Source organism: Actinobaculum massiliense (genome assembly GCF_001457435.1).
Taxonomy (GTDB): domain Bacteria; phylum Actinomycetota; class Actinomycetes; order Actinomycetales; family Actinomycetaceae; genus Actinobaculum; species Actinobaculum massiliense.
The window spans coordinates 1-115,343 of record NZ_LN881716.1 but is presented as its reverse complement, the minus strand read 5'-3'; the positions used below and the strand labels follow the sequence as shown (position 1 = coordinate 115,343).

Genomic DNA, 115,343 nt, shown 5'->3' with positions numbered 1-115,343 from the left:
CGATGCCGCGCTTGATGCGGAACGGGTGCAGGAAGCGAAAACCTATATGCGCGAACTCGAGCCTTATGTTTCGCGCTCCGAGATTGAAGAGATGATGGAGTCCATTAATCGGGTTTCCGCGAGCGTTACCGGCGTTTCGGACACCTCCGAATCCGGAAATGCTTAAAGCAGCGGAGCACCAGGCTATTAATTAGCCGGCCGTGAAGGGATGAGCGGCAAAGTGTCAGGCTTTTGAAATGTGCACGTGATACAAGCGTGCGGGCCGAGAGACGCGGAGCATTTTTCGGCACTATGAAAGGGGAAATATGGCAACGCTAGTTGAAATTCATCCGGAAAATCCGCAGGCGCGTTACGTCAACAAGGTCGTTGATGTGCTACGCGACGGAGGGGTAGCGGCAATTCCCACCGATTCGGGTTATGCGCTGGTGAGCCGGATGGCAAATAAAAGTGGTTTGGAGCGTATTCGAACCATCCGCAAGGTGGGTGAAAAGCACGATTTCACTCTGCTGTGCCGGGATTTCGCGCAGCTGGGGCAACTCGTGATTGTGGATAACCCCGATTTCCGGCTGATCAAGCAACTCACTCCCGGTCCGTATACCTTCATTTTGAAGGGGACCAAGGAAGTTCCGAACGCCACTCTCAATAAGAAAAAGAAGACCGTGGGTGTGCGCATCCCCGATCACAAGATTACGCAGGCCATTGTGGAAGCCAATCAAGAGCCGGTGCTTTCCTCGACGCTTATTTTGCCGGGGGAGAGCGAACCTCTGCGCACCGGCGAAGAAGTCGAGGAGAAACTCGGGCACGAAGTAGATATTATTGCTGGCGGCCCGGTAGGGGATGGTGCCACCACCGTTCTCGACTTGGTTATCCGCGAAGTCCGTAGGGAAGGAGCCGGTGACATCACCGGAATTGAATTGTGAAACCAGTCCTCATCGACCTCGATGGCACGCTGATTGACTCAGCGCCCGTCGTCACGCGTATTTTCCAGGCAACCGTCCGCGAGGAAATGGGCCGAGACTACCCGCTTGATTTCTTTGTGCAGTTTATTGGGCCACCGCTGGCGGATACTTTCACCAAACTAGGTGCGGAAGATCCGGTGGACATGGTCGCGCGCTACCGGCGCCGGTACGAGAAAGTCATGCTGGATACCCCGGTGTTTGAGGGAATGGCGGATATGGTCGCCAATCTGCAAGCCGAGGGCGTTCCGCTCGCCGTCGCCACCTCGAAGAATAAGCACAATGCGCGGGCCCTCCTGGAGCATTGGGAAATCGCCGACCACTTTTTGTGTATAGCCGGAGATCCGGAGAATCGCCCGGACTACACCAAGGCGATGGTGGTTGCCGATGCTTTGGAGTGCCTGGCGGCGCAGGGAGTGGACGCCAGCTCAGCCCTCATGGTGGGCGATCGGATTCACGATATTGAAGGAGCTGCGGCGAACGGTGTCCCGACGGTGTTGGTGGGATGGAGCAATGGGCCCGCCGAGGAATTCGATCTTGCCTGGGGGCGGGTCGATACGGTCGATGAGTTGCAAGAGTTGCTTTTGGGTTTCTCTCGCGGGGAGATTGAAGCAACGCTTTAGCGAAGAGCAACGCTCCAGCAAAAGGAACGTTTAAGCAAATAACAATGCTTTAGCAAAAAATGCAATATGCCCGAGGTGCGGCAGGCGCCTCGGGCATATTGCTGTGTGTTTTGTGGCTGGCTTCTGAGGCGATTTTAGGCGAACTGGCTCTGATAGAGGTTCGCGTAAGCTCCGCCCCGAGCCAGTAGCTCGTCGTGAGTTCCTTGTTCGACGACGTCGCCGTGCTCCATTACTAAGATGACGTCCGCATCGACGATCGTGGACAGGCGGTGGGCAATAACAAAGCTGGTTCGCCCCACCCGCAACTCACTCATAGCCTTTTGAATCATCTGTTCGGTGCGGGTATCCACAGACGAGGTTGCTTCATCCAAAATGAGGACGTCCGGATCGGCGAGGTAGGCGCGCGCAATCGTCAGGAGCTGCTTTTCTCCGGTGGATATGTTGTCACCTTCCGAGCCAAGATGTGCCTCGTACCCGCCGGGGAGGGTCCGCACAAAGCGGTCGATCCCAATTGCCTTGGCCGATTGCACCGCATCGGCTTTGGTGGCGTTCTCATCGCCAAAGGCGATGTTCTCCCAGACGGTACCGGAGAAGAGCCAGGTATCTTGGAGAACCATTCCGAAATGGGAGCGTAGAGAATCCTTAGAAAAGTCGCGGATATCGACGCCGTCGACCCTAATGGCACCGGAATCAACCTCGTAGAAACGCATGAGGAGGTTCACCAGGGTGGTCTTTCCGGCTCCGGTAGGGCCAACGATCGCAACCGTTTGGCCCGGCTCGGCCACGAAGGAAAGATCGCGAATGACCGGAGTTTCCGGGCTGTAAGAGAAGCGGACGTGGTCGAACTCAATCTTTCCGCGTCGATTCTCGGGGCGAACCACATCAGCATAGGTAGTGGTCGTATCCTCTTCCATTTCCGGCTCGGCCATGAAATCGGAGATTCGCTCGGTGGAGGAGGCCGCGGACTGCAACATATTAGCGGTGGAAGCCAGGGACTGGATGGGCTGAGAAATCTGCCGCGAGTACTGGAGGAATGCCTGCAAGCCGCCAATCGTGAGAATCCCGCCAATAGCCTGCAGACCGCCCATTACCGTCGCGATCACGAACATGGCATTGGTAACCACCGTCATTGTCGGCTGGGACATCTGCGAGATGGCCTGGGCCTTGAAACCGGCGTCGAACAGGGCATCGTTGGTCGAATCGAAGCGATCCTGGAATTCATCCTCGAGACCGTAAGCGGCAACAACATCAAGCCCGGTGAAGGATTCTTCCACGATCGAAGAGACATCCGCGGTGAGGTTCCACTGCAAACGGAACTGCTTTTTGGAGCGCTTGAGCAGTTGCACCACCAGGTAGCCGCCCAGGGGAAGCGTCAGGATCGACACCAGGGTGAGGCTCCAGGAGAGGTAGAGCATGATCCCGATAATCCCGATCACCTGATATATCGCGGTAATAACTTCCGCCAGCGTCTGCAGGAGCGACTGGGTGACGTTATCGATATCGTTCGTGACGGTCGAAAGCACATCACCGCGCTGCTGTTTATCGATTTGCCCCAGCGGCATGCGATCAATTTTTTCCTGCGCATCGCGGCGCATGCGGTATCCCAGATCCTGAATGATCAGGCGAATAATGAAGCTGGCGATAAACCGCAGAGCGGAGGAGAGAGCGTAAGCGGCAACCGTCCACAGCAGAATCTGGGCCAGCCGGTCATAGTCGATTCCTTTGCCCTGGATGCCGTCGACGATCACATTGGTGCCCATGCCCAAAAGCAAAGGTCCCACCACCGCGGTCACGACGGAGCCCAGAGTAATAATAAGGACGGCGGAAATCCGCCACTTTTCACCGTTGAGGTTTGAGGCGATTTTGCGCAACGCTGCCTTGGTATCGCGCGGCGGTTCAACGTGCTGTCTCACTGTGCATCCTCCGTTTTCTGCGCGCTCACTGCCTGTGAATGGTCTTGTGATTCCACGATTTCGCGATACACGGTCGAACTTTGTAAAAGCTCATCGTGGGTCCCGTAGCCGGCGGGGCGCCCTTCCGCGAGCACGAGAATTGCATCGGCATTTCGAGTGGTGGAGATGCGTTGCGCAACAATCACGACGGCGCAGCTCGCCGCCTCGGTGCGCAGGGCCTGGCGAAGCTTTGCATCAGTGGCAAAGTCGAGGGCGGAGAACGAATCGTCGAACACGATCAGATCCGCTCCTGGTTTGCCGGAAGGATCGGGAAGGGCGCGGTAAAGCGCGCGGGCAATCGTAATGCGCTGACGCTGCCCACCCGAAAGGTTCTTACCGCCGGTTTCCACCACAGCATCGAGCCCGCCCTGCTCCGCAACGAAATCGCTGGCCTGGGCAACATCGAGGGCGCGCTGAACGCGCTCGCGGTCAATGTTTTCGGGAGATCCGGCGACGTTGCTCGCAATCGTGCCATAGAAGAGGAATGCGCGCTGGGGCACATAGGCAATGCGCCGGCGGAAGGCGCGCAGGTCAAGGTCACGAACCTCAACGCCGTTGACTCGATAGCTTCCCGCGGTTGGGTCGACCAGACGGGGCAGGATCTTGATCAGCGAGGACTTACCCGAACCAGAAGAGCCCACAATCGCCGTCGTCGTGCCGGGAGCGAGGGTGAGGTCCACATCGCAGACGGAGGGCTCTTCGGCGTCGTCGTAGGTCAACGAAACGTTCTCCAACGTAAAGGTGAGGGGCGACGCCGGAAGTGGGGCGGGCGATTCGGGAGAGGAAATGGAGGGCTGGGCTTCCAGAACCTCCAGGATGCGGCGCGCTGAAACGTTACCGCGCGGCACGATCATAATGATCATGCCCAGCATCATCACCGCACCGAGGATCATCATGAGGTAGGTGATAAAAGCGGTGAGCGCGCCCACCGGCATGGCGGAGGCGTCAATGCGATGGCCACCCAGCCACACAATAACGGCCGAGGCGATCCCGATCACCACGGACATAAGCGGCATGAGGCCCGACCAAATCGTTCCGATCTCAAGCATGAGGCGCCGATAGGTGCGGTTGGATTTATCGAAGAGTTTGGCGATATCTTCCTGGCGGCGGAAAGCGCGGATTACCCTCACGCCGGCCAGCTGGCCGCGCAGAGCCTCGTTAATTGCGTCCACTCGGTCCTGGAGAACCTGGTAGCGCTTAATGAGCGCTCGCATGCACAGCAGAATGATGAGGGTTAGCACCGGAACGATAACCAGCAAGGTGGCGGAGAGTGCCACATCCTGGCCAATGGCCATAATGATTCCGCCCACGCCCATAATGGGGGCCATCACCATCACCGTGAAGGTGAGGAGGGTGACCATCTGGATGCCCATGACGTCGTTGGTATTGCGGGTGACCAGGGTGGAAGCGCCAAAATGCCGCTGGTCGGCCGGGGAGAAACGCTGCACATGGGTGAAGGTGTCACGCCGCAAATCCCGGCCCATGCGAGTGGAAATACGCGATCCAAGGAAGATCGCACCCGCCGAGCAGATTGCCTGTACCAGGGTGAATGCGACCATAATGAGGCCGATTTTCCATACGAGGCCGGGGTCATTCGCCAGGATTCCTTCGTCGATCACCCGCGCGTTGAGGGCGGGGAGCACGAGGTTGAGGAGCACCTGGATTACCTGGAGAAGGAGCACGCCGGTGAGTTCTCCGGCGTGAGCACGCAGATAACGCCACGCTAATTTATAGACGGTCATTCGAACCTTTCGCCGAGTGCTTTCGAGTCAGGATTTCGGGCTCCAGGAAAAAGCCACGGCCCTCCGGGCACGTGGGATATGAGCGGCGAAATCACCGGCTGGTTGAGGTGCGAGTTGAAGTTACAGATCTCCGCGTAAAAAAGGAGCGACCCTGTACCGTTCGTCAGCAACGACGGAACAAGGTCGCTCCGCTAGCTTACGCGTATTTCGTAGAAGGGTCTACGAAATAGCTAAATCGCTAGTTTATTAGTTCCGCTAGGTTTTCGCCGCGATTTGCACCGCGAAAATATCCCTAGAAGAATCTTTATTCGGGATCGTTATCCGGGACGGGCTCGGCCGCCTGCGGATTATTGATGTCGTACTTGTCGATCGCCTCTTGCACCACGGAGGCGTCCATCTGACCCTCAAGGGCCAGAGCGTGCAAAGCACGCACGACCATTGTGGCATCGTCGATCTTGAAGTAGCGGCGAGCCGCCGGGCGGGTATCAGAGATTCCAATGCCGTCCGCGCCGAGCGTCTCGTAGCGGCCGGGAACCCATTCGCGAATGGAGTCCTGTACCTGATGTTCGAAATCGGAGGTGGCGATGAACGGACCCTGCTCGTTCTTCAGCTTCGCGGTCACGTATGCTTCGCGCGGAGCCTCGGTGGGGTGCAGGTAGTTGTACTCGTTGGTCTCCATGCCATCGCGGCGCAGTTCGTACCACGAGGTGACCGACCATACCGTGGCGTCAACGCCCCAATCGCGGCGCAGCATCTTCTTGGCTTCGCGTGCCCACGGTACGCCCACGCCGGAAGCGAGGAGGTTGACGCGCGGGCCTCCCTGGCCGTCGGCTTCGTCCAGCTTGTAGATGCCCTTGATAATACCGTCCACATCCACGTTCTCCGGCTCTGCCGGCTGGTGGATGGGCTCGTTGTAGACCGTGAGGTAGTACTGAACGTTCTGGTTGCGCCCATCCGAACCGTCACCGTACATGCGCACGATGCCGTCCTTGAAGATATGGCCGATTTCGTAGGCGTAGGCCGGATCGTAGTGAATGACCCCGGGGTTGGTGGAGGCAATCACGGGCGAGTGACCGTCCATGTGCTGGGAGCCTTCACCGGTAAGGGTTGTGCGTCCGGCAGTGGCGCCCACAATGAAGCCGCGGGCAAGAGCGTCCGTGGCTGCCCAGAGCTGATCGCCGGTGCGCTGGAATCCGAACATCGAGTAGAAGATGTAGAAGGGGATCATCGGCTGGTTGTGAATCGCGTACGAGGTAGCGGCTGCCGTGTAGGCGGCTACCGAACCGGCCTCGGTAATACCCGTGTGGAGCAGCTGACCCTGCGTCGACTCCTTGTAAGAGAGGAGCATGTCATGGTCGACGGCGGTGTAGTTCTGACCCAGCGTATTGAAGATCTTCTGCGAGGGGAACATTGAATCCATACCGAAGGTACGCGCCTCGTCCGGGACGATCGGCACCAGGCGGTACCCGAATTTCTTATCGCGAACCAGATCCTTGAGCAGGCGAACCAGCGCCATGGTGGTGGCTACCTTCTGCTTGCCCGAGCCCTTCTTCATGGACTCAAACGGCTTCTCCTTCGGCATCTCAATGCCGCCTTCGAAGATGCGCCGCTGCGGGATGTAGCCGCCCAACTGGTTACGATGCTCGCGCATGTACTGCATGGCCGGGTGATCTTCCGGCGGCTTGTAGTAGGGAGCCTCGTAGGGATTCTCAAGTTGCGAATCCTCGATCGGTACTCCGGTGGTATCACGCAGGAGCTTCAGATCCGCCGAGTTGAGCTTCTTCATCTGGTGGTTGGAGTTACGGCCCGCGAACGAGGTTCCCAGATCGTAGCCCTTGACCGTCTGCGCCAAAATCACCGTGGGCTGGCCCTTGGTAGCAAGCGCGTTGCGGTAGGCGGCGTAGATCTTGCGCGGATCGTGACCGCCGCGGCGAAGCGCCCAAATCTGATCGTCGCTCATATCCTGCACCAACGCCTTGGTGCGCGGATCGCGGCCGAAGAAGTTATTGCGCACATAGGCGCCGTCGTTCGCCTTGTAGCCCTGGTAGTCGCCGTCGAGGGTGGAGCTCATCAGATCCACCAGCGCGTGATCCTGATCGTTGGCAAGAAGCGGGTCCCACTCGCGGCCCCACAGCACCTTGATGACGTTCCAGCCCGCGCCCTTGAAGAAGGCTTCGAGCTCCTGGACAATCGAGCCGTTTCCGCGTACCGGGCCGTCCAGGCGCTGCAGGTTGCAGTTAATCACCCAGGTGAGGTTATCAAGCTTCTGGTAGGCGGCGAGCTGAAGCATGCCGCGCGATTCGGGCTCGTCCATTTCGCCGTCGCCGATGAAGGCCCACACGTGCTGATCAGAAGTGTCCTGAATGCCGCGCTCGGCCAGGTAACGGTTGAACCACGCCTGGTAGATCGAGTTTGCCGGGCCGATGCCGAGTGAAACGCTGGGGAACTGCCAGAAGTCGGGCATCTGGTGCGGATGCGGGTAGGAGGGCAAGCCGCGGCCGCCCGAGGGGCGAGAGGCTTCCTGGCGGAAGTTATCCAAATCCGCCTCGGTAAGGCGCCCCTCGAGGTATGCACGGGAGTAATTACCCGGGCTGGAGTGGCCCTGGAAGTAGACCTGGTCTCCGCCGCCCGGTGCGTCCGGGCCGCGGAAGAAGTGGTTGAGGCCCACTTCGTAGAGCGTTGCCTGGGCGGCGTAGGAGGAGATGTGGCCGCCGACGCCGACGCCGGGGCGCTGGGCGCGGGTTACCATCACCGCCGCGTTCCAGCGAGTCCACATGCGGAACTGGCGCTCGATTTCCTCATCGCCCGGGTATTCCGGCTCGGCGGAGGCCGGGATGGTGTTGATGTAGGGGGTGGAGAGTTCGGGCGAAATCCCCACGCCCTTACCGCGCGCGTATTCCTCCATGCTGTTGAGCACGAAGCGGGCGCGATCAGTTCCATTGGTTTCGATTAGGTCGCCGACCGAATCAAGCCATTCCCTGGTTTCTTCCGGATCGGAATCGGGAATCTGACTTAGCTGCCCATTGACGAGATGGGCAGAATGCGGCTGTTCGCTCATGAAGTCTCCCTTAACTTATGGTTCAACGAGGTGCTCGCCATCGCGGTAGGGGCCGCGAGACGGCATAGCGGTTCCTTTAGTGATTCCATGTTACCGCCCAACGGAGGGTACGGGGTTACAGCTCCACTGTCAGCGGAGTGCGAAAGCCGGGCCAGCGCGCCCGCGGCCCGGCGAACTGGCGCGGTAGCGGCGGGAAAAGCGGGAAGCGGGGGCGGCGTGGGGCGCTCTCGCCGGTGAAGATGAGATAAATCCGGGTATTTCGCGTTTTGAACTTGAAAAATCTAGCGGAATGCGGTGAAGTGAACCCATGACATCGTTCGGTTTCCGGAAGGGAAACGTAATTCAGGAATTCGGTTACGACGAGGACGTTGCCGAAGAGATCCGCGCAGAAATTGAAAACATCATCGACTCCGAGCTCGTTGATGAGGACTACCCAGATACCGTTGATGGGGCGATTGCTTGGTGGCGCTCGGATGACGGGAATATTGACGACCTGACCGACTATCTCCTGGATATCAAGTCAAATTTCGACTCTGATCAGGCGGTCTGCTGGCTTCTGGTTCCCGGTCCGCGCAGTGCATTTACCGTTCCGCACGACGATATCGAAGAGGCGGCCGATACGGCTGGGATGCAGCCCACCACTTCCACCTCGGTGGGCCAAGCCTGGACGGGCGTGAAACTCACCGCACTCGGTTTCGCTTTCTAAGCGGTAGCGGAGAGTGAAGTAGCTTTCCGCGCGAGTCAAACTTCGGCGTGAAGTCGGAGATATGTCACGCGAATCGAAATCGCCGCGCCCATCGGCTACTATTGCATGGTGCTCGTGCGCAAGCGCGAGCGAAAGGGCCTGTAGCTCAGCTGGTCAGAGCGCTTGGTTTACACCCAAGAGGTCGGGGGTTCGAGCCCCTCCGGGCCCACAAAAGAATATGGTCAACGCGCCGCGGGCGGCTATCGAAAAAGTAGCCGCCCGCGGCACGTTTTCGTCCGGATTAAGTTCTTGCGCCAAACCCGGGCGGAGCGCTAGGCGCGGCCCGCGTCGGCGGCGATTTGCTCCTCAAAGGTGAGAAGGCGCTCTTTCACATCCGTCCCGCCCGCGTAATTTCCCCACTGGCCGTCGGTGCGAACCACGCGATGGCAGGGCGATATAAGCGGAATGGGGTTCTTGGCGCACGCCGTTCCCACCGCCCGCGCGGCCCGCGGACGGCCCAGATCAGCCGCTACTTCCGAATATGTGGCGACCGTGGCGTAGGGGATGCGCGGCAGGTATACGGCGACCTCGCGGAAAAAGCCGCGGGCTAGGCCCCAGTCCAAGCGGATATCAAACTCGCGGCGGGCCCCAGAAAAGTATTCCTCGAGTTCCTCGCGCGTCTGGTCCAGATAGCGGCGTGCTACGGCGTCGTCGTCGAACAAAGAATCGGGCGCGACGCGGGTGCCGAGGCTCTCCTCAACGCCGGCGATAGTGCGCGTCAGCGACTCGGCATTCGGGTGGCTGGCGCCTTGCTCGCGGTCGGCCACGAAGGCGAGGCGAAGCAGGCCGCGCGGCCCGGCAACGAGGAGTAACTCCCCGATGGGGCTCGCGTATACCGCGCTACGATACTCGCTCATTTGCACTCCTCTCGGCCGCTCGCGTACCTACACGAACATGAAGGGGACGATCACGATCTTATAGATCAGCGCGATCGCAAAGGTGGTGGCGTAACCGCTCATAATACGCGGGTCGGAGGTTTTCGACGTCGCGTAAGACAACACGGCCGGCTGGCCAAGAACGCCCGCGACGCCGCCGTTTGCGCGGGCGGGGGAACGGCCCATAAGCCAGGAAATAATAATGAAGGATCCGCAACCGAACAGGCCCACGATCACGCAAACGATAATCGTCTTGAGGCCGGTCATGGAGAAAGCGGTGGAAGCGAAAGCATCACCGGAGGCCAGGCCCACCGAGGCGAGGAAGACGAGGAGTCCAAGCTGGCGCAGGGTGTAGTTGGCGGAGCGGGGAATTTGCCACGGAATGGCGCCGGTACGGTGAATCGCGCCGAGGATCATGCCCACAATGATTGGGCCGGCGGCCGCGCCGAGCTTGAAGGATGCCCCGCCCGGAAGCGGCACGGTAATGAGGCCGACCGCAAATCCCAGCGCGAGGCCGCCAAAGGTTGCCACCGTGTCCAACTCGGAGGAGGTTTGGATGGAGTCGCCGAAGTATGCCGAAACGGCCGCCGCGTTGCGCGACATCACCACGAGTTCCACCGTGTCGCCCAGCTCAAGGTAAGTATCCGGGTTCACGAGGAACTCGCTGTCTCCGCGGCGAATCTTGGTAATACGCGACTGGAAGTTCTTGAACAGGGGGATATCGGCAACCTGGCGCCCGGCCAGGTCGCGGTTGGAAAGCTGGACTCGGCGCATGGAGATGCGCGGATCAGCGAAGGGGTTGCGCGGGACCCGGGTTCCCATGAACTTAATGATCTCGTTCTCGGCGGACTTGGTGACGAAAAGCGAGACCACGTCGCCTTCCTGCAGATCCTGGTTAGGCCGAGCAATCAGGGTGTGGGATTGGCGGCGGATAGTCGCAATACGGATGAACGACCCGAATTTTTCTTCCAGCTCCATGCCGGAGGTGGCGTGCTTAACCCGCACTCGGATATTGCGCAAAATCGCGTCATCGGCGTTGACGAGGTCGTTACGTGCCTTCCATTCGCGGTTAATCGTGAGCGCGATCAGCACAATCGCCACCGCGATGCCGACCGGGTAACCAATTGAGTAGCCCACCGAGGGTAGGTCGTTTCCGGCCTGCTCCGTTGCTAGCGCCAGCGACGGCGTGGAGGTGAGCGATCCGGCGAAAGCGCCCACCGAGATCTCCCGCTCCAGACCAATGAGTTCGCCGGAGGTGACGGCGCTAATTGCGCCCAGGGTTACCGCTACCATGGCCACTAGCATCAGCGCGAACTGTTGCTTGATCTCCTTAAAGAAGGTTTCGCCTGCTTCCAAGCCAATGAGGTAGACGAACATGCCCAAGCCGAGGTCCTGAAAGACGGAGAGGACCGCCGGGTTAACGTGGGTGAATGCGCCAAAGGCGAGGCCCACGAAAAGCGCGCCGGCCGCTCCGAATTTCACCGGTCCTATGGGGATTGCGCCTACTAAAGCTCCCAGCGTGATCACTAAGAACGTCAAAAGAACAGAATTCGCGCTGAGCACGTCTAGCATGCGTTACCTTTCCACGGCGGTCCGCCCATGCGAGCGGTTTCAGTTTTCGATACTAAGGTGTTTTGGTCGAAAAGGGGAAACCTACCACTCTTCGTGGGTTCGTGCGTCCCAGGCCGTGGCTTCGCCTAAATCAAGCGTTTCCAGATCACGCATATCGCGCTCGTCGAGTTCAAAGCTGAACAAATCCGCGTTTGCCTTCCAGCGAGAAGGATTGGAGGAGGACGGGATCGGAACGATGCCCTGCTGCACCGCCCAGCGCAACGCCACCTGGCCGGCGCTCACTTCATGTTTTTCGGCGATGGTCTTCACAATAATTTGATCGAGCACGTTTTCCGGGCCGCCCAGCGGGCGCCATGCCTCTGTAAGGATCCCGTGCTCGGCGTGGTAGGCGCGCGAGGTTTGGCGCGGGAGCGCCGGGGAAAGCTGGATTTGGTTCATCACCGGATACACCCCGGTGGCCGCGTAGAGATTATCGAGATGCTCCGGGGAGGAAATTCGAGACGCCCACGTGCCGGATCAGCCCTTCGCTCTGCAGCTCGAGCATGGCCTCCCAGGTTTCAACATAAAGCCCGCGCGAGGGGTTGGGCCAGTGAATCAACAGCGCGTCCACATAGTCCATATCGAGCCGCCGTAGGGAGGCTTCCAGGCCCGGGCGCACCAGCTCGCGTCCCTGATCAACGCCGGCCACCTTGGTGGTGATGAAGAATTCCGCGCGGTCAATTCCGCTGCGTTTCACGGCTTCTCCTACCGCGACTTCATTGGCGTACTGTTGCGCCGAATCAATTAGGCGGTAGCCATCTTGCAGGATTTTTGTGAGCGTTGCTGCCAGTTCCTCGCCTTTGGCGAGTAGCGAGCCGATGCCAACGGCAGGAATTTGGCCACCATCTGAAAGTTTGAAGGTTGGAATATTGAGAGTCATAGCAAAAGGGTTTCACGTTTGCGCGGGTCGGTGCGAGGGAGTTTTCGCCCCGCTTAAGGCTTGCGAGGGAGTTTTTGCCCAGTTTAAGGAGTGCGAGGTGGATAGAATTATGTGCGACTTCGAGAAGGAGACATGATGGCCACCTACAACATTGGTATTGACGCGCCAGCCGGCTCGCGCGTTTTCACGTACGACTGCGAGAAAAAAGAGAACCGGGGGATTTTGACCGCGGTGGCGGGTAGCTTGGTGCCCCTCTTCCCGTTCGACGACGTCGCCGCTGTGCGCGCCTCTTTGGAAAAGACCCTGGCGGGTTTGGGTCTGCAGATCGACGAAACGGAAAACCCATCACCGGTGGCGCTCGAGCAGTCGGCCATGGTTGTGCATGCGGGAGATGAGCCGGAGGTGGAATTGCGTAGCGCCGGGCCCGTTTTCCACTTTGATGCCTCAAATATTGACTCCCTACCTCTCACGGCTAGCTTTGCTCCCATTGCGAAGGGTTGCTCGGGGCCGATGTGCTCCTAGGTAGCGGAACGAAGAAATAAGGAGGCGGGGATGAGCTACACGGTTGCCGAGGTTGTGAGCGCACTCGATGCGCTGTTTCCTCCCAGTAAGGCCGAGGAGTGGGACCGGGTGGGTCTGATTGCCGGCGCCCCGGAAGATGAAATAAAAAAGGTCCACTTCGCCGTCGACCCGTGCGAGGCAAGCTTGGCAGAAGCGCTGGAAAACGGCGCCGATATGCTCATTACGCACCATCCGCTGTACTTGCGGGGGACTTCCTCGGTGGCGGCGACGAATGCAAAGGGAAGCTGGGTGACGCGGGCAGTGCGCGGGCACCTGGCGCTTTTCGCGGCCCATACCAACGCCGATGTGGTCGCTTCCACGCGCGCTCTGGCCGATCTGGTGGGGCTACATATCGAACGGCCGCTCGATGAAGAGAGCGGGATTGGGGGAGTCGGCGAGCTTCGCCAGCCCATGCGATTTGCCGATTTAGTGGAGCTTTTCGCTCGGCGCCTGCCGCGCACTCCCGCCGGGGTTCTCGGGTCGGGAGATCCGGAGCGGGCGATTCGGCGCCTCGCCATTTGCTCGGGGTCGGGGGATTCACTACTTCAAGCCGCAAATGAAAGCGGCGCGGATGCCTACTTCACCGCGGATTTGCGCCATCATCCGGCAACCGATCACGTCTGGGACGGCGGGTGTGCATTGATTTGCGCCACGCATTGGGCCAGTGAATGGCCGCTACTAAAGATTATGGAAGCCGAGTTGCTCGCTCGGTTACCAGAACTTGAAACCTATGTTTCCACCGCGGTAACAGATGCGTGGAATCTCGCCTACCGCGGATAAGTTGCTATACGCTACACATCATGAAGGCACCGCGCGAAGACCAACTTCAGTTGCTCAAAGTGGCACAGCTGGACGGCAGTATTAATCGACTCGAGCGTGAAAACCAAAAGCACCCACTTCGCGAGAGCGTGGGCAAGCTAATGAACGGAGCGGCCGGGCTGGGCAAGGATTTGCAAAACGCTCAGGAGCGCCTAGAGAAGGCTAAGCAGAGCCTGCGCCAGGCCGAGGAGCAGTCCGCTAATTTGCAGGGCCAGATCGCGCAAAGAGAAGAAAAGTACAACGCGGGCGAGGGCCTGGGTTCCTATGATCTGCTGGTGCTCGAGGGCGAAATGAAAACCTTGCGCGAAAAGCTCGAGGTGGCTTCGGATAGTGAATTCGCCGCGCTGGAGGAAGTTGAAGCCGCGGAAGGGCAGATTACCGATGTCACCGCGAAGCTGGAGAATCTGAAAGTCAAGCTGGCGCAGGAGCGCCGGGAGCTCGAAGAAGCGGTGGAGAAAATTGTGTCCGAGCAGGCCGAGTTGCGTATCCAACGTGACGGGCTGTATTTCCCGCTCGCCACGGCGTTGAAGAATGTGTATGAGCACGCGGTTCTTAGCGGTGGCTATGCGGTAATGGCGATGACGCCCGACGGCGTGACCGACGGCGGCATTCGCCTCAGCCCGGTGGAAGTCGCGCGGATCAAGAACAACCCGGAAGATGAAATTTATCTTTCGGAAGACTACGACTGCATTATTGTGCCGGTCGAGAGCCGGTAAAAGAACGAAAAGCCCCGCGCTTTGCAGCGCGGCGGAGGAAAGGGAAAGCGTGGCTGATCAAACATCGCGCGGAAAGGCTCTGTACCACAACGAGGATCAGGAAGAGCATGCGTATCTTCTTGATTCTGATGAACGGGCGTGGCTGGACGCGATGCTGAAGGTTTTGGAAGAGATGGGGATCCGCGGGAATCTCGATCAACTGCAGGAATTGTTTGATCAGCAGAAAGCCATCTGGGCTGCTAATTCCGATTCTACCGTGCGCTTGGAAGAGCGGGCCGATGCGAGCACATTGATCAATATGCTGGGCGCGGGTATCGGCGACTTGCTGGAAAAGGAACTCGGTTTGGAATGGGTGATCTGGGAAGATCAGCAGGGCGCGGACATCGCCCTCTATGACCCGGACTTGGAGACCACCATTTATCCCATGAATTTTGTGGCGCGGCGCTGGACGGGAGAAACCAAGGCGAACCTCAAGGAGGGATACGCGCTAGTGATCCAGCAAATGCGGGATCTACGCGCCGGCAAGCTTGACGAAGGTCAAAAGTAGGCCGATCCCGCGGCGCAGCGAACTTGAATGTGATCAAGACGCGCGGGCGGGCGCGGCTTGAGGCGCTAAACTAAGGCACGCGAATGAGTCAGCCGGGCGGCCGCGTTGCACGGCGGCGTCGTCGAGCGAAAAGCCTGACGGCGGCGGGTGCGCCGAGGAACGTCCGGGCTCCACAGGGAACGGTGGTGGGTAACGCCCACCCGGGGTGACCCGCGGGAAAGCGCCACAGAAAACAAACCGCCCGCAAGGGTAAGGGTGAAAAGGCGGTGTAAGAGACCACCGCGCTTCCGGTGACGGAAGCGGCACGGCAAGCCCCACCGGGAGCAAGATCAGACAGCGCGCGTTGACGCTTCCCGCCGAGCGCGCGGGTGGATTGCTAGAGTCTGCCGGCAACGGTAGGCGTAGATGGATGGTCGCCGCCCAGGCTCCTGGAGCTTGGGCACAGAACCCGGCGTATAGGCTGACTCATTCGCATCTTTCAAAGCCGCAGGCCAACCGTCGGATCCGAGGGAAGCGTGAGGATCTCCGGGCCGGATTCGCGCACCACGATGGTGTGTTCAAACTGCGCTGTGCGCCCGCGATCGGCCGTCACCGTGGTCCAATCGTCATCCCAAATTTCGTAGTCAATCGTTCCCAAGGTCACCATCGGTTCCACCGTAAACACCATATTTTCCTGAATGGGATCGGCGTAGAGAGGGTCGGAATCGTAATGGGGGATGATTAGGCCCGAGTGGAAGGCTTCTCCCACGCCGTGTCCGGTGAAATCGTGGACCGTTCCGTACTCGAAGCGGTGGACGTAAGCCTCAATTACCCGCCCAATAATGTTGACGGCGCGGCCCGGCTTGGCCGCTTTGATACCGCGCAGGGTGGCCTTCGCGGTGCGCTCGATCAGCAGTTTGGATTCGGCGTCGATCTCGCCTACCGGGAAAGTGGCGTTGGTATCTCCGTGCACGCCGTTCTTATAGGCGGTGACGTCGAGGTTGATAATGTCGCCTTCCTCCAGGCGGCGAGAATCGGGGATGCCGTGGCAAATAACCTCGTTCGCAGAGGTGCAGATAGATTTCGGGAATCCCATATAACCCAGGCATGAGGGATAGGCGCCGTGGTCGCACATGTACTCGTGCGCGATTTCGTCTAGCTTGTCCGTGGTCACGCCCGGCGCGATCGCCTTCGCTGCTTCGTACATGGCGTCCGCGGCAATCGTTCCCGCCTCGCGAATACGCTCGATGGTTTCCTCGCTTTTCACGTCCGACGCCGTAATAACTTCCGGTCCGTCGTGGAACATGTACTCGGGGCGTTCGATATGTGCGGGCACCGAGCGGCGAGGTGAAAGCTTTCCAGGTGTGGTGGCGCCCAGCGGCGCTCTTTCGGCAAGACTCATGCTCCCCATCATAAGCGCACCGCCGCGAGTTCTCGTCAAAGAGCCCGCGGCGGCGCTGAAGTTGATGGCTGGAAATAGCTCCTTAGAAGCTGTGCTCCTGGGAGGGGAACTCGCGGTTTCGCACCGCATCGCGGTAGGCGCTGGTGGCATCGGTGAGTGCCTTTCCTACCTCGCCGAAGCGGCGAACGAAGCGCGGAACCCAATCGCTCATCCCCGCCATATCCGTCCACACCAAGACCTGGCCGTTGGTGTGCGGCCCGGCGCCAATGCCAATAGTGGGAATATGGGAGATCTCCGTGATGCGCTGCGCCACCGCCGCGGGCACCAGCTCGAGGACTATCGCGACCGCGCCGGCCTTTTCCAGCGCGAGCGCATCTTGAGCGAGGCGGTCTTCGTCGCGCTCATTGCGTCCCTGCACGCGCGGGCCGCCCAGGGCTGCATCGGACTGCGGGGTGTAACCAATATGCGCCACTACATTAATGCCGGCATTGGTGATCGCTTCCACCGTGGGAGCGAAATGGGCACCGCCTTCCAGCTTCACCGCATCCGCCCCGGCGCGAACCAGGCGCAGGGCATTGTGCACAGCCTGCTGCGGGCTTTCTTCATAGGAGCCGAATGGCAAATCAGCCACGATGAATGCGCGGTTGGTGCCGCGCATAACGGCCGCGGTAGCGGTTTCCATAATTTCCATGGTGACCGGAACGGTTGAGGAATAGCCTAGCAGTGTGTTCCCAATCGAATCACCCACCAGGATCATCTCCACGCCGGCGTTATCTACCAGCCGGGCGATCACCGCGTCGTAGGCGGTGATCATGGTGATGGGCTCATGCGCCTTCATCATTTTTCGCAAATGATGGACCCTAATCCGCGAAGGCTTGAACTGTTCGCCTTCTAGACGGCTCACCGCTTCCTCGACGTTTTCCTGGTGCGCGGCTTCGGGCAACTGGTCACTCATGGGTTTTCCTCCATAGGTACGTTTTCTTGCACATAATTCTACACTGGCGGGCGTGTAGGCTTGCGGTTTGAAGGCCGAGCGTGAAAGGTGCGCGAGGGGGCGAGGGAGCGCGATGACGTCGATTTTGAATTTCACCGGAACAACCAGCCTTGAATTTTGGACCGGTGGTGGGATTTGCGTTCTCTCCCTGGTGGTGCTGGTGCTTGCCCTCCTCCCGGAGCGTGAGTATGCCCGGGTGCCGCGCGGGGTTTTTCCGCAGGTTCCCGCCGCTAAAGAAACTCGCCGCGCCCGCATTGATCGGGCGCCCATGCGCTCCGCGCCACCGGAAATGACTCCCGCCATTGCAGACTTTATTATCGACGGCGCCACCGGGGACTCGGCTACGGTCTCAACGCTGGTCGATTTAGCTTGCCGGGGTTATATCGCTTTCGATTTCATCCGCGATCCGGGGGTGCGCGGAGAAACCATCGTGGTCTCCCTGCAAAAAGATCCCGATGCTAGCCTTCCTCCGCAAGAACGCCGTTTTCTTGAGGCTATTGCCGAGCCGGGAGCGGGCGAATCCCGCCACTACCGAGCCGAGCATCCCCTCGATATCGCGCGTTATCGGACCGGGATGGAGGCCGCGGGCCTTCCGCCCTCACGCCAACCTATTTTGCGGGTGCAGGGCTTCTCGCGCACCCTCGCCCATACGGTGGCAACCGATGTGCGCCACGAGGTGATGAAGCGGCGGCGCTGGTTCCTGCCCGGCCGTGAACTGCTAGGTTCGCTCGGCGCGGTGGAACTCATTGGGGGAGCGCTCTGGTGTTTCATCGCCATTATTTCGACCCTGGCGCTCGCGGTGACGCCGTTCTGGATTGGCGTATCCCTCGTGGTGGCTATCGCCGGCCTGGTTACCGTGCTCAAATACAAAAGCCGGTCTCCCGGCGGGATTGTGGCCTCGGATCAGATTTACGGATTTCGGCGCTTTTTGGTGGATGCCCCGCCCACGACAGGGGCGCGCCTGGACGATTTTGTGCGCTACGCCGGCTGGGCTTACGCCCTCAACTGTCTCGACGAATGGACCCAGTCCCTGGAGTCGCTTTCCCGCACCGATACCCGCACGATTGACACCTTGGTTCCCTGGTTGGTGACTCCGGGCGAGGATCTGCGCTCGTGGTATCAGGTGCGCGATTACATCACCATGATTGGCCTGCGCCTGCACGGCCATCCCGCTTCCGATGATTCAGCGCGCCGCTCGCGCGGCGAGCAGGCCGTGGCCCCGGCTGGCGAGACCCCGGTAAAATCGCGGTAGGTTCAAGCGCAGAGGTGGAAAGATGAACGCTCAGCAAGAATACGTTTTACGAACCATCACCGAGAAGAACATTCGGTACGTGCGCCTGTGGTTCACCGATATCGTGGGAACGCTCAAATCGGTGGCGGTGGCGCCGGCCGAACTCGAGGGTGCCTTCGCGGAAGGGATTGGTTTCGACGGCTCCGCAATCCAGGGGCTAACCCGCGTTTACGAGTCCGATATGCTCGCCATTCCAGATGCCGATACCTTCACCACGGTTGGTTCGCTGGAGGAGCCGGTGGCGGTGATGTTCTGCGATATTGCGAGCCGCGACGGTGAGCCCGCGCGTTCGGATCCGCGCTCGATCCTCAAACGCACCATTGATCTTGCCGCCGAGTACGGCTTTACCGCCTACGCCCACCCGGAAATTGAGTTCTATCTTTTCCTTCCGGGTTCGAGCGACGACGTCGAACCTACCCCGATTGATAACGCCTCCTATTTCGATTACGTCACCCGTTCGGTTGCTCACGGCTTTAGGCGCGATCTCATTCTTTCTCTGGAGCGAGCGGGAATCTCGGTGGAGTTTTCGCATCACGAAATTGGGCCTGGCCAGCAGGAAATTGACCTGCGCTTTGCCGATGCGCTCACCATGGCTGACGCGATTATGACCAGCCGAGTGATCATCCGTGAGGTCGCGCTTCGCCACGGCGTTGAGGCCTCCTTTATGCCCAAGCCGCTTCATGACTGGCCGGGTTCGGCAATGCACACGCATTTCTCCCTTTTCGAGGGTGAAAACAATGCCTTCCATGACGCCTCGGGCCTGTACGGAATGTCGGTGACGGGCCGGCGTTTCCTCGCCGGACTGATGCGCCACGCACGGGAAATCACCGCCGTCACCAACCAGCACGTCAACTCCTATAAGCGACTGTGGGGCGGCGGTGAGGCACCGCCCTATGTTTGCTGGGGTCCGCGCAACCAATCCGCCCTGGTGCGGGTTCCTGAATACAAACCCACCAAGCCGGCCAGCGCACGCCTGGAGTACCGCGCACTTGATACCGCCTGCAATCCCTACCTCGCCTTTGCGGCGATTCTGCGCGCGGGCCTGGCAGGAATTATTGGGAAATATGAGCTTTCCGAACCGGCTGAAACAGATGTTCTCCTCATGAATGATTTGGAGCGGAGCGTGCTGGGAATCGAATCGCTCCCAACGTCGCTGGAATCGGCCCTAGGCCTCATGCGTCAATCCGATCTGGTGGCCGAGACCCTGGGCGAGGATGCCTTTGATTACTTCTTGCGCGATAAGCGGGCGGAATGGGTGGAATACCGGAGTCAGGTCACCCCGGTAGAGCGAGCTCGCTTCAGAATGATTTAGATGCAACGCCCAACGCCAAGCGAAAACTCCGCGGCTATGCACCCCGAGGGGGAATTCCGCGCGGCCGGTTTCGCCCATCCGGCCGGTGCCGCGCCGCTTTTCGCCTCACCCGAAATCGCTCGCTGGGGTTTTTCGGTGTCCGATTTTGCTGACTGTGCCGATCCGGATCGCGCTCTTCGCGCCCTGGCCCGCCTAGAACACGTGGAGGTGCTTGGCGATCCTTCCGCCCGGCGGCGCCTACTGGCGGTTTTGGGACTTTCGACGGCGCTTGCCGATTTCTTGGCGCGCCACCCCAGCGCGGCGCGGAATCTCGACGGCGAAGACGTGCTCGGCCCGGGAGAGGAAGCCGAGCGGGCCGGCGCCCGCGCGGCCATTGCGGAGTACCTTTCTTCGAGCATGACCCACTCCGAGCTCGACCCGGAGGCAATCGCCGCCCTTCGCGCGCATTACCTGGGCCGGATCTTGGCGATTGCGGGCCGTGACCTCACCGCGCCAGACCCGGTGGCCGTCCTTCCCGAGGTAGCCGGGGCGATTTCAGACGCCGTCGTCGGAACGCTCGACGCCGCCGTGCAACTGGCCCTGCAAACCGTCCCGGAGCCTGATTCATTCCGTTTCGCGCTTATGGTGATGGGCAAGACCGGGGGCCGGGAACTGAACTACTCCTCTGACGTGGACGTCACCTATATCGTGGATCCGGCGGCGGGGACGAGCGATACCCAGGCGATACACTATGGGCGCGTCGTTGCGGCGGCTCTGTCAAGAATTGTCTCGCAGGCGGGGAGCGAACCCGCGCTGTGGACGCTTGATACAAACTTGCGGCCGGAGGGCGCGGCTGGCGAGGTGGTGCGCAGCCTTGATTCGTATTTGGAGCATTACCGCAAATGGGCCGAAAGCTGGGAGTTTCAGGCCCTTCTCAAGGCGCGATTCGGAGCGGGTGACCGCGAGCTGGCCGAGCGTTATATTGATGCTATTCAGCCCCTCGTATGGGAAGCGGCCCATCGGCCGGATTTCGTGGAAGATGCGCGGGCCATGCGGCGGCGCGTGGAAGCGAATATTGATGCGCGCGATGCCGAGCGGCATATCAAATTAGGCCCGGGAGGCCTGCGCGACGTCGAGTTCACCGTGCAACTTCTGCAACTCGTGCACGGGCGCACCGATCTGAGCATTCGCCAGCGGACAACTACTTTGGCGATTGCCGCGCTCGCGGACGGAACCTATATGGCGCGATCCGATGCGAAAGCCTGCGATGAGCTTTACCGCTGGGAACGTTGCCTCGAGCATCGCCTACAACTCCAGCGCCTGCGCCGCGCCACGATTTTCCCGACGCAGAAGGAAGAGCTGCGGCGCATTGCCCGTGCCATGGGGGAGACGACGGGCGAGGCGTTGGCGGAGAAATTCAGGCACAATCGCATTCGAGTGCGGACCTTGCATCGAGAGATTTTCTACCGACCGCTCCTACCGGAAGCCGCCAAACTGAGCGATTCCGATATTTCCCTAGATGAAACGGCGGCGCTGGACCGGTTAGCGGCGATTGGCTACCGCGATCCGCACGGGGCCCTCGGGCACATTCGCGCGCTCAGCAGCGGATATTCACGCCGTGCCAAAATTGCCCATCAGCTCCTGCCGGTCATGCTGGGGTGGTTTGCCGACGGCGCCGATCCGGACGCTGGTCTGCTGGCCTTTCGGGTGCTCTCCGAGAAGATGGGCGCGACCTCCTGGTATATGCGCGAACTACGCGACGGCGGTCCGGTGGCGCAGCGTCTGTGCCATGTTCTTTCCAGTTCGGAATTCCTCGCGCGGGAGATTCCCGAGCTACCCGAAAGCGTGGCATGGCTAGGGGATGACGCCGAACTCGCCCCGCGCGATCCGAAGGCCCTCGCCCGAGAACTCGACGCGATGCTGGAGCGGCGCGATACCGGGGCACAGATGGCCCGGGCCGGCGGGTTGCTCCGGCGCCGAGAACGCCTGCGCACCGGGCTGGCGCAAACTCTCCAGCTGCTTGGCGTCGAGGCCGTTCATGCCGCTCTCAGCGAGGCAAATGCGCTCGCAATTCGCGCCGCCCTGGCGGGCGCGTGGGGTGAGCTCGCCGCCGCGCGGGCTAATGCGGCTAGCGGCCAGGTCGATGCGGCCAGCGCGCGGGCAGGCGAAGGATTCGCGGTGATCGCCATGGGAAGCCTCGGGGCCGGCGAGTGTGGGTACACCTCGGATGCCGATCTTCTCTTTGTGTTCGACGGCGAAGCCGGGCTTGGCCCAGAAGAGGCAAAAACGCTTGCTACCCGCACAATGGCGCTTATGAGTAGCGAAGGCGGGTTAGAAGCGGACGCGGATCTGCGCCCTGAAGGACGCAACGGGGCCCTGGCTCGCAGTTTGGACTCTTACGCGGAGTACTACGACAAGTGGGCGGCCACCTGGGAACGCCAGGCGCTTTTGCGCGCCCGCCCAATTGCTGGAGACCAGGAGCTCGGCCAGAGTTTCCTGGAGCTGCTAGAACCGTTCCGCTATCCCCGAGAGGTTGCGCCCGCGGACGTGACGAATATTCGACGAATGAAAATACGCATAGAAGCCGAGCGAATGCCGGGCGGGGGCGAGGCAAAACTCCACACCAAATTAGGCCCTGGCGGATTGGCGGATGTGGAGTGGACGGCGCAGATGCTGCAGTTCCAGCACGCGGGCCGCATTGAGACGCTCCGCGTTCATGCAACAGCCGATATTTTGCGGACGGCCACGCGCCGCGGGGTCCTTAGCGAGGACGACGCTGAAGTCTTGCTCGGATCTTGGCTGTGCGCCGCCGGCATGCGAGATGCGCTGTTCCTCGCCACCGGCAGAGCTACGCGGCAGAGTGATTTTGTCACCGCCGATCCACGCTATCTGGCCCGCGTGGGCGCGATTCTGGGCCGCGGCGGCACGGTGACGGACGGGCGCGCGGCGCGGGAAGACTATATCCGCGCCACCCGCCGGGCGCGGACGGTGGTGGAGAGAGTCTTCTACGAGTCCGAGGGTAAATAAAAACCGCCGCGCGCACCGATGAGGCGCGCGCGGCGGAAGGGCAGAGGAAGGCTAGCGAGCCCGCGGGTTCCTCGCCATCCGGGAAGGATGCCTAGAGCGAGTAGTAAAGCTCGTACTCGTAGGGATGGGGGCGGGCCCGAAGCGGAGTGACTTCGTTCTCCATCTTGTCGTCAATCCAGGTGCGGATAAACGATTCGGTGAAAACCTCGCCCTCCAGCAAGTAATCGTGATCGCGCTCCAACTCCAGCAAGGCGCGATCCAGGGAGGCCGGAATCTGCTCGATCCCGCGATACTCCTCGGGCGGAAGCTCGTAAATATCCTTATCGATAGGTTCGGGCGGCTCAATGCGGTTGCGGATGCCGTCCAGGCCTGCCATAAGCTGAGCGGAAAAGGCCAGGTAGGGATTCGCGCTCGGATCGGGCACGCGGAACTCAACGCGCTTGGAGGCCGGGGAAGTGCCCGTCACCGGAATACGAATGCACGCCGAGCGATTACGCGCCGAGTAGACGAGGTTAATTGGCGCCTCGAAGCCGGGCACCAGGCGGTGATAGGAATTCACGGACGGGTTCGTCAGCGCCGCGAGCGACTTCCCGTGGCGCAGAAGTCCGCCAATGTACCAGCGGGCCAGGTCAGAAAGCCCGCCGTAGCCGCGCTCGTCATAGAACAGCGGCTCGCCGTTCTTCCACAGCGACATATGGCAGTGCATACCGGAGCCGTTGTCGCCGTAAAGCGGCTTGGGCATGAAGGTCACGGTCTTCCCGCAGGCCTGCGCGGCGCGGCGAATAACGTACTTGAACTTCATGAGGTCATCGGCCGCGGCCTTGAGCGTGTTGTAGCGATAGTTGATCTCATGTTGGCCGCCGGTTCCCACCTCGTGGTGCGCGCGTTCGACGTCGAGGCCCACCTCGGCGAGGTAATCGCACATAATGTCGCGGACGTTTTCGTCGTGATCCATGGGCGCCACCGGGAAATATCCGCCCTTGAGCGGAATGTGGTACCCGAGGTTGGGCTCATTGCCCTCGCGCGCCGAATTCCAGAATCCTTCTTCGCCGTCGACCTCGAAGTACGCCTTATGCGGCAGGCTTTCGTAGCGAACCGAATCGAACATATAGAACTCCGCCTCGGAGGCAAAGTTCGCCACGTCGGCAATGCCGGTGGAGAGCAGGTAGGCCTCGGCGCGAGTGGCCACCGAGCGCGGGTCACGCTCAAATGGTTCGTTGGTGTAGGGGTCGACGACGTCGAAGTTCATCACCAAGGTCGTGGCCGTGCGGAAAGGATCAATAAAGGCCGTGGTGGGATCGGGGAGCAGCTTCATATCTGATTCGTGAATGCGAGTGAAGCCGCGAATCGAGGATCCGTCGAACATCAGGCCTTCGCTGAAGCTCTTGGCGTTGGCTTGCGAAGCGGGGATCGTGAAGTGTTGCATGACGCCCGGAAGGTCACAGAACCGGACGTCGAGGAATTCAATTCCGTTCTCTGGGTCGGCGATGTAGGCCACCGCTTCCTCGATGTTTGAAAACACGAGTACTCCTTTGCTTGAAATAGCACCGAAATGCAGTCGCTCCGATGCTTCGAGACGGCTCGTATCAGATCGCCTCACACACCTTTATCGTATGAAATCACCCGCCCCTTTGGTGGTGTGAAAGGAGCGGGTGTGATCAAGAACTTTCATCCTGAAAATCTGATCGGTGCGGATGAGGACGCTGGCGAACTTTCCGGAAGTTAATTACCGCGCAGGGCGCGGCGCGAGAAACGAGTGTTGAAAGGGTCGATGCCCTTCGGAATGCCGAGCGCGTCTTTGTTGAGGGCTTCTAGGCGCTGAGCAATAAGGGAAACTTCCTCGTTGGAAATCCGCTTCTTGAGGCGGCGCAATTTCTTTTCCAGTTGCGGAAGCGGGGTCTGGCCCTCACCATTCCCAACGTAGATTGCCTGCACCGGAACATTCGGTGCTACGCGGCGGATGGAGCGGCGTTCGTCGTCGACCATCTTGCGAACGCGGTTCACCGGACCTTCCGCAACCAAAACCACACCGGGGCGCCCAACCAGGCGGAAAACGAAGTCCTGATGACGCGCGTTGACGCGAACCGGCTCTTCTTTTTTGACCCAGCGGCCGCGCAGCGAATCGAGAACGGCCGAGGAAGCACCAGGCATGCCTTCGATTTGCTGGTAGCTGGCTTTACGTACCGTGCGGGTAAGAATAAGCATGGGGAAGAGCATGGCAAGCATGACTCCAATGAGGACCCACACGATCCAGGCCTTGGTGATTGCGCCCAGGGCAATGCCGATGCACAGGCCCAGCAAGGCCGAGCCGGCAAGCCACCAGCCCAGGTACTTGTAGGAGCGCCGCGCTACCCGGTAGGCATCGCGCAGAGTGGTGAAAAAGCGTCGCTTCTTCGGCTTTTTTGCAGAATTGTCTTTCGCCATGGAGAAATCCCTTCAGTACGTCCTCGCTAGATTGTAGTGGATTCGGTGCCAAATCACCGCTTCGCGGGTGCGACGTCACGGTTTCAGTGGCAAAACTCGCTGCTCCGCGCGCAGGGCCGCGGGTTCTCGGGCACCTGTGGATAACTGAAAAAGATACCGCGAAATTTGGTTGGCTTCAGTTCGTGGAGATTTCAAGTCGAAAGCGCCTCGCCGGAGGAGTGTGTGCGACGGCGTTGGGCATTTTTTGCGGTTTGGCGCTTCTGCTCAACTCCGCCCTCGCCCGGCAGTGGGCGGCGCCCGCGCCCGGGGCCGGTGATGGCGGGGCCCGGCCAGCCGCCAGCGAACTGGCGAAGAGACTCGTCGCGGTTCGTGACCAGGCGATTCTCCAGCAAGATTGGGAAAGCCTGGCAACCCTCAGCGCTCCCGGCTCCGCTGCCGCCAAAGCGGATGAGGCCATGATTGATTTTGTGGGGAAGCGCCCGGTTTCCCGTCTCCATACCCGGGTAGTTGATGCGGTGTGGATAGATGAGCGGAAATTAAAAGTCAATACCGTTCAAGCTGAACTTATTTTCGCCAATGGTGGCAATGAGGGGACGTCCGCTTCGCGCTGTGCGCTGTGGACGTTGGATTCACAGTGGAGAATTGAAACAACCGAGCCCTGTACGGCAGAAGGCTAAAGCTCTTTGCCGTGCAGGGCTCGGTTGCTATATGTCCGCCCGTGCGCTTGCGGTGAGGAATGCGCACGGATAGCGCTGTGGTCTAGTTTGCGGAGGCCTCAATCGGGTGGGCCGCCAAGTAATCATTTGCCGCGGCTGCATCCGGGTTATTCGGGCACAGCTTCACCGCGCCGCTCAGCTTGATAAGCGAGCTATCGGCGGGTTCGGCGGCCAGGTTCTGAATTCCGAAATCGGGCAGGGCGCAGGCGGTGTACAGATCGCCCAGGGAAGCGTTGCCGCCCAGGTCTGCGACGGTCTGCACGGCAGCGTTCTCCTGCTCGTTACGGCCGCCCGAGGCGGGCCAGTCGATATTGGTGTAAACCGGGACGCAACCAAAGCGCTCCGCCGGGGCATTTGCCCAAGCCTCGGTGAGGTTGGCGTACTCGGTCTTCTCGGCGGCGGATCCCGTCATACAGCTGACGGGCTGATCCTTCTCCGGATCGTTAACGGTAATCTTCTCGGTTGCCGCCTGGCTTGCAGTGGAATCCGCTGATTGCGATCTTGCCCCGGACGTGGAGTTACCGGAGCAAGCGGTGATCAGCAGGGAGAACGCGGCCAACGTGGCTACGGCCGCAATGCGTGATTTAGTCATAAAAACAGTCTAAAACGCCATTCACAAAGTTACGAAAAGTTAGTGGCATCTGGCGTCGTGTTTTCCGTCACTTCTTTAAAATTGTTCAGTTTAAGAATTACTTAGGAGCAGCTACTCGGTGTAGCAGGCCCTCGGTCTCGGGCCGTAAGAGTGACAGGTGTCTGCCCATAAAAGTGACCGGTCTCAAGTCATCGAAGCGACCGGTTTCGGGTCGTAAAAGCGACCGGGGAAGGCGCGGCCATATGCGGCCAAGCCTTCCCCGGTCGGAGAGAATCGCCCTAAGCGCTTAGAGCCATTCGGTGAAATCGGTGTTTTCGATCAGGTTCTTGAAGTCCTTCAAGAACCTGCCCGCCACCGCGCCGTCCACCAGGCGATGATCGTAGCTGATCGCCGGGTAGAGGTAGCTGCGAATACCGATGAGTTCGCTTCCGTCAGCGGCCTTGACGATGCCGGGCTCGCGCATGATCCCACCAATACCAAGAATGGCAACCTCAGGCTGGTTGATAACCGGGGTATCGAACATAACGCCATTACCACCGGTGTTGGTGATGGTGAAAGTGCCGCCGCTGAGATCGTCGACGCTGGCCTTGCCATCGCGCACTTTCGCTGCGCCCTCGTTGATTGCCTTAGCGATACCGGCGATATTCAAATCGCCAGCGTTCTTAATCACCGGCACGAAGAGGCCCTTCGGGGTGTCGACCGCAATGCCAATATTCTCGTGATCGAAATACTCCACGGTCTTCTCATCCTCGGACACGCGAGCGTTGAGGGTGGGGTGAGACTTGAGGGTATCGACCGCGGCCTTGACGAAGAACGGCAGGTACGTGAGCTTGGTGCCCTCGCGCTCCTGGAAGGCGTTCTTCTGTGCCTGGCGGACCGCTACCAGATTGGTGACGTCGACCTTGATTACCGTCGTGAGTTGGGCGGAAACCTGGAGGGAATCCACCATGCGCTTGGCGATGGTCTGGCGCAGGCGGCTCATCTTCTGGGTGGTGCCGCGCAGGGCCGGATCATCCGGGCCACCCTCGACGGGCTTGGACGGCTTGGCCGCGGCGGCGGCCGGCTTGGCGGCCGGGGCAGGCTGAGCTTGCGGCGCAACGGTGGCTTCCTTCGCCTTCTTGGCCGCTTCCTCTACGTCCTGGCGGCGGATGCGTCCGCCGACTCCGCTACCGTCCACTTTGCTGAGGTCAACCGCAAGCTCGCGTGCGAGCTTGCGAACGATCGGCGTGATGTAGGCATCGGGTTCAGCCGCGGCCGCGGTTTCCTGCGGAGCCGGAGCGGCGGGCGCAGCCGGAGCTTCCGGCGCGGCGTGCTTGGGAGCGGCCGGAGCTTCGGCCGGCTTGGCAGCCGGGGCAGGCTCAGCCGGTGCGGGCGCTGCCGGAGCGGCGCCGTCGCCAATGTAGGCGAGCACCGTACCCACGGCGACCGTTTCGTCCTCTTGCACCAGGATCTTCTGGAGCGTGCCGGAGGCGGGGGCCGGAACTTCGGAATCGACCTTATCGGTGGAGACCTCCAGCAGCGCATCGCCTTCGGAGACTTCCTCGCCCTCTTCAACGAGCCACGAGGTGACCGTGCCTTCGTCAACGGATTCACCGAGCGCGGGCATCTTCACCTCGACGGCGTCGCCACCGGCGGGTGCCGGTCCGCCAGCCGACTGCTCGGCGGCCTGCTGGACCTGCTCGGATTCGGCCTCGCTGTGATCCTGGGAGGCGGGAACCGCTGCGCTCTCACCAGCGGGCGTGCTCGCGGCCGGGGCTTCTTCAGCTCGGGTGCCAGCTCCGGATCCATCGCCGATGTATCCAAGAACGGTTCCAACCTCGACCTCTTCATCCTCCTGTACGAGGATCTGCTCCAGAATTCCCTCGGCGGGCGAAGGAACTTCCGAATCGACCTTGTCGGTCGAAACCTCGAGGATTGGTTCATCAAGCGAAACCGTGTCTCCCACGTTCTTGAGCCAGGAGGTTACCGTTCCGGTGTCAACTGATTCGCCCAGGGCGGGCATCTTAATTGGTTCAGACATCTGATTCCTCAATCTTCCTTAGTTGTGCAACGGCTTGCCGGCCAGCTTGAGCAAGGCCTCGCCAATAGCTTCGTTCTGGGTGGGGTGCGGGTGAATCATTCCGTTGTAATCCTCGGGGTAGGCCTGCCAGCCGACCATGGCGATTCCCTCGCCAATTTGCTCACCCATACGCTTTCCAATGGCATGGAAGCCAACGATCGGGCCGTCCTTCACGCGCACGATCTTGACCAGACCCTGCGCGCCGAGGATTTGCGACTTTCCGTTTCCAGCCAGGTTGAACGACGTCGCCTCCACATTCTCCTTGCCGTACTTTTCCTCGGCCTTGTTCTGGTTGAGGCCAATCGAGGCGATTTCCGGTTCACAGAAGGTGATGCGGGGGATAAGCGTCTCATCAATGAGGCGCGGGTTGAGCCCGGCGATCTGCTCGGCAACGAACATGCCCTGCAGGTAGCCGCGATGGGCCAGCTGAATGCCCGGGACGATGTCACCAACCGCGTAAACGCCCTCGACGTTGGTACGCAGGTGATCATCGGTCAAGACGAATCCGCGATCCATCTTGATGCCGATTTCCTCGTATCCGAGGTTTTCGGTGCGTGGGCCGCGGCCGATGGCAATGAGGAGGTACTCGGCCTCGAATTCCTTCCCGTCCTGGGTGAACACCTTCACCGAGTTCTCGGTTTCCTCCAGGTGATCGAACATCGTGTTCGTATCGAACTTGATTCCGCGCTTGCGGAACTGACGCTCGAGGTTCTTGGAGATTTCCTCATCCTCGGCGTGCACCAGGCTCGGCAGACCTTCGATGATCTGGACCTCAGCGCCGTAGGAGCGGAAGGCGGAGGAGAACTCAACGCCGATCACGCCGCCGCCAAGAACGATCACCGACTTAGGCGTCTCCTGCAGTTCGAGCGCCTCCTTGGAGGTAATCACGCGCTTGGTAATCGTCTGGCCGAGGGTCTTGGAGTAGGAACCCGAGGCGAGGACCAAGTTCTTGCCCTTATAAGAGACGCCGTCAACCTCGACGGTGTCCTTGGCGGTGACCTTGCCCCAGCCGTTAATGACGTCGACCTTGCGGCCCTTCAGCAGTCCCTGCAGGCCCTTGAACATGCCGTTGATAACGCCGTTCTTGTAGTCCTGCAAGGCGGGCATATTGATTCCGTTGAGGACGGCATCAACGCCTACGTGGCCGGCGTTGCGCGTTTCGTCCGCCACTTCGCCCGCGTGCAGGAGTGCCTTGGTGGGGATACAACCGTAGTGGAGGCAGGTGCCGCCCACTTTGTCGCCTTCAATCATCGCGACTGACATACCGAGCTGCGCTGAGCGAAGAGCGGTAGCGTATCCAGCGCTACCGCCGCCCAGAATCACAACGTCGTATTCCTTAACTTCTGCCACAAGTATCTCCTCACTGCTCGGGAAGTTTGTTCAACACGCGACCTACGCGCGCCTGTGTCTATTGTGCCACTTTGGAGTGACTAAAGATGATGTCAATACGCCAAGGGCGTGCGAAAAAACCGGGATTACGCGAAAAGGAAAAAATGTGAATCTTCCCCCTCGGGTTAGGCTTGGCGCATGGGGTTATTTTCTCGTTTCAAAAAGAATCATGTTTCGGGCAGTGCCGGGCCGGCGTTCGATGCCCGGTGTAGGGACGCTACACGCGCTCACATGGCCAAATTCGCCTCCAATCGGCGCGGGGTGGAAGCATATTTTGAGCCGGGAACCTCTCGTGAGCAACCGGCTCTTCTTTTGGTGGCGCGCGACGGCGAATGGACCCGACGGCGGGTTCCGGGCCTGAAAGAGGCGGCGGACCTTTCGCAGAGTATTGGCCTGCCCTTCTACGAAGTGGTGAAAACGGGTTACCCCGACGCCATGCGCAAGTGGAACGAACGCCAGCGGGATACGTTTCACCAAAGAGGATAAAACCTGGCGATTGGACGTATGATAGGGCACCGGCGTTGCCGGAACCCACGGAACTCAGCGCCCAATTAGTTGGAAGAGGAATAGGGGACAGCTTTGTCTGCTGCAGACGAGATAATTCACGATGATCGGCGAAAGGCAACCGGTTGGCCGCGCATTCTCTTTTTGGGACTGCTCTTGGCCGCGGTGATCTTCCTCTGGCGTGCGATTATTGCTGCCACCGATTCTCTTTCGCGCGGTGATGGCGTGGAAATGATTGGGACTCTCGTTGCCGCGGCGGCATGGACGCTGGGGGCAATCGGTGCCCTCCATAATGGCCGGCGCATGCGCTGGGTGGCGGGTGCCTGCTGGATTATTAACATTGTGTTGCCCTTTGTGGGAGTGGGTTTCCCGGATCTGTTCGATCCCGTCAATCCCTGGTACCGCGGCGGAGCCACTTATTTCTATCTTCCGACTCTCGGAGCGATCCTCGCCCTGGCCTGGCTTATGTGGTCGCGGCCGGCGAACCTGAACAATATGCGCGAAGTTGCGTAGCGAAAAAGATTTATAAAAGCATCGACTCATAAAGGCGAGGGCGGGAAAAATTTCCCGCCCTCGCCTTTAGGTATTTACGTTGTTTTTCAACCTTGGGTGTTTTTGCCTTCGGCGTCTCAACCCGGCCCGCGGTCGCTACTTGCCGCGCGCGGCGCGCTTTTCTTCTCGCTTGAGTGCCCGGGCCTCGCTCTTTGCCTTTCGAGCGCTCGCCTTGGCTTCTTTCAGGTCCTGCGGAGAGCCACCCTCGGGATACTCACCGATCTTCACCTGCGGGCGGGGCATCCGCCAGCGGCGCGGATAGAAAGTGCGGACCCACATCTGGGAAAGGGTGCGATCGGGAACCTTGTTTTCCCCGTACTTATGCGCCACCAGGATCTTGGTATTGCGCGCCGCCCACCAGCCGTCGAAAAGCATAATGAACATCAGGGCGTAGGTGCCCCAGACGAAATACTGCAAGCCGCGGGCGCTGGCGCGGAAAGCAAAAATCCCGATAAAGATCACGGCCAGAAGCAACAGAATGAAGGTCGCGAAATGACGGCGGGAATCGATGCAGTCACGCGCGAAGCGGCGGATGGGGCCGCGGTGAAGCTCGGGCATATTGCGATCGTCGCCTTCGCGCATTGCCTTCTGCTGGCGCTCGTAAATCTCATTCGAGCGAGCGCGCTGCTCGGCTTTGAGAACCTTCTTTTCCTCGCGCGTCATCGTCGCTTTATTGGAGATGAGTGGGCGGCGATTATGTGCCTCAACATCCTTGCGGCGCGGGGTAGGCCGGCCTTTACCGGCCGTGAAACCCTTGCTGGGCTGGGCGAGGGCGGAAGGCTCTTCTTCCGCCGGGAGATCCTCAGCTTTCTTTTTGCCAAAAAGTGCCATGCGAAATTCTTTCTTCTCTCGGTCCTTCTGCTAAGGCAGTCTACGTGGTGAGCCAGGAGACCTAAAAATATAGGGACGCCGTTGTGCCGCATCCGATCTGAAATCTGGCCACATACCGCTAGGCTTAACCTATGACTTCAGATCTTGCGAAGAAAGTGGACGAGCAACTGGCTCACCACCGCGAACAGTTAGAGCAACTCATCCGAATCCCCTCCGTCTCAGCCGATGCCTTTGATCAAACCGAGGTTGAACGAAGCGCGAAATTTGTGGCTGAAATGGCGCGGGAGCGCGGTTTTGAGGCCGAAGTAATCCAGGTGAAAACCGCCGCGGGAGCGGTGGGACGCCCGGCGGTTTTGGCACATAAGAAGGTGGGAGAGGAGCGCCCAACGGTTCTGCTCTACGCCCACCACGATGTGCAACCGCAGGGAACTGCGGAGGGATGGGAAACTGCACCCTTCGAGCCGACGGAACGTGATGGACGCCTCTACGGGCGCGGGGCGGCGGACGACAAGGCCGGCGTGCTGGTGCACATGGGCGCTCTCGCCGCCCTCGGCGAGGATCTGGACGTGAACGTCACCCTCTTTATTGAGGGCGAAGAAGAAGTGGGTAGCCCCACTTTCCATGATTTCCTGGAGACCTATCGCGAGCAGCTGGAAGCCGATGTGATCGTGGTGGCAGATTCGAATAACTGGCGGGTGGGTGAGCCGGCTTTGACCACCTCGTTGCGCGGCGTCGTTCGCCTCGGAGTGGAAGTTTCCACCCTCAAGTACGGCGTTCACTCCGGCCAGTTCGGCGGGGTGGCCATTGATGCCGTGACGGCTATGAGCCACATTATTTCTTCCCTACATGATGAGAACGGTTCGGTTGCGGTGGAGGGCTTGCAGGCCTGGGACGACGCCGAAGTTGAGTACAGCGAAGAGAATCTCCGCCTTGATTCCGGATTGCTCGATTCCACCGAAATCGTGGGAACCGGTTCGCTCAACTCCCGTATGTGGACCCAGCCCGCGATTAGCGTGATTGGCATGGACGTCACCTCGACGGCAGAGTCGTCCAACACGATTATCCCCAGTTGCAAGGCTTATATTTCAATGCGCGTTGCCCCGGGGCAAGATCCGCAGGAAGCCGGTGAGCTTCTGGCTAAGCACGTCCATGAGCACGTTCCCTTCGGTGCCACGGTGCGCACCGAGGTGGCCGAGGCGGGCTCGGGATTCAAAGTGGATGATTCCTCGGAGGCTGCGGAAATCATGCGCGAGGCACTGACCGAAGCCTTCGAACATCACGCCGTGGGTATCGGAACCGGCGGTTCGATTCCCTTCGTGGCTGATCTGCATGACGTGTTCCCGGCGGCGGATATTTTGATTACCGGGGTGGAAGATCCCGATACGCGCGCCCACGCTCATAACGAATCTCTCCACCTTGGAGACTGGCGTAACGCTATCCTGGCCGAAGCTCTGCTTTTGAAGAAGATTGGGGAAAAGCATGCGTAAAGTTACCCTGGCTGGCGCGGCGCTGGCTCTCGCTTTAGCCCTTTCGGCCTGTTCAGGCCAGGGAACGGATCCTGCGTCGTCGGCCCCCGTAGCCTCGGAAAGTGCCCAACAGGAAAACCCGAGCCCCTCGGATTCCGCCGTCACTATTAACTACACCGCAGAGGGGATGCCCACGGCGGTGCAGAAGGACAATGGCTACGTGCTGGAGTTCCCGGATACCGAAAAGCCTACGGACCTGCGCGTCAACAAGGTTGCGGAAGGTACCGGGGCGCAGATCACCGAGGATTCCACGGTCGCCGTTAACTACGTGGGCCAGGAATGGGGTAAGGATCAGCCCTTTGATTCCTCCTTCCAGCGCGGCTCAGCTCTCACCTTCCCGGTGAAAGGTGTTATCAAGGGGTGGACGGCGGCTCTCAAGGAGTCGCGCGTGGGCGATAAATTCGTGGTCTCGATTCCTCCGGAACTTGGCTACGGGGTTAATGGCACGCAGGGAATTTCGCCCAATGCGACCCTCGCTTTCTATGTGGAAGTGCTCGGGGCCTGGGATGCTACTTCTTCTGGTCAGGCCGATGCATCGGTGGAAACCGAGCAGGCTAACTTGCCGGTGACCTATTCTGGCGGACTCGGCGAGGCCGTCAAGGATTTGGTGGTAAAGCCCGAGGCACAGCCGCCGGCAGAGGTTTCCAGCACCGTGATTGCCCGCGGTAACGGGCCGGCAGTTGGCGAAAACTCCAACGTCGTGGTCCAGTTCCAGGCCGTCTCCTGGGACAACGCGTCCGTGGCTGAATCCACCTGGAATCCCGCAGCGCAGGCCACCCCGGTGGGGCCGCGTACGTTCCCTGCCGATCACGTGCTGTTCGGCCAGCAACTGCGTGGAATTCCGGTGGGTTCGCGCGTTTTTATTGGCGTTCCGGATCCGAACGAACCGGCCAAGCAGAGCCTGGCAATCGTCGCGGATATTATCGCGGTCTACTAGCTGGCGAAGTAACTGGCCTTGAGTCTGGCTCCGAGAGGCGAGTGGAGGGTATAGCCCGCACGAGCCTCTGGGAGGCGATCCGCGGCTAGACATCAAATGAGGGGCACGAGCTTAGCGCTCGTGCCCCTCAGGGTTTTAACGGAAACTTGCCGGTCGGCAATCACGCGGCTAGTGCGATACTCAATTAGCGGATGAGCATATCCTCGCCCTTTTGCGTAATCGCCTCGAGGCGCTTGCCGGCTTCTTCCCAATTGACGATGTTCCAGATGGCCTTCACATAGTCGGCCTTCACGTTGAGGTAATCCAGGTAGTAGGCGTGCTCCCACATATCCAGCTGGAAGATCGGGTAAGTACCGAGCGGAACGGTGTTTGCCTGATCGTAGAGCTGGAAGGTAACGAGGCGCTTACCCACGGTGTCGTAGGCGAGAACCGCCCAACCAGAGCCCTGGACGCCTGTGGCAACGTTCGTGAACTGCTTCTGGAAGGCTTCGAACGATCCAAAATCTTGCTTAATGGCGTCGGCGAGATCACCCTGCGGGGTGCCGCCGCCGTCGGGGGAAAGGCCTTTCCAGAAAATGGAGTGGTTGATGTGACCGCCCAGATTGAAGGACAAATCGCGGGTGTACTGGTTAATCGCGCCGAAGTCGTCGTTCTCGCGAGCTTCGGCCAGCTTCTCGAGGGCGCTGTTCGCGCCGTTCACGTAAGTGTTGTGATGCTTATCGTGGTGGATCTCCATGATCTTGCCGGAGATATGGGGCTCGAGTGCTGAGTAATCGTATGGAAGCTCAGGAAGCGTGTATTTGTCTGCCATGAAGTTCTCCTTGCTGATCTTCAATATGCGATGCCATAGCGAAACGCCCGGTTAGCGCGGGGCTTGCCCGCCGCGGGGCGTAATTGAATATGAACATAATCATTGTATGCGAGGCGTGTCACAGGGCTAGCAATTTGCCCGACTTTCCGCGCTTAGCCAAGAACTGCCGGCGCGCGGGGCGCTACTATGCCTTGGGCTCAGCCGGCAACCCAATATGGACGTAGCGACCGGCGCCCGTCAAGGGAACAGCAAGCGGAAGCGGGCCGGTATGAGCGAGGATGCGGCTGCGCGGGTCCGCGATCCACTGCGCGAGTATTTCCGTCTCCTCGATATGGGCGTAACCGCCTGCGCGATCGGGAGGATCACCAATCGTCAGTGTGCGCTCGAGCCGGCTTGCCAGCTCCGGTGGCGTCTCGCCCTCCATTACCCCGGCTGCGGCAACGAGCCGGCCGTATGAAACAATCGCCACTTCCCAGCCCTTTTCGCGCCGGCTAGCGGCGATCGTTTTCGGACTGCTCCACAGCGGCAACAGCCGCTCCCGGCGCCGCGCAGTGGTGATGAGCGAGCGGAGCCGATCCCGCTCGGTGGAGGCTTGCTCGAACTGTTCGGCGGCGGCGAGATCGGCAATTTTGCGCATTTGGTGATCCCAAACGCGTCCCACTTCACCGCGCAGGATTTCACCGGCGCGCGCGGCCGCAATATCCGGTGGATTGATACGCCCGCGCGGGGGTAGAACGCACGGGTGGGGCGAGCTGTGATGGGAACTGAGATGACAGGGCGAATCTGAAAAATCGGGAAGGCGCTCCAGCCGCATTCCGCCCTCCGGCAATCCCGCTTCATCACTAATGAGTTCCTTTGCGCGCCGGGCGGATTTCCCGGAGGGGAAAGGGCCCAGGCAATTCTCAATTTCAGAATGCGCAACCGCCCGTGCCACGCGCAAATGTGGAGGCTTGGAACCGCCCGGCTTCCAATCCAGCGTCAGCCAGGGGCGCGCATTGGGTCGGCGGGAGCGGCGATTATAGGGCGGATCGAACTCTTGAATTTGGCGCAGTTCCAGGACGGAAGCCTCTAAAACGGTTTCGGTGGCCGTCGCCTCCACCGCATGAGCCAAATCGACCATTTCCGCCATTCGCCGCCGTTTTTCGGCGGCGGTGAAATACTGGCGCACTCGCTTATACACATTGACGGACGTCCCCACATACAGTACCTCGCGCTTGGGCCCAAGGAAGCGGTAGACACCAGGCGATTTGGGAAGACCATCGGCCAGCACGGCCCGTCGCCTGCGCCTGGCGGGAACCGGATCCGAGGCGGTGATGAGATCGTTCAAGTGGGTGACGCCGAGCGGTCCGAGCCGCTCAATCATGGTGTAGAGGACGTCCACGGTGGCGCGGGCATCATCCAGGGCGCGGTGAGTGGGGGCGACGGCGGCGTGGCAAAATCCCGCTAGCGTCCCGAGTTTATAGTTGGGGACCTCGTCCCTGGTAAAAATTCGCCGGGCGAGCTTGAGGGTGTCAAGAACCTGCACCGGCGGAAACTCCCGCTCTACCGCCTGCGCCGCACCGCGCAGATGCCCGACGTCGAACCTGGCGTTATGAGCCACGAGCACCACGGGGGAGTCCGCCACCACAAAATCAATAAATTTCGGTAGAGCCTCCGCAATCAGCGGGGCATCGTAAGTCATCGAGGTTGAGATCCCGGTGAGCATCGTAATGTGCGCGGGGATCGGTACCTCGGGATTGATCAGCGTTGAGAACTCGCCTAGGGTTTCCCCGCCGCGAGTCTTCACCGCGCCGATTTCCGTAATTGAGTTCTTCCCCGGCCGCCCGCCGGTGGTTTCCAAATCGACGACGACGAACGTGACATCGCGCAGGTTAATGCCTAAATCCCCGAAAGCGAGCTGGGTGGGGCGGGGGATAGGTGCCCCCTCCCGGTGCACCTGCGCCGGGTCAAGATCCGCGAACCTTTCGCGCTGTTTCCACAATCGCTCTCGAGACATGGCCCAACTCTAAGCGGCGCCTCCGACGCCCAAAATAACTACAGCCGAGCGCCGTCGTCGAACGGATCAGTATCCTCGCGGGCCGGTGAGGTGAGAATAACCGCGGCTGCCACGCACACCAGCGCCGCGCACCCCGCAACCAGAGCGCCCACGGTGCCGTAAGGCAGATAGTGAGTGATGCACAAAATTGCCAAGATAATGGCCACTCCAGCGCCCGCCCACATCCAGCGAGCGGCGGGATGAGCGGGAGTGGGCGGCGGGTTATAAGAAGCGAAAGTTTCGGGGTCGAAACCTTCTTCGAAAGGAACCTCTTCGTCACTACCGTCCGGTGGGGTCCAATCGCGCGGGCCTCTCCCGGCCAACAGGTCTGCCGCATTGCGGAATTGCAAAGGCCCCGGTTGGGCCGGTAGCGAGGCGGACTGCTCGGGCATTTCCTTTTCCAGATCCGCGGCTAGGCGCTCCCAGGCGGCATCGAATTCGGCGTCGTTCATTCCATCGGATCTTTGGTCCATAGGATCTAGCTTAGCGAGCTGTAGGATAGCCGTGTATGGCTGTGTTTTCGCCCGCGAGCGATTCCGGCCGCCATTTTCGAGAAACGGAAGGTTTAAGGATGACTGTCCGCCGCGTTGCTTTACTTACCGCTGGGGGATTTGCCCCCTGCCTTTCCTCCGCCGTCGGGGGACTTATCGAGCGCTACACGGAGGTGGCGCCCGATGTGGAAATCATTGCTTACCAGTACGGTTACCACGGGCTCCTCACCGGTAATTACATCACCATCGACGGCGAGGGACGCAAGCAGGCGAAGGTTTTGCACAACTGGGGTGGCTCGCCGATTGGAAACTCGCGAGTGAAGCTCACCAATAAGGCCGACCTCGTCAAGCGCGGACTGGTTCCCGAGGATGTCGATCCGCTCGAGTTCGCCGCGAACCGCCTGGTCGAAGACAAGGTCGACGTTCTACACACGATTGGCGGCGACGATACGAACACCACCGCCGCGGATCTGGCGAAGTACCTCGAGGATAACGGCCACCACATGGTTGTGGTCGGCCTGCCCAAGACGATTGATAACGATATCGTTCCCGTCAAGCAGTCGCTCGGCGCCTGGACGGCGGCGGAAGAATCCGCCAAATTTGCCTCCCACGTGATTGGTGAGCATCGCTCCAACCCGCGCATGCTTATTGTGCACGAGGTGATGGGGCGCAACTGCGGTTACCTCACCGCCCAGGCGGCGAAGTACTACCACGATTGGGTGGGCAAGCAGGAATGGGCCCCGGCGCTGGGCTTGACCAAGGAACGCTGGGACGTGCACGCCGTCTTCCTTCCCGAGATGCATATCGATATCGATAAGGAAGCGCAGCGCTTGAAGGGTGTGATGGACGAAATCGGCAACGTCAATATTTTCCTTTCCGAAGGCGCTGGCGTTGATGAAATCGTGGAGGAAATGAAGGCCGCCGGTGAAGAAGTCCCGGTCGATCCCTTCGGCCACGTGAAGCTCGACCTCATTAATCCCGGCCAGTGGTTCGCTAAGCAGTTCGCTGAAAAGCTCGGAGCGGAGAAGGTAAACGTGCAAAAGTCCGGATACTACTCGCGCGCTTCGCACGCCAACGCCGAGGATCTGCGTCTTATTAAGGGCATGGTGGACCTCGCCGTCGAGTGCTCGCTGGCAGGTAAGCCCGGCCTGATTGGCCACGACGAAGAGAACGGGAACGTGCTCACGAATATTGATTTCCAGCGCGTTGCTGGTCACAAGGCGTTCGACGTCACCACCGATTGGTTCGTGGAAACGATGGAGTCGATCGGCCAGGAAATTGAGAAGAAGTAAGGGATAGCAAGAAAAATAAATGCTTGCGAGCGGCCCGCGTGATGCCTTGCGCCTCACGCGGGCCGTATTCATGCGACCGGGGCTTTACCGATAAACTCGCGTCTATGTTTGAAGACGCAGATGAGAAGACCCTCGCCGCGATTGAAACGTGGAAAGAAAAACCCGCCAAGCATCAGCCCGATTATGATGATCCGGTCGATTTGGAGGCGGTGATCGGGCATCTGCGCGCGCTCCCGCCGCTGGTGTTCGCCGGTGAGGCCGATCAGCTTAAAGAACAGATTGCGGCCGCCCAGCGTGGGGAGGCCTTCGTTCTTTTTGGTGGCGATTGTGCGGAATCTTTTGAGAAGACGACGGCGAATCGGATCCGGGCGAAGGTACGGACCATGCTGCAGATGGCGGCGGTGCTCACCTACGGCGCTTCGGTGCCGGTCGTGAAAATTGGGCGTATGGCTGGCCAGTACTCCAAGCCGCGCTCCAACGCGACCGAAACGCGCGACGGCGTTACCCTCCCGTCCTATTTGGGCGATTCGATCAACGGTTTTGATTTCACCGCGCAGTCGCGCCGGCACGATCCGCAGCGCCTCAACGAGGCGTATCTCTACTCGGTGGCAACCCTCAACCTCATCCGCGCCTTCACCAAGGGTGGCTTTGCGGACCTGGGCGAGGTCCACTCCTGGAACCGGGGCTTTATGGCAAACCCGGCTTACGAGAAATATGAGAACGTAGCTCGGGAAATTGACCGCGCAATCCGGTTTATGAAAGCGGCCGGGGTCGATATGAACCAACGCGATCTGACCGAAACGGACTTCTACTGTTCGCACGAAGCACTCGTTTTGCCTTACGAACACGCGATGACGCGCATTGATTCGCGCACCAAGTTGCCCTATTTGACCTCGGCGCATTTCTTGTGGATCGGGGAGCGCACTCGCGGGCTGGACGAAGCTCATGTGGAGATGCTCTCCCATGTACGCAATCCAATTGGGGTGAAGCTGGGGCCCAACGCATCGGCCGAAGACGCCGTGGCCCTCATCGATAAGCTCAATCCCGATGGTGAGCCGGGGCGCCTAACCTTCATCACCCGCATGGGCGCAGCGAAAATTGAGGAGAAACTTCCGGCACTGGTGGAGGCCGTGAGCGCCGATGGTCGGCCGGTGTGCTGGGTCAGCGATCCTATGCACGGCAATACCATCAAGGCTTCGAACGGAATCAAAACTCGCCGGCTCGATGATATTACCTCGGAAATCCGCAGTTTCTTCCGCGTCCACAACCAATTGGGAACTCACCCGGGCGGCATTCACCTGGAGTTGACCGGAGACGATGTGACGGAGATTCTGGGCGGATCTGAGGAAATCTTCGAAGAGACGCTTGCCAATAACTACGAGTCCCTGGTTGATCCGCGGCTCAACCACCAGCAGTCTCTCGAGCTGGCGTTCCAGGTAGCCCAGATGCTGCGGGGAATACGCCTCTAAGCTGGCGCGCTCTGCAGTAGCGCTACGGCCGGAAGGTACTGCGGCGGGGCGGCAACACTACATGCCGGCGGCGCTACTTCCCCGCGGAGACCGTGACCGTTACAGTCTCTGCCTCATTCACAAGCGTGCCCGCGGCCGGATCGGTGGCAATAACCGTTCCGGCCGCTTCGTTCGCGGTGACCTCTTCGCTGGAGGTTTCTAAGCCCAGCTGCTCTAACCTGGCTCTGCCATCCGTAATGGAAAGCCCGGTAATATCCGGAATCTCAATCGAGGGCTTTTTTAGCGCACTCGTACCGGCCCACGCGCCAAGGCCGAGGGCACAGGCGAGGAAAACCAGCGCAAGGGTAATCACTGGCCACTTCCGCCGGGCCGGGCGCGCTCCTGAATTTGTTTCGAGCGGGCTTTGGGCGCTCAGCGCGCTACTGGATGCGGCGGGGAATATCATTTGCGGCTGGCCCGTGTGCGATCCTTCGGGCCACCGGGCGTGCACGCCGAGCGCGGCGGTGGGGCTATCCGCCCCGTCCAGGGGAGCCGTGGGCGCGGGCCCGGCTGCTGGGGCAGTCTTATGCGGTACCGGCGGCTCAGACTCGGGGCGATTTGCCGGCGTAGGCAAAGCGCGTAATAGCACATCCTCCGGCAGGCCAGCGCGAAGTTCTAGCAGTTCTCGCAGTCCGCTAGCGCCGTCGGGAATGCGGCGAGCGGGATCCTTTGCGGTGAGGCGGGTGAGGAAACGGTCAATTTCCGGCGGTAGCCAGCCGCCAAGCGCGCGAAGCAGGGGAAGCGGACGGTTGACGTGCTGATAAGCCACGGTCACTGCACCTGTACCGATAAATGGCTGATATCCGGCTAGTAACTCGAAAAGCATGATCCCCGCGGCGTAGATATCGACCGCCGGGGTGATCGATCCGTTGGAGATGACCTCCGGAGCTACGTAAGCCGGGGTGGCAAAGCTCAGCGCACTCGAGGTGGCTCCCGCAACCGCCCGCGCCAAACCAAAATCTGCCACCTTTACCCGAAGGTCTGGATTGGCTGAATTGAGGTCAATCTGGGTGGAAAGAAGAGTGTTTCCCGGTTTGACGTCGCGGTGGATAATTCCGGCGTCGTGCGCCGCCGCGAGGGCGCGCAGAATCTGCTCGGCAATCAGTAGCGCGGTGGCGAGGTTAAGGTTTCCCAAGCGGCTGAGCTCAGCGCGCAAATCCGGCCCGGGAACGTATTCCATCACGATATAAGCCTGCGATGACGTGGGCGTTTGCCAAAAGCCTTGGTCATGAATCGCCACCACATTGGGGCTAGAGATCCGTGCGGCGCTACGTGCCTCGCCGAGGAATTTACGCGAAAACTCCGCTTGCTGTGCCAAATGCGGGTGGAGGAATTTCAGCGCGACGCGACGGTCGAGGAGCTCGTCAATTCCCAGAAACACGGTCGACATTCCGCCCGCGGCGAGGTGGCGGGTAATGCGGTAGCGGCCGTTAATGACGGCGCCGATCGAGGGAAGAGAGCTCACAGGCATAGCTTAGGGCGGCGCCGAGAATTTTTAGAGACGCTGGGCTGCGCGCAAAACGCGCAACACGTACTTTTGCGTGGACGGATATGGGCCCATCCGCTGAACCGAGCGCAGGCCCTGGTGGTAGGCGGCGATCGCCTCGTGAGTAGATTCGGTGTGGCGCTGGAGATAACGAATAATTGCCACGCCGGCAGTGATGTTATCCGCGGTGCTACATACATCAAGTTCGCGTCCCACCAGCTTCTCTGCCCAGCGCAAGGAAGGGAGGACGATTTGCATGGGTCCGACGGCGCCCGTGTGCGAAACCATTCCGGCATCGAAGCCGGATTCAATATAGGCATGCGCCATGGCGAGCTTGGGGCTCACTCCCATAATGGCGGCGATATGGCGAACCATATCCTGTGTTTCCACTCGGCTGGGGAGAACCATGCGGCTCAGGCGCTCGCGAAGCTCGGCCGGCGTCACGTCACACCGAGGGTGTAGCACCCGAACGTTGCTCATCCCCATAAGACCTCACCTTCGCTGGCGTATCCGCGGGTTGCGGTGCCATTGTCTACGGCCCGCGGCTCATTAGCGTTGGTGTGCGCCGTCGGGCAACCGTTACTCCTGTGACAATAGTGCAAGTTGGTGCAAAAGTCACGATTGTATTACAGGAAAAACGCGATTTCGCCCCGGGGTGGGCGTGCCACCCGAAGCGCGCGGGGGTGGATCGATAAAGTAGAGGCGTGACTACGAGTGACATCACATGGCTAACACTGCCTGAAGTAAGCGATCGCCTCGATATCTCCCAGCGGGAAGTCCGTAGCCTCATCCGTGATAATCGCCTTTTGGCGAGCAAGGGCGAGGGCGGCACATTGGTGGTGGACGCGCGGCAACTGACCGAAAAGAATGGCGCGGAAGTGCCGCTTCCGGCCATGCGCGGCACCCTCATTATGCTGCGGGACGCCGGTTACTCCAGTGACGAGGCCCAGCAGTGGCTTTTGCGCGAGGAACCGGAGCTGGCGGAAAGTCCTATGCAGGCGTTGCTTGACGGCAAGGTACACGCGGTGCGCCGCGTTATCTCCGGGCTGGGTTTCTAGGTCGGGTGGTTTTTGGCTCACTGGGCTTTTAGCCTGCCGGATTTCTAGCCTGCCTCCCCGATTGCACCGAGTGCCTCGAGCTGGTTGCGCAGAAGGAGCGCCGCCTGCTCGGGCAGGCCTTCCAGAGCTGTTGCCGCCTTTTCCTGCCGCTCCCGAATCAGCGCGTTGTGCCGCTCGCGCGCACCCGAGCTGGTAAATAAGTCTCGCACTCGGCTGACCTCGCTGGCCTGGAGTGGACGCCCGCGCAGGGAGCCAAGCCACGCGATCTCGCCTTGGCTGAGGCGTTCTTCGGCAAGCGCTCGCAGTACGGTTCTTTTTCCCTCGGTAATATCGTTGGCCGCGGGCTTGCCGGTGTGCTCGCTTTCGCCGAAGATCCCAATGTCGTCGTCGCGCAGTTGGAAGGCTTCCCCGAACGGTAGGGCGAACTCTTCCAGTTGTTGTTCGACGCCGGAGTTCCCGTCTGCCAGGCGAGCCCCGATAACGAGGGGGTAGAGGGCCGAATAAGACACCGTCTTATAGCGGATGACCTCGAAGGCGGTTGCGAGCGGGTTCGCCTCGGGCTCTACTTCCGCGCGCAAGTCGAGATACTGGCCGTAGGCGACTTCTTCGCACATCGTTATAAATGCCTCGAGCGCGGCGGTTCGCTTAGTGACAGCAAGTTCCCGAAAAGCCAGGGCGTTGATTGCGTCGCCCGCCACCACGCCAATTCCGGTACCGAAATGGCGCGCGTCTCCCTGCCATTTTCTTTCTTGGTGCAGCTGGGTGAAAGTCGAATGGACGGTGGGAACCCCGCGGCGCAGATGGGATGCATCAATAATGTCGTCGTGGATAAGGGCGCCCAGATGGAACAACTCCACCGCCGCGCCCGCTCGGGTCGCGCGCGCGCAGGCATCGCGGGAGAATTCCGCGCCGGAGGCGAGAAGTCCGGTGAGAACCAGCATGGCGCGCAGGCGCTTGCCGCCGCGGCTTAGTGCCAGGCAGGACTCGATGAGGTCACTGGCGGATCCCGGCGTTTCCTCGGATTCGAGTGTGATGCGCTCCAGAGAAGCGATTCGCGTGGCAATCCGGGTTTCAATATCACGGCGATAGTCATCGATGCTTGGTTGCATGAGGCCACTTTACAGGGCCGTTCCGACTCGCCAGGAAACGGCGGCGACGGCGCGGAGCGTTCCACAGATCGGGTTGTGTACCTCGCTGTCCACAGGGAGCTGAGGTGAGCCATCGGGAGAAAAGAAACTCCGTTTGGATATTCCTCATGGAGACAATCACATTGAAGAGGCCAGCGGAGGCCCTCACCGTTATTCCGCATCTTCTGGGATTTTACCCCACGCATCACCTTGTCGTCTTTGGCGCCGAATGTGATCCCCAAGGGCCGGCAGCGAGCGTTGCGCATTCGGGTCCGCTTATGAAAGTTGATCTCCGAGGTGGCCCGGTGACCTTTGAAACCGCCCTGGAGTTAGCCAGCGGGGTAGAAGTGTGCCGTATGCGCAGGGTCATTATTGCGGCCTACGTGGAGGATGTGGAGACGATAAGCGACTCACCTCACTTTGCGAGCCTGGCCGCCACCGTCTCCATGGTGTGCGACCGGCTCGAAATGATGTGGGAGACAGATTCAAACGGGTGGTCGCTCGACGTTTTTGTGGCCGACGAGCACGGCTTCTACGATCTTTCCGAAGATAAGACCTATCGCTGGGACGTGCTCGATTCAAGTGAAGCGGCGGCCAGCCTGGTCTATGCGGGCTCGGCGCCGCTCACCCAGGAACCTTCCATCCGCATCGAACGCAAAAGTAAAACGCGGCGGCAAAATGCTACCCGCACCTGCGAACAACAGCTCCAAGAAGGGCGCCATAACCGCATATTTTCCACCTGGGATAGCCTTATTCGCCGTTTTATTCGCTACCGCAGCAAAGGTAGGAGCGCTCGGCTACCGGAGGTCAGCTCACGAGAGGCGGGGCTGGCGCTAGCCGGGTTGAAATCAATTGAAATTCGCGACCGCATTCTTTCTCTCGCGCTCAGTAGTGAACCGCTGGTTCCTCTCAACGAGGTGGATCTTTCAAACTCCGCGGAGCTCAATGCGCAAGAGATGCCGAATATCGAACGGGCGCGGGCCTTCCTTATGATCTTCGACGAAATTGCGGGTTTCGCCTCCGAAACCGATCCCGCGCCGCTGGCGTGCGCAGCTTATTTGGCCTGGTGGATTGGGATGACTTCGCTGGCGGCCCAACGAACGCGTGAGGCTCTGGTCGCTGATTCAACATACTCATTGGCGATGCTCCTCAATAATGCCCTGCAGTGGAGTTCGCTTCCGCCGTGGCTCTCTCCGGCAATCTGTGATGAGGCGCCCGATCTCCAGGATGATGACGAGGAAGCCATCGAGGAATACGAAGAGGAGTGCGAGGGAAACGAGGCGGAGGCCGACGACGACGCAGCATAGCTCGCCGATGTGGTTCGAAACACGTTAGAAAATGCTGGGAATGGAAAGCCGCGCGGCGGCGTTTGGCTACATAGATCAAAATTTACCGGTATGATCCTTTGGTTTTAAAACCACTATTCGCGAGCAGAAAGGCGTCACGTGGCAACTAAGGCAGCCAGCACGAACAAGCTATCGGCCCAGGTCGAGGACTCGGGCGAGGCGAAAGAAGCATCGGCGAGCACACAGAAGGCCACGGCCAGCCGCAAGCCGCGGGCGAAGGCGGGCGCCGCCAAGAAGGCCTCGAGCTCGGAGAAGAAGCCGACGAGCCGGTCCAAGAAGGCCAGCGCTGAGGCAAAGGAAGCGCCGCAGACCGAAGAAAAGGCTGCCGCTACCAAGAAGTCGGCCGGTGCGGCTAAGAAGTCGGCGAATACTGCAAAGAAGTCTGCGAGCACTGCGAAGAAGACGGAAGGTACTGCGAAGAAGACGGAAGGTACTGCGAAGAAGACGGAAAGCACGGCCAAGAAGACTGCCGGCACTACTAAGAAGTCGGCGGCTTCCAGGGCTAAGTCTGCCTCCGCTTCCGACGGTAAAACCACTGCTGGGAAGAAGAACGGGGGAACCAAGGCGGGCGCTAAGGCGAAATCCGCCAAGGCTTCGCAAGCCAGCGAAGAGCTCCAGGAAGATGCGGTCAAGCCGGGCGACGAGGTAGATGAGGACGTCGAGACCGCCCAAACTCCGGAAGATATCGATGACATTGACGATCTGGAGGATGAGGATCTCGACGAAGAAGATCTCGATCACGAAGATCTCGATGACGAATACGACGAGCATTCCGATGACTCTGAGGATTCCGAGCCCGAGGAGGATGAAGAGGAAGAGGGGGCGCCGAAGGATAAAGACTCCGCTGATTCCACTCCTCGGAAGGGCGTCAAGGGATCGTTCACAGTTAAAGATTCTGACGAATCGGATGAGCCGGCGGTTCGCGTGCACGTGGCTGGCGCAACAGCCGATCCGGTGAAGGATTACCTCAAGCAAATTGGCCGCGTCGCTCTGCTCAATGCGGCCGAAGAGGTGGAGCTTTCCAAGCGAATCGAAGCCGGGCTCTACGCTCAGCATCTGCTGGACGAGGGCGATTTCGATCCGCAGGAGGATCGTCGCTATATGCGCGAGTTGCGGATTATCGCTCGCGATGGTCGCTCGGCGAAGAACCACCTCTTGGAGGCAAATTTGCGCCTGGTGGTTTCCCTTGCCAAGCGCTATACCGGCCGCGGGATGCTGTTCTTGGATCTGATCCAGGAAGGGAACCTGGGCCTGGTGCGCGCGGTGGAGAAGTTCGATTACACCAAGGGTTATAAGTTCTCCACTTATGCCACCTGGTGGATTCGCCAGGCAATCACTCGCGCTATGGCCGATCAGTCCCGTACCATCCGCATCCCGGTGCATATGGTCGAGGTCATCAATAAGCTGGCCCGCGTGCAGCGCCAGATGCTGCAGGATTTGGGCCGTGAGCCCACGACGGAGGAGCTGGCGCACGAGCTGGATATGACTGAAGAAAAGGTTGTGGAAGTTCAGCGCTATGGCCGCGAGCCTATTTCCTTGCACACTCCGCTGGGTGAGGATGGCGATTCGGAATTCGGAGACCTGATTGAGGATTCCGAGGCTGTGCATCCCGATGACGCGGTTGGTTTCACCCTGCTGAAGGAACAGCTACAGCAGGTGCTCGATACGCTCTCCGAACGTGAGGCGGGCGTAGTCTCCATGCGCTTTGGACTTACCGATGGTCAGCCCAAGACGCTGGATGAAATTGGCAAGGTGTACGGGGTGACCCGCGAGCGTATTCGCCAGATCGAAAGCAAGACGATGTCGAAGCTACGCCACCCCTCGCGAAGCCAAGTCCTGCGCGATTATCTGGACTAAACCGCGGCCCGGCCGGACCTTAGAAAAGCTTGTCCGGCCAGGCTAGGTTGACCCCAGCACGCAGGGCCGAGCTCCAGGCGGCGGGATTAAAAGTGCGGCCATCGCGTGAAACGGCGACCTTTTCGTAGCGTTCACCGGTGGCCTCGTGCTCGAAATATCGTTGCAAAAGCTTCGCTGCGGTCCAGGCATCGGCGAGAGCGCGGTGGTGCTCCGTTACGGTAATACCCGCCCGGCGGCTGGCTTCCACCAACGAGTGGCGGCCGGCGGGCAGGTAAATCTTCGAGAGCTCCATGGTGCAGACCGTCGCTTGTTCGGGAATTGCGAAGGAAAACGCGACGCGTTCAAAAGCGGCGTTGAGGAAAGAAACGTCAAAGCGTGCATTATGCGCCACGACCGCTCGCCCGCGCAGGCGTTCCTTAATTGCCGGGAGAAGCGCGGCGAATTTGGGTGCGCCGCGTAAATCTTCCTCGGTAATACCGTGAATGAACTGCGCGCCGATTTTTTCACCGGGTGAAAGCTCGGGCGTGACCAGGCTCGACCATTCCGCTTCGCTTTTTCCGCTGGCATCCAAGTTGACAATCGCAATCTCCAAAATCCGATCCCGCTTCGGATCCAGTCCAGTGGTTTCAAGGTCGACGACGGCGAACCCACCGCGTGCGGACGGCGCGAAAGGGGAGGTAGCGGGTGCGATATTCATAACACGCATTCTACGGGGAGAGATGGGAACAACCCTCATTTCGCCTCGCCCGGTGCAAATGCGCCAAATCACAAGTTTCCCGGGTGGTGAACCGTGACGGACAACCAGGAATTTTCTTCGCCTTTAATGCTTTGATGGGTATGTGAGTATGACAGTAACTGAAATGAAACCCCTGACGACTCAGGACCGGTGCGACGCTTGCGGCGCGCAGGCCTACGTGCGCGTGGAGATGCCATACGGTGAGCTTTATTTCTGTGGGCACCATGCCTCGCAGCATCTTGAGAAGCTGCGTGAATCGGCGCTCGAGATTCAGGATGAACGCGATCAAATTGACAAGTAGGCGATAAGCAAACGCGGGAAGCCGCCGGAGAGAGTCCGGCTCCCGGCTTTCGCGTGCAAATATGGAGCGCCCGAGTATAGAGACGGTGCCTCCAGATAAATGTAGACCTCAGACGGGCGGCCAGCTGGCCGCCCGTCGCGCGTGCGGGAAGTTTCTCGTTCACAGGTAGTCTTCCGCTCGGTTGGCATCGTATTTGCCGCCGGCTTGCCGACCCTGCGGAGCGCGACAAGTCTAAGTGAGAAGTCCCAAAATATGTTCTTTTCGGCGTGGTGGCGCCGATTTTGCCCCTCTCGATCGTTAGGATGAAACGCGTGTCAACTTCCGAAGCATATACAGCGCGGCATCTCCAGGTCCTCGAAGGCTTGGAGGCCGTCCGCAAGCGTCCCGGTATGTACATTGGCTCCACCGATTCGCGCGGCCTCATGCACTGCCTGTGGGAACTCATTGATAACGGCGTGGACGAAGCTCTGGAGGGGTTTGCCACCGAAATTCTAGTGACGCTCTATAAAGACGGCTCAGTGGAAGTAGCAGATAACGGGCGCGGAGTTCCGGTTGATGAGGTTCCCGGCGTGGGCCTCTCCGGCGTCGAAGTGGTGTACACAAAGCTGCACGCAGGCGGAAAATTCGGCGGTGGCTCTTACTCCGCATCCGGTGGCCTGCACGGCGTGGGTGCCTCGGTTGTTAACGCACTTTCTGCCCGCATGGATGTGCAAGTAGATCGCGGCGGCAAAACCTACCAAATGCAGTTCCGGCGCGGGGAGCCGGGGCGTTATAGCTCGGCTGGTGCCCCTTCGCCAAGCGCAGACTTCGAGCCCTTCACCCACGGTTCTGAGCTCGACGTCGTCGGAAAAGTAGCAAAGAATAAGACGGGCACGAGGGTTCGGTACTGGGCGGATCCGGAGATTTTCCTCGCTAACGCGCAGTTCCAATACGACGAGCTGGTTGAGCGAGTGCGGCAAACGGCGTTCCTTATCCCGGAGCTGGCCATCACCATCGTCGATGAGCGAGAAATTACCGGGACGCCCGGTGAGGATGGGCGCTACGAAGAGACTTTCCAGTATCGCGGTGGAATTACGGATTTCGTGGATTTCCTCGCCGGCGATCCGGCACTGACCGCCACCATGCGCCTGCAGGGGGAGGGCACCTTCGTAGAAAACGTGCAGGTGCTCGACGAAGAAACGAAGCATTTGAAGGCGCGCGAGGTAGAGCGGGTCTGCAAGGTGGACGTCGCTCTGCGCTGGGGCACGGGATATGACACCACGGAAGAGTTCTTCGTCAATATCATTGCCACTCCCGGCGGAGGAACCCATCAGCAAGGCTTTGAGACCGGGCTGGTGAAAACCATTCGGGCGCTGGTGGAAAAGAACTCGCGCAAGCTCAAGATTTCCGCCAAGGAACCGCGCATTGAAAAGGACGACATTATGGCGGGGCTTACCGCCGTCGTCACGGTGCGGCTGGAAGAACCGCAGTTTGAGGGGCAGACGAAGGAAATTCTGGGAACCGCAGCCGTTCGGTCGATCGTTTCGAAGGTCGTAGCGAGCGAACTCGAGAAGATTCTTTCCTCCAGCAAACGCGACCAAAAGACGGAAACGTCGCGGCTACTGGAAAAGGTTGTGGCGGAGATGCGGGCCCGCGTGGCCGCGCGCGTGCACAAGGAGATCTCGCGGCGAAAGAATGCGTTGGAGAATTCCACCTTGCCGGCGAAACTCGCCGACTGCCGCTCGGAGGACGTACACAAAACCGAATTGTTTATTGTGGAGGGCGATTCGGCTCTCGGCACGGCAAAGCTGGCGCGTAACTCCGAGTTTCAGGCGCTGCTTCCCATCCGTGGAAAGATCCTCAATGTGCAAAAGGCATCGCCCGCGGAGATTCTAAAGAACGCCGAGGTTTCGTCGATTATTCAGGTGGTGGGTGCCGGTTCGGGGCGCACGTTCGACGTCGACGCCGCTCGCTACGGCAAGGTTATTATGATGACCGATGCTGATGTGGACGGCGCGCATATTCGCACCCTCCTCCTCACGCTGTTCTTCCGCTATATGCGTCCGCTGGTCGAGGCCGGCCGCGTCTACGCCGCCGTGCCTCCGCTGCACCGGGTGGAAGTAGCTGGCCGCGGCGGTAAGAAGGGGCGGTATATCTACACCTACTCCGAAGATCAGCTCCACCGAGAGTTGGCGAAGCTGGAGAAGGCCGGTAGTAGCTATAAGGAACCGATCCAGCGCTACAAGGGGCTGGGAGAAATGGACGCCAATCAGCTCGCCGAAACCACCATGGATCCGGTCAAACGCACCTTGCGGCGAGTGAGAATTGAAGACGAGCAGGCGCTCCAGGAAGCGGAGGCCGTTTTCGATATGCTCATGGGTAATGAGGTGGCGCCGCGGCGCGAGTTTATTGTGGACGGCGCGGATCAGGTATCTCTGGAGTCCATTGACGCCTAGCCTCGGCGCCCGCGAACCGCGGCGGATAAATGGCATAGAGTAGGGCGCAAGTAACGCTTGCAGCAGGGACGCACAACCACACGAGGAGAGCTATGACGGCGCATCTGGAGGAGCTCGGACCCGCAAATATCGCTGAGATCCACGAGCTCATCGAGCTGGTGCAAGAATACGATGGCGCGTCGTTCCGAACCTCACCGGCAGAAGTGCGTAGCTTCTTTGATCCCGCCCGCGAGCATGTTGCTTTTGGCGCGCGCGGAGAAAGCGGACGCCTCGAGATGTACGGTATGGCCCGGCTTTTTGATACCGCCGGTAGCCACCCGTCCGTGATTATCTCCGGCGTCGTACACCCGGCCGCTCCCCGGGAAAGGGTCAAGGAACTTGCCGCCCAACAGGTGAAGGCGGCGCGCGCGCTGGCCGTGAGCCAAGACCAGCAGGTTATCGCGGTGGCACATTTAGAGCCGTGGGAGGCAGAGCGGATGAGCGTCTTGCGGGCGTTCGGTTTTACCCACGCCTACAGTTACGTGCAAATGCGCCGCTCGTTGCGAGCCTCCTTGCCCGAATACACTCCGGCACCGGGCATTGACTTCGTGCCCATAACCCGTGAGCAGGATGCGACCGTGCTCGGTGCGCACAACTCTTTCCACGGCGAAAAGCTCGACTACGCGGTAATGACGCCCGAACAGTGGGCAACCGAACGCGCTTTTATGGACAGGGACTGGAGCTTTTTGGCAGTGGACCGGCGCGGGGATCGCCCGCGCGTCGTCGGGTATATTATCGCCGCCCGCTACGAGCAGGATTGGCAGAGCCTGGGCTGGAAAGAGGGCTATATCGACGAGCTTTCCGTGCGCTCGACGGCGAACGTCACCGCCGGACTACTCATTGCCTCGATGCGCGCCCAGCGCGATGCGGGCATGCGCTACACCTCAATGGACGTCACGATTGACCACGGCCCGGACGCGCAGGATGCGGAGGAGCGTATTACCGGTTACGAGGAAATTGGCTTCTCGCCAACCACCGAAACCAAGGTGCTCATCAAGCCGGTGGAGCTGGCTTAGCGGCGGGTGGCTAGGAGCGGCGCCTACCTTTCGTGCAGCGGGTGGCTTGAAGCGGCGCCTACCTTACGGGCGGCGCTTGCCTAGATACCGATGGCGTGCACGGTGACGTCCAGAGCGGTGCCAGAGGCATCGCGCCGCTCATCTACCTCCGGCAAGGCCGCCGGTTGGCCGGCGGGAGTAATCGCGCGGAGCGGCTCGGGTCCAATGTAGGCCAGCTGGAGCTCATCTTCACCCTTGAGGAAGCGCTGGGCACGTACACCCATGGTGGCCCTTCCCTTGGCGGGGAAGCGATCGAGCGGGGTTACCTTGGCCGATCCGGGAACGGTGCCGGGCAAGGCATCCGCGCTACCGGCAATCGTCACCACGTAGGCGCCGGAAACATCATCGCCGGGTGCAATACCGAGCGCAATTGCCCGTGCATCGCTGGCCATGTTAATGCCCGCGATGCCTTGACCGGCGCGGCGCTGGGCACGCACCAGGGAGGCCTCAAAGCGCAGAAGTTGCGCATCCGAGGAGACAATAACGATTTGATCGGTATCGCGGCTAAATCCCGCGCCCACCACCGAGTCGCCGTCCGCCAGGGTAATGACGTCGGTGGAGACACGCCCGGCGGGTAGCGGCTCCGAAAGCCGCTTGATCTTACCGGCCGCGGTAAGCAAGGTAAGTAAGCCAGGCTCACTCGGCCCGGCCTTCGGTGCCGTTTTGCCGTCCGCATCAGCATCGCCGGTTTCTTCAGTTTCGGCGGAATCATTGCCGGTACTAGCGAAGGTCACAATCGCCAAGGCTTTTTCATCCTTTTCCAGTCCGGCGAGTTCGTGGGCGCGCGATCCTCCCGCCAGCGCCGGTAGGCCGGCGGCGTCGGGCACCGCCGGGATAGTCAGCACATCAACCGAAACCACTCGGCCGTGGCTCGTCACCAGCCCAATCTGCCCTCGGGCGGTGGTGAGCCCCATGCTCGTCACCGCATCGTGCGGGGCGCGCGGCCCGCTACGGGCCGGGACCTCGCCAGAGGTAGTGCGCGCCAGAAGACCGGTTCCGGAAAGCATCACCCAGGTCGGCTCGTCCGCCACCTCCAGCGGAACATCCGCTGCCAGGGTTTCCGAGCCGTCAGATTCCAGCAAAATCGTGCGCCGCGGGGTACCGTATTCGCGCGCTACCTCCGCCATCTCATCGCTGACCACGGCTTCCAGCCGATCGCGGGAAGCCAGGATTTCCTCAAGCTCGCGGATCTTTTCTTCTAGCTCGCTCTTGCGTTCTTCAAGTTCAATTTGCGAGTACTTCGTCAACCGTCGCAACCGTAGCTCAAGGATGTATTCAGCCTGTTGCTCGGAAAGATCGAAAACCGCCATGAGGCGCTCTTTGGCTTGCGGAGTATCGTCCGACGAACGAATCACCGCAATCACTTCGTCGATATTGAGGACGGCAATAAGTAGGCCCTCGGTGAGGTGGAGGTCATCACGGGCCTTGCCCAGGCGATGCTCGCTCCGGCGTCGTACCACCTCAAGGCGATGATCGATAAAGACCTGTAGCAACTGACGCAGCCCGAGGGTCTGGGGCTGGCCCCCCACCAGCGCCACGTTATTTATGCCGAAAGAATCCTCCAGCGGGGTGTGCTTATACAGCTGGGCGAGCACCGCCTCGGGATTGAAGCCGTTCTTTACCTCCACCACCAGGCGGGTGCCGTGGTGACGGTCGGTAAGGTTTTGCACGTTAGATACGCCCTTGACTTTCTTCGATTGCACCGCGGTTTTCAGCTTGTCGATCACCTTCTCCGGGCCCACGAGGTAGGGAAGTTCGGTGAAAATAATGCCCTTTTTGCGCGCGCTGACCTTCTCGATTTTTGCGGTGGCGCGGGTGCGGAAGGTACCGCGTCCGGTCTCATATGCTTCGCGGATTCCATCCAAGCCCACGATCTTTCCGCCCTCGGGAAGATCCGGCCCGGGGATAAAGCGCATGAGCTCGTCGAGCGTGGCCTGCGGATGTTTCAGCAGATACTGCGCGCCTTGCACCACCTCGACCAAATTATGGGGAGGCATATTGGTTGCCATGCCGACGGCGATTCCCGAGGAGCCGTTGACGAGCAGATTGGGTATCGCGGAAGGCAAAACCGAGGGTTGGCGCAGGGTGTTGTCGTAATTAGGCACCATATCGACGGTGTTTTCGTCCAGACCCGCGAGCATGGCGAGGGCGGCGGGCGCCAGGCGTGCTTCGGTGTAGCGGGAGGCGGCGGGTCCATCGTCAAGAGAACCGAAGTTACCGTGCCCATCCACCAGCGGCAGGCGCATGGTGAAAGGCTGGGCCAGGCGAACCATAGCGTCATAAATCGCGGTATCGCCGTGCGGGTGGAGCTTGCCCATTACGTCGCCCACCACGCGCGAAGACTTGACGTGCCCCTTATCGGGGCGAAGGCCCATTTGCCCCATCTGGAAAAGAATGCGCCGCTGTACGGGCTTCAGGCCGTCGCGCGCGTCGGGGAGTGCCCGGGCGTAAATAACCGAATAGGAGTATTCGAGGAAGGACGAGCGCATTTCGTCCGAGACGTTTACCTCGACAACGTGTTCTTTCGGATGCGTAGTTCCAGTTTGGGCCATTGCCTAATTATCGCGCATTTCCGCGCAAATTCGAGGAAGCGGCGGCGGAGCGGCGCAAGAATTCGGGTGAGAAATCCGACGCTACCCGCGCCCGGTAGAGTAGCGCTATGAGTTTTGTGACGCCCACATCCCGTTCAATTCGCGCGGTGCTTTCGGCCGCCTGTGGCGCGATGGGATGGGAGGTTGAATCGTCGGGGCGCACCGGCGCGCAAGATGCGGTAGAACTCGATCTGATCGGTGCCGAGCGAGTTTGCATTGTGATCGTTGACGGCCTGGGCTACGAAAACCTGGGGGAGCGGCTCGCCTATGCGGCAAATCTGCGCGGCTGGGAGCATCAGGAGCCTCTCTTCTCCATGATTCCTTCGACGACGGCGGCTTGCCTCACCGCCATTGGAACCGGCCAGCTACCGGGGCGAACCTCCATGCTCTCCTATGCATTGCGCTCACCGGCTACCGCCCGCAGCGTTTCTTTGCTGAGCTGGCAAAACGTGGGGATTGAGCCGGAGGAATGGCAGCGCGAGCGCGGCATTGCCGAGCAACTGGATGCCGCCGAACGCGAGCGAGTGGCGGTATTTCAGGATGTTCGATTCGCCGGCTCGGCCCTTACCCGCGCGGCTTGGAAGGGAATGCGCCATATTGGGGCCGATCGCTTGGATGATCGGATTGCGGCGGCGGCGGAGTTCTTCGGCCGGCAGGACGGCAAAGTGGGCGTGTTTTACTGGTCCGAGGTTGATCACGCCGGTCACGAACACGGTGCGCAATCCGAACAGTGGGCTCGGGCGCTGGAGGAACTCGATCGGGGGCTGGGGAAACTTCGCCGCGCTCTGCCGCGCGGAAGCAGGATCGCACTGAGCGCCGATCACGGCATGGTTGATCCCACCGAGCGGATCGACATTGCCGAGTATCCGGAGTTGCGGGAGGGCGTTGATCTGGTTTCGGGAGAGGAGCGCGGATTACATTTGTACACCGCGGACCCCGAAGGCGTGGCGCGGCGCTGGCACGAAGCGCTCGGGGAGCGCTCGCTTATTTACACCAAGACGCAGGCAATCAATGCCGGATTGTACGGCGAGGTTACCGAGTTTTCGCGCCAGGTGATGGGCGATGTGCTCGCCTATCAGCACGGCTCGCTCAGCATTGTGGATTCGCGTAGCCGCCTGCCCGGGCGACCCTTTATGAAGGGCGTGCACGGCTCGCTGACGCGGCGCGAAATGCTGGTTCCCTGGGTTCAGGCGGAGAGCTAGCGCTAGTCCTTCTTGCCGAAAACGATCTCGTCCCAGCTGGGCATGGCCGGCCGGTTCTTACGCCGTCCGCCGCGGCGCGGAGCTGAGGCCTTGGGATGGGGAGCTGCAGAATCAGCGGCGGCGGCAGTCTTACTTGTTTCCGCCGCCGGGCTCTGCGCCTGTTTCCTGGACGGTTGCTTCGAGGCCTCGGGCCTTTCGTCAGTAATGATTGGCTCCGGCTCGCTCACCTTGATGCCGGCCTCATCGCTCGCGGGCGCGCCAGCCTCATCCGGCGTTTCGTCCAAATCGAGGCTGGGAAGCTCCTCGGGTTCGAGCAGGGCGCGCTGGCCGGGAATCTGCTCCATGCGGGGTCGGAAGGGCAAAATCGTTGCCGGTTCGGGATCTTCTTCTTCCGGCCAGCTGGCGATCTGTTCGGGGGCCGGGTGGGCGCCGTCGAAACCTTCCGGATCGATATCATTATCGGCGTCAGGCATGGGGCGCGCTTTACCCCGCTGGGAATCGAGAGAGGCGAGCACCTCGGAGACGGTGGCGGAAACCCGCACATTCCCGCCCGTCTCGGCGCCGGGAGCGGAAGGATGTTCGCTGGGCGCCACGGCTTGGGCCGCGGCAGAATTCTCAACGCTGGCAACGTCCGCATCAATATGCGGGGTATTCGCTGGGCGCCACGGCCCGGCATCGGCGGTCAGCGAGGTCTCCGAAAGCCAGGAGGCTTCATCGTTGAGCGCCTTGATCTGCTGGTGGTCCAAATCAATTTTCCACATTGCCTCGCGTGCAATGCCGCCCGAAACGAAGCGGGCGTAAAGCATCCAGGGCTGGCCGTGGGTGCGGGTGGCATCCCAGGTGATTGCCTCCGGGTCCACATCCCGCGAAACCAGACGCGAAGTAACAAGCTCTTCAACGGTAAATCCGCCCGCATCCGCGCCCACCGGGAAACGGCGAGCCAGCCGCGCGGTGTAGGCGCGTTCCGCCTCAATCGGCCCGGCCAGAGCGGAAATCCGCGAGGGCGGGAGCGCCGAAAGATCGGAAACTTCGTCAATGGTGCGACCGGCCCGGATGAGTGCTTGAATCTCGCGCGGGGTCATCTGCTGGTTGGGTTCGGCCGCAATCACCTGCGGGGTGCGGTCTTTGCGCAAGGCCGCGCGCAAATCATCCGTGACGGGGAGGATATAGCGATTTCCCTCGGCGTCGTTAAGAGTGAGGTTTTCGCCGTCCGGCTGCAAGCCGAGGAGCTCAAGCTTCTTCATATCATCCCTTTACTCACGCGGTACCTGCTCCAACATTGCCATTTAACGCGCGTTCAATGGTGAAGGGTAGCCGGTGTGTTCACAATTGCGTTGTCTTGTAGGTTACCCGGTTGAGGGCCTTTTCCGCCCGCGCCGAAAAATCGCGCCTCGCCCACATGCGCCCAATGCCGGTCAAATTTCGTGAAGAAGTGACTAGATTTCGCCCAATAGCGACTGAATTGAGATGGATATTTGCATTTTTTGGCGTCGCTGTTACACTAAGCGCGCGATTAGGAAATTGTTGGAACAAAACGGGGCCGTGCACGTTGATGCATAGTACCGTTCGTAGAGTCTCGAGAGTCCCGGGTGGGCTACTGCCAATTTGATTTGGAGCGTGAATATGGCAACTGATTACGATGCGCCTCGTAACAAGGACGAGAGCCTTCGCGAGGAGTCCTTGCAACAACTGACCAACCGGTCGGAGCAGTCGAGCAATGTGGATGAAGACGAAGTAGAGGCCGCCGAGGGATTTGAGCTTCCGGGCGCGGATCTTTCCAACGTCGAGCTCTCGGTAAACGTGATTCCCGCTCAGGATGACGAATTCACCTGCTCGGTTTGCTTCCTGGTTCACCATCGCTCGCAGCTCGATCACGTGGAGGACGGCCTCCCCGTGTGCGTGGACTGCGCTGCTTAAATCCTGACCCCGCGCCTGGCGCGGGGTTTTGTTTACCCGGCATGCGTCGTTCCACCGGCACTCACCGTCCCACCGGCGTTTTTGGCGTGCGGCTGGCTTTTACCGTTCCACCGGTTTGTTACTGTCCACCGGTTTTTCGCCGTTCGTTTGGGTCGTCCGCCCGCCGTGTTGCCGGGCGGTTATTCCCTCGCGAGGAAGCATGGGGTCGACGCCGTCGCGCGGGCAGGCGTGCAACGGGCCGGGATTCCGGTAACCTAAGATCACAATAAGTCTGGGAGGAAGCAATGGCACTTTTTAGGCGCCGCAAGAACAACACCGATAGCGAGCCCGAGGTCGCCTCGGAAAATCTAGAGACGGATACCCCTCGCGTCGGTCCCTACGATGAAGCGGACGCGCCAGAAGATCTAGACAATATTGATGCGGGAAGCTTGCGCCTGCCAGTAGTCGACGGAATTAAGCTTCAGTTCTCGGTGGATAAAGCACGCCAAACAGTTCTCGCCGCCCTCTATCAAACCGAGGATTCCGGGGTGCAGATCCAGGCTTTCGCGGCCCCGAAGTCGAACGGTATTTGGGAATCGGTGCGAGCCGATGTGGCCCAATCAATTGTGGCGCAAGGTGGCCGCTTCACCGAAGCGGAAGGCGAATACGGCAAAGAGCTGCGGGCTATGATGCCCGGACCCGATGCCAATACCCGTATCCCGGTACGTTTTATTGGAATTGACGGGCCGCGCTGGTTGCTTCGCGTGGGTGTTACCGGCCGCGCGGCGCTTGATAACGACGTCGCCGCGGAGCTTTTCCACAGCATTCTGGACAAGCTGGTGGTGGTACGCGGAAGCCGGCCGCTACCCGTCCGCGACCTCATCCCCATTGAGCTTCCCGCGCCCGAGAGCGATGCGGAGGGTGAGGCTGAGGCAGGCGAGCCGAATTTGGATCACCTTCCGGCCCGCGGACCGGAGATCAGCGAGGTCCGCTAGGAATGTACCTTTCGGGGGAGGAGTGCGAGGTCACCGCGATGACGTATCCCGGTGACGGCCCCACGCCCTCGGTGCTCGTTCACGTCACTAGCGCCGAAGGATCCCAATTCACTTTGGCATTCTTGGGGCGGCGCGACATTCGTTGCATGCGGGTTGGAAGCCGGTTGGCGATTGAGGGCGCGGTGAGCGGCCGCGAAACCGTTTACAACCCGCATTTCACGGTTCTTTCGCAACCCTAGAGGCGCCTCGCTAAAATAAGGCGCCTCGCTAGAGCGAGTCGCCGGCCTGCGCCTCCGGGGCATCCGAGCCATCCGGGGCAGTGGCACCGGGAGCGTTTTCGCCCTCTGGCGCCGCGGCAGGCGGCGTGAAGTACTGCTGGAGCGCGGAGATATCGCCAGTTTCGGCGCTGGCCAAGAGAAGCACCTGATCGTCGGCGGCAAAAACCAGATCCGGTTCGGCCTGCATGGGTACGCCGTCGCGCACGATCGCATTGACGATAATGCCGGCCTGGAAAATAACGGATCCCACCGTCTGCCCTTCCACCGGGGCGCCCGGGGAGACGGTCACCTGCCATACCGAGGCTCCGCTACGGTGGAATCGCAGAATTTGCGTTAGGGCGCCATCGGCCACCGCATCCTCCACCAGGGAGGCCATAATGCGCGGCGTTGATACCGTGACGTCCACGCCCCAGGTGTCATTGAAAAGCCATTCATTGCGGGGGTTGTTGACGCGCGCGATCACGCGATCCACCCCGAATTCGGTTTTCGCGAGCAGGGAAACGACGAGGTTGACCTTGTCATCACCGGTTGCCGCCACCACGATATCCGCATCGGCGGCGCCGGCTTCGCGCAGAGCGGGAGGCTCCCCGGCGTCGGCCAAATGCCAGGCGGCCTCCGGCACCGCCGAAACGCGCATAGCCGATGGCTTCTTATCAATAATCGAGACGTCGTTTCCGCTGGCGGAGAGTTCTTTTGCCACCGAAAGCCCAACCGCTCCGGCGCCCACAATCAAAATTTTCACTGCTCGTCACCGCCCGTCCGCTCTAGCGCGCGATTCATGAGAATATGTTGTACCCCGCCGGCCTTGCGGGAGGGGCTGATGAGCTTAATAATGTCGCCGTCTTGCACGATCGTGTCTTCGGTGACGACGACGCCGCGCGCCCCGCGTTGCAAATAGGCCACCCGAGCCTGGGTAGCGGATTCAATGAATCCCACCGTATGGCCGTGCCAGCTCGGGTCCAAATCGGCTTCAATGAGCGAAATCCCGGAAATGGCGTCGGTATACAGGTGATGCGGCCCAAGGGGGATGAGACGCCGCAGAACCTGATCCACCGTCCAGCGCACGGTGGGAACGGTATCGAAGCCCAGGCGCTCAAAAACTTCACCGCGCGTTGGGTCATACACGCGCACAACGGTGTTTGTTACCCCGAATGATTCCCGGGCCACGCGCGCCGCAATAATATTCGAGTTATCACCCGACGAAACAGCGGCAAAGCCGGCCGCATCCTCAATGGAGGCGCTGATTAATACGTCTCGATCGAAGCCAACTCCGGTAATCTCTTGGCCCGGAAAGTCCTCGGGAAGTTTACGGAAGGCCTCCGGATCCTGATCAATAATCGCCACCGAATGGCCCAGTGAGGCCAGCTCGCGCGCGAGCGTCGCTCCGACGCGACCGCAACCCATAATCACGAAATGCACAACAACAGACTACCCTGAGCATGTGATGGCACAGCAAACTCGTTTCGGCGCCGGTAGCGCCTCGGGAGTCATCGCGCTCGCCGCGATGGCCGCACTTATCTTGCCCCGAAGTGTACAAAGATCGGCAAGCTACTCCGATCCGATGATTCTCGGAATCGCCGGGTTGGCGGGCATCGCCGTGCTCATCCTGGTTGATATTGCAATCAGCAGCATTGGCGCGACCACCCCCAACTTGAACTCCCATACCATCGCCTCCCGCTACGTGGCGGGCGCGGCCGGCGTGGTTGCCGCGGCGGCGCGGTTTGTGGGGTATGTCCTTTTGCTCGTGCTGGCGGCGGGCCTGATCTCGATGGCGGTCAACGCCCTCACCCCTAACGAATTCGACGGGCGGATCGTTATTATTCCGTCCGTCGTTGTGCTCGCCCTGCCCATTATGTTGCGGTGGAGAGTCAACTGGCGCGGCACGATTATCGCCAGCCTTCTGGCCATGGCTACCCTCACCGCGATCCTCATTAACGCCCTCATTAAAGAGGCGAGCCGCATGGTGAGTTTGTCAACGCTGATTACCAACCGGGTGGAGCCGACTGGTTTTGTGAGCGTTAACCATCCACTTTTGCAAACTTTCGTGGTGATGTGCTTCCCGGCCGCTCTCACCTGGTTCCTCGCCGAGCGCGTTTCGCCCACCGCCCGCACCCGGCGCGTGCCGAGCAAATTCATGCGAATCACCATTTCCTTGGCACTGGTTTACACTGCCCTCACCTTCTACGTTGGGGCCCAGCTGGGAGTTGCTACCTGGCCCATTGGCATGCCTTCGCTGGTGATTGCGGCGGCTTTTTGGGGGAATACCGGCCGCATTATCTCCGCGGTGGCCTTCCTGATCCTGGGGATTGCCTGCACCCTCGCGGTCTACGACCGCCTGCCACGCCTTTTGCGCACCCTCGCGATTGACGGCATGTTGCCCCATCGCCTTGCCTCGACGGAGGCGGGGGTGCCGCGCCGCCTCGTCGTCGGGCTGGCGGCGCTGCTGGGCGCACTTCTCGGTAATTTCTTGACGACGACGTACGCCGGCGTTGTCGCCTTCGTCTTCACGTCTTTTATTGGCTTTGTGCTCACCTCCTTCGGCATTTTTATTCGCGGGCGCCGGCTCCTTCGCGATTCGGAGCGACGCGACGAGCGGCGCCGAGCCCGTAAAAACGTCTGGCTCCACGCATTTCTTTCCCTGGGGGCCTTGGCCCTGCTTATCCTCATTGGCGTTCTGCAACCGCTGTGGGCGGCGCTCTCTTTGCTCTCGCTACTGGTTCCCACCGTCATGATTCTGGGCGTGCGGCGCGGACGCGGGAAAATGACGGAGAAGTTAGCGCCGCAAGATTTGCGGGAAGGCCGCGCATTGCCGGTTCGCATTCACGCCGTCGTTATTGTGACCACGCTGGATTTGCCCACCTTGCGCGCCGTTACCTACGCGCGGGGTTTGCGAGCTGCCACTTTGACGGCCCTTACGGTGGACTTTGAGCCAAAGGCCACCGATCGCCTGCGAGAGGACTGGCAAGAATCCAATTTGCCGGTGAGCCTTACCGTGCTCGGCACCCCCGAAGGCGCTACCCGCGAGCCGATTACCGAGTACGTGCGGAGCCTGCTCAAGCGATATGATCGCGACGTCGTCATGGTGATTGTTCCGCGCGTTCTTTCGGAAAGTGCCTGGCAGCGGGTTTTCCTCACCCGCAGTGCTCCGCGTATCTTTTCCGACCTAGCAGGAGATTCTCGCGTAATGTTCGCCCAGGTGCCCTACTTAATTGAGGATGCGCGAGACGAGCATCTTGACGAACATGAAAGGCGAGTTGCTGGCGGGCAGGATCATTCCGCCGGCGAAAATGTCACGCCGACGGCGAAGGTCGCGGCCCCGAGTAATAGAGACGAAGGAAAAGCATGATCGAGGTTGAACTCACCGATATTGGCCACGGTGGCGTGGCGGTGGGCCGCGCGCCCGATGGACGGGCCGCCATGGTCCGCTTTGGGCTACCCGGCGAAACGGTGAAGGTCAACGTCACCGAAGATAAAAAGCGCTACCTCAAGGGCGATGCCTACGAAGTGGTGGGCGAGCCTTCCGTGCATCGAATTGCTCACCCCTGGCCGGAAGCCGGCCCGGGAGGGGTGGGCGGTGCCGATTTGGGGCACGTGGAATTCTCCTGGCAAACGGAGTGGAAAACGCGCGTACTCCAATCCCAGATTCGCCGCATTGGCGGGGAAGAGCTAGCGGAGCATCTGCGCTCGCAGGGAATTGAGCCGCGGGTGCGGGGTTTTGAGCAAGATGCGCAGACCAACGGTTGGCACACCCGCACGCGCGTGGACCTGACCGCGGACGGATGCGGCCGGTTGGGAATGTATCGCGAGGGAACCCATGATGTGATCGCACTGGAGCGGCTACCCATAGCCGATCCGCGCATTGAGGAGCTCGGGATACTCGGGCGCGGCGCGGCTGGGCGGGGCTGGGATTTCGGACCCGGTACCAGGGTGAAGGCGGTGGCTCCCTCCGCTTCGGAGCCCGTCGTCGTGGTGGGCCGCCAGGTTCTCGACGCCCACGGCGAGCCCGCCGAAACGCCTTTCGTGCATGAGCGGGTGAGCTTGGCGGGACGCGAATACGATTATCGCGTGCGGGCCGACGGATTCTGGCAGATTCATCGGGAAGCGGCTACGGCAATTTCCGCCCTCGTCCTCGAGGCGGCAGATGTGCATAGTGGCGATCACGTGCTCGAGCTTTATTCGGGGGCGGGTCTGTTTACCTTGTCGCTTTCCACCGCGGTAGGGGATAACGGCACCGTGCGGGCGATTGAAGGGAATCGCTTAGCGGTGGAAACTGCCCGCGCGAATTTGCGCGACTATCCGCGCGCGCGGGCTCGTACTGGAAAAATTACCCCGCGCATGATTGAACGCGAGGGGTATGGAACGGATGTTCTGATCGCCGATCCGCCGCGTACCGGTCTGAAAATTGAGGGTGCCCGCGCGGCGGCGCAATCTGATGCCCGCCGCATTGTGCTGGTCTCCTGTGATGTGGCAGCAATGGCGCGCGATGTGGCGGCGATGGTCGCGGCCGGGCGGCGCGTGCTGGCGCTGGATTCGCTCGATATGTTCCCCAACACCAGCCATTTTGAGGTGGTCACGACCCTGGCTTAGGCCGCGCGGTCAAGCGGAAATGCTGGGCCGCGCCCCGGCAAACGAAGCTAGCCGAGGCTACGCGCCTGGCGCATAGCAGCCTCGATAGCCGGAGCAACCTGCTCAATTTGCCAAGGCCGCGCGCCCAAATCAGCCAACTCGTCTTCTAGCCCGCGCTTTTTCCAGCCGTACCAGGCGAGGGCCTTTTGCAGGGCGGGCTTGAGGAGAACATCTTGCCGGATTCCCAGCTCCGCGGCGCGCTCAAGGACAGCGGGGCGAATAATCTCCCAGCGCTCGGCGGCCACCTCATTGTGCTTGTTCCAATTTTGCGTCGAGGACGGATACGAGGAACTGCGCGGGAGCCTGGCGGCGGGTAGCTCCGCCTCATCCAGGTTCCACGCCCGCGCCACGCCCTTCCATAGCGGGCGGGCGTAGCGTTTGCGCCCGGCACGTTTGAGAGTCGGGGTATTTTCGACGTCGGCGAGCGAGCGCGGACGGCGCGCGGCCAAGGCTCCCAGCGCCTTATCGGGGATGACCTTACCGGTGGCAATGTCCATGGTGCGGGCCACCTCATCGCGAGCAAACCACAGCTCGCGCAAAATGGCGAGCGTGCGCCGATCCCGAATCCCGGCCGCCTTCGCGGGCTTGCGCCACGGGTCCGGCTTTGGCTTCTTAGGTGGAGCGGTGCGGATGTGCTCGCATTCCTGTTCGCACCAGGCGGTGCGTCCGGCGTCGTCGAGCAATTCGAGGAGACGGTCGCGCAAGGGAATCAGTAGCTCAACGTCGAGGGCGGCGTAGGAGCGTAGCTCGGGCGCGAGGGGGCGGGCGGACCAGTCGGAGTTGGCGTGCTCTTTGGCAAGGTGAACTCCCAGCAACTCCTCCAGCTCCCACTGTAGGGAGAGATGCTCGAAACCGAGGATCATGCCGGCGATTTCGGTGTCGAAGAGGTTCGTGCACCGCAAGCCGAGTTCGTAAAGCGAGGGGAGGTCTTGATCCGCCGCGTGCAAAATCCATTGATCGGTGGCTAGCAATTCGGTGAGGCCACCCAAGCGGTCCTCAATATTTACCGGATCAACCAAAAACGTTCCCGCTCCTTCGCGGCGGATCTGGATGAGGTAGGCGCGGGCGGAATAGCGGATACCCATGGCTCGCTCGGTGTCGATGGCAAAAGCTCCCGTACCGGCCGCCAGCCGGGCCACCGCCGCGTCAATATCCTGATTAGTGAGCTCGGGAATCCCGCCGCTGGGCCGGTTGAGGGGACGCGGAGAAGTGGTGGAAGCAGACGTTGAGGTGTTCAAACCAAAGAATCCTAGGTTGTTATTCGAATATTTTGCACAGGGCTACCGGGCCCGCAGTGACGTCACACCTTCCGGAGCCAAGCCCGCGGAAACGGCTATAAAATCCGCCCACGCGCGCAGGTGGCCCGCAAGATCGGTGGAGTTAGGGCTCCACGATGCGCGTAGCTCGAGCTCGGTGGTCTCGCCGCGTAACTCTAACCCGCCAAAGGTCTCGTTGTATACGCGCGTAACCGTTCCCACCAAGTTGTGATGGGCGGCCCCGTGGGCAGCAAGTGCATCCGAAAGCCAGTCCCAGGCAACTTCGCCGAGCAGGGGATCGGAGCTCATTTCCGTATCCATCGGGGCGGTGAGTTGGCAAACAATTCGCATGGTACCGTCCCACGCCTCCTGGCCGTCCGGGTCGTACATAAAGACGAAGCGGGCACCGCCGCGGTAAAAGTCCGGATCTAGCACAGGGGACTCGTTAATTTCGGCCTGCAGGGCAACTGCCCAGGGTGCAAGCCGTTTTGGAGGCGCGATTTGAGTGACGTGCAACTCTTTGCGGAACGTGTGTCCGCGAAGGCTCGCCAGCGCCTCAATAAAATCACCGGGTGCTTCGATCTGCGACACGTTTTCACGATAGCGGCCGGTGCTCGCATTATGGCGACGGCGCGCCGGTAGAATAACCGCATGGTTGCTAGCGCATTTATCGACGTCGACGATCGGACCTTCCTGCTCTCCGCCAGCGAGGCGGGGGTGGATCTCCCACTGGAGCAGACCCCGGCCTGGGATGCTTTCGATTCCGCTAGCCCCGGCCGTAGCCCCTGGAAGCGCCTGGTGTGGACGCGCGATAATGAGGCGCGTGCTTTTTTGGCCTTCACCTGCATGAAGGGGCGCGGTTTCACCTATTTGTGGGCAAAGCACGGCCCAATTTGGGCGGGCGAAAACCCGAGCGCGGCCGAGGAAGAGGCGCTACGTAACCAACTCCTAAAGATCGTGCGCCAAGAGGCTCCCTCGGTAGCATTCGTCCGGCTTCATATGTTCCACCGCTCTGAACAACTGCAACCGCTTTTGCAGTCGGTGACCTTTGACCGCACGATTATTTTGGATCTCACCCAAACTGAAGACGAATTAATGGCCTCGTTCAAGAAGCGCGGCCGGCGGGATGTACGTAAGGCCTTGCGCAATCCCAATCTGGTGCTGGCCGATGAAACCGACCGCGCCGCGCAGAATTTCGGCGAGCTCTACGAGCTTCTGGTGGAAACCGGCGAGCGTGATTCCTTCGGTATCAATGATCGCGCCACCTACGAGCGAATGCTTAGCGCGCTCGGGCCCGAGCACGCACGGCTGTTCACCGGAAGGGTCGACGGCGAAGCGGTGTGCTGGGGAATCGTCACTCGAGCCGGTGCCCTCGCCACGTATTACTACGCGGCATCGTCCGCGCGGGGGCGGGCCCTCGGGGCGCCCGATGCCCTGGTGTGGTTTATGGCCACCGAAATGAAGAAAGCCGGGGTGGAGAGTTTTGACCTAATGGGAATTGACTCCGACCTTGCCCCGCAGCTGAGCGGAGTGACCCGGTTCAAGACCAAATTCTCCGAGGAGATTGCGCAGGTTCCGGCGGCCTGGGATGTTCCGGCCCACCCGGTTCTCTACCGCACCCTGACGGCGGCGCTTCACGCCAAGCGCAGCGCTACCCGCGGTTTGCGGGGCGCGCTTAGCTTCGTGCGCGAGATTCCGAACAAGGTGCGCAAAGCCCGCGCGGCCGGCGAGCCTGCAGCGGCTAGCCAGGCAGAGGTGGCTCGCCCGGTCGGCGAAAATAGCTCGCCCGAGCCCTCCGGCTCAGAAAAGACAAGCTAAGCCGAGGCGGGTAGGAACACCGCAAAGCCCGGGCCGGGGAAATGCACCTCGATACCGAGCGGGGGTTCCTCGGCACCGCGGGCCGGAATCTGATTGATTTCCAGCTCCGAATTCCACGCCAAGGCGAGAGCGAGATCAGCGCGCGGTAGCGTGACGGTGGCGGGCGCTTCGTTGTCGAGATTAAAAGCGACGAAACTACCGCCGCGCCGATAGTAGCCGGCGGGCCCGAGGCGCATCACCTCGGAATCAACGCGATCTGAACTGGCAAAATCCTGCGACTCTCGGCGCAGGCGTAACAGCTCGCGAGTGATCTGCAGGTAGTAGGCGTGCTCTTCTGATTCGCTTTCCGACCAATCGAGATGCGAGGCAGCGAAAGTTGTCTCCGCTTGCGGAGAGGGCACGGACACATCCGTACCGTAAATAGACATCCAGTCCCAGTCCTCAAATTCGTGGGCACGCCCCTCATCCACCAGGGCTCCAAGTTCCTCATCGTGGTCGGTAAAGAACTGGAAAGGGGAGCTACTGGCCCACTCTTGACCCTGGAAAATCATGTAGGAGAACGGGGAGAGAGTAGCCAGCGCATCAGCGGCCGCAAGGGCCCCCAGGGAGTGCATGGCCCCGCGCCGATCCCCAATCGCGCGATTCCCCACCTGATCATGGTTTTCCGTATAGACCAGGAAGCGGCCGGAATCGATGGCATCACTGACCGGCTTCCCCCAGTTCTTCTTGCGGAAAGAGGAGTAGTTCCCGTCATGCGCAAAGACGTGCCGCATGGCCTTTTCCAGTGCGCCGGGCAAGCTGAAGTCGTGGTAGTAGGCAAAGGTTTCATCGGTGGTAGCAACGTGCAGGGCATGGTGTACATCGTCGGTCCACTGCATATCCATGCCGTAGCCGCCCTCGCTGGTGGGGCTTACCATCGCCGGATCATTCAAATCAGATTCGGCCACGAGGCCAATCCGCCGGCCTGATTGCTCCGCGAACTGCGCGACGGCGTCGGAAATCTCCGCCAAAATATGGCGCTCGGAATCGTCGATAATCGCGTGCACCGCATCGAGGCGCAGAACGTCGACCCGGTAATCACGCACCCACTGCAGCGCATTGTCGACGAAGAATTGGCGCACTGCCTGGCATTCCTCACCGTCAAAGTTGATTGCCGCGCCCCACGGGGTGTGGTGGGCTTCGGTGAAGTAGGGACCGAATTGCGCCAAGTAGTTTCCGTCCGCACCGAAATGGTTATAGACCACATCCAAGCATACGCCCAGCCCCGCTTGATGCGCGGCTTCCACAAACCGAGCGAAAGCGGCCGGGCCACCGTAATTGGCAGTGACGGCGTAGAGATCCACGCCGTCATACCCCCAGTTGCGTTTGCCGGGGACGGGTTGAATTGGCATTACTTCCACCACGTCGACGCCGAGGCTGCGCAGGTAGGGAAGCTTTTCCGCGGCTGAATCAAAAGTGCCGGCCGGGGTGAAGGTGCCGATATGCAGCTCGTAGAACACTTTGCCAAGCGGATCAATGCCGGGAAAATCGGAGAACTTGAAGCTCTCCACATCTACGATCTGGGAGGGCCCGTGGGCGCCTTCTGGCTGGTAGCGCGAACGCGGATCGGGGAGGTTCATACCGCCATCAAGCGAGTAAGAGTAGCGCGTGCCGGGCTCGAGGTCATGCGGAAATACCCACCAACCCGAGCCGCGCCCCAGCGTGCGGGCCAGGGCCGGTGGCGCACTATCGATATCCTCCTGAGTGAGCGGGTGCAGGGCCGCCCGCGCCCAGTCTTCCACCCCGGAGCTATAGCTAATCTCCACTCCTCGCTCAGCTTGCGGAGCCCATACGAAAAGTGCCATTGTCCCTATTCCTTCTTGCCCGCTGAGGCGCCTTCGGCTTCCGCGTCCGTTTCGTCGTCAGTAGTCGCATCAATTCGCTTGAGGACGGCCACCGGTAGAGATTTCAGGAGATCGGCGATTTCTACCGGTCCGCCCTTACGTTCGGTGCCGGTGAAGATGCTGCGCCAGGTACCGCGGGGGAGGACCACGGTCGATTCTCGCCAACCCCCAGCCTGCTCAAGCCGGTGGCGCAGGCGATCGGTGACCACGACGACGTCGGGCGTTCCGTCGAGGGTGCGGGTAAAAGCAATGGCGTGCCCGGTGGTGCTCGGTAACGGCGCATAGCCCGAGCGGGCCGACACGAAAGTATCGGGGCGCTCGCGGCGTAGCTGCAAAATCTTTGAGGTTACCCAAAGTTTTTGCTCGTCGAGGCTGGCGTCTCCCGGCAGGCTTCCGCCGTCTTCCAACTTGGTAAGCATTTGGGCCAACCGCTGAAAATCAACGGTTCCGCGGTTATCGGGATCTACCAGTATATTGCGGGTAATTTCTTCGCCCTGGTAGGAATCAGCGACTCCAACCAGGGTGAGCGCCAAGGTTTTTTGCGCCAAAATCCGCGAGGTCAGGGCGGGAAGGGTACGCTCGCGCCACTGCGCGAGGTCCCGCAGGGTCTCCGGGTTGGAGAGGATATCGCGGGCGTAGGCGTACAGCCCGGTTTCCGCATCGCCGTCGGGCGCTGTCCAGGTGGTCCACGTCTTCTGCTCGCGGGCGGCCTTCTCTAGATACTGCAAGAGACGGTCGATTTCGATTGGCCCGCGGGCGGTATTGGTGCCAATAATTGTTTGCCACATGAGGTTTTCGATTTGGCCGTTGAGCCCGGCGGGGCGCGAGTTTGCGTGGCGGGCGCGCAGGCGTGTGAGAAGCGAAATCCAATCTTCGTCAAATTCCGTCAGGGTGGCGATTTGCGCGCGCACATCTTCGCCGCGTTTGGTGTCATGGGTGGTCAGAGCGCTCATCATGGCCGGCCAGGCGGCTCCCATTCGCTGGGCCCAGGCGTGCAGATTATCTGCGTCAATATTTGCCTGCATCGGGTCCGAGCCGACCTCGGTGGCGGAGGTGAGCGCGGTATAACGGTAAAAAGCGGTATCCTCAATGCCTTTTGCCATTACCGGTCCGCACAGCTGCTGGAAGCGCACAATTGCTTCGTTTCGGGCGTCGTCGTGAACCTTGGAGGCGGAGCCGATTTCATGGCCCAGCACAATGTCGACGATGACTTCTAACGTTTCGCGCCGATCATCATTGAGCTCAGCGCAGGCGCGCTGGGCCGCCTCGCCAATCACCGTCTCGGAAAGCTGCGGTGCTTTTTCGCCCGGCACCACATAGGCCCGGTAGCGGTCGAGGTTGACGACCAAAGCCGCTAGCGCCTCGCGAATTGAGCGGCGCGAATGATCGCGCAGGCGAAGATCTTCCTTGCATACCTCCGAAATAATGCCGGTAAGGCGCTCAAGTTCGGCGTGCAGAGAGGTCTGCACAATCTGTTTCTTCGCTTCCAGCTCGATTTTGTGGTACGGCTCGATGGTTCCCGACATTTCCACATATTGCGCGGTGAGCGTGCGCGTACCTACCGGGTCGGTGAGAACGGCCCCGATTCGCCACGAGACTTCGTAGCCGGTGCTTCCTGAAACCTTCCAGTCCGAGGGGATTTCCTCATCGCCCTCGAGGATTTTCTCGCCCGCGATCCACGCGCCGCCGGTTGCCTCATACAGGCGCTCCATGTACTGGCGCGGATTAGATAGGCCGTCGGGGTGATCAATGCGGAAAGCGTCAATATAGCCGCGATGGTAGAGGTCAATGAGGAGGGCGTGCGCGACGCTAAAGACTTCCGGATCCTCCACCCGCACTGCCGCTAGCGTATCCACGTCGAAGAACCTGCGGTAGTTGAGTTCCTCTTCCGCCACCTTCCAGTAGGCGAGGCGGTAGTACTGCCGTTCGAGCATATCGATAAGGGGTAGCGACTCGGTGTTCTCGCGTACCGGGAAAACGTGGTCAAAGTACCGCAAAACGTACTTTTCACCCTCGGATTCCAAACCGGGGACCACCATTTTGTCGAGCGAAATTTGCCCTTTTGCGAGCACCGTTCCCACTCGCTCGCCCAGCACTGGTAGGAGAATTCCATTTTCCGATTCGGTGATATCGACATCGAACCAGTTGGCGAATTTCGAGTCCGGACCATCGCGAAGCGCCGACCACAGCGCCCGGTTGAGGTAGAGCGGGGTTGGCACCGCCATATGGTTGGGGACCACGTCCACAACGACGCCGAATCCGGCGGCGTGGGCGGCGTCGGCAAACTTTTCGAAGCCTTCCTGCCCGCCCATTTCTTCTGAGATCTTTCGATGGTCGACGACGTCGTAGCCGTGCGTCGATCCAGGCGCGGCCTGCAAAATGGGTGAGCAGTACACGTCGGTAATGCCTAGACGCTTCAAGTAGGGGAGAATCGCCGTCGCGTCAGAGAAGGTGAACTGCGGCCCAAGTTGGAGTCGGTAGGTAGAAATTGGGAGGTGTTTGCCCGGCGCGGGCATATGCGCGCGCCGGGCGGCGCTTGGATCGATCTCAGAGTTACTCATATCACTAGAGTAACTGAGTATCCGGGCTGCCTCCCAAAGTAGTTTTACGCTACTGGCCTTCGCCGCTGGCTTCCGGCTCCTCGGTCTCTGCCTCGGTTTCGGCGGGTTCGGGTTCCTCAGCCGGTTCATCACCCTCTGGTGCTACCTCGCTTTCAGCCGGCGGTTTTTCGCCCTCTGGCGCAGGCTCGTCACCCTGCTGGGAAACCGTGGTATTCGTAATCACCCGGCCTTCTTCGCCGCGGCCGGATTCAATAACCGGTTCTACCCCGCGCAATTCCTTAGCGAGGTGTGAGCGATCATCGGGCTGCTTTTCTGCCTCATCGCGCTCGTGAATGAGCACGCGCATGGAGCGGCCGATAATCTCGAAAGTGTCTCCGGCCTGATAGGTCGCATCGGCATCAGCGTCTCCCGCGGTGTCCATGGCAATCTTCCAATCCCGGTCATAGGGAGAATCCGGAATAGTGAATTCCACTTTCTCGTCCCCGGCATTGAAGGTGAATAGAAGATCGTCGTCGACGATGTCGTTGCCATAATCATCTGGTTCACGAATCGCATTCCCGTTGAGGAACACCATGAGGGAACGGGCAAAGGACGATTCCCAGTCCTCGTTCTGCATTACCGTGCCATTGGGCTGGAACCACTGGATCTCACCCACGTAGTCGGGACTTTCCACGCGTGATTCGTCGCTCAGGAAGCGGCGGCGGCGCAAGCTGGGGTGATCCTTGCGGAGCTTTATAACGTTCCGGGTGAATTGCAGGAACGAGGCACGCTCCTCATCCAAATCCCAGTCCACCCAGGAGATTTCATTGTCCTGGCAGTAGGTGTTGTTATTTCCGCCCTGGGTGCGCCCAATTTCGTCACCGTGGCTGATCATAGGAACGCCCTGCGAAAGCAGGAGGGTTGCCATGAAGTTACGCACCTGGCGCTGGCGTAGCCTCTTCACGTCCGGATCGTCCGTGGGTCCTTCTTCGCCGCAGTTCCAGGAGCGATTATTCGATTCGCCGTCCTGGTTACCTTCGCCGTTGGCATCATTGTGCTTCTCGTTGTAGGAAACGAGGTCTCGCATGGTGAAGCCATCATGCGCGGTAACGAAGTTAATGGAGGCGAAGGGGCGCCTTCCCGACGACGCATACAGATCCGACGATCCCGTTAGGCGCGAGGCAAGCTCGGGCAAAGTTGCCGGTTCTCCGCGCCAGAAATCGCGGACGGTATCGCGGAACTTGCCATTCCACTCCGTCCACAGGGGAGGGAAGCCACCCACCTGGTAACCGCCTTCGCCCACGTCCCACGGCTCGGCAATGAGCTTGACCTGCGAGATCACAGGATCTTGCTGAATGATGTCGAAGAACGATGACAACTTATCCACCGCGTGAAGCTCGCGGGCCAGAGTGGACGCCAAATCGAAACGGAAGCCGTCCACATGCATTTCCGTCACCCAGTAGCGTAGCGAGTCCATAATCATCTGCAAAGAGTGCGGAGACTTCATATTGAGCGAGTTACCGGTGCCGGTGGTATCGAAGTAATGCGCTTCGTCGCCCGGAACCAAGCGGTAATACGACGGGTTGTCGATGCCCTTAAAGGACAGCGTGGGCCCGAGGTGGTTACCTTCGGCGGTGTGGTTATAGACGACGTCGAGGATCACCTCAATATGTTCCTCGTGCAGAGCCTTCACCATCGCCTTGAACTCATAGACTTGGTCGCCGCCGTGGTGGGTGGCGTAGGCATCGTGCGGAGCGAAGAAACCAATGGTGTTGTAGCCCCAGTAGTTGCTCAAGCCTCGATCCTGCAGTGAGGTGTCGTTGACGTACTGGTGCACGGGCATGAGCTCAATGGCGTTGACCCCGAGTTGCTTGAAGTAGTCAATCGCGGCGGGGGACGCTAGACCCTGGTAGGTTCCGCGCAGTTCTGGCGCCACATCGGGATGTTGCATGGTAAATCCGCGCACGTGGGTCTCGTAAATAATGGTGTCGGCATAATCGTGGTCCGGCGGGCGGTCATGCCCCCAATCGAAGTAGGGATTGATGACCACCGAAACCGGCACATGCCCCAGAGAGTCGAGTGTCGAAGGCTGGGTGGGATCGTTGAATTCGTAAGAAAAGACTTCCTGAGCATTCTCCACACCGCCGTCGATCGCCTTCGCGTAGGGATCGAGGAGGAACTTAGAGGGATCGCAGCGCAAACCCTGCGCCGGATCATAAGGTCCGTGGACCCGATAGCCGTAGCGCTGTCCGGGACGCACGGAGGGAAGGTAGCAGTGCCACACGCTGGCATCGACTTCCCGGAGCTCGATTTGTGTTTCGTTATCGTCCTCGTCAAGCAAACAGAGAACTACCTTTTCTGCTACTGACGAGTAAATCGCGAAGTTTGTACCCGACCCGTCAAAGGTTGCGCCAAGCGGGTAGGGGCGTCCAGGCCAAATTCTCATGGTCTTAGTCTCTCACGTCCTGCCGACAAGTTTCCCAGGCCTACGTGATGAGCGGAAAATCGTTTACTGCCAAAAACGCTGTTAAGCTGGTCTTCTAGGCAAAATGAAACGAAAAAGCCCCGGCCTTAGCCGGAGCTTTACTCGTTACAGTGGGCGATACTGGAATCGAACCAGTGACCTCTTCGGTGTGAACGAAGCGCTCTAACCCCTGAGCCAATCGCCCGTAACGGAGAGCCAGCCTACCGTGCTGAGGGATGAAAGTTCAAATCAATGCGGTGCGAGCCGGCTCACGTCTAGGTTGTGGGCTGGTTGGAGGCCGGCATAAATACCTCATTGGCGATTTTCGATCTAGGGAAGACACGCCCGGGGGAGCGTGTGCTGAACCTCAGTTTTTTGAGTGGACAACCGCGCCGAATCCCGTCTATAGTTTTTACCTGTCGCCGGAAGCGGTGATAACGCGGACATAGCTCAGTTGGTAGAGCGCAACCTTGCCAAGGTTGAGGTCGCGGGTTCGAGCCCCGTTGTCCGCTCGGAGGATGGAAGACATTCTTCCAATCCGCACGGTGGGTTGGCCGAGAGGCGAGGCAACGGCCTGCAAAGCCGTGTACACGGGTTCGAATCCCGTACCCACCTCGCATAAGGGCGATTGGCGCAGGGGCTAGCGCGCTTCCCTGACACGGAAGAGGTCACAGGTTCAAATCCTGTATCGCCCACCAGATCGAAAAGTCCGGTTTTACCGGACTTTTTCTTTTCTGCATGAGCAATAGCGGTATGGCTGAACACGTATTTATTATTTTGAAACCGGATGCCTTAGAGCGTGGCCTCGTCGGCGTTCTTCTTTCCCGTCTTGAAAACAAGGGTTACCTCATCGAGCGGCTGGAAATGACCCGTCTTGATCCTTTTCGGTTGCGCAAGCTTTACGCCCATATTGCCGACAAGCCGTTTTATTCGGACGTCGAAAGTTATATGACGTCCGGGCCTGTGGTGACGGGTGCGCTGAGCGGGTTCCGGGTGGGCAAAGGCGTTCGGCAGATTGTTGGCGCCACCGATCCGCTCCGCGCCGCACCGGGTAGCATCCGGGGCGATTACGGGAGGGCCTGGGAGGATGGCAATATGCGAAATCTGATCCACGCCTCCGACTCGCCCGAGAACGCGGAGCGCGAGATCTCGCTCTGGTTCGGCGCTTAGAGGGTAAGTATGGCGTAAAACACGCTTTCTCATTATGATGACGTTTTGAATCGAAGGAGATTCGAAAAGCGTTTGCTTTTTGGCGCTAAATCGCTGAAAATCCAAAGGAAAGTGAAGTAAAAGCATGGCACGTACGTATGTCCTCACCGGTTCAGGTTCCGGCATTGGAAAGGCCACGGCAGAAATCCTGCGCAAGCGCGGAGATATCGTGGTTGGCATTGACCTCAAAGGTGCGGAAGTTACCGCGGATCTATCCACCCCCGAGGGCCGCAAGGCTGGTGCGGAAGAAGCAATCGAAAAAACCGGCGGCAAGATTGATGGCGTGATCGCTTGTGCGGGAATCTCCGCCCCAATTGCCAAGACCATCTCCATTAATTACTTCGGAGTTGTTGAGGTTTTGGAGGCGCTACGCCCGGTGCTGGCCAAGTCGGATGCGCCGCGCGCCGCCGTCGTCTCCTCGATGGCGACGATTCAGCAGAACTCGCCGGAAATGGTAGAGGCCGCGCTGGCGGGAGACGAGGAGAAGGCGCTCGAAATCGCCCACAGCTACGAAAGCGATGATCCGCAGACGGGTTACATCGTCTACCCCTCGTCCAAGCGCGCGGTATCTCGCTGGGTGCGCCGCGAATGCATTAAGCCCGAGTGGGCCGGTGAGGGAATCGCCCTCAACGCCGTCGCCCCCGGCGCGGTCATCACCCCGATGACGGAGCAGCTGCTCTCCACCCCGGAAGGGCGGGCAATGGTGGATGCCTCCACCCCGATGCCGCTCAACGGCTACCAGCCGCCGGAGTCGATTGCGAACCTGCTGATTTGGCTCACCGACCCGGAGAACACGCACGTCACCGGCCAGACGATCTACTGCGACGGCGGCACCGATGCCAGCTTGCGCGGCGAGGATATCTGGGCCTGGGCGGACGAGAAGCTCTACGGCGAACAGGCCTAGGCAAAGCCCCATATAACGCAAAAATCCCGGCCGAGCTCTGGAATTCCAGAAGCTCGGCCGGGCCTCTTTTGTGTCTCTTTACGCTGCTTCGCATTATGGGGCTTCGCATTATGGGGCTTCGCGCATGTGCCGGCGAGTGATCCGGGAAGCGCTTTGCCCCGTGCTAGAAACTCCGTGTTTAGAAGCTGGTGATCACGACGCGGTTAGTATTCGGGTCGGCCAACGCTTCGTAGCCGGTCTGGACCTCGTCAATCGAGATCTCCTTGGAAACCAGCGAGTCCAGTTCATAGCGGTCCTGCAGGTAGAGGTTGGCGACCATGGGGATATCGCGCTTGTGAACCGTCGAGCCCATGTACACGCCGTGCACGTGCTTGAGGGAGGTGAGGCTCTCGAAGCTGGACAGTTCAATGGAGTTCTCGGCATCGAGGAGGCCAATGAGGTAGCGCCCGCCACCCTTGGCCAGCATGTCATAGCCGTTGCGGGTCTGACCGAAGGCGCCGACCAGGTCGAACGCGTGATCAACGCCGCCGCCGGTCAGATCGCGAACGGCCTCCACCGGATCGGTGTTCTTCGAGTTAATGACGTCCGTGGCGCCAAACTTCTTGGCGGTTTCGAGATTCTCGTCGGCTACGTCAATTGCGATAATGCGCGAGGCACCGGCAATCACCGCGCCGCTAAAGGTATTCAGCCCGACGCCGCCGGTGCCGATCACGGCTACCGTGTCGCCGGCCCGCACGTTCGCGGTGTTAATGGCCGCGCCCGCACCGGTGACGACGCCGTAGCCGAGCAGGCATGCCTGCGGGAAGGGCATTTCCTTCGGAATGCGGGTTAGCTGGTTCTCGTGAATCAGGGCGCGCTCGGCGAATCCGCCCAGGCCCATGCCCTGCTTGAGGTCCTTACCATCGGCGTCAAAAATGCGGCTGGTGGCGTCCGGGGTGCGCAGGGTTGCGCCGGGATTCTCGCACAGGAAGACCTGGCCGGTGAGGCGCTTAACGCAGGCGCCGCAGTACTGTACCAGGCAGCCCACAACGTGATCGCCAACCTGAATGTCGGTGACGTTCGGGCCAACTTCGATCGCCACGCCCGCTACCTCGTGCCCAAAAACAACTGGGACGTCATAGCCGAGGTTCGTCTGGTGGGCCAGTTCGTCCGAATGGCACAGGCCCGAGGCCTTGACCTCCACCAGGACTTCGCGCCCGGTGGGATCGGCGAGGGTCACTTCCTCGGTATGGAAGCCGCCACCGAATTCGCGTACAACAGATGCTTTCATCATTCTCTCCTTCGAGCTCCTTGCTGGCGTTCCAGCTGTGCTCGTTGTTTTGGAAAGAGATGATTGAAAGACATACAAATCACCTTTTTAAGTGCCTGGCGAAATGTGGGCTACGGGGGCGCTCTTTTTCGGAATACCTACGAACCGAGAGGTGTTTAGCAGATATGGCGCGGGGGCGCTCTCCGCGTGAGAACTTACGTAGCATGGAATCTGAAGTGTCATGGCAGCTGAATTGGCCTGGCAACTGAAGCGATTGGCGGGCCGCGCCGTACTCAGAACTCCGCGGAGGTAAGCCTGTCCTGCCTTTCGAACGCCGAAAAAGGCGCGTATAAATAGAGATGTACGATCTGGAATGATTCCAGATTACTGTTATGAGAGGGAAGAAAATGGCAGAAAAGATTGTGATTGATGCTCTGCAGCGCACGCTGGTTGACCTGACGGACCTGTCCCTGCAGGCCAAGCAGTACCACTGGAACATTGTGGGCGAGCGCTTCCGCGCCCTACACCTTGCGCTTGACGAAGTTGTACACGTAACCCGCGAGGACCTCGATACGGTCGCCGAGCGCATCGCGCAGATCGGTGGTTACCCGGACGGCCGCGCCGCGACGGTGGCGAAGGACTCCGGGATCGAAGATCCGGGCGAGGGCCCCTTTGATACCGCTGACACATACGCGATTATGGCCAAGAAGCTCCAGAAGGCCTCCGATCGCATTAAGGCCGATCTTGACAAGGTGGACGACGCCGATGCCTACACTGGCGATATCCTCATCGCCGTGGGTCAGAACCTCGAGGAGCAGGCTTGGTTCTTCCGCGCCGCCTCGACCACGGTCGAGAAGTAATACGGCCGATAAGTAGTTTTGGCTATTGAAAACTCACCGGGGCGTTGGGTGTAGCGGGAGCTACACCCAACGCCCCGGTAGTTAATCGCGCTATATGGCATGCCGGCGAGAGATAAACGGGCGGCTGAGCCGCCGATGTATTTAGGCCAGCGCCTAGTTGGTCAGGTCGTCAATCAGATCTGGCTGAACGGTTTCCTCGCGGACGGCATCGGGTGAAAAAGTGTCGAAGTCTATCGATCCGCCCATGGAGGTCCCGTTTTGGCCATACACCTCGGTGTAGAGGTGGCCATCGGTTTTGACGGATTTTACAATGTGAAAACCAGAGGCGTCATCCAGGAACTCGTGTTGAGCTGCCGTCTCTGGCGTTGTTGTGCGCGGTGAAGAAACGAAGTAAAACGTGAAGGCAGCCGCCAGGGCGGCGCATGCGCTACCGATTAAGGCTTTTGCGTTCATTGTATTTCCATCCGTGCCAAGCGAACTGCTCATCGTTACGCGGTATGAATAAGAATGCTATTTATCGTTAAATAATATGGGTATGAATTCAGTCTCCCGGACTGATCGAGGGTCTCATCTCGACGAAATGTCACGGGCGCGCAATTTTAAGTTGCGAAACGGTAAAAATATATCTGCATTGTCAGTTTGGAATAGCGCCACAAACCATCTGTCTCTGCAATGTTGCCTAAATTGCGACGGCGGTGCCTGAAACAATCGGTAGCCTGCTCAAGTGGGCGGGGCGAAGGTGATAAAATTCGAGAGTTGCCGAGGCTTTTAGCGAAATAGGGAAGCCTCGCCGGCTCTCGCTAGATTCTCGAGGTTCTAACTTTGCGAACAGGTATACTCGTGCGCAAAGCGGGCGGACTGTGGGCATAGCGAGGGAAAATGAGAAAAGCGCCCCCGGTATGGGCGCCAGACATAACAGAAAAAGGAGCACCCAATGCCAGCACGTCTCTCGATTGACGGTGAATCCCAATCATTCGAAGAGCAAACGCTTGGGACGGATTTTTATAAGTCCGATAGCGGCGTCGTCGCCCTTAAAATTGACGGCGAATTGCGGGATCTCGCAACTGACCTGGCTTCCCTCGATGGAGCCACCGTGGAAGCGGTACGAATCGATTCGCCGGACGGCCTCAATATTTTGCGGCATTCGACCACTCACGTGCTTGCCCAGGCGGTACAGCAAATCTTCCCGCAGGCGCACCTCGGCGTCGGGCCTTTTATTGAAGATGGTTTCTACTACGACTTTGGAAACATTGACGCCGTCACCCCTGAGCTCCTGAAAGACCTCGAAAAGCGCATGAAGCGCATCGTCAAGGAAAACCAGCGCTTCGTACGTCGCGAAATTAGCGAAGATGCGGCGCGCGAAGAAGAAAAGGATCAGCCCTACAAGCTCGAGCTTATTGAAACGAAGGGGAGCGGCTCGGATACGGCGAGCGTGGAAGTGGGCCACGGCGGCCTGACCATGTACGACAACGTCAACCGCAAGGGCGAAACGGTCTGGACGGACCTGTGCCGCGGGCCGCATTTGCCCTCCACCAAGTACATTGGCAACGGTTTTGCGCTTACTCGCGCTTCGGCCGCCTACTGGAAGGGCGACCAAAACAACGATCAGCTCCAGCGCATTTACGGCACCGCCTGGCCCAGCAAGGATGAGCTGGACGCCTATCAGACCCGTATTAAAGAAGCAGAGCGGCGCGATCACCGGCGCCTGGGCCAGGAAATGGATCTTTTCTCCTTCCCCGAGGAAATTGGCTCTGGCCTGGCGGTATTCCACCCCAAGGGCGGGATTATCCGCATGGAGATGGAAGAGTACTCGCGCCAGCGCCACGTGCAGGCCGGCTACGACTTCGTGTGCACACCGCATATCACTAAGGGACAACTGTTTGAGACGTCCGGGCACCTTTCTTGGTACAAGGACGGAATGTTCCCGCCCATGCACGTGGACGAAGAGCGTGACGCGGACGGCAATATCACCCGGCAGGGGCAGGATTACTACCTCAAGCCGATGAACTGCCCCATGCATTCGCTGATTTACCGTTCGCGTGGGCGCTCGTACCGCGATCTGCCCCTGCGACTTTTCGAGTTCGGCACGGTGTATCGCTACGAGAAGTCCGGCGTGGTGCACGGTCTCACCCGCGGGCGTGGCTTTACTCAGGATGACGCGCATATTTACACCACCCGCGAGCAGATGCGCGAAGAGCTTTCGAGCACGCTGACGTTTATTTTGTCGCTACTGCAGGACTTCGGCTTGGATGATTTCTACCTGGAAATGTCCACTCGTGATCCGCACAAGATGATTGGCGATAACGCGCTGTGGGACGAAGCCGAAGAAACCCTGGAAGAGGTGGCCAAGGCCTCCGGGCTGGAACTGGTGCCTGATCCTGAAGGTGCCGCCTTCTACGGACCGAAGATTTCGGTGCAGGCCCGCGATGCGATTGGCCGCACCTGGCAGATGTCTACCGTGCAGCTGGACTTCAACCTGCCGGAGCGCTTCGGCCTGGAATACACCGCGGCCGATGGCTCGCGCCAGCGGCCGGTAATGATTCACCGCGCGCTGTTTGGCTCGGTGGAGCGCTTTATGGCCGTGCTACTGGAGAATTACGCGGGCGCCTTCCCGGCTTGGCTCTCTCCGGTGCAGGCCCGCCTGGTTCCGGTGGCCGAGGCCTTCAACGGCTACTGCGAAGAGGTGGCGGCCAAGCTCCGCGAGCACGGGGTGCGCGCGGAAGTTGATGAATCAGACGATCGCTTCGGTAAGAAGATTCGCAACGCCGCCAAGGAAAAGATTCCCTTCGTGCTCATTGCCGGGGGAGAGGATGCCGAGGCCGGCGCGGTCTCCTTCCGCTACCGGGATGGCTCGCAGGAAAATGGCGTGCGGATTGAGAGCGCGGTGGAGCATATCGAACGAGTAATCCGTGAGCGCCGCAACAAACCGGAAGAAGAGAAACTGGAGGCCGATCTCTAAATGCTTTCACGCAGCGGGCGCCCCTTGGCGCAGATGATCTTCGGTCCGATTGCCAAAGTGTGCGTGCGGCTGGGAATTTCCGCGAACGCGGTAACAATTGCCGGAACGGCTTTGGTCATCGCCTTTGCGCTGATCCTCTTCCCCTTGGGGCACCCGGTGGCGGCATCGCTCCTCATAGGTGTGGTGGTGATTTTCGATTCGCTCGACGGTCAAATTGCGCGCTTGACCCGCACCGCCTCGCCGTGGGGCGCGTTCTTGGATTCGACCATGGATCGCTTGGCTGATGCGGCGATTTTCGCCGGCATCCTGGTGTGGATTTTCCGCTACCAGGTGGGCGCAGCCCAGGGGCTAATGAATTGGATGCTGGTGGGCGGCCTGGGCGCTCTGGCGGCGGGTTTGACGACGTCGTACGCGCGGGCGCGCGCCGAAGCCGTCGGTTATGAAGCAAATGTGGGCCTTTCGGAGCGTGCGGACCGGCTAGTGATTAGCCTCGCGGCGAGCCTGCTGGCGGGCTTCGCCACCTCGGGAGCGGGAAGCACGGCGAGCTGGGGAGCATGGATTTTGCTCCTCGCACTTTGGTATCTGTTTATTGCTGGCTACTTCACGGTGGCTCAGCGCGTGATAGCGGTGTATCGGCAGGCGTGGCCCGCCGACGCGGACCGGGGCACTGCGCCGCGCACTGAATCGTCGCAACCCGAGCAGAGATGAGGTAGCGCGTGGATATTATGCGCATTTTCGGCGCCGCGGACGCGGTGGCTAACCGGCTACCCGAACCGGTAGGGCGGGGAATTTTCAATGCGGTCGGCGCGGTTGCCGGTACCTTGCCGACGGCGGGAACCCAGCAGTTGCGAGCAAATTTGCGCCGCGTAAAGCCGGATTATTCCGCCCGGAAAATTCGCTTGCTCTCGCGCGCCGGAATGCGTTCCTATATGCGCTACTACTACGAGGCCTTGCGTCTGCGTTCCTGGGACGAAGAGACAATTGCGGCGCGGGTTCGCGAACAGGGCCTGGAACATGCGCGGGCGGAGTTCGAGCGGGGCGAATCGGTGGTCGGGGCGCTTATGCATTTCGGCAACTGGGATCTGGCAGGTGCCTGGTCGAATCGCCGCTTGGCGAAGGTGGCCACCCTGGTGGAAAAGCTCAAGCCCGATGAGCTTTATCGCGCCTTCGTGGATTTCCGTGAGGGCCTAGGGATGATTATCTTCCCGGTCATTAAGGGCGGCGGATCAATCCATAAGCTGGCCCAGGTTGCGCGTGAGCAAACCGTGCTCGCCCCGGTGCTAGCGGATCGAGATTTAACGGCGTCGGGAATTGAAGTGGAGTTCTTCGGCGAGAAAATGCTTGCCGCCGCCGGGCCGGCTATTTTGGCGCAGGAAACCGGGCGGCCCATTATGCCGATCGCGATTTACTACGAAAAGGCGCCGCGGCGAGGAAAGCTTCCTACCCGATGGCGCTTGGTACTGGAGGGGGCAGAGTTCATCTACGCTCAGGCCGGCTCGGAAGCGAGCCGCGCGGAAAAACAGGCGGATATCGAACGCATGACCCAAGAGTGGGTAAGTGCCTTCGAGCCTTACGTGGAGGCGCATCCCGAAGATTGGCATATGCTCCAGAAAGTATTTGTGGCGGACCTTGACCAGGAGCGCTACTTGGCGAATCGCGCGAAAGCTCGCGCGCGGCTGGAAAACAACTCGAACCCGGAGGGAGGGGCGGCGTGAAAATAGGTATTGCCTGCCCGTATTCCTGGGACGTGCCGGGAGGGGTGCAGTTCCATATCCGCGATTTAGCAGAAGAACTGATCGCGCGTGGCCACCAGGTTTCGGTGATCACCCCCAGTTCGGAAGAAGAAGGCCTGGAACAGTACGTGGTGCCCGTGGGCGCCGCCGTCCCGATTCCCTACAACGGCTCGGTGGCGCGGCTATCCTTTGGGCCGCGGGTGAATCGAGCGGTGAGGGCGTGGTTGCGGGAAGGCAACTTCGACGTCGTCCACGTGCATGAACCACTGGTACCTTCGGTCTCTATGCTGGCGCTCATGAGCGCGGATTGCCCGGTGGTCTCTACCCACCACACCGCGATGGATCGTTCCCGGGCGCTGCATCTTTTCACCCCCGTGCTACGTCCGATCCTGGAAAAAACGCAGGCGCGCATTGCCGTCTCGCAGGAGGCGCGGCGAACGATTGTGCAGTATTTGGGTGGGGACGCATTTATTATTCCCAACGGCGTCTACACCGCGGATTTTGAGGTTCCGCAAGATGAGCGTTTCCTCGGCACCGAAGATGCCCCGACCATCGGATTCCTCGGCCGCCTTGATGAATCGCGGAAGGGACTACCGGTTTTGGCGGCCGCCGCACCCGCAATTGTGGAAGCCCTTCCGAATGTGCGTTTCATTATCGCCGGGGCGGGGGATCTGCAGGCCGCCGAGCAAAGCTTTGGCTCCGCAGCCGATCACGTCACCTTCCTGGGGCGGGTGAGCGACGAGGATAAAGCCTCCATGCTGGCCTCCGTGAGCGCCTATGTGGCGCCGAACACCGGCGGGGAATCGTTCGGCATTATTTTGGTGGAAGCGCTGGCGGCGGGAGCTTTTGTAGTCGCCTCCGATATTCCTGCCTTCACCGCGGTTCTGGGTGGGGGTAAATTCGGTGCCCTGTTCGCCAACGAAGATTCTGGCGCCTTGGCACGCACGATTATTGAGGCGCTGGAAAACCCCGAGCAACGAGCCCAGATTGCTCGCGCCGGGGCCGAAGAGGCGGGTCGCTATGACTGGTCGACGGTGGCATCCCAGGTGCTTGCGGTCTATGAGACCGCCATCCGCACCGCTGGAACGGAGGTGGACTCATGAGTTGGTGGCATCTGGTGATCCTGGCCGTGATTATCGCCGTGCTGGTGATCGCCGGCATTTCCCTGCTCCTGGCGCGGAGGCTCAATCGCCTGCACTCGAATGTTTTGAAATCTCGCCGGGTGGCTGAGCAGGCGCTCGCGGCCCGAGCCAGCGCGGCTGACGAGTTTGCCCGCTGCGGGGAACTGGATATCGCCGGGTCTCTTATTTTGACCGACGGCGCCGAAGCATGCCTGGCTGCCAGCATGGCGCCAATTGTGGCCGAGGGGCTGGAAGATCTCTTTGATGCCAAGGCTCCGGCCGAGCCGCCCGCCGCGCGCGCCGGGGCAGGGCCCTTCTACCCATCTAGCAGGGGGGGAGGCGATGGGGGAAGGGTCGCGCGCTGTGGTGGCGATTGAACGAGTGTTTGCGCAAGGCGGTGTGCGTGCGGGCGCCTCCGCGGCCGGGGGGGGGGGGGTGGGGGTGCGGGCGGGGGCGCGCGCTGGGCTGAGATGTGTATAAGAGGCGGCGCCGGGGCCGCCCGCCAGCGCCGCGCACTGGAATCCGAGCTTTCGCGCGTGCTTCGCCTGACGGTGGGCGAGCTTGAAGAGAACGCGATCTCGGCCGAAAACAAAGAGCTGTACACGCATCTGGAGCGCTGCCGGCTGGATGTGCGCATGACGCGCAAATTTCATAATTCCCAGGTGGCCCAGGCACGGGTCTTGCACAAGGCTTTTCTTACCCGGGTGCTCCATTTAGCCGGGCGTGCCCCCATGCCGCAAACAATCGATATAGATGATGAGTAAAAGTACCGAAGGAGATTTTGAAGAACTTGAGCGGGAGTGGACGCCGGACGAAGACGGTATTCCGTTTCGCCGCGCCGCCCGCGTGATCGCGGTGGATAGCGATGAGCGAATCTTGCTACAACTTGGCCATGATGGCGACGACGCCGCCCATCGCTGGTGGTTCACTCCGGGTGGAGGGATCGGGCCGGGAGAAGATCCGCGCGAAGGCGCGGTGCGCGAGCTCGCCGAAGAAACTGGTTTGCGCATAGCGGCCGAGCGCCTGGAAGGCCCTGTTCTCAAACGCCAGGCTATGTTTCACTTCGCGCGCGAGACTCGCCGCCAAGACGAGCAGTTCTTTCTGGTTCGGCTCAGCGAGGAAGAAGCCCGGCAAGCGGTGGCAGGAAAAAATACCGAGTGGACGGCGATAGAAAAGGAAGTTCTCGATGACATTCGCTGGCTGAACATCGACGTCGTCGAAAACGGTGACGGACTGGAAAACGTTCCTGTTTATCCGGAATGTTTGGGCGCCGTCACGCGAAAATGGCTGGCTGGCGAAGTCAGTGCACCAACCGAAATTTCTGACCACTCGGGGTAGGCGAGCGGGGCGCGGCCGTCGCGGAAGACGCGCGCCCACCCTCGCGCACGAAATTGAGAAGAAACGCGCTAAGTGAAACGCCGGTTACAGCGCGAGGGGCGTAATCGGCGTACAATGCTCGGCGGTAATTGTTGTTTGGAGAGGGAGACTACTGCAGTGTCGGGACACTCTAAGTGGGCGACCACAAAGCATAAGAAGGCAGCGAATGACGCCAAGCGCGGCAAGATGTTTGCGCGCCTCGTCAAGAATATCGAGGTGGCCGCGCGTACCGGTGGCGGCGACCCCGACGGTAACCCCACTCTGTACGACGCGATCCAGAAGGCGAAGCGCGCCTCGGTTCCCGCCGATAATATTGATCGCGCCGTCAAGCGCGGTTCGGGTGAAACCGATGATTCGGTGCAGTACGAATCGATTATGTACGAGGGCTACGGTCCCAACGGCGTGGCGATTCTGATCGAGTGCCTGACCGATAACCGCAACCGCGCGGCTTCGGAAGTGCGCACCGCGCTTTCGCGCAACGGTGGTAGTCTCGCCGACCCGGGTTCGGTGGCGTACCTCTTTAACCGTCGCGGAATCGTGGAAGCGGTTAAGGGGGAGAACACCGAGGACGATATTTTGATGGCCGTGCTTGACGCCGGAGCTGAAGAAGTCTCTGAAGCTGGCGACGTGTTCATTATTGAATCCGATCCGAAGGATATTGTGGCGGTGCGTACCGCGCTCCAGGAGAACGGAATCGAGTACAACTCGGCCGAATCGAAGTGGGTTCCCTCCACCGAGGTCCCGCTCGATATTGAAGGCGCCAAGAAGGTCCTTAAGCTCACCGATGCGCTCGACGACGTCGACGATATCCAGGAAGTCTTCACCAACGCGGACATCCCGGATGAGGTTATGGCGGAACTTGAGGATTAATTGCGCGTTCTAGGAATTGATCCGGGGCTCACCCGTTGCGGGCTCGGCACCATTGATGCCGACTCCTCGCGGCGGGTGAGCCTTATTGATATGCGGGTGGCGCGTTCACCCAAGGAGCTTTCCCCGCATAAGCGCCTGCTCCTGGTTTTCGACGCCATCGAGGAAGCAATTGCGGAATTTTCGCCCGATGTGGTGGCGATTGAACGAGTGTTTGCGCAAGACAATATGCGTTCGGTAACCTCCACCGCCCAGGTGGCGGGAGTGGCGATGCTCGCCGCGGCGCGCGCTGGGCTTCCGCTGGGCATGCATTCTCCCTCCGAGGTTAAGGCCGCGGTGACCGGCTCGGGGCGGGCCGGCAAGCTCCAGGTGCAAACCATGGTGCAACGGATTCTGGGGCTGGCAGAGTTGCCGCGCCCCAAGGACGCGGCGGACGCTTTGGCGATCGCGATTTGCCATTCCTGGCGCGGCGGGGCTCATGCTCTGGACGACGAAGTAGATAATGGTCAGCACGGCGGGGCCGGAATGCTTCCGCGCGCCGAGGGGCCGGGCTTGACCGATGCCCAGCGCATGTGGGCCTCCGCCGAGCGCCTTAGCCGGCGCCACGGGGCGGTAGCTCCGCGGGAGGGAGCGAATTAGGCGCGGGCGGCCGGGATGCGGCGGGCTGGCCGGGCGGCGAGAAGTGGCACGGCGAGGCCAGCCGGGCGGCGTCGCCCACCACGCGCGCCGCGGGTCGACTTTTTCGTGTCGGGGGCAGTTGCTAGGATTCAAACAGTTGTTCGAGAGCGGCGGGAGGATTTCCGGTGATCAGTAGCGTAAGCGGGACGGTTCTAAAACTCGCCCCGACTTTTGCCGTCATTGAGGTTGGCGGGTTGGGGCTGAAGGTTTTCGCCACCCCGAGCGTCCTCGGAACCCTGCGCGAAGGCCAGCACGCCCGCCTCTCCACCTCTTTTGTGGTGCGCGAGGATTCCATGAGTCTTTACGGCTTCGGGGACGACGACGAACGCGATACCTACGAGATTCTGCAGTCGGTATCGGGGATTGGCCCCAAAGTTGCGCAGGCGCTTTTGGCGGTGATGGATCCCGATTCTTTGCGCCGGGCGGTGGATTCCAAAGACGAAGCGGCACTCACCCGAGTGCCGGGTATCGGTAAAAAGAGCGCGCAACGACTTCTGCTTGAGCTTGCCGGAAAACTCGGCCCAGCCAGCGGCGGGGTAACGGCCCGCGCCGGTGCGGGATCTGCATCGGGGCGCGATGTGGTGGATGCGCTTATTGGCTTGGGATGGTCGGAACGGGATGCGTCTTCCGCTTATGAAGCTGCACTTGAAGAATTGCCCGAGGGAAATATTCAGCAACTTTTGCGTGCTAGTTTGCAGATGTTGGGAAGGCGATAGACAGTGGCAAGTCCGTCCGTAGTTGATCCGGGCGCATCCGATTCGGAGCGCGCCGCCGAAGCCGCACTACGGCCCAAGCAACTGAGTGAATTCGTGGGGCAGGAGACGGTCCGTAACCAGCTGGCACTGGTTTTGCAGGCCGCCGTCGAACGCGGTAAAACTCCCGACCACGTCCTGCTTTCGGGCCCGCCCGGGCTGGGAAAAACGACCCTGGCCATGATTATTGCTAACGAGGTGGGTGGGGCCTTGCGCCTCACCTCTGGCCCGGCCATCCAGCACTCGGGGGATTTGGCCTCGATCCTCTCGTCCATTCAGGAAAACGATGTTCTTTTCATTGATGAGATCCATCGTTTAGCCCGAAATGCGGAGGAAATGCTCTATCTGGCTATGGAGGACTTCCGCGTCGACGTGATGGTGGGGAAGGGGCCGGGGGCCACGTCCATCCCGCTCCCGCTCCCGTTCTTCACGGTGGTTGGGGCCACCACTCGCGCCGGTCTGCTCCCGGCTCCGCTACGGGATCGCTTTGGGTTCACGGCCCATCTCGAGTACTACACCGAGGCCGAGTTGGCGCGGATCGTTAACCGCTCTGCCCTGAAACTCGGCGTGACTATTGATGCGGATGCGGCTCACGAGATTGCCTCCCGCTCGCGCGGAACTCCGCGCATCGCTAACCGGCTCCTGCGCCGGGCCCAGGATTGGGCGCAGGTCAAGGGAGACGGGCACCTGGATCTGGCTGCCGCAAAGGCGGCTCTTGATCTTTTCCAGGTAGACCCTATGGGATTAGATCGCCTTGATCGCGCCGTACTGGAAGTTTTGTGCGGAAGGTTTGGGGGAGGGCCGGCCGGGCTTTCCACCCTCGCCGCATCGGTTGGCGAAGAGCCGGAAACGGTGGAAACTGTGGCCGAGCCATACCTCGTGCGCGAGGGCTACGTCGTTCGTACCCCGCGCGGGCGAATGGCAACCCAGAAGTCCTGGGATCATTTGGGCTTGACTCCGCCGGAAGGTAACACGCTGTTCGGGTAAAGGCACAAATTTTAGCGCGAACGTGTTTCGTTGCACGGTTTTGTGATGAGATCCCCGCCGGGACAGTGCTAGTTCACAGGTACACTGGCACGGTAATTGTCTAATTTTAAGGAGTTAGCACGTGGGTGGCTTGGAGATAATCATCTTCGTCGTCATGATTGGCGGCATGATGTGGTTCATGGGGCGCTCGTCCAAGAAACAACGTCAGCGGATGGAAGATGAACGAGATTCGGCGATCGTCGTCGGAGCAAATGTAATGACGACGTCGGGGTTCTTCGGAACCATCGTGTCGATTGACGGAGATGCCATCACTCTCGAGTCCCCATCCGGGGATGAAACCGTGTGGCTCCGCCAGGCCATCCGCGGAATCGCGGAAATTCCGCTCGCTCCGATCTCGGAAGAGGAAGACGCCCAGCTCGACGCCGAGGATTCGGCCGAGGCTCCCGAGGCTCGGCTTGCCGAGGCATCCTCGGAGGCGGAGCCCTTTGCTGAGAGCAAGGGCAATGAAGGTACCGCGCCGCTCGCCTCTGAGCGTGACGCTGATTCAGATGGCACTGCAGGTAACGCCTGGAAGTAAGAAGTAATCAGAGATATCCCTATGGCATCTTCCAATAATACGGACGCGCGCATGCCGCGCCGTCGTCTCATCACACTAACCGTGCTCGTTATCGCGCTGGTGGTTGCGCTCGCTATTGGTAGCTTCACCAGCGCCGAGTCCCGGGCAACGCCTAAGTTCGCGCTCGACCTTGAGGGTGGAACGGAACTTATTCTCACCCCGCAAACTACGGACGGCTCGTCGATTACTGACGAGGACGTCTCCCAGGCGATTGAAATTATTCGCCAGCGCGTGGACGCGCAGGGTGTGGCTGAAGCGGAAATCAGCTCGCAGGGCGGCCAAAACATCGTGGTGGGTCTGCCCGGTCAGCCCTCTGAAGAAACGCTGAACCTGGTGCGTTCCTCCGCTATTTTGCGGATGCGCCCGGTGCTGGCTAGCGGAGTTCCGGCGCCGCTGACGGACGCCGTCTACGAGCAGGCTAAGAAGCAGAAGGAAGGTCAGGCGAAGGAAGGCGAGCAGGGTCAGGCAAATCCCGATCAGGCTCCCACTTCCGCGGCCGGAACGCTAGAGCAGGGTGCTACCGATACTCCGGTAGCGGCCAGCCCGAGCGCCGATGCGCAGGCGAGCGCCAGCCCTTCGGCTGAGGCGACGCCGAGCGACGGCGCCAGCAAGCCCGCAACCGAAGCCAAGCCCCTGACAGGTGCAGAGCTGGAAGCGGCCGCGAAGGAACTTGCTGATAGCAACGGCGACGGCAAGATCTCTGACGAGCCGGCCGAGCATCCCGCAGATGCTTCCGACACCGCGTGGATCACCGAGCAGACGCTTTATGATTTCTGGACGCTCGATTGCACTGCTGATGTGCAGGCCAATTCGAATGACGATCCGGCAAAGCCGCTGGTCGCCTGCAGCTCGCAGACCGATCCGACCACCGGCGAGATTATGGCGCAAAAGTTCATCCTTGGCCCGGCCGAGGTAGAGGGCACCCAAATTGAGCAGGCGACCGCTGGTTTCGACCAGGCGGGCCAGCCGGCGGTTTCCCTCCGCCTCAACCAGGAAGGTGCTGACGCCTTCTCCGCGGTGACCGGGCGCTTGCTCAATCTGAAGTCTCCGCGTAACCAGTTCGCGATTGTGCTGGACGGGAAGGTTCTTTCCAACCCGGTTCCCAGCGTGCAGATTCGCGACGGGCAGGCCCAGATCACCGGCGGTAGCCTCAATGCGCAAAACGCGCGCACCCTTGCCAACCAGCTGAACTTCGGTTCCCTGCCCCTGCACTTTGAGGTGCAATCCCAGCAGCAGATCTCGGCAACCCTCGGTTCCGAATCCCTGCGCGCTGGCCTCATTGCCGGTCTTATTGGCCTCATCCTCATCGTGGCTTACCTGATGTGGCAGTACCACGCCCTGGGCGTGGTCGCGATCCTCTCGGTGGTTTTGGCAACCGGAGTTTCCTACCTCATTGTGTGCTTGCTCTCGTGGACCATTGGTTACCGACTATCCATGGCAGGCGTGGTCGGTCTGATCATATCGATTGGTATCTCGGCGGACTCCTTCATCGTTTACTTTGAACGTATTCGCGATGAAATCCGCGATGGCCGCACGCTCAAGTCCGCCACCGAGCGCGGCTGGCAGCGTGCCCGCCGCACGATTCTTGCCTCCGACTCCGTCAACCTCCTGGCCGCGGTGGTGCTCTACTTCCTGGCCGTTGGTTCGGTACGCGGATTCGCGTTCACGCTCGGCCTGACGACGATCCTGGACCTTATCGTGGCCTTCTGGTTCACCTACCCGGTGATGAAACTTTTGGTTCGTACCAAGTTCTTCGGTGGTGGGCATCGCTGGTCCGGTATGAGCGCTGAGCTCCTCGGCCGCTCGCCTTCCTACAGCGGGCGCGGGCATACTCGCAAGAAGGAAGAAGTAGCAACGCAGGCTTTCGTTGCGGCGCCGGCTAGCGCGGCGGTTGTCACCGAGGCAGAAAATGAAGTTTCGGCAGCGGAAGCTGATTCTGAGCTTGCCGCGATTTCCGCGGGTCCGCAGGGACCGTCGCTAGCTGAGCGGCGCGCCGCCAAGCGGCGCGCTGAGCTCAGTGCCGAAGGCATTGCGGTGCCTGAGGAGGCCGACGGCGTCGACGTGGCTGAAGACGCTGACGCTTCAGCCACCACCGGGAGTGACCTTGCCACACCCGATGAAGAATCGGATGGGAAGGAGAACGCCTAATGTCGATGTACAGCCTTGGAAATGATCTCTACACCGGGCGCCGATCGGTTCCGGTTATCCCAAAGCGGCGCATTTGGTTCATCGTCGCGATCGTGTCGATTGTGGTTTCTCTCGTGGCACTTTTTGGCCGCGGTCTGAATCTCGGAATCGACTTTACCGGTGGTTCGCAGTTCACGGTCTCCAATGCGCAGACCGTTGAGCAGCAGCCGGCCGTCGATGTGATTAGCAAGCACACCGGAGATGTGGCGCGCGTGGCCCAGGTGGGCGATGCCTCGCTTCGTATCCAGGTGTCCTCCGGTGAGGGCGAGGATTCCAACTCACTCTCCAATACCGACACGGAGCAAATTCGTGCCGAGTTGGCCGACGCTTACGGCACCTCGATTGATGATGTGACCTCGACCTTTATTGGCCCGGTGTGGGGCCAGGGAATCTCCACCAAGGCCCTGCAGGGCTTCGTGGTGTTCATCGTCCTGGTGCTGGCCGGTCTGTCGATCTACATGAGGTCGTGGCGCAACGCGCTGGGCGCTGTGCTGGCGCTCTTCCACGACTTGATCGTTACGGTGGGTATCTACTGCTTGTTCGGCTTTGAATTCACGCCGTCGACAGTGATCGGTCTGTTGACGATTCTCGGCTACTCGCTCTACGACACCGTGGTGGTGTTCGATAAGTTGCGTGAGAATACCGAGAACATCCTCAAGCAGGATCGCTTCACCTTTGGTGATGCGTCGAACCGGGCTGTCAACCAGACGTTGATCCGTTCGATCAACACCTCCGTGACGTCGCTTTTGCCGGTGGCCTCGATTCTCTTTATCGGAGTTTTGATTCTCGGCGCCGGCACCCTGCGTGATCTCGCGCTGGTGCTTTTCGTGGGACTTTTGCTCTCCGCCTATTCCTCAATCTTCCTTGCCGCTCCGCTGGCGGTGGAGTTGACTAATCTTGATCCGCGGGTCAAGGCCCACAATCAGAAGGTTGAGGCCGGCCGGGAGGAGCGGAAGCAGGATCGCGAAACGCGCCGTATCGCTGGCGAGGAGGTTGCCGACGAAGAGGCCGTGGTTGGTCCACTCCATCCGGGCCATCACCGCGGGCAAGCCGCTCAGCCGCGGCGTAAGAATCGGAGGAACAAGTGAGCGGATTTCCGCAGGAACTGACGGACCTGGTCAATTCGAAGATTCGCCTCAAGGAGGATTTTCCGGCACCGGGAGTACTGTTCCGTGACATTACCCCGCTAATGAGCGACGGTGAGGCGTTCAAGAAGACGATCGATGGGATCGCGCAGTACTACGACGGGAAAATTGATGCGGTTGCCGGCCTGGAATCGCGCGGCTTCATTCTTTCCGCGCCGCTCGCCTACGCAATGGGGATTGGAATGGTCACCATTCGTAAGGCGGGGCGTCTGCCTGGACCGATTATCGGCGTCGATTACGAACTCGAGTACGGCACCGCGCGTATGGAGGTACAGCCGTTCACCGTTGAAGACGGCCAGCGCGTGCTGGTGGTTGACGACGTCCTTGCTACCGGTGGTACCGCTAATGCGGCGTTTCAGCTGGTCGAGGGTTCGGGCGGTATCGCAGCCGGGCTGTGCGTGCTCGTCGAGCTGGCCGGCCTCGGTGGGCGTGAGCGCCTAAATGGTTACGATATTGAATCAGTGGTTACTTTTGACTAAGTAGCCGTGGGGTTTTCAAAATTCCGTTTGGGCCGCGTGCTTTCGGGCGCGCGGCCCAAAAACGTAGGTGAGCGTTCCGAGCTATGAGCGGCGGGCGCGTGGCCCGCGCTTTGCGCCGCCGAGTCCAGGCTCAGTCAGCCTCGGCGGCGCGCCGGCGCGCGGCTCGCGAGTGCTGGCGCCAAAAATCTATAGGTATGTGACGGTTGAGACTAGGATTGTCTTTTGTATAGCGTTGAGCACGCCTTGCTGGAAACCTTCAGCGGGCGTGGAGCGTGAGGAGGGAACGACATGCCAGAGAATGGACCGAGAGTAACCTCAAGGCTGTCGTGGCTCACCGGGCGACTCGGGCCGCAGGTGCCCGATGCCCTTGAGCCCCTTATGCGTGCGCTGGGGTCAACGAATGTGGATCGTGCGCGGATTATCCGCGCCTACAACGTAGCCGCGAAGTGTCACGAAGGGCAGTTCCGGCGTTCGGGAGAGCCCTACATTACCCACCCCGTGGCGGTGGCAACGATCCTTGCCGAACTGGGAATGGATGAAGACTCGATTGTGGGTGCGCTGTTGCACGATACCGTCGAGGATACGGATTACACCCTGCGCGAGGTGCGTGAGGAATTTGGTTCTACCGTTGAGCTCCTCGTCGACGGGGTGACCAAGCTTGACAAGGTCGAATATGGCGAAGCGGCGCAGGCGGAGACCGTGCGAAAAATGGTTATCGCCATGGCGAAAGACATTCGGGTGCTCCTCATTAAGCTCGCCGATCGTCTGCACAATGCTCGCACCTGGAAATATATGCCCAAGGAAAAGGCCCGCTCTAAGGCACGCGAAACGCTTGAGATTTACGCTCCGCTGGCCCATCGCTTGGGCATGAATTCGGTTAAGTGGGAGCTAGAGGATCTCAGCTTCAAAACCATGTATCCGGAGGTTTACGCCGAGATCGAGAAGCTCGTTCACGAGCGCACCCCGGAGCGCGAAGCGTATATCAAGAAAATTGAGGCGCAACTTAGCAAGGAACTCAAGAACCAGCACATTCGGTGCACGATTACCGGCCGGCCGAAGCATTTCTATTCCATCTACCAAAAGATGATTTTGCGCGGCAAAGACTTCAACGATATTTATGATCTCGTGGGAGTGCGCGTGCTGGTGGATACCATCCCGGATTGCTACGCGGTGCTCGGGGTGGCAAATACGCTCTACACGCCGTTGCAAGGGCGCATTAAGGACTACATCGCCACCCCGAAGTTCAACCTATACCAGTCGATCCACACCACCGTTATCGGTCCGGATGATCGCACCCTGGAAATTCAGATCCGTACCTACGATATGCACCGGCGAGCCGAATTCGGGGTGGCGGCGCATTGGCGTTACAAGGAAGACGCGGGGAAGAGCCAGAAGCAAAAGGAATCTAATAGCATCGATCCCGAGCAGCAGACGCAGCTCACCTGGCTACGTCAGCTGGTGGACTGGCAGCGGGAAACCGCCGATCCAACCGAGTTCCTCGAATCGCTCTCTTACGAAATCTCCGGCAACAAGGTGTACGTGTTCACCCCGGCCGGAGAGGTCATGGAACTTTCGGCCGGCGCGACCCCGGTTGATTTTGCTTACGCGGTCCACACCGAGGTCGGCCACAAAACGGTTGGCGCCCGTGTTAATGATCGCCTGGTGACGCTTGATCACAAGCTCGAGTCCGGCGATACGGTGGAGATCATTACCTCCAAGAACCCCGATGCGGGGCCCTCGCGCGGATGGATGGATTTTGTTGCCACGCCGCGCGCTCGCGCCAAGATCCGGGTGTGGTTCCGCAAGTCCAAGCGGGACGAATCCCTGGAGCGGGGTAAAGAGAAGCTGGCTCGCGCTATTCGCAAGCGCAACCAGCCCGTTCAGCGCCTCATGACGCATGAAACCCTCTCCGAGGTAGCCCATCAAATTGGGCGAAGCGATGTGGATGATCTCTACGTGGCGATGGGGGAGGGCGCGATCTCCCCGGAGACGGTGGTGCGCGAGCTCATCTCGATGCAGGGTGGAGAAGCCGGGGTGGAGGAAACCCTGGCTGAAGGAGTTACGCCCACCCGGATTTCTCGGCCTTCGTTCCGCGGGGTAGACAGCGCCGTCGTCGTGGAAGGCATGGATTCTGGCGACGTCATGGTCAAGCTGGCAAAATGCTGTACCCCGGTGCCGCCCGATAAGATCGTGGGTTTTGTGACGCGCGGGAACGGGCTTTCCATTCACCGCGCCGACTGCCCAAACGTCGAGCAACTGCAGCGCGAACCAGAGCGTTTTGTGGACGTGGTGTGGTCTGACGCCTCCGAGGCGGTATACGTGGTGCAAATCCAGGTCGATGCGCTCGACCGGCAGGGTCTGCTTTCCGATATTTCGCGCGTGCTTGTCGATAACGGCGTGAACCTCTTGGGCGGAAATATGTCCACCACGAAGGAACGGATGAGTCGTTGCGTGTTTAGCTTCGAAATGGCGGACCCGCATCACCTGCAAAGAATTCTCACCGATATGCGCAATATCGAAGGGGTTTTCGATGCCTATCGCGTCACGCCGTCCAAGAAGGGGAACCATCGCCGGGTGCAGGGCTAACCGGGTGGGAGTAGTTATCGCGGGTTGAGGTCGCGCGACGTCGCTTGAGCGGCCGCTTCCCGACGCCGAAGGTAGTCCGGTAAGGCGGCAATAAACGCTCGCGCGGATTCGTACCTGTAACCCCGTAACACCAGGTCGGCGCAATGTTTGAGGGCATCGAGGCGCAGGCCGGCGCGTAGCAAGTACAGAACTCCGGTTACGGCGAGCGATAGCTCTTCGTAGCGAAGCAAATCGATAGCTGTCCGCTCCGGGGTGGTCACGGGTACGCCCCCAATCGCGGTCCGGTAGCGGGCCCCTATTCGAGTTCTTAGCCGCACCGGATAGGCGGACTGATTGGGATGGGCGATGGTGAGCGTGGGCAGGCAATCCGGCGGCCAGTAGCCGGTATGTACCCAAAGTGCCGAAAGGGTGCACACTACCGAATTGCCGCGCATAAAAGGAGCCAGGAGGCGAGCGCGGAGCCCGGGGGTCACGATCAGATCGGTGGCGACCGTGCGGCCCGGAACGTACTCGAATAAATGTCCCTCCCGCACCTCTATCCGGGTGATTGCGTCGAGGGGCTCAGCTCGTCTCCAATTCTGCATACCGCTAGTGTCTCAGTAATGCTCGGTGAGTATGTTTGATTACGTTTAATTGTGGATAGAGTGGTGGATTGTCTGGGGTCGCGTTACCGCAAAGGCGCGTGATCGCGGAAGCTCGGACATGCGGGATTATACAAATGCGCGATTACACAAATGCGCAAACGCGGGCGCTCGAGCCTGGCGCCTCCGGGACATAGCAAAAGGCCCGGGCGCCGCGCGGGCGGTTCCCGGACCTTTGCGCTTGGGCACTCGCTCTCGCGAGCAAAGCGCTATTTAGAGATCTTTATTGACTTGGTCGAGCCAGGCCTGGCGAGCCTGCAGAGCCTCGGTGAGTTCCTTCACCTTGGCATCCTCGCCGGCGGCTTGCGCCTGCTTGATTTCTTCGTCAAGCTCGTCAATGAGATGCTCAAGCTGGGCGGCCATGCCCTGCGAGCGGCGCTCCTTTTCCGGATCGCTCTTGCGCCACTTCTCGGCTTCGGCGCCGCGCACCTGATCTTCGATCTCGCGCATACGGCCCTCGGTGCGAGCTACATCAGCGCGCGGAACCGGACCAATCGCATCCCAGCGCTCACCGATCTCGCGGAGCTTGGCGCGCGCCTGCTCGACGTCGTCGATGGGAAGAACCGCTTCGGCTTCCTTGAGGATTTCGAGCTTGGCGGCGAGGTTTTCCGTCTCGACGGCGTCCACCTGATTGAAGTGGGCTTCGCGGGCATCGTAGAACGGCTGCTGTGCCTCGCGGAAGCGATGCCAGAGCTTGTCATCTTGGCGATGGTTCGTACGTCCGGCGCGCTTCCATTCCTCCAGGAGCTCGCGGTAAGCGGCCCCGGTGGGGCCCCAGTCCGTGGACGAGGCGAGTTCGGCGGCGCGCTCAATGAGCTTTTCCTTTGTGGCCGTCACTTCGGCGCGCTTCTGATCGAGATCGGTGAAATGGTGGCGCCGGTTCTTATCAAAGGCAGAACGCGCGGCGGAAAAACGCTTCCACAGTTCCTGCTCGGTGGGTCGGTCGAAACGGGCCTCGCTACGCTGGGCCTGCCTCCACTCGTCGAAAAGCTCCGAGAGCTCGGTACGGGAATTGCGCCAATGCGTCTGCTCGGGATCTTGCCGCGAAATTTCTTCGGCCCGCTCCACAATGCGCGTGCGATGCTCGAGAGCCTGCTGCTTGGCTACCTTGCGCTCCTCCGAAAGTGCTTCGCGGCGCTGGGCCACGCGTTCCTTGAGGGCTTCCACGCGCTGTTGGAGGGCCTCGATATCACCGACGGCGGCCGGCTCTTTGAGATCCTTAGCGAGGGCCTTGAGCGACTTTTGCGTTTCATCCGGATTGACGGTTTCAACCCGCGCCTCCAAAAGAGAAACCTGGGTTTCGAGATCCAGGTAGCGACGCACGTAAATAGCTAGGGCATCCTCCGCTGAACCGGATGCGGCATACTGCCCGACGATGCGTTCACCCTCACTGGACCGAAGCCAAACTTTGCCGTCATCATCCACGCGACCCCACCTGGCGGCCTCCGCTGCGGCGGCGGAATCGGTGGGGGTGGCGTGTGCCGGCGCTGCCTGAACCGGTTTGGGCGCAGGGTGCGGGACGGGTTGCGGCTTGGGCGCGGGAGTCTCTTCGCTCATGTAATGCTCCTCAGAAGGCGGCGCTCGAGGGCGCCGAAAGAAATGTGCTGTTCCGCTAGTTTACGTCGAAAATTGGTTTCATATCGAACGTTACCGGAAGTAAATCCGTGCCGGTGTGTCAGAAAGCGCTGAGCGAGCGGTGAGATCGCGACCAAAGCCCGGTTAAAAATGGCTCGAAGCGGCCCGCGCCGCCCGGAGACGCGCCGTAAATGTTGAGTTTGCGCGCTTATGTTTGGTTTGACCCGGGGTAGGCGGTACCGTATCACTATGTTCTTTCTGCGCTATAACGCAACAGCATTAGAGGCAAACTGCTATCTCCTCGCCGATGAGGAATCGCGCCAGGCTTTAGTTATTGACCCGGGCGCGGGAAGCGAGCCGTGGGTGAAGAGTGTTCTGGCGGAGCGCCAGCTCACCCTCGCGGCGGTAGCGGCCACGCACGGGCATTCCGATCACGTTTACGACGCCGGACTGATCGCCGGTGATGATGTGCCCTTCTATATCAACGAAGCGGATATGTATCGCATGGAGGATCCGTTGGGAACCACCATTGCTGCGGATGTTATTCGCGCCGCCGGCGGGCATGATTGGCAGGCGCCGGAGGATATTCGCCCCCTGCCGCGCGAAGCCTTCAGTCGGGCGGGCATTGAGCTGGTGGAGGGAGTGACCATTAGTTGTTACGCCGCTCCCGGCCACACCGAGGGTTCAACGCTTTATTTGTTCTCCGGCCGATTCGTCTCCGATCGCTACACTCCGTCTCTCCCGGAATGGGGTTTTGGCGATGACTATATGCTGACCGGGGACGTTCTTTTCCGCGATGGTATTGGGCGCACCGATACCTTGGGCGGCGATGATCCGACAATGCGGGCCACCCTGCACAAGATCGTGGAGGAGATTGACAACAGCCTGCCTTTCTTCCCCGGGCACGCTGGGCCGTCCACGATTAAGCGCGAATTGAAGTTCTCGCCCTATCTTCGCCATTACATCGCCTAGGCCCGTCCACTTGGCCCGAGGCTTCGCGGCCGCGGCGGCGTCGTCGAGAAAAGACAAGCAAACCTAGCTCAACCTTCACGAAAGAAACGAAACGATGAAAATTGCTCCTCTCTCCGGTTTTCCGGAGTGGCTCCCCGAAGAGCGCCTGGTGGAACGGCGCGTGCTGGATACGCTCAGCGATACGTTTGAGCTCCACGGGTTCACGGAGGTGCATACCCGGGCGGTGGAGCCGCTCGATCAGCTGTTGCGGAAGGGTGAGACTTCCAAGGAGGTCTACGTGCTCTCGCGGCTCCAGGATGCCGAGCAGAAAGAACAGGCTGAGCTGGGGCTTCATTTCGATCTGACGGTGCCGTTGGCGCGCTACGTGCTCGAGCACGCGGGGAAGCTCACCTTCCCCTTCAAGCGCTACCAAATTCAGAAGGTATGGCGCGGGGAACGGCCTCAGGAGGGGCGCTTCCGCGAGTTCTACCAGGCGGATGTAGATGTGGTGGGCGACGGCGAACTGGCGTTCCACCACGAAATTGAAGTGCCGCTGACCATGGTGGATGCTTTTTCCCGCCTGCCGCTACCGCGGGTGACTATTCGGGCTTCCAACCGCAAACTTGCGCAGGGTTTCTATGAGGCGATTGGTCTGGAGAACACCGAAGAGACGCTGCGCATTATGGACAAAATCGACAAAATCGGGCCCGATGCCGTCACCGAGATGCTGGCCGAATCGGTGGGGGCGAGCCCGGCGCAAGCCGCCCTGGCGCTCAAGCTGGCGGGCATTAAAACCCCGGACTCCTCCTTTGCCGACCAGGTGGCGGGGCTGGGAGTAAGCGGTGATTTGCTCGACGAAGGTCTCAATGAACTCACGATGTTGATAGATGGAGCCAACGAACTGATTCCGGGCTCCCTCAGCGCCGATTTGTCGATTGCGCGCGGGCTGGATTACTACACCGGATCGGTTTATGAATCGACCCTGGTGGGGCACGAGGATCTTGGCTCGATTTGCTCGGGCGGGCGCTATGACCAGCTCGCCTCCAGCGGCAAGAAGCTCTACCCAGGAGTGGGGCTTTCGATTGGCGTTTCGCGCCTCCTTTCACGCTTCATTCCCAGCGGGGCACTAACGGCTTCCCGAAAAGTTGCGGCCGCGGTGTACGTGGCGGTCAACGATGAGTCGGAGCGCATGCACGCGGAGAAAATCGCCATGCGGTTGCGCGCGAGGGGGATTGCGGTGGAGGTTTCGCCCAATTCGGTGAAATTCGGAAAGCAAATCCGTAACGCCGATCGGCGCGGCATACCGTTCGTATGGTTTACCACCGCCGACGGCGAACAGGTGCGCGATATCCGCAGCGGCGAGCAAACTCCCGCCGATCCGGAGAATTGGGCTCCGCCGGTGGAAGACGCGCAGGTGCAGATTTTGCGCTCACGCGAATCGGAAATAGGCACCGGGGGTGAACAAGCGTAAATGGGCGAGGTTGACGAGGCACTGGTCGGTGCGCTGGAGGAATTGCGCGAGAGCCTAAGCGAATTAAGGTTTCCGCTGGCTACCCCGGCGCGGGAAAGCGGCACGGATGGCGCCGCCGATACCGTGGCGCAGTTGAGTGACTACGTGATTCCACGCTTGCGGAACGTTTCCGCACCGCTTATTGCGGTGGTGGGCGGATCCACGGGTTCGGGTAAATCCACCATCGTTAATTCGCTGGTGGGCGAGGTGGTCACTCGCTCGTCAGCGCTACGGCCAACGACCCGTCAGCCTGTTCTTATCCACGCGGTCGGTGAGGAACAGTGGTTTACCCCCGAGCGGGTTTTCCCCGGCCTGGCGCGCGTGGCGGAGGCGCGCTCGGCGGAAGCCAATTCAGCGCATCCCGGCTCAGCGCAACCCGCGCCGGCCGAAGCCAGTTCGTTCGCGGCGCCCGCCACGAACGAACTTCGCATGGTGGGATCGAGCGCGCTACCGAGCGGGCTCGCGATTGTGGATTCGCCCGATATTGATTCGGTTGTGGCCGATAACCGGCAGCTGGCCGCGCAGCTTTTGGCGGCGGCCGACCTATGGATTTTCGTAACCACCGCGGCTCGTTACGCGGACGCTATTCCCTGGGCCATGCTTGATGATGCGCGCGAGCGGCACGTGGTGCTGGCGGTGGTGCTCAACCGTGTGCCGGCCGGGGTGGCCCAAGAAATTCGCCCCGATCTGGCGCGTGAACTTGAAAACCACGGACTCGGATCGGCACCGCTATTTGTGATCGGAGAGGGGCCCGGTCCGGTCGATCAACTCCCGAGCGGGGATATTGAGCCCCTGCGCGGCTGGCTACACGGGCTGGCCTCGGATGCTCAAGCGCGCGCTTCGGTGGCTCGCCAGACTCTGGAAGGCACCCTCGCCTCCATCCTCAATCGAAAAGACTTCATTCTTCATGCCTATACCGAGCAGCTCGCCCAGGAGCAGGCACTGCGCGACTCGGCACACGCCGGCGTGGAGCAGGCGCTAGGTTCGCTCGCGGAGGCACTTGCCGATGGGCAGCTTTTGCGTGGCGAGGTGCTACGGCGCTGGCAGGAGATTGTGGGAACCGGAGATTTCATGCGCAAGCTGGAATCAGGGGTGGCGTCCGTGCGCGATCGTATTTCTTCCTGGTTGCGCGGCAAAGAGCAACCAACCGGGGAAGCAGAGGTCGCCGAGGCTATTGAAGATTCCCTTCAGGCGGTGCTGGTGGCGGGTGCGACCGGAATGATCTCCCGTATACGCGCTGATTTTGAGCGCACCCCGAGCGGTGCCGGGCTCGCCACGGCTGCCTGGGGGCGTTTGCGCCCGGCCGACCAGCGCGAGGAAGCCGCCGGCCGCCTGGTGCGCGATTGGCAACGCGCCACTCTCGAGATGCTCCGCGGCGAAGGCGAAAGCAAACGCACCACCGCGCGTATCGCGGCCCTCGGGGTCAATGCGGTGGGAGTTGCCCTGATGGTGGTGGTTTTCGCGCAGACCGCCGGCCTCACCGGTGGGGAGGTAGCGATTGCGGGCGGCACCGCGGTGGTTGCCCAGCGTGTTTTGGAAGCAATATTCGGTGACGACGCCGTACGCCGCATGGCCAAGAATGCCCGCACTGACCTCCTTGAGCGGGCGCGGGACTTCTTCCTCACCGATGCCGGAGCATTCCTGGCCGAAGTGGATCGCCTGGGTATTTCCGAACAGTACTTGGACGGTGCCGGCGCGGCCTTCGATAACGCGTGGCGCGCACTGCGGGAAGGAGAGGTGGCATGGCGCTAAATCTTCCGGACGGACTTGCGTATTTGAGTCGGGCTCTCGAGCTGGGTGGGCGCCACCTGGATCCGGCGGTCCGCCACGACGCCGAGGCGATTCTTGAAAAAGCTCGTGAGCGCGGGAGAGTTGGCGCGGCTCGCACGGTCGTGGCTTTTGCTGGCCCCACCGGATCGGGGAAATCGTCCCTGGTCAACGCCGTCGTCGGCCAACGAGTGGTCAAAACCGCGGCTACCCGCCCGGCGACCTCCGAGGCTATCGGGGTGTCGGGGCGCCATGCCTCCGACGTTTTGGACTGGCTTGGGGTGCGTAACCGAAAAGTAGTTATGCAGCTTTCGTCAGCTGAACTGGCGGACCTGGTGCTTATCGATCTGCCCGACATCGATTCGACGCGCCTGGAGCACCGAGAAATCGCGGATGGCGTGATTGCGCGTGCCGACGTGCTGGTGTGGGTCGTGGATCCGCAAAAGTACGCTGATGCCGTGCTTCACGAAGACTATCTGCGCCCGCTGGCGGAGAATTCCGGTTCGATTCTGGTGGTTCTCAACCAGGTGGATCGATTGACCAATGCGGATGCGCGCGCCATTGCGAACGATCTGGAACGAATGCTGCGCGCCGATCATATTTCTGCTGATGTCCTGCTGGTTTCCGCCGCGCGCGGGGATGGGATTGAGGCGCTTCGCGCGCGCCTGGCCGCAACGGCGCAAACTCGGCGCGCTGCTGCCGAGCGCTTAGCGGGAGACGTGCGCGGGGCGGGAAGCAGTATCGCCGCTGATATTGCCGCCCAGGGTGGAACAATTCCCACCGATCAGCCGGTGGATGGAAAGCCGGTGGCCAGCGCTATTGCGCGGGCGGCTGGTGCCCGCGACGTGGCTCGGGCGGCCGGCGCGTCTTACGCGCATCGCGCCGCTTTGCGCACCGGCTGGCCGCTGGTGAGCTGGGCGCGGCGGCGGGTGCGAGATCCGCTGGAGCGAATTGGTTTGGGTCGGGTTTTTTCTTCCGACGACGGCGGTGTACCGAGCTCAGCCGTTGCACCGGCAGATGCTCAGCGCGCTCAAACCGAACTGCAGCGCTATGCCGATGAGCTCTGCGTGGATATGCCGCGCCGGTGGCGCTCTTCGGTGCGTGAGCGAGTGGCCGGGTCGGCGGATGATTTGGCAGATTTTGCCGATCGAATTGTGACGACCACGGATACCGAGTATCGGCGTACACCGCTCTGGTGGCGTCTGGTGGCACTTTTACAGTGGATCGGCGCGGCAGCATTCGTAGTGGGGGCGGTGTGGGTTCTAGCCCGTATGGCTGCCCCCTGGCTCGGCTTCGAGCTAGGCGGTTCCCCGCGCCTGGGCCGCATTCCTTGGCCCACGGTTTTGCTCGCGGGAGGTGCCCTCTGGGGCGTGGTGGTTTCGGCTGCGGCGCGCATTGCGCGCACCCGAGGCGCTGCCCGAACCGAGGAGCGGGTGCGCGAGCGGATCGTGGAACGGGTGAAGGCCGAAACCGACGGCGCATTCTTTGCTCCGCTCCACGCGGAGCGCAAAAACTACGCCGAGTTTGCCGCGGCCGTCAAAGCTCTGGCAAATGTCTCGGCGTAGCCTACTAGTGGTTGCCGGGCTTAGCCCGGTACCTCGCGCTTAGTCGCCGCGATCTGCCGGCGCCAGCTGCCTGGGTCGGCGCTGGAAAATAATCGCCAGCGTGAGGGCAATCAGCACGATCGCGCAAATCGCGCCCAGCGAGACCGAGAATCCGGTCGCCCACTGGCTACCCACCGCGGTTTCCTGGTTGACCACAAAAGCAAAGAGGATGGCGGTAAGCATCGCGTTTCCAATAGCGGTGGCAATGCGCTGGGCGGTTTGCTGGATACCTCCTGCCGTACCGCCGTGGGCGCGCGGAACATCGGACATGGTGACGGTCTGGTTGGCCGATCCCATAATTCCTTGGCCAATTCCGAACACCGTGAGCGGGAGCGCTAGCCACCAGGCGCTCCAGTGCAAAAGCAGGATTCCCCAGGCCACGCCAATGGTGGCAAGGAGGGAACCGAACATAATCGCGAGCGCGAGGGTCTGAAGTTCGCGCCCCTTTTCCACCGCGCGCCGCCCGGTCCATACCGCGAAGTAAGCGGAGACTAGCGCATTGGGGAAACCAATCATTCCCGCTTGCAGGGCGGTGAAATGAAGGCCTTGCTGCAGCATCAGGGCGAGGATGGCAAACACCGACGTCGTACCCAAGAACTGGATACCGCCGATCGCCACCCCGAAGGAGAACGAATCAATCTTGAACAGGTTGAGGTTAACCATCGGAATGCCGCCGCGGGTGGGGTAGTAGGCCTCCCAGCGCACCCAGGCAGCGAGCACCACCACGGCGCCGGCCAGCAGGAACCAGCGCCAGGCGAAGTGGGTCATAAAGGGCAACATGATGCCCAAAACGGCGAGGGTCAGCAGGAGCATGCCCAGCGGATCGAGGTCAATTCGTCCGCCGCGCTTGCGTCCGGGCATGAGGCCGCGCGCCTTCTGCGCCAGGCGGTATTCGCGGTTGGCTTTGCGAGCCTCGGGGCCCATGGTGCGCCGTTCCTTGGAGAACGGAAGCCAAATGGCGCCCAGCGCAATGCCCAGCAGGCCGATCGGAACATTAATGAAGAAGCTCCAGCGCCAGCCCGGCGTGCCGAGCAACTGCACCAGCCCGCCTGAAATAAGGGGCCCCACCGCCACGGAAGCGGAGACCGTCAGACCCATATAGGCGAAAGCCTTGGCGCGGGCGCGCCCGGAGAAGTACTGCTGGATCATGCCCGTCACCTGCGGAGAAAAAACCCCTGCGCCAAAGCCCTGCAGGGCGCGAGCCAGATTGAGCATGAGCGGGTCGGTAGAAATTCCGCAGATCAAGCAGGCCACCGAGAAGATAACGATTCCGACCATCCACGTCATCGAGCGGCCGAAAATATCGCCGAGGCGCCCGGCCGGCACCAGCACCAGCCCGAACATAAGCGAGTAGCCCGAAAGCACCCACTGCAGATCGGTGCGCTCGGCGCCCAGCCCCTGCGCAATAATCGGGAGCAAGTTATTGACCGAGCTCACCTGCATCAGTGAGATAACAAGCGCTACGAGCAAAACAAGGAGGAGCTTGTTGCGGTCATAGGTCCGATCCGAACCCGGAACCTTAAAGAATCGAGTGTTTTCGAAATTTCCCATGGAGTCCTACTCTATGTTCGACGCCGCTCGCCGGGCATACCGGGGCGGGAAGCCGAAATGTTTCCTGCTGAAATGGGCGCATGCGCCCGCTTGGCCGCTGCCTTGCTCGGGGAGTCGAGCTGTGCTCGGCTCGCCAACTGCGCGGGGAACCGGGCTTTGCCCGGCCCGCCAACTGCGCGGCCCTCGCAATTCCTCAGGCAATAAAAAGAGCCCGCGTGAAGCCGCGAGCTATGGCGGCCAAATAGCCGCCGCCTGGGGAATTGCCCCTTTGCCTTAGCACCTTACCAGGACTTAAGGATGATGCCACCAATTACCGGTGCTTTTCCCCTCACACCTTTAAGTGGGAAGATGTGAGTATGGATACAAACGAAACGATCGCGAAGCAGCTTGACCATCGCACCATTCGCCAGTTCACTGACGAACCGATTCCAGTGGCGACCCTGCAGGCGCTGGAGGCGGTTGCCAACCGGACCGCCACCTCCCAGGGCTTGCAGCATTCTTCGGTCATTCGCATTACCGATCAGACGGTAGCGGAGAAAATCGCGCAGGTGAGCACGCAGCAATACATTGCTGAGGCTCCGGAGCTGTGGATCTTCGTGGTCGACACCCGCAGGGCGTGGAAGATTGCGCGCGAGAAGGGCCATTCCGGCCAAGCGGCCACCTCTTATGATGCTTTTACCGCCGCGTTCACCGACGCCTGCCTGATGGCTCAAAATGTTGCGGTGGCCGCCGAAAGCCTCGGGCTGGGTACCTGCTTTATTGGGTCGATCGGTAACGATACGGAGAAGGTACTAGAAGCCCTCCAGATGCCCGAGCTGACATATCCGGTCCTCGCGCTCATTATGGGCTATCCGGCGGAGAAGCCCGAGCTCAAGCCGCGTATGCCCGCAAAGCTACGCATTTACGAAAACAGCTATGAGGAACCCGAATCCTGGTCGGCGGCGCTCGCGGATTACGACGCGCGCCGCGCCGAATGGGTCGATACCCGCTACGGCAAGCCGGTGGGGCCTTTTACGGACGATATCGCCCGGCGAATGGATTCGATCCCCGCTCGGCGCGAAGAGAATCTGCGGGTCATTGCCGCCCAGGGCTTTGATGTGGCGGTTGCCGAGTAGTGCCAAGAAACACTAGTTCTAATTCAAATCCGGAACGGAGGCACCATGCTTCGCTCAAAGAGACCACTCAAAATAGTCGGATACGCGCTGGCCGCCTCGCTGATGCTATGCGCGAATAGCGGGTGCACCGCAACCGGCAAGATCTACAACGATCCGTCAGCTTCGCCGTCGGGAGACCGCCCCTCCCCGGCGGGCGAGCTCACGCGACCCAAGCTCACGCAGTTCGTTTCCGGTTCGGCCCAGATTGATCCGGCCGTGCTCGAGGCCATCTATAACCTGGGCGGCGAGCAGGTGCGCGGCGAAGATTCGGAGAATGCGGTGGCCTCCCCGGTGGGCACCACAGTCGGCTTTGCCCAGGTGGGAGTGGGTGCCGCGGGCCAAACTCGCCAACAAATTGAGCAGGCTCTGAGAGCCAGCGGCGACGATTTGCTCAATCAGTACGGCCAGGTCTGGGCGGTATGGGAGCAGTGGGACGGTTCCCCCGACGTCGTTAAAGGCGACGAGCTCCCCGCCAATCCGGTGGTATCGACCTCAGCGCGCGTGGCCGTTGCGGACAATTTCGAACCGCGCGAAGAGTATGTAGGTGCGTTGGCGGAAAACTTTGGGGTCAGCGCGGATAGGGTGGATTTCGCCTCGCCCCAGGGGAAGGCCGATCTTGATCGCTGGGCAAACGAGCACACCGGTGGCCTGGTCAAAGAATCGAAGATTCAGCCAGATGGCGGCACGGCGATGGTTTTGCAAAACGCTACCGTGTTGGCGGCGGCCTGGGCGGAGCCCTTTAATCCGCTGGATACCGAGCCGAACGATTTCACCACCGGGTCGGGGCAAAAGGTGCAGGTTGATTCCATGTTCCTCTCCTCCCATCTTCCTTACGCGGAGGGCTCCAACTGGGAGGCAACTCGCCTCGACTACGCTAATTCGACCCTGGCGGCATACATTGTGATGCCACCCGCTGGCACCGAGCTGAGCGGCAAGGACCTGCTTTCCGCGGTGCAGGGCGTGGAGCGTGGATCCGGCAAGAAAATGTTGCTGTGGCTTCCCAAGGTAGATACGTCGTCGACGACGGACCTACGCCCGGTTTTGCGGCAGTGCGGGGTAGAGGATGTTTTCGGTTCGAGCGCGGACCTTTCGGGGATCAATGCCGATGCTCCGCTAGCGGTTGGGCAAGCCGTCCAGCAGACCGTCTTGCAAATGGATGAGGCCGGCACGAAGGCGGCCGCGCTCACGGAAATCGAAATTGAGGTGATGGCGGCACCGGTAGAAGACGAACCCATCCACTTCATGGTGGATCGCCCCTACTACGTGGTGATTGCCGATCGGCAATCCCAACTGCCGCTGTTCTTGGCCCGTATATCTAACCCGCAGGCCTAGCGCGGCTGGGAAGGTCAAGTTTTGCGATCCAACAACGTCAATAGCGTGCGGGGAGGCAGCCCGGCACCCGAGCCGGCTTTCCCTCCCCGCGCTTTTCTTGATTTCGCCGCCGATGCGCGCCTGGTGGCTCCGCGTCTGCTGGGTTGCGAGATTCAATGCAACGGGGTGCGGATTCGGATAACGGAAACTGAGGCGTATCTAGGGGAGGGCGAAGACCCCGGTTCACACGCCTTTGGCGGTAAGCGCCGGGCCAATGCGGCAATGTTTGGCCCACCCGGGGCTCTCTACGTGTACTTCACTTACGGGATGCATCATTGCGTTAATATCGTCACCGGTCCGGAAGGTCAGGCGGGGGCGGTTTTGCTTCGCGGAGGAGAGGTGGTTGCCGGAGCGGAGATTGCGAGCGAGCGTAGGCCCGCGGCACAGCGGCCGCGCGACCTCGCCCGAGGTCCGGCAAATTTGGCGCGGGCGCTGAATCTGACCCGGGCCGATAACGGGCGGCCGGTCATCCTGCTAGGTGTCGATTCGCCGCCGGAAGCGAGCGACGGCGTCGTCGTCGCGCTGAAAAAAACCACCACAACCTACCGAACGTCGGGGCGGACCGGGATTTCCAACGAGGGCGGGGACGCGCAGCGGTACCCGTATCGCTACTACCTCGATGATCCGACGGTCTCCGCCTACCGCCCCGGAAAGCCGCGGCGCCGGCAAGAGCGGGGTTAAAACGCCGTAAACTTTGCGGGTTACGGGCAATGCAGGCAGAATTTACCCGGAGGGGCAAAGCCCCCATGACGGCGCGGTAAAACCGCGGTGAAACCGAAAGGAATAAACAGTGACGGACGTTCTTGACGAATTGGAGTGGCGCGGCCTGATCGCGCAACACACCGACCTTGATGCTCTGCGCAAGGCCCTCGCGGATGGTCCGGTTACCTATTATTGCGGTTTCGACCCGACGGCAGCTTCTCTTCACCACGGGCACCTGGTGGCGGTCAAGGTGATGCGCCACCTGCAGGACGCCGGCCACAAGCCAATTGCGCTGGTCGGCGGGGCAACCGGGCTTATTGGCGATCCGCGCCCCACCTCCGAGCGCACGCTTAACTCGCGTGAAACCGTGGCGCAGTGGGCGGAAAGCCTGCGCGAACAGCTGCAGGCACTCCTGAATTTTGATGGACCCAACGGCGTGCAGATGGTCAATAACTACGAGTGGACCTCGCAGATGTCCGCCATCGATTTCCTGCGTGACCTGGGCAAGAACTTCCGCCTCGGCACCATGCTGGGCAAGGACATCGTCTCCCGGCGCCTCGAATCCGAAGAGGGCATTTCCTATACCGAGTTCTCCTACCAAGTGTTGCAGGCCAACGATTACCTGGAGCTGTACCGCCGCTACGGTTGCACCCTGGAGGTCGGCGGTAATGATCAGTGGGGCAACCTGGTGGGCGGCCTCGACCTGATCCGCAAGGTCGAAGGCGCCGATGTGCACGTGATGACGAATCCGCTGATTACCAAGCTCGACGGCACAAAGTTCGGCAAGTCCGAGGGTGGGGCGATTTGGCTCAACCCGGAGATGATGTCTCCGTACGCTTTCTACCAGTTCTGGCTCAATACCGCCGACGAAGACGTGGTGCGCATGCTCAAGGTCTTCACCTTCCGCACTCGCGAAGAAATTGAGGCGCTCGCGAAGGAGGTCGAGGAGCGGCCGCAGGCGCGAGAGGCGCAGCGGACCCTGGCCCGCGACGTCACCACTTGGGTGCACGGAGCCGAGGCGACCGAGCGGGTCGAGGCGGCTTCGCGGGCGCTGTTTGGTGGCGAGGAGCTTTTCGAGCTGGACGTGGCAACCTTGCGCGACGCGGTGGCCGAGCTTCCCTCGACAGGCGCCGAGGTGGGCCAGCCCGTTGTGGAGCTGTTCGTGGGAACTGGCCAGGAGCGGGGGATCGGTGCCGCCCGGCGTACCGTCGCTTCCGGTGGCCTGTACATCAATAACCAGAAGGTCGACGACGACGCCGCGGTGCTGTCCGCCGAGCAAATACTCGACGGCGGCTTGGTGCTGCTGCGCAAGGGCAAGAAGAATTTGGCCGTGGCGCGGGTGGAGAGCCGCGAGGAGAAGTAGGCGAGTCGAGCGCCGGCGATGCTGGGGCTAGCGAGTTGGGCGCTGGCGCCGGTTATGGCTTCGGGACTACAGGGCCGGCGATTCGCTTCGAAAGGTGCCGCAAGTGGATGCTTGCGGCACCTTTTGGCTTTCTGGAGCGGAAAAGGTAGTGATACGAGGGGCGTGGCGGGCGTCACGGGCAATCGGGTTTGCAAAAGTCTGGGATCGGGTCTAAGCTATTAATCCGTTGCCGCGGGAACGCGAGCGAGTTTCAAAGCTCATTTCCGGTAACGAAGCCTCTTGATTGTTGTGGTTCACATTTTCTGGGTTTGTCTGGTTGTGTGGGTTGTGGTAGTTTGGTGAGGTTGCCTCTCTTGTGGCTGGCTGGTTTTTCTGGTTGGTTGTGGGGTGTGGGTGTGGTGTTTGGGTGCTTGATAGTGTGTTGGACATTGTTTGTGGTGGACTGACAGTTTTTTCTGTTGGTTTGTTTTTTTGTTAAATCCTCTGCTGGTGTGGGGGTCGATGCTTGGCTGGTTTTTTCTGGTTGGGTGTTGTTTTTTTGAGAGCTGGTTTGGCTTTCCATTTTTTGTTTTTTGTGGAGAGTTTGATCCTGGCTCAGGACGAACGCTGGCGGCGTGCTTAACACATGCAAGTCGAACGGAAAGGCCCTTCCTTTTTTGGTTGGGTGCTCGAGTGGCGAACGGGTGAGTATTACGTGAGTAACCTGCCCTCAACTGTGGGATAAGCCTGGGAAACTGGGTCTAATACTGCATATTCTTCTTTCACCGCATGGTGGGGGTTGGAAAGTTTTTTCGGTTGGGGATGGGCTCGCGGCCTATCAGCTTGTTGGTGGGGTGATGGCCTACCAAGGCGGTGACGGGTAGCCGGCCTGAGAGGGTGGTCGGCCACATTGGGACTGAGATACGGCCCAGACTCCTACGGGAGGCAGCAGTGGGGGATATTGCACAATGGGCGCAAGCCTGATGCAGCGACGCCGCGTGAGGGATGAAGGCTTTCGGGTTGTAAACCTCTTTCGGTACAGAACAAGGCACGTTTTTTGCGTGTGGAGGGTATGTGCAGAAGAAGCGCCGGCTAACTACGTGCCAGCAGCCGCGGTAATACGTAGGGCGCGAGCGTTGTCCGGAATTATTGGGCGTAAAGGGCTCGTAGGCGGCTTGTTGCGCCTGCTGTGAAAACGCGGGGCTTAACTCCGCGCGTGCAGTGGGTACGGGCAGGCTTGAGTGTGGTAGGGGTGACTGGAATTCCAGGTGTAGCGGTGGAATGCGCAGATATCTGGAGGAACACCGATGGCGAAGGCAGGTCACTGGGCCATTACTGACGCTGAGGAGCGAAAGCGTGGGTAGCGAACAGGATTAGATACCCTGGTAGTCCACGCTGTAAACGTTGGGAACTAGGTGTGGGGCCCTTTTCCGGGGTTCTGCGCCGTAGCTAACGCATTAAGTTCCCCGCCTGGGGAGTACGGCCGCAAGGCTAAAACTCAAAGGAATTGACGGGGGCCCGCACAAGCGGCGGAGCATGCGGATTAATTCGATGCAACGCGAAGAACCTTACCAAGGCTTGACATACACCGGGAGCATGCAGAGATGTGTGTGCCTTTTTGGCTGGTGTACAGGTGGTGCATGGTTGTCGTCAGCTCGTGTCGTGAGATGTTGGGTTAAGTCCCGCAACGAGCGCAACCCTTGTCTCGTGTTGCCAGCGCGTTATGGTGGGGACTCACGAGAGACTGCCGGGGTTAACTCGGAGGAAGGTGGGGATGACGTCAAATCATCATGCCCCTTATGTCTTGGGCTTCACGCATGCTACAATGGCCGGTACAGTGGGTTGCGATACTGTGAGGTGGAGCGAATCTCTGAAAGCCGGTCTCAGTTCGGATCGGGGTCTGCAACTCGACCTCGTGAAGTCGGAGTCGCTAGTAATCGCGGATCAGCATTGCCGCGGTGAATACGTTCCCGGGCCTTGTACACACCGCCCGTCACGTCACGAAAGTTGGCAACACCCGAAGCCCGTGGCCTAACCTTTTGGGGGGAGCGGTCGAAGGTGGGGTTGGCGATTGGGACGAAGTCGTAACAAGGTAGCCGTACCGGAAGGTGCGGCTGGATCACCTCCTTTCTAAGGAGCTGCGTTGCTGGGTCTGTGTTGGGCCTGGTGTTTTGCGTGGTTGTTTTTTTTGGAAACTGCGAACGGCCTCATGTTTGTGTGGGGTTTCTGCCTGTTGTGGGTGGGGTGTTTGGCACACTGTTGGGCTCTTGGGTAGGTTTGTGCTCTGTTGGCTGGGTGGTTTTTGTGGTTGGTTGTTGGGTGTGGGTGTGGTGGTTGTGAATCGTATAGTGGACGCGAGCATTTTTCTGCAATTTTGCGTGTGCGTGACTGGCCTTTTTTTGGTTGGTTGTGTGCGTGTTTTTGTTGAGTTTTTTGTAGGTGTTTTAGGGCGTTCGGTGGATGCCTTGGCACGATGGGCCGAAGAAGGACGTTGCAGTCTGCGATATGCCTCGGGGAGTTGACTAGCGAGCTGTGATCCGAGGGTGTCCGAATGGGGGAACCTGGCTCGAGTTGTTTCGGGTCGCCTGCCTTTTGAATTGATAGGGGGTGGGTGGTGACGCGGGGAAGTGAAACATCTTAGTACCTGCTGGAAGAGATATTTCGTGAGTAGTGGCGAGCGAAAGCGGAGGAGTCTAAACCTTGTGTGTGTGAGAGCCGTCGGGTGTTGCATATGAGGGGTTGTGGGACGCATTTTTCTACTCACCGACGTGGGTGGGCGTAGTGATAAACCATGCTGATAGTTGAAGGGTCTGGGATGGCCTGCCGTAGTGCGTGATAGCCGTGTAGATGAAATTGGTGGGGCCGAGCGGGTATGTTCCCGAGTAGCACGGGGCTCGTGGAATCTCGTGTGAATCTGCCAAGACCACTTGGTAAGGCTAAATACCTGTCGTGACCGATAGCGGATAGTACCGTGAGGGAATGGTGAAAAGTACCCCGGGAGGGGAGTGAAATAGTGCCTGAAACCGGGCGCCTACAATCCGTCAGAGCCTTTTTTGTGGGGTGATGGCGTGCCTTTTGAAGAATGAGCCTGCGAGTTAGTGGCATGTGGCGAGGTTAACCCGTGTGGGGTAGCCGTAGCGAAAGCGAGTCTGAAGAGGGCGTTTGAGTTGCATGTTCTAGACCCGAAGCGGGGTGATCTACCCATGACCAGGGTGAAGCGCGTGTAAGAGCGTGTGGAGGTCCGAACCCACCAGGGTTGAAAACCTGGGGGATGAGTTGTGGGTAGGGGTGAAAGGCCAATCAAACTCCGTGATAGCTGGTTCTCCCCGAAATGCATTTAGGTGCAGCGTTGCGTGTGTCTTGTGGTGGTAGAGCGACTGGATGGCTGATGGCCCCGACCGGGGTACTGACGTCAGCCAAACTCCGAATGCTGCAAGGTTGAGCGTGGCAGTGAGACTGTGGGGGATAAGCTCCATTGTCGAGAGGGAAACAGCCCAGATCGCCGGTTAAGGCCCCTAAGTGTGTGCTAAGTGGGAAAGGATGTGGAGTTGCTGTGACAACCAGGAGGTTGGCTTAGAAGCAGCCATCCTTGAAAGAGTGCGTAATAGCTCACTGGTCAAGTGGTTCCGCGCCGACAATGTAGCGGGGCTTAAGTACACCGCCGAAACCGCGGCAACAATTTTTGTTTGTTGGGTAGGGGAGCGTCGTGCTTGGGGTGAAGCGGCTTGGTGATGGGTCGTGGACTGGGTGCGAGTGAGAATGCAGGCATGAGTAGCGAGTGGTGGGTGAGAATCCCACCGGCCGTATGACTAAGGGTTCCAGGGGCAGGTTTGTCCGCCCTGGCTTAGTCGGGTCCTAAGGCGAGGCCGACAGGCGTAGTCGATGGGTAACCAGTTCATATCCTGGTACCGGCGTAGGACCGTCAGTGTAGCCCGCGTTGATGCTAACTGCCATGAAGCTGTTGTCATGCTTTCCATTTTTTTGGGGGGTGTGGTGGTGGTGGAGTCGCAGGGTCCTAAGTGTGGGTTGCAAGCGTATTAACAGGTGTGACGCAGAGTGGTAGTTCCGCGTGCCTAATGGCTTGGCACGTCTAAGGGCGCAGCCCGTCTCTCAGGTAAATCCGTGGGGCGTGTGGGTGAGGCCTGATGGTGACTGGTTTTGACTGGGAAGTAGGATGATCCTGTGCTGCCGAGAAAAGCATCGACGCGAGGTCCGGGCCGCCCGTACCCGAAACCGACACAGGTAGTTGGGTAGAGCATACTAAGGCTAGCGAGTGAATCGTGGTTAAGGAACTCGGCAAAATGCCCCCGTAACTTTGGGAGAAGGGGGGCCCTCGCTTTGAAGCCTTTTTCGGGCTAGGGGTTGGGGGTCGCAGAGTCTAGGGAGAAGCGACTGTTTATCAAAAACACAGGTCTGTGCGAAGCTGTAAGGCGATGTATACGGACTGACGCCTGCCCGGTGCTGGAAGGTTAATCGGACTGGTTAGCCCACGTTGTGGGTGAAGCTGGGAAGTTAAGCCCCAGTAAACGGCGGTGGTAACTATAACCATCCTAAGGTAGCGAAATTCCTTGTCGGGTAAGTTCCGACCTGCACGAATGGCGTAACGACTTCTCCGCTGTCTCGACCACGAGCTCGGTGAAATTGCAGTACGAGTAAAGATGCTCGTTTCGCGCAGCAGGACGGAAAGACCCCGGGACCTTTACTATAGCTTGGTATTGGTGTTTGGTTCGGCTTGTGTAGGATAGGTGGGAGACTGTGAAGCAGTGACGCTAGTTGTTGTGGAGTCGTTGTTGAAATACCACTCTGGTCGTGCTGGATGTCTAACTGTGGCCCGTGATCCGGGTCCGGGACAGTGCCTGGTGGGTAGTTTAACTGGGGCGGTTGCCTCCTAAATGGTAACGGAGGCGCTCAAAGGTTCCCTCGGCCTGGTTGGTAATCAGGTGGTGAGTGTAAGTGCACAAGGGGGCTTGACTGTGAGACAGACATGTCGAGCAGGTACGAAAGTAGGAACTAGTGATCCGGCGGTGGCTTGTGGAAGCGCCGTCGCTCAACGGATAAAAGGTACCCCGGGGATAACAGGCTGATCCTGCCCAAGAGTTCATATCGACGGCATGGTTTGGCACCTCGATGTCGGCTCGTCGCATCCTGGGGCTGGAGTAGGTCCCAAGGGTTGGGCTGTTCGCCCATTAAAGCGGTACGCGAGCTGGGTTCAGAACGTCGTGAGACAGTTCGGTCCCTATCCGCTGCGCGCGTAGGAGAATTGAGAAGGGCTGTTCCTAGTACGAGAGGACCGGAACGGACGAACCTCTAGTGTGCCAGTTGTTCCGCCAGGGGCATTGCTGGTTGGCCACGTTCGGGAGGGATAACCGCTGAAAGCATCTAAGCGGGCAGCCTGCTTCGAGAGGAGTCCTCCAGCCCCAACTTTTTGTGGGTGGGGCCCCCTAGAGATGATCGGGTCGATCGCCCGGGGGTGGAAGCCTTGTGAGGGGTGGAGCTGACCGGTACTAATGGCCGACCACCTATGATTACTTTCTTTTTTGTGGGAAACGTGTTTCGCGTCTGCTATACGATTCAGGGCTACCACGCTATGGCATGGTGTGTATGGAGTGCCTGACTGGTTTGACGGTGGTTATAGCGGCAGGGTAACGCCCGGTCCCTTTCCGAACCCGGAAGCTAAGACTGCCCGCGCCGATGGTACTGCACTCGGGAGGGTGTGGGAGAGTAGGTCACCGCCGTCATCA

Annotated in this window: 95 protein-coding genes, 5 tRNA genes, 3 rRNA genes and 1 other RNA gene (1 of these 104 running past the window's edge); 66 read left to right on the top strand and 38 right to left on the bottom strand. The window is 60.3% G+C overall.

Going from position 1 to position 115,343, the window contains the following annotated elements; translation table 11 throughout:
- The 3 genes from BN2664_RS00770 to BN2664_RS00760 all read left to right on the top strand — a co-directional run.
- On the top strand, window positions 1-166 hold the end of the coding sequence (locus tag BN2664_RS00770) for a hypothetical protein (protein ID WP_007000311.1). It extends 497 nt beyond the left edge of the window; the window shows 166 of its 663 coding nt (coding positions 498-663); its start codon lies off the left edge, out of view; the stop codon is at window positions 164-166.
- 139 nt (window positions 167-305) lie between these two features.
- Window positions 306-920 carry an L-threonylcarbamoyladenylate synthase gene (locus BN2664_RS00765; protein WP_007000310.1) on the top strand — a complete coding sequence of 205 codons (615 nt, stop codon included), beginning with the start codon at window positions 306-308 and terminating at the stop codon, window positions 918-920.
- Window positions 917-1,579 carry an HAD hydrolase-like protein gene (locus tag BN2664_RS00760; protein WP_007000309.1) on the top strand — a complete coding sequence of 221 codons (663 nt, stop codon included), beginning with the start codon at window positions 917-919 and terminating at the stop codon, window positions 1,577-1,579. Before BN2664_RS00765 ends, BN2664_RS00760 begins: the two co-directional genes overlap by 4 nt.
- 134 nt (window positions 1,580-1,713) lie before the next feature.
- On the opposite strand, the gene BN2664_RS00755 is transcribed toward BN2664_RS00760, so the two are convergent.
- From BN2664_RS00755 to aceE, 3 genes are all read right to left on the bottom strand, one after another.
- Complete coding sequence (locus BN2664_RS00755; RefSeq protein ID WP_007000308.1) at window positions 1,714-3,492, bottom strand: ABC transporter ATP-binding protein; 1,779 nt, start codon at window positions 3,490-3,492, stop codon at window positions 1,714-1,716.
- Window positions 3,489-5,273, bottom strand: coding sequence for an ABC transporter ATP-binding protein (locus tag BN2664_RS00750; RefSeq protein ID WP_007000307.1), 1,785 nt, complete (start codon window positions 5,271-5,273; stop codon window positions 3,489-3,491). The genes BN2664_RS00755 and BN2664_RS00750 overlap by 4 nt, the downstream gene beginning before the upstream one ends.
- A gap of 304 nt (window positions 5,274-5,577) precedes the next feature.
- Window positions 5,578-8,331: a pyruvate dehydrogenase (acetyl-transferring), homodimeric type gene (gene aceE / locus BN2664_RS00745; protein WP_007000306.1), complete on the bottom strand. Its 2,754-nt coding sequence runs from the start codon at window positions 8,329-8,331 to the stop codon at window positions 5,578-5,580.
- Between the two features lie 307 nt (window positions 8,332-8,638).
- Between aceE and BN2664_RS00740 the strand changes: the two genes are divergently transcribed.
- Together BN2664_RS00740 and BN2664_RS00735 are read left to right on the top strand one after the other, a co-directional pair.
- Entirely contained in the window at window positions 8,639-9,037 is a 399-nt protein-coding gene (locus tag BN2664_RS00740) for a DUF3052 domain-containing protein (protein WP_007000305.1), read from the top strand.
- A 134-nt stretch (window positions 9,038-9,171) separates the two neighbouring features.
- Window positions 9,172-9,245 (top strand) — tRNA-Val (locus BN2664_RS00735).
- A gap of 103 nt (window positions 9,246-9,348) precedes the next feature.
- Here the strand turns inward: BN2664_RS00735 and BN2664_RS00730 are convergent.
- The 4 genes from BN2664_RS00730 to BN2664_RS09405 form a co-directional block, all read right to left on the bottom strand.
- On the bottom strand, window positions 9,349-9,933 hold the full coding sequence (locus tag BN2664_RS00730; RefSeq protein WP_007000304.1) for a methylated-DNA--[protein]-cysteine S-methyltransferase: 585 nt from the start codon (window positions 9,931-9,933) through the stop codon (window positions 9,349-9,351).
- Window positions 9,934-9,960: 27 nt separating this feature from the next.
- The gene (locus BN2664_RS00725) at window positions 9,961-11,523 is read right to left on the bottom strand and encodes an aspartate:alanine exchanger family transporter (RefSeq protein WP_007000303.1); all 1,563 of its coding nucleotides are present in this window, start codon (window positions 11,521-11,523) and stop codon (window positions 9,961-9,963) included.
- Between the two features lie 81 nt (window positions 11,524-11,604).
- Window positions 11,605-11,961, bottom strand: coding sequence for an aldo/keto reductase (locus BN2664_RS09410; RefSeq protein WP_269431459.1), 357 nt, complete (start codon window positions 11,959-11,961; stop codon window positions 11,605-11,607).
- A gap of 31 nt (window positions 11,962-11,992) precedes the next feature.
- Window positions 11,993-12,442 (bottom strand): aldo/keto reductase, encoded by a 450-nt coding sequence (locus tag BN2664_RS09405; protein WP_269431458.1) that lies wholly within the window; start codon window positions 12,440-12,442, stop codon window positions 11,993-11,995.
- 135 nt (window positions 12,443-12,577) lie between these two features.
- Between BN2664_RS09405 and BN2664_RS00715 the strand changes: the two genes are divergently transcribed.
- The 5 genes from BN2664_RS00715 to rnpB all read left to right on the top strand — a co-directional run bounded on the left by BN2664_RS00715 (window position 12,578) and on the right by rnpB (window position 15,557).
- Entirely contained in the window at window positions 12,578-12,964 is a 387-nt protein-coding gene (locus tag BN2664_RS00715) for a hypothetical protein (RefSeq protein WP_007000301.1), read from the top strand.
- Window positions 12,965-12,994: 30 nt separating this feature from the next.
- Window positions 12,995-13,783 (top strand): Nif3-like dinuclear metal center hexameric protein, encoded by a 789-nt coding sequence (locus BN2664_RS00710; RefSeq protein WP_007000300.1) that lies wholly within the window; start codon window positions 12,995-12,997, stop codon window positions 13,781-13,783.
- A 20-nt stretch (window positions 13,784-13,803) separates the two neighbouring features.
- Entirely contained in the window at window positions 13,804-14,538 is a 735-nt protein-coding gene (locus tag BN2664_RS00705; protein ID WP_007000299.1) for a zinc ribbon domain-containing protein, read from the top strand.
- 49 nt (window positions 14,539-14,587) lie between these two features.
- The gene (locus BN2664_RS00700; protein ID WP_007000298.1) at window positions 14,588-15,085 is read left to right on the top strand and encodes a DUF3806 domain-containing protein; all 498 of its coding nucleotides are present in this window, start codon (window positions 14,588-14,590) and stop codon (window positions 15,083-15,085) included.
- A gap of 84 nt (window positions 15,086-15,169) precedes the next feature.
- Window positions 15,170-15,557: RNase P RNA component class A (rnpB, locus tag BN2664_RS01950), an RNA gene on the top strand.
- Window positions 15,558-15,563: 6 nt separating this feature from the next.
- Here rnpB and map read toward each other — a convergent pair.
- Window positions 15,564-16,475, bottom strand: a complete 912-nt coding sequence (gene map / locus BN2664_RS00695; RefSeq protein ID WP_374047443.1) for a type I methionyl aminopeptidase — start codon at window positions 16,473-16,475, stop codon at window positions 15,564-15,566.
- A 73-nt stretch (window positions 16,476-16,548) separates the two neighbouring features.
- Window positions 16,549-17,421, bottom strand: a complete 873-nt coding sequence (panB, locus tag BN2664_RS00690) for a 3-methyl-2-oxobutanoate hydroxymethyltransferase (RefSeq protein ID WP_007000296.1) — start codon at window positions 17,419-17,421, stop codon at window positions 16,549-16,551.
- 112 nt (window positions 17,422-17,533) lie between these two features.
- On the opposite strand from panB, the gene BN2664_RS00685 reads away from it, so the two are divergent.
- The 3 genes from BN2664_RS00685 to BN2664_RS00675 are packed head-to-tail and all read left to right on the top strand — an operon-like array spanning window position 17,534 to window position 23,069.
- Window positions 17,534-18,712 carry a DUF2207 family protein gene (locus BN2664_RS00685; RefSeq protein ID WP_007000295.1) on the top strand — a complete coding sequence of 393 codons (1,179 nt, stop codon included), beginning with the start codon at window positions 17,534-17,536 and terminating at the stop codon, window positions 18,710-18,712.
- Window positions 18,713-18,734: 22 nt separating this feature from the next.
- Window positions 18,735-20,063, top strand: a complete 1,329-nt coding sequence (locus BN2664_RS00680) for a glutamine synthetase family protein (protein WP_007000294.1) — start codon at window positions 18,735-18,737, stop codon at window positions 20,061-20,063.
- Entirely contained in the window at window positions 20,064-23,069 is a 3,006-nt protein-coding gene (locus BN2664_RS00675) for a bifunctional [glutamine synthetase] adenylyltransferase/[glutamine synthetase]-adenylyl-L-tyrosine phosphorylase (protein ID WP_155856424.1), read from the top strand.
- 91 nt (window positions 23,070-23,160) lie between these two features.
- Here the strand turns inward: BN2664_RS00675 and glnA are convergent, their stop codons facing one another.
- Both glnA and BN2664_RS00665 read right to left on the bottom strand, forming a co-directional pair.
- Window positions 23,161-24,591, bottom strand: coding sequence for a type I glutamate--ammonia ligase (gene glnA, locus BN2664_RS00670; RefSeq protein ID WP_007000292.1), 1,431 nt, complete (start codon window positions 24,589-24,591; stop codon window positions 23,161-23,163).
- Between the two features lie 200 nt (window positions 24,592-24,791).
- Complete coding sequence (locus tag BN2664_RS00665) at window positions 24,792-25,493, bottom strand: DUF4191 domain-containing protein (RefSeq protein WP_007000291.1); 702 nt, start codon at window positions 25,491-25,493, stop codon at window positions 24,792-24,794.
- A gap of 182 nt (window positions 25,494-25,675) precedes the next feature.
- Between BN2664_RS00665 and BN2664_RS00660 the strand changes: the two genes are divergently transcribed.
- Window positions 25,676-26,170, top strand: a complete 495-nt coding sequence (locus BN2664_RS00660; RefSeq protein WP_007000290.1) for a hypothetical protein — start codon at window positions 25,676-25,678, stop codon at window positions 26,168-26,170.
- 82 nt (window positions 26,171-26,252) lie between these two features.
- Here the strand turns inward: BN2664_RS00660 and BN2664_RS00655 are convergent, their stop codons facing one another.
- From BN2664_RS00655 to lpdA, 3 genes are all read right to left on the bottom strand, one after another.
- The gene (locus tag BN2664_RS00655) at window positions 26,253-26,801 is read right to left on the bottom strand and encodes a hypothetical protein (RefSeq protein WP_007000289.1); all 549 of its coding nucleotides are present in this window, start codon (window positions 26,799-26,801) and stop codon (window positions 26,253-26,255) included.
- A 286-nt stretch (window positions 26,802-27,087) separates the two neighbouring features.
- A complete protein-coding gene (gene sucB, locus BN2664_RS00650; protein WP_007000288.1) occupies window positions 27,088-28,821 on the bottom strand; it encodes a 2-oxoglutarate dehydrogenase, E2 component, dihydrolipoamide succinyltransferase in 1,734 nt (577 codons plus the stop codon).
- An 18-nt stretch (window positions 28,822-28,839) separates the two neighbouring features.
- A complete protein-coding gene (gene lpdA / locus BN2664_RS00645) occupies window positions 28,840-30,210 on the bottom strand; it encodes a dihydrolipoyl dehydrogenase (protein WP_007000287.1) in 1,371 nt (456 codons plus the stop codon).
- A 270-nt stretch (window positions 30,211-30,480) separates the two neighbouring features.
- Here lpdA and BN2664_RS00640 point away from each other — a divergent pair, with 270 nt between their 5' ends.
- Entirely contained in the window at window positions 30,481-30,735 is a 255-nt protein-coding gene (locus BN2664_RS00640) for an oxidoreductase (protein WP_231723424.1), read from the top strand.
- A 93-nt stretch (window positions 30,736-30,828) separates the two neighbouring features.
- A complete protein-coding gene (locus BN2664_RS00635; protein ID WP_007000285.1) occupies window positions 30,829-31,266 on the top strand; it encodes a hypothetical protein in 438 nt (145 codons plus the stop codon).
- Between the two features lie 135 nt (window positions 31,267-31,401).
- Here the strand turns inward: BN2664_RS00635 and BN2664_RS00630 are convergent, their stop codons facing one another.
- Window positions 31,402-32,136, bottom strand: coding sequence for a DUF3043 domain-containing protein (locus BN2664_RS00630; protein WP_007000284.1), 735 nt, complete (start codon window positions 32,134-32,136; stop codon window positions 31,402-31,404).
- Between the two features lie 131 nt (window positions 32,137-32,267).
- On the opposite strand from BN2664_RS00630, the gene BN2664_RS00625 reads away from it, so the two are divergent.
- Window positions 32,268-33,623: a dipeptidase gene (locus tag BN2664_RS00625; protein ID WP_007000283.1), complete on the top strand. Its 1,356-nt coding sequence runs from the start codon at window positions 32,268-32,270 to the stop codon at window positions 33,621-33,623.
- The gene (locus tag BN2664_RS00620) at window positions 33,616-34,599 is read left to right on the top strand and encodes an FKBP-type peptidyl-prolyl cis-trans isomerase (protein ID WP_007000282.1); all 984 of its coding nucleotides are present in this window, start codon (window positions 33,616-33,618) and stop codon (window positions 34,597-34,599) included. Before BN2664_RS00625 ends, BN2664_RS00620 begins: the two co-directional genes overlap by 8 nt.
- A 184-nt stretch (window positions 34,600-34,783) precedes the next feature.
- Here the strand turns inward: BN2664_RS00620 and BN2664_RS00615 are convergent, their stop codons facing one another.
- The 3 genes from BN2664_RS00615 to BN2664_RS00605 all read right to left on the bottom strand — a co-directional run bounded on the left by BN2664_RS00615 (window position 34,784) and on the right by BN2664_RS00605 (window position 37,918).
- Entirely contained in the window at window positions 34,784-35,410 is a 627-nt protein-coding gene (locus BN2664_RS00615) for a superoxide dismutase (protein ID WP_007000281.1), read from the bottom strand.
- Window positions 35,411-35,594: 184 nt separating this feature from the next.
- Window positions 35,595-37,406 (bottom strand): DEDD exonuclease domain-containing protein, encoded by a 1,812-nt coding sequence (locus BN2664_RS00610; RefSeq protein WP_007000280.1) that lies wholly within the window; start codon window positions 37,404-37,406, stop codon window positions 35,595-35,597.
- A 38-nt stretch (window positions 37,407-37,444) separates the two neighbouring features.
- Complete coding sequence (locus BN2664_RS00605) at window positions 37,445-37,918, bottom strand: hypothetical protein (protein ID WP_007000279.1); 474 nt, start codon at window positions 37,916-37,918, stop codon at window positions 37,445-37,447.
- A gap of 98 nt (window positions 37,919-38,016) precedes the next feature.
- Here BN2664_RS00605 and BN2664_RS00600 point away from each other — a divergent pair, with 98 nt between their 5' ends.
- Together BN2664_RS00600 and BN2664_RS00595 are read left to right on the top strand one after the other, a co-directional pair.
- Window positions 38,017-39,228 (top strand): pyrophosphate--fructose-6-phosphate 1-phosphotransferase, encoded by a 1,212-nt coding sequence (locus BN2664_RS00600; RefSeq protein ID WP_040316914.1) that lies wholly within the window; start codon window positions 38,017-38,019, stop codon window positions 39,226-39,228.
- Between the two features lie 104 nt (window positions 39,229-39,332).
- Window positions 39,333-40,697 (top strand): class II 3-deoxy-7-phosphoheptulonate synthase, encoded by a 1,365-nt coding sequence (locus tag BN2664_RS00595; RefSeq protein WP_040316913.1) that lies wholly within the window; start codon window positions 39,333-39,335, stop codon window positions 40,695-40,697.
- Window positions 40,698-40,770: 73 nt separating this feature from the next.
- Here BN2664_RS00595 and BN2664_RS00590 read toward each other — a convergent pair whose 3' ends face one another.
- The gene (locus tag BN2664_RS00590; RefSeq protein WP_040316912.1) at window positions 40,771-42,201 is read right to left on the bottom strand and encodes a protein kinase domain-containing protein; all 1,431 of its coding nucleotides are present in this window, start codon (window positions 42,199-42,201) and stop codon (window positions 40,771-40,773) included.
- Window positions 42,202-42,231: 30 nt separating this feature from the next.
- Window positions 42,232-42,702, bottom strand: coding sequence for a lytic transglycosylase domain-containing protein (locus tag BN2664_RS00585; RefSeq protein WP_007000275.1), 471 nt, complete (start codon window positions 42,700-42,702; stop codon window positions 42,232-42,234).
- Window positions 42,703-42,926: 224 nt separating this feature from the next.
- On the opposite strand from BN2664_RS00585, the gene BN2664_RS00580 reads away from it, so the two are divergent.
- On the top strand, window positions 42,927-43,280 hold the full coding sequence (locus tag BN2664_RS00580) for an Rv2175c family DNA-binding protein (RefSeq protein ID WP_007000274.1): 354 nt from the start codon (window positions 42,927-42,929) through the stop codon (window positions 43,278-43,280).
- Window positions 43,281-43,324: 44 nt separating this feature from the next.
- Here BN2664_RS00580 and BN2664_RS00575 read toward each other — a convergent pair whose 3' ends face one another.
- Window positions 43,325-44,389: a polyprenyl synthetase family protein gene (locus tag BN2664_RS00575; protein WP_007000273.1), complete on the bottom strand. Its 1,065-nt coding sequence runs from the start codon at window positions 44,387-44,389 to the stop codon at window positions 43,325-43,327.
- Between the two features lie 161 nt (window positions 44,390-44,550).
- Here BN2664_RS00575 and BN2664_RS00570 point away from each other — a divergent pair, with 161 nt between their 5' ends.
- Both BN2664_RS00570 and BN2664_RS00565 read left to right on the top strand, forming a co-directional pair.
- Window positions 44,551-45,714 (top strand): DUF4192 family protein, encoded by a 1,164-nt coding sequence (locus BN2664_RS00570; protein ID WP_162137556.1) that lies wholly within the window; start codon window positions 44,551-44,553, stop codon window positions 45,712-45,714.
- Window positions 45,715-45,852: 138 nt separating this feature from the next.
- Window positions 45,853-47,610, top strand: a complete 1,758-nt coding sequence (locus tag BN2664_RS00565) for an RNA polymerase sigma factor (RefSeq protein WP_007000271.1) — start codon at window positions 45,853-45,855, stop codon at window positions 47,608-47,610.
- A gap of 19 nt (window positions 47,611-47,629) precedes the next feature.
- On the opposite strand, the gene BN2664_RS00560 is transcribed toward BN2664_RS00565, so the two are convergent.
- The gene (locus tag BN2664_RS00560; protein ID WP_155856422.1) at window positions 47,630-48,307 is read right to left on the bottom strand and encodes a 3'-5' exonuclease; all 678 of its coding nucleotides are present in this window, start codon (window positions 48,305-48,307) and stop codon (window positions 47,630-47,632) included.
- 148 nt (window positions 48,308-48,455) lie between these two features.
- On the opposite strand from BN2664_RS00560, the gene BN2664_RS00555 reads away from it, so the two are divergent.
- The 3 genes from BN2664_RS00555 to BN2664_RS00545 all read left to right on the top strand — a co-directional run bounded on the left by BN2664_RS00555 (window position 48,456) and on the right by BN2664_RS00545 (window position 52,137).
- Window positions 48,456-48,647, top strand: coding sequence for a DUF7455 domain-containing protein (locus BN2664_RS00555; RefSeq protein WP_007000269.1), 192 nt, complete (start codon window positions 48,456-48,458; stop codon window positions 48,645-48,647).
- 302 nt (window positions 48,648-48,949) lie between these two features.
- On the top strand, window positions 48,950-51,082 hold the full coding sequence (locus BN2664_RS00550; RefSeq protein WP_040317036.1) for a DNA gyrase/topoisomerase IV subunit B: 2,133 nt from the start codon (window positions 48,950-48,952) through the stop codon (window positions 51,080-51,082).
- Window positions 51,083-51,174: 92 nt separating this feature from the next.
- The gene (locus BN2664_RS00545; RefSeq protein ID WP_007000267.1) at window positions 51,175-52,137 is read left to right on the top strand and encodes a hypothetical protein; all 963 of its coding nucleotides are present in this window, start codon (window positions 51,175-51,177) and stop codon (window positions 52,135-52,137) included.
- A gap of 80 nt (window positions 52,138-52,217) precedes the next feature.
- On the opposite strand, the gene BN2664_RS00540 is transcribed toward BN2664_RS00545, so the two are convergent.
- Window positions 52,218-54,728 (bottom strand): DNA gyrase/topoisomerase IV subunit A, encoded by a 2,511-nt coding sequence (locus BN2664_RS00540; protein WP_007000266.1) that lies wholly within the window; start codon window positions 54,726-54,728, stop codon window positions 52,218-52,220.
- A gap of 107 nt (window positions 54,729-54,835) precedes the next feature.
- Here BN2664_RS00540 and BN2664_RS00535 point away from each other — a divergent pair, with 107 nt between their 5' ends.
- Entirely contained in the window at window positions 54,836-55,969 is a 1,134-nt protein-coding gene (locus BN2664_RS00535) for an alkaline phosphatase family protein (protein ID WP_007000265.1), read from the top strand.
- Between the two features lie 2 nt (window positions 55,970-55,971).
- Here BN2664_RS00535 and sepH read toward each other — a convergent pair whose 3' ends face one another.
- Entirely contained in the window at window positions 55,972-57,213 is a 1,242-nt protein-coding gene (gene sepH, locus BN2664_RS00530) for a septation protein SepH (protein WP_007000264.1), read from the bottom strand.
- 379 nt (window positions 57,214-57,592) lie between these two features.
- Between sepH and BN2664_RS00525 the strand changes: the two genes are divergently transcribed.
- The 3 genes from BN2664_RS00525 to BN2664_RS00515 all read left to right on the top strand — a co-directional run bounded on the left by BN2664_RS00525 (window position 57,593) and on the right by BN2664_RS00515 (window position 59,099).
- Window positions 57,593-57,886, top strand: a complete 294-nt coding sequence (locus tag BN2664_RS00525; protein WP_007000263.1) for a DUF4193 domain-containing protein — start codon at window positions 57,593-57,595, stop codon at window positions 57,884-57,886.
- 284 nt (window positions 57,887-58,170) lie between these two features.
- Window positions 58,171-58,860, top strand: coding sequence for a DUF3710 domain-containing protein (locus BN2664_RS00520; protein WP_007000262.1), 690 nt, complete (start codon window positions 58,171-58,173; stop codon window positions 58,858-58,860).
- Window positions 58,861-58,862: 2 nt separating this feature from the next.
- Window positions 58,863-59,099 (top strand): hypothetical protein, encoded by a 237-nt coding sequence (locus tag BN2664_RS00515; protein WP_007000261.1) that lies wholly within the window; start codon window positions 58,863-58,865, stop codon window positions 59,097-59,099.
- Window positions 59,100-59,127: 28 nt separating this feature from the next.
- Here the strand turns inward: BN2664_RS00515 and BN2664_RS00510 are convergent, their stop codons facing one another.
- Window positions 59,128-59,880, bottom strand: a complete 753-nt coding sequence (locus tag BN2664_RS00510; protein WP_007000260.1) for a potassium channel family protein — start codon at window positions 59,878-59,880, stop codon at window positions 59,128-59,130.
- Window positions 59,877-60,557, bottom strand: coding sequence for a potassium channel family protein (locus tag BN2664_RS00505; RefSeq protein WP_197408630.1), 681 nt, complete (start codon window positions 60,555-60,557; stop codon window positions 59,877-59,879). Before BN2664_RS00505 ends, BN2664_RS00510 begins: the two co-directional genes overlap by 4 nt.
- 25 nt (window positions 60,558-60,582) lie before the next feature.
- Between BN2664_RS00505 and BN2664_RS00500 the strand changes: the two genes are divergently transcribed.
- Both BN2664_RS00500 and BN2664_RS00495 read left to right on the top strand, forming a co-directional pair.
- Window positions 60,583-62,484, top strand: coding sequence for an APC family permease (locus tag BN2664_RS00500; RefSeq protein WP_007000258.1), 1,902 nt, complete (start codon window positions 60,583-60,585; stop codon window positions 62,482-62,484).
- Window positions 62,481-63,725, top strand: a complete 1,245-nt coding sequence (locus BN2664_RS00495; RefSeq protein ID WP_007000257.1) for a class I SAM-dependent RNA methyltransferase — start codon at window positions 62,481-62,483, stop codon at window positions 63,723-63,725. Before BN2664_RS00500 ends, BN2664_RS00495 begins: the two co-directional genes overlap by 4 nt.
- Before the next feature lie 47 nt (window positions 63,726-63,772).
- Here BN2664_RS00495 and BN2664_RS00490 read toward each other — a convergent pair whose 3' ends face one another.
- Entirely contained in the window at window positions 63,773-65,002 is a 1,230-nt protein-coding gene (locus BN2664_RS00490; protein WP_007000256.1) for an HRDC domain-containing protein, read from the bottom strand.
- 42 nt (window positions 65,003-65,044) lie between these two features.
- Entirely contained in the window at window positions 65,045-65,611 is a 567-nt protein-coding gene (locus BN2664_RS00485; RefSeq protein WP_007000255.1) for a DUF3000 domain-containing protein, read from the bottom strand.
- A 60-nt stretch (window positions 65,612-65,671) separates the two neighbouring features.
- Between BN2664_RS00485 and BN2664_RS00480 the strand changes: the two genes are divergently transcribed.
- Complete coding sequence (locus tag BN2664_RS00480) at window positions 65,672-66,838, top strand: lipid II:glycine glycyltransferase FemX (protein ID WP_007000254.1); 1,167 nt, start codon at window positions 65,672-65,674, stop codon at window positions 66,836-66,838.
- On the opposite strand, the gene treZ is transcribed toward BN2664_RS00480, so the two are convergent.
- From treZ to BN2664_RS00460, 4 genes are all read right to left on the bottom strand, one after another.
- Entirely contained in the window at window positions 66,835-68,682 is a 1,848-nt protein-coding gene (treZ, locus tag BN2664_RS00475) for a malto-oligosyltrehalose trehalohydrolase (protein WP_058120584.1), read from the bottom strand. The genes BN2664_RS00480 and treZ overlap by 4 nt on opposite strands.
- Window positions 68,683-68,687: 5 nt before the next feature.
- Window positions 68,688-71,282, bottom strand: coding sequence for a malto-oligosyltrehalose synthase (gene treY / locus BN2664_RS00470; protein WP_007000252.1), 2,595 nt, complete (start codon window positions 71,280-71,282; stop codon window positions 68,688-68,690).
- A gap of 49 nt (window positions 71,283-71,331) precedes the next feature.
- Entirely contained in the window at window positions 71,332-73,707 is a 2,376-nt protein-coding gene (gene glgX, locus BN2664_RS00465; RefSeq protein WP_007000251.1) for a glycogen debranching protein GlgX, read from the bottom strand.
- Window positions 73,708-73,857: 150 nt separating this feature from the next.
- Window positions 73,858-73,930: transfer RNA gene (locus tag BN2664_RS00460), tRNA-Val, on the bottom strand.
- A gap of 234 nt (window positions 73,931-74,164) precedes the next feature.
- On the opposite strand from BN2664_RS00460, the gene BN2664_RS00455 reads away from it, so the two are divergent.
- The 5 genes from BN2664_RS00455 to BN2664_RS00435 all read left to right on the top strand — a co-directional run bounded on the left by BN2664_RS00455 (window position 74,165) and on the right by BN2664_RS00435 (window position 75,838).
- A tRNA-Gly gene (locus tag BN2664_RS00455) sits at window positions 74,165-74,237 on the top strand.
- A 32-nt stretch (window positions 74,238-74,269) separates the two neighbouring features.
- Window positions 74,270-74,340 (top strand) — tRNA-Cys (locus tag BN2664_RS00450).
- Window positions 74,341-74,347: 7 nt separating this feature from the next.
- Window positions 74,348-74,423: transfer RNA gene (locus tag BN2664_RS00445), tRNA-Val, on the top strand.
- Between the two features lie 55 nt (window positions 74,424-74,478).
- Window positions 74,479-74,895, top strand: a complete 417-nt coding sequence (locus tag BN2664_RS00440) for a nucleoside-diphosphate kinase (RefSeq protein ID WP_007000250.1) — start codon at window positions 74,479-74,481, stop codon at window positions 74,893-74,895.
- A 124-nt stretch (window positions 74,896-75,019) separates the two neighbouring features.
- On the top strand, window positions 75,020-75,838 hold the full coding sequence (locus BN2664_RS00435; RefSeq protein WP_007000249.1) for an SDR family oxidoreductase: 819 nt from the start codon (window positions 75,020-75,022) through the stop codon (window positions 75,836-75,838).
- A 178-nt stretch (window positions 75,839-76,016) separates the two neighbouring features.
- Here the strand turns inward: BN2664_RS00435 and BN2664_RS00430 are convergent, their stop codons facing one another.
- On the bottom strand, window positions 76,017-77,111 hold the full coding sequence (locus BN2664_RS00430) for a zinc-binding dehydrogenase (protein ID WP_197408628.1): 1,095 nt from the start codon (window positions 77,109-77,111) through the stop codon (window positions 76,017-76,019).
- Window positions 77,112-77,494: 383 nt separating this feature from the next.
- On the opposite strand from BN2664_RS00430, the gene BN2664_RS00425 reads away from it, so the two are divergent.
- Window positions 77,495-77,947 (top strand): Dps family protein, encoded by a 453-nt coding sequence (locus BN2664_RS00425; RefSeq protein WP_007000247.1) that lies wholly within the window; start codon window positions 77,495-77,497, stop codon window positions 77,945-77,947.
- A gap of 153 nt (window positions 77,948-78,100) precedes the next feature.
- Here BN2664_RS00425 and BN2664_RS00420 read toward each other — a convergent pair whose 3' ends face one another.
- Window positions 78,101-78,400, bottom strand: coding sequence for a hypothetical protein (locus tag BN2664_RS00420; RefSeq protein ID WP_007000246.1), 300 nt, complete (start codon window positions 78,398-78,400; stop codon window positions 78,101-78,103).
- Window positions 78,401-78,881: 481 nt separating this feature from the next.
- Between BN2664_RS00420 and thrS the strand changes: the two genes are divergently transcribed.
- The 16 genes from thrS to BN2664_RS00340 all read left to right on the top strand — a co-directional run bounded on the left by thrS (window position 78,882) and on the right by BN2664_RS00340 (window position 95,434).
- Window positions 78,882-80,906, top strand: coding sequence for a threonine--tRNA ligase (gene thrS, locus BN2664_RS00415; protein WP_007000245.1), 2,025 nt, complete (start codon window positions 78,882-78,884; stop codon window positions 80,904-80,906).
- Window positions 80,907-81,614, top strand: a complete 708-nt coding sequence (gene pgsA / locus BN2664_RS00410; RefSeq protein WP_007000244.1) for a phosphatidylinositol phosphate synthase — start codon at window positions 80,907-80,909, stop codon at window positions 81,612-81,614. It abuts the gene before it with no gap.
- A 17-nt stretch (window positions 81,615-81,631) separates the two neighbouring features.
- A complete protein-coding gene (locus BN2664_RS00405; RefSeq protein WP_051014143.1) occupies window positions 81,632-82,621 on the top strand; it encodes a phosphatidylinositol mannoside acyltransferase in 990 nt (329 codons plus the stop codon).
- Window positions 82,618-83,742, top strand: coding sequence for a glycosyltransferase family 4 protein (locus tag BN2664_RS00400; RefSeq protein ID WP_007000242.1), 1,125 nt, complete (start codon window positions 82,618-82,620; stop codon window positions 83,740-83,742). The genes BN2664_RS00405 and BN2664_RS00400 overlap by 4 nt, the downstream gene beginning before the upstream one ends.
- Complete coding sequence (locus BN2664_RS00395; RefSeq protein WP_231723423.1) at window positions 83,739-84,137, top strand: hypothetical protein; 399 nt, start codon at window positions 83,739-83,741, stop codon at window positions 84,135-84,137. The genes BN2664_RS00400 and BN2664_RS00395 overlap by 4 nt, the downstream gene beginning before the upstream one ends.
- A 93-nt stretch (window positions 84,138-84,230) precedes the next feature.
- On the top strand, window positions 84,231-84,524 hold the full coding sequence (locus tag BN2664_RS00390; RefSeq protein ID WP_231723422.1) for a hypothetical protein: 294 nt from the start codon (window positions 84,231-84,233) through the stop codon (window positions 84,522-84,524).
- Window positions 84,514-85,098, top strand: a complete 585-nt coding sequence (locus BN2664_RS00385; protein WP_007000240.1) for an NUDIX hydrolase — start codon at window positions 84,514-84,516, stop codon at window positions 85,096-85,098. Before BN2664_RS00390 ends, BN2664_RS00385 begins: the two co-directional genes overlap by 11 nt.
- 156 nt (window positions 85,099-85,254) lie before the next feature.
- Window positions 85,255-86,007 (top strand): YebC/PmpR family DNA-binding transcriptional regulator, encoded by a 753-nt coding sequence (locus tag BN2664_RS00380; RefSeq protein WP_007000239.1) that lies wholly within the window; start codon window positions 85,255-85,257, stop codon window positions 86,005-86,007.
- A complete protein-coding gene (gene ruvC / locus BN2664_RS00375) occupies window positions 86,008-86,643 on the top strand; it encodes a crossover junction endodeoxyribonuclease RuvC (RefSeq protein WP_007000238.1) in 636 nt (211 codons plus the stop codon).
- A 164-nt stretch (window positions 86,644-86,807) separates the two neighbouring features.
- Window positions 86,808-87,398 carry a Holliday junction branch migration protein RuvA gene (gene ruvA, locus BN2664_RS00370; protein WP_007000237.1) on the top strand — a complete coding sequence of 197 codons (591 nt, stop codon included), beginning with the start codon at window positions 86,808-86,810 and terminating at the stop codon, window positions 87,396-87,398.
- Window positions 87,399-87,401: 3 nt separating this feature from the next.
- On the top strand, window positions 87,402-88,421 hold the full coding sequence (ruvB, locus tag BN2664_RS00365; RefSeq protein ID WP_007000236.1) for a Holliday junction branch migration DNA helicase RuvB: 1,020 nt from the start codon (window positions 87,402-87,404) through the stop codon (window positions 88,419-88,421).
- 121 nt (window positions 88,422-88,542) lie between these two features.
- Entirely contained in the window at window positions 88,543-88,998 is a 456-nt protein-coding gene (gene yajC, locus BN2664_RS00360; RefSeq protein ID WP_007000235.1) for a preprotein translocase subunit YajC, read from the top strand.
- A 21-nt stretch (window positions 88,999-89,019) separates the two neighbouring features.
- Entirely contained in the window at window positions 89,020-91,185 is a 2,166-nt protein-coding gene (gene secD, locus BN2664_RS00355) for a protein translocase subunit SecD (RefSeq protein ID WP_007000234.1), read from the top strand.
- Window positions 91,185-92,312, top strand: a complete 1,128-nt coding sequence (gene secF / locus BN2664_RS00350; RefSeq protein WP_007000233.1) for a protein translocase subunit SecF — start codon at window positions 91,185-91,187, stop codon at window positions 92,310-92,312. Before secD ends, secF begins: the two co-directional genes overlap by 1 nt.
- Entirely contained in the window at window positions 92,309-92,848 is a 540-nt protein-coding gene (locus tag BN2664_RS00345) for an adenine phosphoribosyltransferase (RefSeq protein ID WP_007000232.1), read from the top strand. The genes secF and BN2664_RS00345 overlap by 4 nt, the downstream gene beginning before the upstream one ends.
- A 288-nt stretch (window positions 92,849-93,136) precedes the next feature.
- Complete coding sequence (locus BN2664_RS00340) at window positions 93,137-95,434, top strand: RelA/SpoT family protein (protein ID WP_007000231.1); 2,298 nt, start codon at window positions 93,137-93,139, stop codon at window positions 95,432-95,434.
- 14 nt (window positions 95,435-95,448) lie between these two features.
- Here BN2664_RS00340 and BN2664_RS00335 read toward each other — a convergent pair whose 3' ends face one another.
- Window positions 95,449-96,018 (bottom strand): hypothetical protein, encoded by a 570-nt coding sequence (locus tag BN2664_RS00335; RefSeq protein WP_007000230.1) that lies wholly within the window; start codon window positions 96,016-96,018, stop codon window positions 95,449-95,451.
- Between the two features lie 270 nt (window positions 96,019-96,288).
- Window positions 96,289-97,632 carry a DUF349 domain-containing protein gene (locus tag BN2664_RS00330; protein WP_007000229.1) on the bottom strand — a complete coding sequence of 448 codons (1,344 nt, stop codon included), beginning with the start codon at window positions 97,630-97,632 and terminating at the stop codon, window positions 96,289-96,291.
- Between the two features lie 267 nt (window positions 97,633-97,899).
- Here BN2664_RS00330 and BN2664_RS00325 point away from each other — a divergent pair, with 267 nt between their 5' ends.
- From BN2664_RS00325 to BN2664_RS00310, 4 genes are all read left to right on the top strand, one after another.
- Window positions 97,900-98,622 (top strand): MBL fold metallo-hydrolase, encoded by a 723-nt coding sequence (locus BN2664_RS00325; protein WP_155856420.1) that lies wholly within the window; start codon window positions 97,900-97,902, stop codon window positions 98,620-98,622.
- Between the two features lie 94 nt (window positions 98,623-98,716).
- Window positions 98,717-100,072, top strand: a complete 1,356-nt coding sequence (gene hisS, locus BN2664_RS00320) for a histidine--tRNA ligase (protein WP_007000227.1) — start codon at window positions 98,717-98,719, stop codon at window positions 100,070-100,072.
- Entirely contained in the window at window positions 100,073-101,863 is a 1,791-nt protein-coding gene (locus tag BN2664_RS00315) for a dynamin family protein (RefSeq protein WP_007000226.1), read from the top strand.
- Window positions 101,854-103,443: a GTPase gene (locus BN2664_RS00310; RefSeq protein ID WP_007000225.1), complete on the top strand. Its 1,590-nt coding sequence runs from the start codon at window positions 101,854-101,856 to the stop codon at window positions 103,441-103,443. The genes BN2664_RS00315 and BN2664_RS00310 overlap by 10 nt, the downstream gene beginning before the upstream one ends.
- A gap of 39 nt (window positions 103,444-103,482) precedes the next feature.
- Here the strand turns inward: BN2664_RS00310 and BN2664_RS00305 are convergent, their stop codons facing one another.
- A complete protein-coding gene (locus tag BN2664_RS00305) occupies window positions 103,483-105,033 on the bottom strand; it encodes an MFS transporter (protein WP_007000224.1) in 1,551 nt (516 codons plus the stop codon).
- A gap of 356 nt (window positions 105,034-105,389) precedes the next feature.
- Between BN2664_RS00305 and BN2664_RS00300 the strand changes: the two genes are divergently transcribed.
- The 4 genes from BN2664_RS00300 to tyrS all read left to right on the top strand — a co-directional run bounded on the left by BN2664_RS00300 (window position 105,390) and on the right by tyrS (window position 109,623).
- The gene (locus tag BN2664_RS00300; protein ID WP_058120583.1) at window positions 105,390-106,148 is read left to right on the top strand and encodes a nitroreductase family protein; all 759 of its coding nucleotides are present in this window, start codon (window positions 105,390-105,392) and stop codon (window positions 106,146-106,148) included.
- Window positions 106,149-106,193: 45 nt separating this feature from the next.
- Window positions 106,194-107,519, top strand: coding sequence for a serpin family protein (locus tag BN2664_RS00295; protein ID WP_007000222.1), 1,326 nt, complete (start codon window positions 106,194-106,196; stop codon window positions 107,517-107,519).
- A 21-nt stretch (window positions 107,520-107,540) separates the two neighbouring features.
- Window positions 107,541-108,239: a DNA-3-methyladenine glycosylase gene (locus BN2664_RS00290; protein ID WP_007000221.1), complete on the top strand. Its 699-nt coding sequence runs from the start codon at window positions 107,541-107,543 to the stop codon at window positions 108,237-108,239.
- Window positions 108,240-108,348: 109 nt separating this feature from the next.
- Complete coding sequence (gene tyrS, locus BN2664_RS00285) at window positions 108,349-109,623, top strand: tyrosine--tRNA ligase (RefSeq protein ID WP_007000220.1); 1,275 nt, start codon at window positions 108,349-108,351, stop codon at window positions 109,621-109,623.
- Between the two features lie 250 nt (window positions 109,624-109,873).
- Here the strand turns inward: tyrS and BN2664_RS09110 are convergent, their stop codons facing one another.
- Window positions 109,874-110,185, bottom strand: coding sequence for a hypothetical protein (locus BN2664_RS09110; protein WP_155856419.1), 312 nt, complete (start codon window positions 110,183-110,185; stop codon window positions 109,874-109,876).
- Window positions 110,186-110,194: 9 nt separating this feature from the next.
- Here BN2664_RS09110 and BN2664_RS00280 point away from each other — a divergent pair.
- The 3 genes from BN2664_RS00280 (at window position 110,195) to rrf (ending at window position 115,340) form a co-directional block, all read left to right on the top strand.
- A 16S ribosomal RNA gene (locus BN2664_RS00280) occupies window positions 110,195-111,732 on the top strand.
- A 303-nt stretch (window positions 111,733-112,035) separates the two neighbouring features.
- Window positions 112,036-115,129: ribosomal RNA gene (locus BN2664_RS00275) — 23S ribosomal RNA — on the top strand.
- Between the two features lie 94 nt (window positions 115,130-115,223).
- Window positions 115,224-115,340: ribosomal RNA gene (gene rrf / locus BN2664_RS00270) — 5S ribosomal RNA — on the top strand.
- Together the 16S, 23S and 5S rRNA genes form the textbook arrangement of a ribosomal RNA operon.
- Window positions 115,341-115,343: the final 3 nt, after the last annotated feature.

What these genes read in the sequence shown, in the direction of transcription:
- BN2664_RS00765 (WP_007000310.1), top strand. Translation starts at nt 306, where the DNA reads ATGGCAACGCTAGTTGAAATTCATCCGGAAAATCCGCAGGCGCGTTAC.
- BN2664_RS00750 (WP_007000307.1), bottom strand. Translation starts at nt 5,273, where the DNA reads ATGACCGTCTATAAATTAGCGTGGCGTTATCTGCGTGCTCACGCCGGA.
- aceE (WP_007000306.1), bottom strand. Translation starts at nt 8,331, where the DNA reads ATGAGCGAACAGCCGCATTCTGCCCATCTCGTCAATGGGCAGCTAAGT.
- BN2664_RS00740 (WP_007000305.1), top strand. Translation starts at nt 8,639, where the DNA reads ATGACATCGTTCGGTTTCCGGAAGGGAAACGTAATTCAGGAATTCGGT.
- BN2664_RS00730 (WP_007000304.1), bottom strand. Translation starts at nt 9,933, where the DNA reads ATGAGCGAGTATCGTAGCGCGGTATACGCGAGCCCCATCGGGGAGTTA.
- BN2664_RS00725 (WP_007000303.1), bottom strand. Translation starts at nt 11,523, where the DNA reads ATGCTAGACGTGCTCAGCGCGAATTCTGTTCTTTTGACGTTCTTAGTG.
- BN2664_RS09410 (WP_269431459.1), bottom strand. Translation starts at nt 11,961, where the DNA reads ATGAACCAAATCCAGCTTTCCCCGGCGCTCCCGCGCCAAACCTCGCGC.
- BN2664_RS09405 (WP_269431458.1), bottom strand. Translation starts at nt 12,442, where the DNA reads ATGACTCTCAATATTCCAACCTTCAAACTTTCAGATGGTGGCCAAATT.
- BN2664_RS00715 (WP_007000301.1), top strand. Translation starts at nt 12,578, where the DNA reads ATGGCCACCTACAACATTGGTATTGACGCGCCAGCCGGCTCGCGCGTT.
- BN2664_RS00710 (WP_007000300.1), top strand. Translation starts at nt 12,995, where the DNA reads ATGAGCTACACGGTTGCCGAGGTTGTGAGCGCACTCGATGCGCTGTTT.
- BN2664_RS00705 (WP_007000299.1), top strand. Translation starts at nt 13,804, where the DNA reads ATGAAGGCACCGCGCGAAGACCAACTTCAGTTGCTCAAAGTGGCACAG.
- map (WP_374047443.1), bottom strand. Translation starts at nt 16,475, where the DNA reads ATGGGGAGCATGAGTCTTGCCGAAAGAGCGCCGCTGGGCGCCACCACA.
- panB (WP_007000296.1), bottom strand. Translation starts at nt 17,421, where the DNA reads ATGAGTGACCAGTTGCCCGAAGCCGCGCACCAGGAAAACGTCGAGGAA.
- BN2664_RS00685 (WP_007000295.1), top strand. Translation starts at nt 17,534, where the DNA reads ATGACGTCGATTTTGAATTTCACCGGAACAACCAGCCTTGAATTTTGG.
- BN2664_RS00680 (WP_007000294.1), top strand. Translation starts at nt 18,735, where the DNA reads ATGAACGCTCAGCAAGAATACGTTTTACGAACCATCACCGAGAAGAAC.
- BN2664_RS00675 (WP_155856424.1), top strand. Translation starts at nt 20,064, where the DNA reads ATGCAACGCCCAACGCCAAGCGAAAACTCCGCGGCTATGCACCCCGAG.
- BN2664_RS00665 (WP_007000291.1), bottom strand. Translation starts at nt 25,493, where the DNA reads ATGGCGAAAGACAATTCTGCAAAAAAGCCGAAGAAGCGACGCTTTTTC.
- BN2664_RS00655 (WP_007000289.1), bottom strand. Translation starts at nt 26,801, where the DNA reads ATGACTAAATCACGCATTGCGGCCGTAGCCACGTTGGCCGCGTTCTCC.
- sucB (WP_007000288.1), bottom strand. Translation starts at nt 28,821, where the DNA reads ATGTCTGAACCAATTAAGATGCCCGCCCTGGGCGAATCAGTTGACACC.
- BN2664_RS00640 (WP_231723424.1), top strand. Translation starts at nt 30,481, where the DNA reads ATGGCCAAATTCGCCTCCAATCGGCGCGGGGTGGAAGCATATTTTGAG.
- BN2664_RS00630 (WP_007000284.1), bottom strand. Translation starts at nt 32,136, where the DNA reads ATGGCACTTTTTGGCAAAAAGAAAGCTGAGGATCTCCCGGCGGAAGAA.
- BN2664_RS00625 (WP_007000283.1), top strand. Translation starts at nt 32,268, where the DNA reads ATGACTTCAGATCTTGCGAAGAAAGTGGACGAGCAACTGGCTCACCAC.
- BN2664_RS00620 (WP_007000282.1), top strand. Translation starts at nt 33,616, where the DNA reads ATGCGTAAAGTTACCCTGGCTGGCGCGGCGCTGGCTCTCGCTTTAGCC.
- BN2664_RS00615 (WP_007000281.1), bottom strand. Translation starts at nt 35,410, where the DNA reads ATGGCAGACAAATACACGCTTCCTGAGCTTCCATACGATTACTCAGCA.
- BN2664_RS00610 (WP_007000280.1), bottom strand. Translation starts at nt 37,406, where the DNA reads ATGTCTCGAGAGCGATTGTGGAAACAGCGCGAAAGGTTCGCGGATCTT.
- BN2664_RS00605 (WP_007000279.1), bottom strand. Translation starts at nt 37,918, where the DNA reads ATGGACCAAAGATCCGATGGAATGAACGACGCCGAATTCGATGCCGCC.
- BN2664_RS00600 (WP_040316914.1), top strand. Translation starts at nt 38,017, where the DNA reads ATGACTGTCCGCCGCGTTGCTTTACTTACCGCTGGGGGATTTGCCCCC.
- BN2664_RS00595 (WP_040316913.1), top strand. Translation starts at nt 39,333, where the DNA reads ATGTTTGAAGACGCAGATGAGAAGACCCTCGCCGCGATTGAAACGTGG.
- BN2664_RS00585 (WP_007000275.1), bottom strand. Translation starts at nt 42,702, where the DNA reads ATGAGCAACGTTCGGGTGCTACACCCTCGGTGTGACGTGACGCCGGCC.
- BN2664_RS00575 (WP_007000273.1), bottom strand. Translation starts at nt 44,389, where the DNA reads ATGCAACCAAGCATCGATGACTATCGCCGTGATATTGAAACCCGGATT.
- BN2664_RS00560 (WP_155856422.1), bottom strand. Translation starts at nt 48,307, where the DNA reads ATGAATATCGCACCCGCTACCTCCCCTTTCGCGCCGTCCGCACGCGGT.
- BN2664_RS00555 (WP_007000269.1), top strand. Translation starts at nt 48,456, where the DNA reads ATGACAGTAACTGAAATGAAACCCCTGACGACTCAGGACCGGTGCGAC.
- BN2664_RS00550 (WP_040317036.1), top strand. Translation starts at nt 48,950, where the DNA reads ATGAAACGCGTGTCAACTTCCGAAGCATATACAGCGCGGCATCTCCAG.
- BN2664_RS00545 (WP_007000267.1), top strand. Translation starts at nt 51,175, where the DNA reads ATGACGGCGCATCTGGAGGAGCTCGGACCCGCAAATATCGCTGAGATC.
- BN2664_RS00540 (WP_007000266.1), bottom strand. Translation starts at nt 54,728, where the DNA reads ATGGCCCAAACTGGAACTACGCATCCGAAAGAACACGTTGTCGAGGTA.
- BN2664_RS00535 (WP_007000265.1), top strand. Translation starts at nt 54,836, where the DNA reads ATGAGTTTTGTGACGCCCACATCCCGTTCAATTCGCGCGGTGCTTTCG.
- sepH (WP_007000264.1), bottom strand. Translation starts at nt 57,213, where the DNA reads ATGAAGAAGCTTGAGCTCCTCGGCTTGCAGCCGGACGGCGAAAACCTC.
- BN2664_RS00525 (WP_007000263.1), top strand. Translation starts at nt 57,593, where the DNA reads ATGGCAACTGATTACGATGCGCCTCGTAACAAGGACGAGAGCCTTCGC.
- BN2664_RS00520 (WP_007000262.1), top strand. Translation starts at nt 58,171, where the DNA reads ATGGCACTTTTTAGGCGCCGCAAGAACAACACCGATAGCGAGCCCGAG.
- BN2664_RS00515 (WP_007000261.1), top strand. Translation starts at nt 58,863, where the DNA reads ATGTACCTTTCGGGGGAGGAGTGCGAGGTCACCGCGATGACGTATCCC.
- BN2664_RS00500 (WP_007000258.1), top strand. Translation starts at nt 60,583, where the DNA reads ATGGCACAGCAAACTCGTTTCGGCGCCGGTAGCGCCTCGGGAGTCATC.
- BN2664_RS00495 (WP_007000257.1), top strand. Translation starts at nt 62,481, where the DNA reads ATGATCGAGGTTGAACTCACCGATATTGGCCACGGTGGCGTGGCGGTG.
- BN2664_RS00480 (WP_007000254.1), top strand. Translation starts at nt 65,672, where the DNA reads ATGGTTGCTAGCGCATTTATCGACGTCGACGATCGGACCTTCCTGCTC.
- treZ (WP_058120584.1), bottom strand. Translation starts at nt 68,682, where the DNA reads ATGGCACTTTTCGTATGGGCTCCGCAAGCTGAGCGAGGAGTGGAGATT.
- treY (WP_007000252.1), bottom strand. Translation starts at nt 71,282, where the DNA reads ATGAGTAACTCTGAGATCGATCCAAGCGCCGCCCGGCGCGCGCATATG.
- glgX (WP_007000251.1), bottom strand. Translation starts at nt 73,707, where the DNA reads ATGAGAATTTGGCCTGGACGCCCCTACCCGCTTGGCGCAACCTTTGAC.
- BN2664_RS00440 (WP_007000250.1), top strand. Translation starts at nt 74,479, where the DNA reads ATGGCTGAACACGTATTTATTATTTTGAAACCGGATGCCTTAGAGCGT.
- BN2664_RS00435 (WP_007000249.1), top strand. Translation starts at nt 75,020, where the DNA reads ATGGCACGTACGTATGTCCTCACCGGTTCAGGTTCCGGCATTGGAAAG.
- BN2664_RS00430 (WP_197408628.1), bottom strand. Translation starts at nt 77,111, where the DNA reads ATGATGAAAGCATCTGTTGTACGCGAATTCGGTGGCGGCTTCCATACC.
- BN2664_RS00425 (WP_007000247.1), top strand. Translation starts at nt 77,495, where the DNA reads ATGGCAGAAAAGATTGTGATTGATGCTCTGCAGCGCACGCTGGTTGAC.
- BN2664_RS00420 (WP_007000246.1), bottom strand. Translation starts at nt 78,400, where the DNA reads ATGAACGCAAAAGCCTTAATCGGTAGCGCATGCGCCGCCCTGGCGGCT.
- thrS (WP_007000245.1), top strand. Translation starts at nt 78,882, where the DNA reads ATGCCAGCACGTCTCTCGATTGACGGTGAATCCCAATCATTCGAAGAG.
- pgsA (WP_007000244.1), top strand. Translation starts at nt 80,907, where the DNA reads ATGCTTTCACGCAGCGGGCGCCCCTTGGCGCAGATGATCTTCGGTCCG.
- BN2664_RS00405 (WP_051014143.1), top strand. Translation starts at nt 81,632, where the DNA reads ATGCGCATTTTCGGCGCCGCGGACGCGGTGGCTAACCGGCTACCCGAA.
- BN2664_RS00395 (WP_231723423.1), top strand. Translation starts at nt 83,739, where the DNA reads ATGAGTTGGTGGCATCTGGTGATCCTGGCCGTGATTATCGCCGTGCTG.
- BN2664_RS00390 (WP_231723422.1), top strand. Translation starts at nt 84,231, where the DNA reads ATGTGTATAAGAGGCGGCGCCGGGGCCGCCCGCCAGCGCCGCGCACTG.
- BN2664_RS00385 (WP_007000240.1), top strand. Translation starts at nt 84,514, where the DNA reads ATGATGAGTAAAAGTACCGAAGGAGATTTTGAAGAACTTGAGCGGGAG.
- secD (WP_007000234.1), top strand. Translation starts at nt 89,020, where the DNA reads ATGGCATCTTCCAATAATACGGACGCGCGCATGCCGCGCCGTCGTCTC.
- secF (WP_007000233.1), top strand. Translation starts at nt 91,185, where the DNA reads ATGTCGATGTACAGCCTTGGAAATGATCTCTACACCGGGCGCCGATCG.
- BN2664_RS00340 (WP_007000231.1), top strand. Translation starts at nt 93,137, where the DNA reads ATGCCAGAGAATGGACCGAGAGTAACCTCAAGGCTGTCGTGGCTCACC.
- BN2664_RS00335 (WP_007000230.1), bottom strand. Translation starts at nt 96,018, where the DNA reads ATGCAGAATTGGAGACGAGCTGAGCCCCTCGACGCAATCACCCGGATA.
- BN2664_RS00330 (WP_007000229.1), bottom strand. Translation starts at nt 97,632, where the DNA reads ATGAGCGAAGAGACTCCCGCGCCCAAGCCGCAACCCGTCCCGCACCCT.
- BN2664_RS00325 (WP_155856420.1), top strand. Translation starts at nt 97,900, where the DNA reads ATGTTCTTTCTGCGCTATAACGCAACAGCATTAGAGGCAAACTGCTAT.
- hisS (WP_007000227.1), top strand. Translation starts at nt 98,717, where the DNA reads ATGAAAATTGCTCCTCTCTCCGGTTTTCCGGAGTGGCTCCCCGAAGAG.
- BN2664_RS00315 (WP_007000226.1), top strand. Translation starts at nt 100,073, where the DNA reads ATGGGCGAGGTTGACGAGGCACTGGTCGGTGCGCTGGAGGAATTGCGC.
- BN2664_RS00310 (WP_007000225.1), top strand. Translation starts at nt 101,854, where the DNA reads ATGGCGCTAAATCTTCCGGACGGACTTGCGTATTTGAGTCGGGCTCTC.
- BN2664_RS00305 (WP_007000224.1), bottom strand. Translation starts at nt 105,033, where the DNA reads ATGGGAAATTTCGAAAACACTCGATTCTTTAAGGTTCCGGGTTCGGAT.
- BN2664_RS00300 (WP_058120583.1), top strand. Translation starts at nt 105,390, where the DNA reads ATGGATACAAACGAAACGATCGCGAAGCAGCTTGACCATCGCACCATT.
- BN2664_RS00295 (WP_007000222.1), top strand. Translation starts at nt 106,194, where the DNA reads ATGCTTCGCTCAAAGAGACCACTCAAAATAGTCGGATACGCGCTGGCC.
- BN2664_RS09110 (WP_155856419.1), bottom strand. Translation starts at nt 110,185, where the DNA reads ATGGAAAGCCAAACCAGCTCTCAAAAAAACAACACCCAACCAGAAAAA.